Raw genomic sequence first — 115,343 nt, 5'->3', positions numbered from 1 at the left:
TGGTGTTCGAGCCGCACGCCGTCGTGCTGGCCGAAGAGCCCCGGACCGTGGACAGCCTCTGGAAGCAGCGACTGCGCTGGGCTCGAGGCAACGTCCAGCTGACCTCGATCTACCGCAAACTGTGGTTCCGGCCGAGTCGCCTGCACAATCTGGGCAGTTTCTCGTTCGGCTTGGCGTGGTTCACGATCCTGCTCCTGCCGGCGTTCATGCTCCTCGCGGCCACCGCGCTGCTCGTGCTGCTCGTGCTGCACAGCGACATCGCGGAGTTCGTGTTCCGCTTCATGTGGGTCGCCGCGGCATGCATCTACATCTTCTCCATGCTCTATGCCGCCCAACTCGACCCGCGTATCGGCAGGCAGTCGTGGCGCGAGGCGATCATGTTCCCCGGGCTCGGCGCGCTGATCCTCATGGCGATCGCCCTCTTCCCCTGGCTCTTCGAAGGCGGTCTGACCCAGCTCGGGTTCGCGCTCACCGACGAGACCCGATTCTTCTGGGCCGTGATCTTCTACCTCTGGGGGCCGATCTCGATGCTCGGCATCTGGCTCGCCCGCGCCGTGGAACCCCTACCGGGCGGACGGTTCTTCGCGGGACTATTGCTCTACGTCTGCGGCTACGGCTCTCTGCTGTGCGCGATCACCGTGGACTCGTACATCAAGGAGTGGCGTCGGGCCGACGCCTCATGGATCAAGACCGAGAAGATCGGACGGGTCGACTCATGACCGAAGCACCGTCGCAGGACGCCGAGGTGCAGGAGATCGTCGTGGATGCTCGCCGAGAGCGCCGCCTGATCCCGCAGGGCCTCCTCGCCATCGGCGTCGTCGTCGTGATCGTCGTCGTGCGAGAGCTGCTCCTCCGATGAGCGGGAGGCCGTTGGCCCTCGTCGTCGAGGATGCGGTCGATCAGGCCGCGCTCGTGCGCCGCTACCTCGACCGCGAGGGTTTCGACGCCTACGTCGCGGTCGATGCGGAATCGGCGATCGCCGCCTTCGACGAGATCGAGCCCGTGCTGGCCGTCATCGACCTTCTGCTTCCCGGCATCAGCGGTCAGGAGTGCGCGCGTCTCGTGCGCCAGCGCTTCCCGGCCTGCTTCCTCGTCATCAGCTCCGTGCTCGACGCCGCCGACTATCCACCCGCGGATGCGGCTCTGCCCAAGCCGATCACCGGCGCCGATCTGCACGGCATCGTGGCGCAGGTGAAGCGATGAGGGCGACCCCGCTCGATCGCGCCGAGAACCGGTGGTACCAGGTCTTCGACAACCCGAGTCCGCTGGTCAAGCAGGCTCCGACGTTCATCGCGGCCGTGGGGGCGGGGTTGCTGACGTGGGTGATCCCGAACCTGCCGTTCACGCACTTCGGCGCGGCGATCCTCGGAATCGGTATCGTCATGGCGGCCACCGTCTATGCCGGCGTGCTCAGCGCGCGGCGCCTGCACGACGGCTGGATCGTGCTGCTGGTTCCTCTCGTCGACATCGCGGGTCTCGGCCTGTTCCGCACCGGCACCGGCGGGCCGGCCTCCCTGTTCTCCTCCCTGGTGCTGCTCCCCGTCGTCTGGCTGGCCGCCGCCCCCGGCATCCGCTGGGTCTTCGTGGTCGGCGGTCTGACGTCGATCGCGCTGCTCATGCCGTACTTCGTGGATCCACCGGACGACGCCGTCGACTGGCTGCGCGGCGTGATCGGCCCGCTCGTGTTCGCCGCGGTCGCCGCGGTCATCAACGAGCTCTCCCGTCAGCAGCGCGTGCGGGCGGAGCAGGCGGAGGAGCTGGTGGCCGAGCGCACGGCCGCGCTGTCCGAGAACGTCAAGATGATCGTGCAGCTGCGGGAGAAGGAGCACCAGTACCGCTCGCTCGTCGAGTCGTACGAGGGACTGTGGTCGTCGATCACCGCACAGGCCGTGATCGCCACCGATCTGAAGGGCCTGATCACGGCCTGGAACCCCGGTGCGGAGCGGCTGTTCGGCCTCACGTACGCGGAGGCGATGAGCGACGTGCGCGTCGATCGCTTCTTCGCCGAATCGTCGTTGACCGCCCTGGCGAGCGACTGCACGAAGGAGCAGCACGAGGGCGCGGGCTCCGAGCTGCCGCCGGGGGTGCGTGCGCTCTTCGCCGGTGCCGACGACGATCAGAGCGTCGAGGGCGACATCGACGTCGTGACGGCGGGCGGGACCTCGGTGCCGGCGCGAGTGACCGTGAACCCCTACAAGGACGGCGCCGGCACGCAGCAGGGGTACCTGCTGGTGGTGACGGACGAGAGCAAAGCGGTCGAGGTCGCCCGAATGAAGGACGAGTTCGTGGGGATGATCTCGCACGAGCTGCGGACGCCCCTGAGCGCGATCATCGGCTTCCTCGACCTGCTCCAGAACGACCCGGGTCAGCCGCTCACGGGCGAGCAGCAGGAGTTCGTCGGCATCATCGAGCGCAACGCCGAGCGGCTGCTGAACCTCGTGGGAGACCTGCTGTTCACCGCGCAGGTCGAGTCGGGTCGGTTCCCGCTGGACCGCGAGGAGGTCGACCTCGGCGAGCTCGTGCGCTCCGCCGTGGCATCCGCCGGCCCGCACGCCCAGCGCGAGGGCATCGAGCTCTCGGCCGAGCTGGCACCGGAGCCCGTGCGCATGCTCGTCGACGCCGGTCGGATCGGGCAGGCACTCGACAACCTGCTCTCCAACGCGATCAAGTTCACGCCGCGCGGCGGGCACGTCACCACGAAGGTGCGGCCGTTCGACGGCGGAGTCGAGCTGTCCGTGCGCGATACCGGCGTGGGCATCCCTGAAGATGAGCAGGGGATGCTGTTCACCCGGTTCTTCCGAGCCTCGACGGCGACGCGCAACGCTGTTCCCGGTGTGGGACTCGGTCTCACGATCACGCGCGCCATCGTCCTCGCCCACGGCGGCACGATGGACGTCACGAGCGAAGAGGGCGTGGGCACGGAGTTCCGCTTCGTGCTGCCGTCGGCCCCGCGCACCGAGGTGCTGCAGACACTGAGCCGCGCGGACTGAGGAGTATCGCCGTCTTCGACGGCGAGTGACCGCCTGTGACGGGGCATGAACGCGCGTGACGTGGCCGGTGCCGGCGGGCGCACCTCGCGGCTACGGTCGCCGCATGACTCTTCTCCAGGACCAGATCACCGCCGTCTCCGACGTCGCACCGGCCGAGCGCGCAGAGCGCCTGAACGCCGCCGGCGCGGCATGGAACGAGCGGATCGCCGCCGACGCGAGTGCCGCGCAGCTCACCTATCGGGTCAGCGGCCGAGGCATCGGTTCCGTCGCCACCGAGATCCGTGCGGGCAAGCACCGCTTCCTCGTCGACGAGCCGCAGGCGCTCGCCGGTGACGACGTCGCAGCGAGCCCGGTCGAGTACGCGCTGGCCGCGCTCGTCTCCTGCCAGGTGGTGGTCTACCGTCTCTACGCCCAGGCGCTCGGCCTCACGATCGATGAGATCGAGGTGACGGCAGAGGGGGATCTCGACGTCCGCAAGCTCTTCGGCATCGACGAGTCGGGCCGTGCCGGCTTCCACGACATCCGCCTGAAGGTCGACATCACCGGACCCGACACCGCCGAGCAGTACGAGAATCTGCGTCGGGCCGTCGACGCGCACTGCCCGGTGCTCGATCTCTTCGCGAACACGGTTCCCGCCGCGAGCGCACTGGTCTGACCGATCTGTCCCCCGGGACTGATAGCCTGGTCGGCTCGCTGTTCGCGGGCGGAAGGACGGCCTCGAACCGTGGGCTACATCGATGTCTCCGGAGTGTCCCTGACGCTCCCCGACGGCAGACCGCTTCTCGACGAAGCGACATTCAGGGTGGGTGCGGGCTCGACGAGCGCGCTGATCGGACCGAACGGCGCCGGAAAGACGACGCTGCTGCGCATCATCCGCGGCGACCAGACCGCCGATGACGGAGTCGTGACGATCGACGGGGGCCTCGGCGTCATGGACCAGTTCGTCGGTCACGGCGAGGCGGGCGAGACGGTGCACCAGCTGCTGGTGCGCGTCGCTCCCGCGCGCATCCGCGGGGCGGCCGATGCGCTCGAGGCCGCGGAGAACGCCCTGATCGAGCGCGACGAGCACGACACCCAGATGGCGTACGCGTCGGCCATCGCGGAGTATGCGGATGCCGGCGGCTACGAGCACGAGACCGTCTGGGACCAGTGCACGGTCGCGGCCCTCGGCGTGCCCTATGAGCGCGCCCGGTATCGCGAGCTCACCACGCTGTCGGGTGGAGAGCAGAAGCGCCTTGCTCTGGAGGCGCTGCTGCGCGGGCCCGACGAGGTCCTCCTGCTCGACGAGCCGGACAACTACCTCGACGTCCCGACCAAGCGCTGGCTCGAGGAGCAGCTGCGGCAGACGCCGAAGACGGTGCTGCTCGTCTCGCACGACCGCGAACTCCTGGCGCGTGCTGCCGACCGGCTGATCACGCTCGAGCCCGGCGGCGCCGGATCCACCGCGTGGGTGCACGGCGGCGGTTTCGCGACCTATCACCAGGCGCGCACCGACCGGATGGACCGTCTCGACGAGCTGCGACGGCGCTGGGACGAGCAGCACGAGAAGCTGCGCACCCTCGTCGCGAACCTCAAGGTCAAGGCCTCCGCGAACGACGGTTTCGCGTCGCGGTACCAGGCGGCCCAGACGCGGCTCCGCAAGTTCGAGGAGGCCGGACCCCCGGAGGAGCGCCCGCCTGCGCAGGACTTCGACATGCGCCTGCGCGGTGCGCGCACGGGCAAGCGCGCTGTCGTGGCCTCCGCCCTCGAGCTCACCGGACTGATGAAGCCCTTCGATGCGGAGGTCTGGTACGGCGACCGCGTCGGGGTGCTCGGGTCGAACGGATCGGGGAAGTCGCACTTCCTGCGGAGGCTGGCGCGCGGCGGCAGCGACCCCGATGCCACCCTCGGGCACGTCACGTCGACGGGGGAGCAGCTGAGTGCGGTGCCGCATACGGGCACGGCGACCCTCGGTGCCCGCGTCGTGCCCGGGCTGTTCGCGCAGACGCACGCGCACCCCGAGTTCGTCGGCCGCACGCTGCTCGAGATCCTGCACCGCGGCGACGATCGTCGCGCCGGGATGCCGAGGGATGCCGCGAGCTCGGCGCTGGACCGCTACGGGCTCGTCCGGCAGGCGCAGCAGACCTTCGAGTCGCTGTCCGGCGGTCAGCAGGCGCGTTTCCAGGTGCTGCTGCTCGAGCTGTCGGGGGCGACCCTGCTGCTGCTCGACGAGCCGACGGACAACCTCGACCTGGAGTCGGCCGAGGCCCTCGAGAACGCGCTCGCGCGGTTCGAGGGGACGGTGCTCGCGGTCACCCACGACCGCTGGTTCGCCCGGTCGTTCGACCGGTTCCTCGTGTTCGGGGCCGACGGCGAGGTCTACGAGTCCGATGCACCCGTGTGGGACGAGAGGCGGGTGGCGCGCTCGCGTTGACTGCAGCCGCCTCCGGGCGCCGGGTAGGCTGGACGGGTGACCATGGAGATCGAGCTCGGCCGAGGAAAGCGCGCCCGCCGCGCGTATACGTTCGACGACATCGCGGTGGTGCCCTCGCGCCGCACACGCAATCCCGAGGACGTCTCGACGGCGTGGACGATCGATGCCTTCGGCTTCGACATCCCCGTGCTGGGTGCGCCGATGGACTCGGTGGTGAGCCCGCAGACCGCCATCATGCTCGGGCAGCTCGGCGGACTCGGCGTGCTCGACCTCGAGGGCCTGTGGACGCGCTACGAAGACCCCGAGCCGCTGCTGGCCGAGATCGCCGGCCTCGATGACGGCGACGCCACCGTGCGCATGCAGCAGCTGTACTCCGAGCCGATCCGGCCCGAGCTCATCACGCGCCGCCTCGCCGAGATCCGCGAGGCCGGCGTCACGGTCGCCGGCTCCCTCACCCCGCAGCGCACGCAGGAGCACTACGACACCGTCGCCGCTGCAGGCGTCGATCTGTTCGTCATCCGCGGCACCACGGTCTCGGCCGAGCACGTGTCGAGCGTCGACGAGCCCCTGAACCTCAAGAAGTTCATCTACGACCTCGACGTCCCGGTGATCGTGGGCGGCGCCGCGACGTACACCGCTGCCCTGCACCTCATGCGCACGGGCGCCGCCGGTGTGCTCGTCGGCTTCGGCGGGGGAGCGGCGTCCACGACGCGCGCGACCCTCGGCATCCACGCGCCGATGGCCACCGCGGTCTCCGACGTCGCCGCCGCGCGCCGCGACTACCTCGACGAGTCCGGCGGCCGCTACGTGCACGTCATCGCCGACGGAGGCGTCGGCACATCCGGCGACATCGTCAAGGCGCTGGCCATGGGAGCGGATGCCGTCATGCTCGGCGTCGCGCTCGCCCGTGCCACCGATGCGCCGGGTCGGGGATTCCACTGGGGTCCCGAGGCGCACCACCCGCAGCTGCCGCGCGGCCGCCGCGTCGAGGTCGGTGGCATCGGCACGCTCGAGGAGATCCTCTACGGCCCCGCGCCCGTCGCCGACGGCACCGCGAACCTCATCGGCGCGCTGCGCAAGTCCATGGCGACGACCGGATACTCCGACCTCAAGGAGTTCCAGCGGGTCGAGGTCGTCCTCGCCCCGTACGAGGCCTGAGGCCCCGCGCGTCACCGTGACCACTCCCGCACCGTTCCCGCCGACCCTCCGTGAGGTCATGCTCCGGGGACGGTGGATCGGGATGCTGCTGCTGTGCCTGGTCGTCGCCGGCGTGTTCGCGTGGCTCGGGCAATGGCAGCTCGAGCGGGCCATCGAGACGGATCCGCCCCCCGCGGGCGCGACCGAGCAGGTGCGCCCCCTCGACGACGTCGTGGCACCGGGCGAGTACCTTCCCGAACCTCTCGTCGGTCAACGCGTCGAGGCCACGGGCACCTGGGTCGAGGGCGACTTCCTCATCGTGTCGAGCCGCTTCAACGACGACGTCGAGGGCTACTGGGTCACCGGTCAGCTGCGCGTGGCCGATCGCACCGCGATCGCCGTCGCGATCGGATGGGCGCCGGACCGCGAGGCGGCCGATGCCGCGGTCGAGCAGCTCGACGCCGAGTCCGGTGATGCCGAGGTGCAGGTCAGCGGCCGGGTGATCTCGGACGAGGGCCCGTCGGTCCCGCCGCGCTCCGACCCCGCGCAGATGGACCGGATGTCGACGGCGGCACTCCTCAGCCGCTGGCACGACACCGAGCAGCTGGACGTGTACCGCCCCTACCTCGCGTCGACCAGTGCGACCGCGGGCCTCGTCGACATCTCCTCCCCGGCTCCCGAGGAGCAGTCCCCGGTCAACTGGCTGAACATCTTCTACGCGATCGAGTGGGCGATCTTTGCCGGGTTCGCGTTCTATCTCTGGTACCGCCTCGCGAAGGACGCGTGGGAGCGCGAGGTCGAGGAGTTCGACGACGCGCAGGCCGCGGAAACCGCCTGATCACACGCGCATCTGCGCGCGCTCGCCCGCGCACGTGCGCGCCGGAATGCCGGCATATGGACCTTCGTCGGGGGTCGTCGCGGACATCCGGTGAGCGGTCGATGACCAATCGGAAAACTCCATTGAGGATGTCGGAACCGCTACGTATGCTCGCAACATGTGTGCGGGCTGGGAGACCCCGGTGCGCGCCGTGACAGATTCATGAGAGATGTCGCACGACCGACCGAGGAGACCGCACCGATGATGTCCGCTCCAGAGGACGGGAACCGCATGGCTCCCGTCGCGCACCGTAGAAACAGGGGGCGCGTCGGCGCTCTCGCCGTGACCTGTGTGGCAGCGTTGGGCTTCGGCTCGCTGACCGCCGTGCCCGCGTTCGCCGATCCTGCCGGAACGGGGGTGGTGATCAACGAGGCGTATCTCTCCGGAGGCAGCGCCGGGGCCGCGTTCAAGAACAAGTTCGTCGAGCTCTACAACCCGACGTCCGCGCCGATCACCCTCGACGGCATGTCGCTGCAGTACCGGTCGGCGACCGGAACCGGCGCCTCGAACGGCGTGGCACCGCTCACCGGCGTCATCCCCGCCGGCGGCTACTACCTGGTCCAGGGCAACAGCAACGGTGCGAACGGCGCCGAGCTTCCGACCCCCGACGCGGTCAGCACGCTGACGCCGAGCGGCACCACCGGCACCCTCGCCCTCGTCGCGGGCACCGCCGCCGTCACGCTCACTCCCGGCTCGGTCTCCGGCGTCGAAGGCGTGATCGACGTGCTCGGCTACGGCACCTCCAACACGTTCGAGACATCCGCTGCGACGGCGCCCGCCGGGAACACCGACGTCAAATCGCTGAACCGCACGGGCGGCGTCGACACCGACGTCAACAGCGCCGACTTCACGCTGTCCGCGACGATCACGCCGCAGGGCACCGGCGGCACCGGTCCCGGCCCGGATCCCGATCCCGATCCCGAGCCGACTGCGGCCACGATCGCCGAGGTCCAGGGCACGACCGACGTCTCGCCGCTGAGCGGTCAGACCGTCACCGTCGAGGGCGTCGTCACCGCCGACTACCGCACCGGCGGCTACAAAGGCATCGTCATCCAGACGCAGGGCTCCGGTGGCGCGACGGATGCGACCCCCGGCGCCTCGGACGGCGTCTTCGTCTTCCTCAACGCACTGGCCCCGACGCTCGCCATCGGCGACCTCGTCTCGGTGACCGGATCGGTCAGCGAGTACTTCGGCCAGACGCAGCTGAACCCCGGCGCCGTCGCAGACGTCGAGGTTCTCGCCGCCGGCGCCGGCGTCCCCGCCGTCACGCCTCTCCCCGACACCGTGCGCGGGACGGACCGCGAACAGTACGAGAACATGTACGTCGCTCCGGAGGGCACCTACCGGCTGGCCTCCAGCCACCAGCTCTTCAACTTCGGCACTCTCTGGCTCAACGCCGGTGCAGACCTCAACGTCAAGAGCACGGAGACCACGCGTCCCGGTGCCGAGGCTGCGGCCATCACCGCGGCGAACCGGGCGAACCGGATCCTGCTCGACGACGGCTGGTCCGTGCAGGTCGGGAACAGCACGCACCCCGGCGACCAGCCCTACTTCACCGAGGACACGGTCGTCCGCAACGGCGACAGCGTCGACTTCGGCGACAACGGCTTCGTGCTGCAGTGGGGCTTCGACGACTGGCGACTGCAGCCGGTCGTGCCCATCGACAACTCGTCTCCGGCAGACCTCAAGGTCGGCTTCGAGGCGACGAACCCCCGCACCGAGTCGGCTCCCGAGGTCGGCGGAGACGCCCAGGTCGCGTCGTTCAACGTGTACAACTACTTCACGACGCTGACGTCCGAGAACCCCGACGCTCGGGGAGCGGAGACGGCCGAGGAGTTCGCGATCCAGAAGTCGAAGATCGTCTCGGCGATCAACGGACTGGATGCCGAGATCGTCTCGCTCATGGAGATCGAGAACTCGGTGAAGCTCGGCAAGCCGATCGACTCGGCCCTCCAGGATCTGGTCGCAGGTCTGAACGAGGATGCCGGCAGCGACGTGTGGGACTACGTGCCCACGCCCGACGCGCTGAACGATGCGGCCACGACCGACTACATCACGAACGCGATCATCTACAAGAAGGACGCCGTCTCCACGGTGGGCGACAGCGCGACCATCACCGATGAGTCCGTCTGGGGCAACGCCCGCGAGCCGATCGCCCAGGCGTTCGACATCGACGGACGCGTCGTCACGGTCGTCGCGAACCACTTCAAGTCCAAGTCGCCTCCCTCGGGTGCAGGTTCCGAGCCGGCCGACGGCCAGGGCTTCTTCAACGCCGACCGCGTCGCGCAGGCGAACGCCGTCCTGGCCTTCACCGCCGAGCTCGAGGAGACCTCCGGAAGCAGCGACATGCTGTTGATCGGCGACTTCAACGCCTACGGCAAGGAAGACCCGATCGACGTCTTCACCTCGAACGGCTGGAGCGATCTGGTCGCCGACAAGGCCGCCGGACAGTACACGTACACGTTCGACGGCGAGCTCGGCTCGCTCGACCACGTGATCGCGTCGCCGTCGCTGGCCGCATCCATCACGGGTGCCGGCGTGTGGGGCATCAACTCGCCGGAGTGGAGCGACCGCGGCTACGCGTTCGGCACCACCGAGTCGGGCACGCCCTACCGCTCCAGCGACCACGACCCGATCATCGTCGGCGTCTCCTCGGAGATCCCGCCGGTGAGCATCGACGTCGTGACGGTCAACGACTTCCACGGTCGGATCGAAGCCGACGGTGCGGCAGCAGGCGCTGCGGTGCTGGCGGGCGCGGTCGAGCAGTTCCGTGCGGAGAACCCGAACACGATCTTCGCCGGAGCCGGCGACCTGATCGGCGCATCGACGTTCACCTCGTTCATCAACGACGACAACCCGACGATCGACGCGCTCAACGCCGCCGGTCTCGACGTCAGCGCCGCGGGCAACCACGAGTTCGACCAGGGCTGGGAAGACCTGCGCGACCGCGTGCAGGACCGCGCGGACTGGGAGTACATCTCGTCGAACGTGTTCGTCACTGAGACCGGAGAGCCTGCGCTCGCACCGGCCTGGGTGAAGGAGCTCGACGGCGTCAAGGTCGGCTTCGTCGGCGCCGTCACCGAAGATCTCGACTCGCTCGTGTCGCCGGAAGGCATCGCGGACCTCGAGGTGCGCAGCATCGTCGACTCCGTGAACGCGGTGGCCGACGACCTGCGCGACGGCGACGAGTCCAACGGCGAGGCGGATGTCGTCATCCTCCTCGTGCACGAGGGCGCCGCGAGCACCGAGCTCTCCAGCATCACGGAGGACTCGCCCCTCGGCGAGATCGTCTACGGCGTCGATGACGACGTGGACGCGATCGTCTCGGCGCACACGCATCTCGCCTACAACCACGTCATCGACGGCCGCCCGGTCGTCTCTGCCGGGCAGTACGGCGAGAACCTGGGTCTGATGAACCTCCAGGTCGACCCCGAGTCGAAGGAGCTGCTCTCGATCACCAACGAGATCAAGCCCCTCACCGCCGCGGGAGCGCCGCTGTACCCGGCCGACCCCGACGTCGCCGCCATCGTCGCTCAGGCGAAGGCCGAGGCCGATGTGCTGGGTGCGGTCAAGGTCGGCGACATCACGGCCGACTTCAACCGGGCACGCCAGGCGAACGCGTCGGAGAACCGTGGTGGCGAGTCCACCATCGGCAACTTCGTCGCCGACGTGCAGAAGTGGTCCACCGACGCGGACATCGCGTTGATGAACCCGGGCGGAATCCGGGCGAACCTCACGTACGCCTCGACCGGAGCATCCGATCCCGCCGGCAACGTCACCTACCGCGAGGCGGCGACGGTCCAGCCGTTCGCCAACACGCTGGTGACGCTGACGCTCACGGGTGCGCAGCTCAAGGGCGTGCTCGAGGAGCAGTGGCAGCCTGCGGGTTCCGCGCGGCCGTTCCTGAAGCTCGGCGTCTCGGAAGGGCTCGTGTACACCTACGACCCCGCCGGGGCGCAGGGTTCGCGGATCACGTCGATCACCCTCGACGGCACGCCGATCGATCCCGCTGCGAGCTACAACGTCGCCGCGAACTCGTTCCTCGCCGCGGGTGGAGACAACTTCTTCACCTTCAAGGAGGGCACGGGCAAGCGTGACACCGGCAAGATCGACCTGCAGTCGATGGTCGACTGGTTCGACGCGAACAAGACCGCCAGCCCCGACTACGCCCAGCGTGCGGTCGGCGTCGCGGTCAGCCCGGCGGATGCCGACGGCTACAGCGCCGGCGACCAGGTGACGGTCTCGCTGTCCTCACTCGCGTTCAGCGCGGGCGAGCCGGCCCCGGGTGAGGTGACGCTCTCGCTGGGCGGCACGCAGCTCGCGGCCGGAGCGGTCGACCCGACCATCGTCGACACGACCGATGAGGTCGGGCGCGCGAGCCTCACGTTCACGGTGCCGTCCGGCGTCTTCGGCGAGCAGCAGCTCACCGTGGCCGTCGCGAGCACCGGAACCACCGTGCAGGTGCCGTTCACGATCGCCGACGAAGAGCCCGCCGAGTTCGCGGGGACGATCGCGCTCGGCTCCTCCAAGGTGACGGCGGGCAAGAAGCTCACCATCACCGGCGAGGGATATCTGCCGGGTGAGACGGTGACGGTGGAGCTGCGCCCGAAGAAGGGGCAGGCCATCGAGGTCGGCACCGTTCAGGTCGGCGACGACGGCTCGTTCAGCACCTCGGTGACCGTTCCGAAGAAGACGCAGCCGGGCAAGTACACGGTCGCCGTCTCGCAGGCCGACGGTGACGAGGCGACAGCCACCGTCACGGTCAACCGGGCCGGAGGAATCGGCGGCATCATCGGCGACATCCTCGACTGGCTGTGGGATCTGCTCACCGGATGGTGGTGATCCTGCACGCGGGATGACAGGACAGAGGCCGTCGGGGGATACCCCGGCGGCCTCTGCCGTTACGCGGGTCGCTCAGGAGTACACCTCCACGGGAGCCCAGGCGAACCCGTCGGGGTCGACCGCTGCGCCGAGCGCTCCGTTCACCGTGAGCCGGTGCGAGCCGGAACCGGCGGCCGGCACCCCGGCATCCTTCGCGAGTGAGGCGTGGCGATACAGCCCGAGCCCGATCGGGCTCGTCCCCGTGTCGAACTGCACGTAGCTGCGACCGAAGCTCTTCGCGACGGGGATGCCGCGCTCCTCATAGAACGTCTTCGACGCGATGATGTCGTCGGCACCGAGGAGCAGGATCACCTCGTCGACGGAACGGCTCGGGGGAGCGGTGTCCTTCTTCGCGGACGTGGCGACCTTCCAGATCGCCCCGTCGGGCGCCTGCACGGTGCCGCCGACGCCCCAGAGCGACTTCGAGACGGGCTTGATCACCGTGGCGCCTGCGGCGACGGCGGCATTCACGAGCGCGTGCACGTTGCCGGGCTGCGAGACGACGAGGGAGAGGGTGTATCCGCGGAAGCCGGATGACGCAGCATCCGACGCACGGAAACGCAGACGATCGCCCAGGTCGAAGGCGGCTGCGTAGAAGGACTGGGCGGCCTCGAGGTCGGTGACGTCGAGGGTGACGGAATCGATGATGGTGTTCATGTCCTCGACGCTACGGATGCCGCGCCGAGGGTGCTTCTCGAATCCTGACCGATCGGATTCCTCGCCCGCCTGGGGGCGCTCAGGGCGTGAGCACCTGCACGTCGGCCTGGGCGAGGGCGGCGGCCATGCGTGGCGGCGGGGGAGCGTCGGTGATCAGATAGTCCGCTCGCTCGAGCAGCGCGATCTGCGCGAAGAACCGGCGGCCGAGCTTCGTCGAGTCGGCGAGGATCGCGGTGCGCTCGGCGCGCTGCATCATCTCGGACATCATCGCCGCATCGCCGAGGTTCGACGTCGAGTATCCGGCCTCGTCGATCGCGCCCACGGCGATCAGGGCCAGGTCGCAGCGGATGTCGACCTCCGGCCCTCCGGGCGTCATCGTGAAGGTCACGGGTCCTGTGGTCGCCTGGGTGATCGAGCGCACCGCGCCGCCGAACACGTAGAGGTCGCGGAAGGCCGACGGCGAGAGCTCCCCGGGGATGCGGAGGTTGTTCGTGGCGATCGTCAGGTCGTGATGGTTCCGCAGGGCACGCGCGACCGCGAGCGTGGTCGTGCCGGCGTTGAGCATGATGACCGAGCCGTCCTCGACCAGACCCGCGGCGAGGCGCGCGATCCGCTCCTTCTCCTCGGTCTGCACCCGCATGCGCACGTCGAGCGCACGATCCTTCAGCGGGCCGCTCGCGGAGCTGACGGCCCCGCCGTGCGTGCGCACGAGCACGCCTTCGCGATCGAGCTGATCGAGGTCGCGACGGATCGTGTCGATGGAGACCCCGAAGTGCTCGGCGAGATCGCCGACGGTCACCTGGCCGGTCTGCTCGACATAGCTGGCGAGATCGGCCTTCCTGCCCGCGGGGAGGCGGCGTCGGGCCGTTCCTGAAGCATCCATGACCTCATCTTTAGCACATTCGCGGGTCGAACACGGCACAGTCATGCAGAAAACAGCAATCTCGCACACATTGCTGATCTGGCTGCCAACTCCCATCTTTCCGCACCGAAACACCGGAACAGCTGCAAACTTGCTCTTGACGATCTTGCAGATGTCGGCATAACATGGCTTAAAACCGCATGAAGAAGCATTGAAGCGCGTCATGCGGCACGATCTCGAAGAGGAGAAGTGATGAGCACAGTGGGACGAGGGCGCAGACGAACCCGGAACATCGTCGGCGCTGCGACCGCGGCGGTTACCCTGCTGGCCGTGGCGGGCTGCGCGCCCAGCACGACGGGAGACGGTGGCGGCGACGACGGCGGAGACGTCACGATCGAGTTCGCCCAGTGGTGGGAACCGGAACTGCCTGACGGCGAATTCCGTGCGCTCATCGACAAGTTCGAGGAGGCGAACCCCGACATCACGGTCAAGCTGGTCAGCGGACCGTACGCCTCGACCAAGGAGCAGCTCTTCGCCGGAGCGGCATCCGGAACCATGCCCGACGTCGTCGGTCTCGACGGCGCCTGGGTCAACGACTTCGCCTCGCAGGGCGTCATCGCCGACCTCACCGCGCTGATGGAGGAGAACGACTACGACGACAGCCAGCTCGCGAGCCAGATCCAGGTCGACGGCAGCACCTACATGATCCCGGTCGTGAACTTCGTCTACCCGATGTTCACGAACGACGATCTGCTGGCCCAGGCCGGCGTCGACGCTCCGCCGACAAACCGCACCGAGTTCGCGGATGCCGCGGCGAAGGTCTCCGCCCTCGGCGGAGACGTCTCGGGCTGGGTGCTCCCGCTGTCGCTCGAGACTCCGAACGGCGTGCAGAACGACGTCATGTCCTGGGTGTGGGCGTCGGGCGGTTCGATGCTGAAGGACGGTCAGCCCGACCTGACGAACGACGACGTCACCTCGGCCGTCGACTACATCGGCGGCCTGTGGGACGACGGCGTGATCGCCTCCGGATCCTTCACGATGAAGGAGCAGGACAAGGTCGAGGAGTTCACGAACGGCCGCGCCGGCATGATGATCGACTCGCTCGCGCACATCAACCTGATCCGCGAGACCAACCCCGACCTGAAGTTCTCGATCTCCGCGCTCCCCGCGGAGGACGGCTACGACGGCGAACGCGGCATCCCGTACGCCTCGTGGGGCATCGGCGTCGCCGAGAACTCCGAGCACAAGGACGCGGCGTTCAAGCTCGTGTCGTTCCTGATGAGCGAGGAGACGAACTCCGAGCTGTCGACCATGGCCAACGCCTTCCCGGGCAACTCGGAATCGGTGCCGGCCTTCGTCGAGGACGACGAGCTGTTCAAGAAGGCGTTCGAGATCTACCAGGCGGGATACCCGGCGAACGAGTTCACCGGTCTCCCCGTCGCGGAGGAGCTCATGCGCCAGCTCGGTGAGCAGCTGCAGTCCGCGTTCGACGGGCAGCAGTCGATCGACGACGCGCTCAAGAAGGCACAGGAGGCCTGGAAGGCGGAGTTCTGATCTCCCATCTCCCGCCTCCCGCATGAACGGGGTGCCGCACCGCCACAGCGGTGCGGCACCCGACCAACCAAGGAGCACCGGTTCCCATGAGCCTCAGAACCCACGACGACACCGAGGTGATCGTCACCGGAGTGCCGTTGTCACGCCGGCGACGTCAGCTGCGCAAGACCACGGAGTCCTACGCCTTCCTCTCGCCCACGATCATCCTGCTGCTCGTGCTGATGATCGTGCCGATCATCATGGTGATCGGGTACTCCTTCCAGGACAACGTCATCCTGAACAAGTCGCCCGAGTTCGTCGGCATCGCGAACTTCGTCGAGATCCTCGGCGATCCCGGCTTCTGGAAGGCGACCGGCAACACCCTCGTCTTCACCATCGGCAGCGTGATCGCCCACCTGATCCTGGGCCTCGGCTTCGCGATGATGCTGAACAGCACGCTGCTCCACCACGCGGCCCGCGCGATCTTCCGGGCCCTCTACGTTCTGCCGTGGCTCTTCACCGTCGCGGTGATCGCCGTCCTCTGGCGCATGCTGCTCGCCCCGAACGGCGTGATCAACTTCCTGCTGAACACCGACATCGAGTGGCTCGCGTCTCCGCAGCTCGCCCTCGGCACCATCACCTTCATCAACATCTGGGCGGGCTACCCGTTCTTCATGGTGAGCCTGCTCGCCGGGCTCCAGGGCATCCCCGGGGAGCTGAACGAAGCGGCGACCGTCGACGGAGCCAGCGCGATCCAGCGATTCTGGAACGTCACGATCCCTCAGCTGCGGCCGATCATCATCAGCCTCGTGCTGCTCGACCTGATCTGGACCTCTCAGCAGTTCGCGCTCATCTGGATGACGACCGGTGGCGGTCCCATCGATGTGACCGAGGTGCTCAGCACCTTCACCTACAAGCTCGCGTTCGCCAAATACGACTTCTCGCTCGCCGCGACCTCCGCCGTCCTCGTGCTGCTGATGTCGATGGTGCTCGCCGTGTTCTACGTCCGTCACCAGAAAGCGAGGGACTGACCATGGCTCTCACCGTCAGGAATCGCCGCCGGGTCGCCACCGCAGGTGTGTCCATCGGCCTCATCATCGGCGCGGTCTTCGCCGCAGGACCGGTGCTCTGGATGCTGTCGAGCTCGTTCAAGTCGAACACGCAGATCTTCGAGCTGCCCCCGCGGCTGCTCACCGACACGTTCTCGTTCGACGCGTACACCGCGATCTTCACGAACCCCGAGACGATGCGGTTCTTCCTGAACAGCTACATCGTCGCCGGTGCCGTGACCATTCTGACTCTCATCGTCGCGATCCAGGCGGCGTACGCGTTCAGCCGGTTCGAGTTCCGCGGCAAGCGCATCCTGAACGTGGTGATCGTGAGCGTGCAGGCCGTGCCGCCGATCACGCTGCTGATCCCGTATTTCGGGCTCATGGTCGCTCTCGGGCTCTACAACTCCTATGCGGGGCTCATCCTCACCTACATGGTGTTCACGCTGCCCTACGCGATCATCATGATGACCGGCTACTTCAACACCCTGCCGCGCGAGCTCGACGAAGCGGTACGCGTGGACGGCGCCGGATCCATGACGGCACTCTGGCGGATCCTCGTCCCGATCTCGGTGCCGGGCATCGTCTCGGTCGGCATCTACACGTTCATGATCGCCTGGAACGAGTACCTGTTCGCCCTGACGCTGACGCGCACGATCGACATGCGCACCGTCCCGATCGGCATCCAGCTGCTCATGGGCCAGCACTCTTACGAGTGGAACCAGATCATGGCGATGAGCGTGCTCGGCTCCATTCCCGTGCTGCTGCTCTTCCTCTTCTTCCAGCGCTACTTCATCAGCGGGCTCACCGCCGGCTCCGTGAAGAGCTGACCTTCGTCCGACCGGACCCACGACCACCACGAAACAGGAGAAACACGTGCTCTACACCGGCAAATCCATCCTCGATGTCGCCAACGAACACAACTTCGCGATCCCGGCGTTCAACATCAGCGACTGGGCGATGTTCAACGGCATCATCGACATCAGCGAGGAACTGAACGCCCCGGTCATCATCGCGATCCACCCCGACGAGGTCTCGCACATCACGACCGATCTGATCCCCGCGATGCATGCGCGTGCGCACCGGGCGAGCGTCCCGGTCGCGATCCATTGGGACCACGGCGGCACGTACGAGCAGATGATCACGGCGTTCCAGGCAGGCTTCACCTCGGTCATGATCGACGCGTCGCTGCTGCCGTTCGACGAGAACGTCGCCCTGACCCGCAAGGTCGTCGAAGCCGCGCATGCGGTGGGCATCCAGGTCGAGGGAGAGCTCGGCACGATCGGCGCCAACGACAGCTACGGCGAGTCGGGCGCGGCCGAGATCATCTACACGAACCCCGACGACGCGGTGCGCTTCGTGCAGGAGACGGGTGTCGACAGCCTCGCCATCGCGATCGGCACGTCTCACGGGCTCTACCCGGCCGAGAAGAACCCCGAGCTGCGTCACGACCTGCTCGAGCAGATCAAGGCGGCGGTGAAGATCCCTCTCGTCCTGCACGGCGGATCGTCGAACCCTGATGCAGAGCTGCGCCGCGCAGTCGAGCTGGGCGTCAACAAGATCAACATCTCCAGCGACATCAAGGTGGCGTACCACAACCGCATGCGCGAGGTCCTCGGCACCGACGAGCGTCTGCGGGAGCCGAACGCGATCCAGCCCGAGCCGATCGCCGCCATGAAGGCCACTGCGGCTGAGAAGATCAAGCTGTTCGGCGCAGACGGCAAGGCCGGACTGTACTGACGCACACGATTCGACGGGGAGGGCGCTCGACGCGATGATCGGCGACGTGGACGGACAGCTGGTGCTCGGGCTCGGGGGGACGGTCGACTACGAGCTGCGGTGGGACTCCGCCGTGCTCGAACGGCTCGCCCGCGAGCATGAGGTGCGACTCGACGAGCTCACGACCACGTCGCCGATCGACGACGAGCGCTCTCTCCTGTTGACGGTCCTCGCCTTCGCGGCGACCGGCACGGGGGCGGAGCGCTTCGTCGCGTCGTCCGACATCATCGAGCGCTTCGCCGCGCACTTCGACCACGACGTGACGCTCGGCGGCACGGGGGTGCGGGCGGGGCTGGTGCTCGACAGCCTCGGCATCCCGAGCGTGCAGCACCTGGTGAGCATCGACGACAACGTGCGTCGGCTGCTGCCCGCGAGCATCTCGATCGTGTCATCCGCCGAGCGCGACACGCTCGACCCGCATCTCATCGTGCAGTTCCCGGCGGATGCCCGCGTGCGGCTGGCGGACGGCGAGATCGTCTCTCCCGGCGCCAACCGGCTCATCTTCGCGAACGACCCACCGAACCGGACGATGGCCATCGCACCGGCGTTGGGCGACGCGCTCGCCGGAGCCTCGGCGTTCCTCATCTCCGGGTTCAACACGATGCAGGATCACGACCTGCTCGTGCAGCGGCTGGACGAACTCGTCGACGCGATGCGCGACCTCCCCGCCGATGCCCTCGTCTACTACGAGGATGCCGGCTTCTACACGCGCGCCTTCGCCGAGACCGTGCGGAGCCGCCTGCTGCCCGGCATCCACGTCTACGGCATGAACGAGGACGAACTGCAGGAGTACCTGGGCCGGGCCGTCGATCTGCTCGATCCCGCCCACGTGATCAGCGCGCTCGACGAGATCCATCGACTCATCCCGGTCCCGGCTCTCGTCGTGCACACGCGCTACTGGGCGCTCGCTGTCGGACCGGATGCCGCGCGTCACCGTGCGGCGCTCGAGAGCGCGGTACGGGTGGCCGCGACGCGCTATCGCCTCGGTGACGGATTCTCGGCGGCGGATGCCGCGGAGACGAGCGCCATGGATCGGCACGAGGGGGGTGCGGAGCTGGTGCGTGCGGTGGAAGACTCGATCCCGGATGCCACCGGCGTCGCCGCCTTCTCCCTCGATGTCCCCTCGCCGACGACCATCGGCCTCGGCGACACCTTCGTCGGCGGATTCCTCGCCGCTCACGCCCAGAACGGAGCACCGTCGTGAACCCGATCGTCCTGCCGAGCAATCGTCCGCCGGAGCGCTTCTACCGCGGCGGCGCCCGGATCTCCTCGTTCCGCGGCGAACCGGCATCCGCCCCGCGTGAGCCGGAGGACTGGGTCGGCTCCACGACCACCATCCGCGGCGAGGAGTCGCTCGGTCTGACCACCCTCCCCGACGGACGTGTGCTCCGCGACGCGATCGCGGCGGACCCCTCGGGGTGGCTCGGCGACGCCCACGCGAAGCGCTGGGGCGCGGACGCCCGGCTGCTGGTGAAGATCCTCGACGCCGGGCAGCGGCTGCCCGTGCACGCCCATCCGCATGACGACTTCGCCGCCTCGCACCTGGGACGCCCGCACGGCAAGGCCGAGGCCTGGTACATCCTCGAGGGCGGCACGGTGCACGTCGGATTGCAGGAGGACGTCGCGGCGGAGACCCTCGCCGACCTCGTCTCACGCCAGGACGTCGACGGCCTTCTCGGGCTGCTGCATGCCATCGAGGTGAATCCCGGCGACGTCGTGTGGGTGCCGCCGGGGGAGCTGCACGCGATCGGCGCCGGCGTGCTGCTGCTCGAGCTGCAGCAGCCGGAGGACCTGTCGATCCTGCTCGAATGGGAGGGGTTCGAGATCGACGGGCCGGGGGAGGGGCACCTGGGCCTCGGCTTCGATCTCGCGCTCGCCGCGGTGACCAGGACGGCGCGGAGTCTCGCCGAGATGGGAGCGCTCGTGCACGCGGCGCCGCCGTCGGGCTCGGTGTTCCCCCGCGATGCCGACGGATATTTCCGTCTGACGCGGATGCCGGTTCACGGCGCCGCGGTGATCGAGCCCGGTTTCGCGATCGTCGTCGTGGTCGGAGGTGCGGTGGATCTCGCCGGCGAGCTGCTCGAATCGGGATCGACGGTGCTCGTGCCCGCGGCGGCGGGTCGTCTCGAGGTCAGCGGCGACGGCGAGCTGCTGGTCGCCCGTCCGCCGGCGGCGTGAGCGCTCTTCGCAGGCGTCGATCCGCCTGTCGCGCCGTCTAGACTGGACTCATGCCCGAACCGAAAGTCGCCAGCTTTCCGGCGATCCGCGGTGCGCTGAAGTTCTACCAGATCGCGTCGATCATCACCGGAGTCATGCTGCTCCTGCTGGTCGCCGAGATGGTGCTGAAGTACACGCCGATCCACCTCGAGCTCTTCGCCGGCGGCTCCGGCGGGGCGCTCTGGTTCGCCCCGGTCGTCGAGGGCCCTGAGGGCCTGGAGTCGACCGGAGACGGCGTCAACCTGTCGCTGTCGATCCTCGTCGCGCACGGCTGGTTCTACGTCGTGTACCTGTTCGCGTGCTTCCGCATGTGGAGCCTGATGCGCTGGCCGTTCCTGCGCTTCATCCTGCTCGCGCTCGGCGGCGTCGTGCCGCTGCTCTCCTTCATCATGGAGACCATCGTCGCCCGCGACGTGAAGACCTATCTCGCCACCAGGGAGGCGGCCGAGGCCGCTCCCGCCACCGCCCCGGAAGGTGTCCGTTGACCGAGCATTCCGAGACCGAGCAGCGTCCTGCGCTCGTCGTCGACTTCGGCGCGCAGTACGCGCAGCTGATCGCCCGCCGCGTCCGTGAGGCGGGCGTCTACAGCGAGATCGTGCCGCACACCGCGACGGCCGAAGAGATCGCGGCGAAGAACCCGGTCGCGATCATCCTCTCCGGCGGGCCCTCGTCGGTCTACGAGGAAGGCGCTCCGCGTCTCGACCCCGCCGTGTTCGACCTCGGGATCCCCACCCTCGGCATCTGCTACGGCTTCCAGTACATGGCGCAGACCCTCGGCGGCGAGGTCGCTCACACCGGGCTGCGCGAGTACGGCGCGACGGATGCCGTCATCTCGGGTGACGGCGGAACACTGCTCGGCGGCCAGCCGGCGGAGCAGAACGTGTGGATGAGCCACGGCGACCAGGTCGCCAAGGCGCCCGAGGGCTTCGACGTCCTCGCCACCACCGATGCCACCAAGGTCGCGGCTTTCGCGAACGAGGAGCGCGGCTTCTACGGCGTGCAGTGGCACCCCGAGGTCAAGCACTCCGACCACGGCCAGCAGGTGCTCGAGAACTTCCTGCACAAGGGGGCGGGTCTCGCGTCCGACTGGAACAGCGGCAGCGTGATCGCGGAGCAGATCGAGCGCATCCGCGAGCAGGTCGGCGACGCCCGCGTCATCTCGGCCCTCTCCGGCGGTGTCGACTCCGCGGTCTCGACGGCTCTCGTGCACAAGGCGATCGGCGACCAGCTCACCGCGGTCTTCGTCGACCACGGTCTCCTCCGCAAGGGCGAGCGCGAGCAGGTCGAGAAGGACTACGTCGAGTCGACCGGTGTCCGACTCATCACGGTCGACGCGGCCGACACCTTCCTCGGTCATCTCAAGGGCGTCACCGACCCCGAGGAGAAGCGCAAGATCATCGGCCGCGAGTTCATCCGCGCGTTCGAGAAGGTGCAGCTCGACCTCGTCGCCGAGGCGAAGGCCGCAGGCTCCGCTCCGGTCAAGTTCCTCGTGCAGGGCACGCTCTACCCCGACGTCGTCGAGTCCGGCGGCGGTGCGGGCACCGCGAACATCAAGTCGCACCACAACGTCGGCGGACTGCCCGACGACCTCGACTTCGAGTTGATCGAGCCGCTGCGCGCCCTGTTCAAGGACGAGGTGCGTGCGATCGGACGTGAGCTCGGCATCCCCGAGGCCATCGTCGGCCGCCAGCCGTTCCCCGGCCCCGGTCTCGGCATCCGCATCATCGGCGAGGTGACCGCCGACCGTCTCGAGATCCTGCGCGAGGCCGACGCGATCGCCCGCGAAGAGCTCACCAAGGCCGGTCTCGACCAGGAGATCTGGCAGTGCCCGGTTGTGCTCCTCGCCGATGTCCGGTCCGTGGGCGTGCAGGGCGACGGCCGTACCTACGGTCACCCGATCGTGCTGCGTCCCGTCTCGAGTGAAGACGCGATGACGGCCGACTGGACCCGACTGCCGTACGACGTGCTGTCGAAGATCTCCAACCGCATCACCAACGGCGTCCGCGACGTCAACCGCGTCGTGCTCGACGTGACGTCCAAGCCGCCAGGGACGATCGAGTGGGAGTAGGGGACGCCTTGTCCCCGGACGCGGCGGCCGGACTCCCGGTCGCCGAGTACCTCGTGCTGTCCAGCCGCCTGATCCCCGGCCTCGACGGCGGGTACACGATCGCGACGCTCGCGCGCGCCCGGCAGCTCGCCGGTGCCGGTGTCGCCGACGGCGCCGGCCCGCAGCTGCTCACGTTCGATCCGGGCACGGTCGCGGCGCATGCGGAGCACCGGGCGACGTTCGCCGCACAGGGTGTGCTGACCGACCCGTCGCAGATGCGCAACCTCTTCGACGAGGCCGTCGCGCCCGGCGGGGGAGCGGCGGAGTGGCTCCTCGCGGTGGCGGATGCTGCGGCGACAGCCGACCCCGACATCGAGTACCGCGTGCTCGATGATGCGTCCGGTCGCTCCTTCGCGTCGCTGCCCGTGATCCCGGGGAACCCCGACTGGCATCTGACTGACGAACCCGTCCTGGTGCACGATGCCTCGGGTGAGGTCGTCGGCGGTGTGCGCGGTTTTCGCGGCCTGTATCGCGCCTGGCTCGAGCATGTGACGGCATCCTTCGGCGATCGCACGATCGTCGTGATCTGCGAGTCGCGGCAGATCGGCGAGCTCATCGCGGACTGGTCCGATCCGCGCGTGCGCGTCGTCCACACCATCCACACGATCCACCTCGAGGCGCCGTACGGGCCCGATGCTCCGACGAATGCGCTGTGGACCCGATGGTTCCGGCTGGCCGACCGCTTCGACGCGGTCGTCTGGCCGACCACCACGCAGCGTGACGATGTGATCGCCCGGTTCGGCTCGTCCGCGTCGCACGCCGTCGTCCCCAACCCGATCGCGCCGGTCGACTCGCGAGACGACCTGCGCGAGCCCGGCCTCGTCGTGGTGCTCGGACGGCTCGCTCCCGGCAAGCGCGTCGACCATGCGATCCGTGCGTTCCTGCGCGCAGACGTGCCGGGCTCGCGGATGGAGATCTGGGGCGGCGGCCCGGAGCAGGAGCGTCTGCAGGCTCTGATCGACGAGCTCGACGCGGAAGACCGGGTCGAGCTCGCGGGCTACACTGACGACCCTGGCCGCGTGCTCGATCGTGCGTCGCTCGTGGTGACCTCCACGGCCTTCGAGGGCCAGCCGCTCGGAGTGGTCGAGGCGATGCTGCACGGTGCGCCTGTCATCTCGTACGACGTGCGCTACGGCATCCGAGACGTGCTGCAGCAGGGCGGGGGAGTCCTGGTGCCCGCAGGCGACATCGACGCGCTGGGCGATGCCCTGCACCGGGTGCTGACGGATGAGGAGCTGCGCACGCGACTGAGCGCCGAGGCGCCTTCGATCGCCGCGGCCTGGAGCCCCGAGCGTTCGCTCGCCGCCCTCACCGCGGTGATCGCCGACGTCGTCTCGCGTCCGCCGCGCCGCTGATCCTTCCGTTCCGGCACCCGGTCGCAGTTCCTGTCGCCGGCCGCCGTTCCGGTCGCAGTTCCTGCCGCCTCGGTGCGCGAGAGGCGGCCGAAAGGGCGACCGGAACGCCCTCGAAAAAGAAATCCAGAAAAAGTTCCCGATGATGTCGATCCGGGTCATTCCCGTTCGACGTCTGTAATGAGAGGGTCGAGAGACGGCCCCTCGAACAAGGAGAACATCATGAAGTACATGCTCATCATGCGCGCGACCGACGAAGCTGTGGACGCCTACAAGGAGATGCCCTTCGAGCAGGTCATCGAGGCGATGGGAAAGTACAACGAGTCCATGATCAAGGCCGGCGTGCTGGCTGCCGGCGAGGGCCTCACCGACGCCGCTGAGGGCTTCGTGGTCGACTTCAGCGCCGAGACGCCGCTCATCACCGACGGCCCCTACGGAGAGACCAAGGAGCTGTTCAACGGCTTCTGGATCATCGAGGTCTCCAGCCGCGAGGAGGCTGCCGAGTGGGCGAGCCGTGCGCCCCTCACCGCGGGGAACTTCCTCGAGGTGCGTCGGGTGACCGGCGTCGAGGACTTCCCTGCCGACAACGAGTGGATCCAGAAGGAAGAGGGCTGGCGCGAGGAGCAGGCTCAGCGCGCACAGCAGTGATGGACGATTCCTCACGCAGCGACACGGCGCGTTCCGCTCCCGATCAGGGCTCCGCGGAACGCGCCGTCGCCGCGGTCTGGCGCATCGAGTCCGCCCGCATCGTCGGCGCGCTGACACGCATCGTCGGCGACTTCGGTCTCGCGGAGGACCTCGCGCAGGAGGCGCTCCTGGATGCGCTGCGGCAGTGGCCGACCGACGGCGTGCCCCGCAACGCGGGAGCCTGGCTCACCGCGGTCGCCAAGCGCAAGGCCATCGACGGCTGGCGCCGCCGCGACCGGCTCGACGACCGCATCGCGTCTCTCGGACACGACCTGGAGAGGGAGCAGGCGGAAGCGGATGACATGCTGTGGAACCCGGATGCCGTCGACGACGACGTGCTGCGGCTGATCTTCATCGCGTGCCACCCGGTGCTCTCGCAGGAGGCCCAGGTCGCGCTCACGCTGCGGGTCGTCGCCGGACTGTCGAGCGAGGAGATCGCGCGGGCGTTCCTCGTGCCGACGGCGACCGTGCAGCAGCGGATCGTGCGGGCGAAGAAGACGCTCGCCGCCGCGCATGCGCCCTTCGAGCTGCCGCCGCGGGAGGAGCACGCCCAGCGACTCGGAGCGATCCTCGGCGTGCTGTACCTCATCTTCAACGAGGCGCACGCCGCGAGCAGCGGACCGGAGTGGATGCGCCCGGAGCTCAGCGACGAGGCCATCCGTCTGGGCAGGGTTCTCGTGGCTCTGATGCCGCGGGAGCCCGAGGCGCACGGACTGCTCGCCCTCATGGAGCTCACGGCGGCACGATTCCCCGCCCGCGTCGACGCGGAGGGCGAACCGGTGCTGCTCGCCGATCAGGACCGGCTCCGCTGGGATCGCAGCCGCATCACGCGAGGACGTGCGGCTCTGGCCGCGGCGGATGCCATCGGTCGAGGTCGGGGCGCCTACAGCCTGCAGGCCGCCATCGCGGAGTGCCATGCGGTCGCGGCATCCATCGACGACACCGACTGGGATCGCATCGTGCTGCTCTACGAAGCGCTCGGGCGGATCGCGCCCTCACCGGTGGTCGAGCTGAACCGTGCGGCCGCCGTCGCGATGGCCACCGGGCCGGCATCGGCGTTGCGCATCATCGACCAGCTGTCGTCGTCCGGCGCGCTGCGGGGTTACCATCTGCTGCCCGCGACGCGCGGCGAGCTGCTGCTGCGGCTCGGACGCGACGGTGAGGCACGCAGTGAGTTCGCCGTCGCCGCGAACCTCGCCGGAAACGATCGCGAGCGGGCGATCCTGGAGCGCAAGGCGCACGGCCCAAAGCAGTGACCCGCCCTCTTCGGCTCGCTTTCGCTGCCGAAGAGGACGGGCCTCTCTGGGGACTGCTTTCCCTCAGAGACGGAGGTGTGTCAGTCGCGCACCTTGCTGCCACGACCCGCGATCAGGCCGTAGATCAGCAGGACGATGATCGACCCGGCGATGGCGAGAAGCCACGTGCCCAGGTCCCAGAACTCGGTGAGCGGACGGTTCAGGATCAACGATCCGAGCCAGCCGCCGAGAAGCGCTCCCACCACACCGAGCAGGAGTGTGATGAACCAGCCTCCACCCTGCTTGCCAGGGAGGATGAGCTTGGCGATGGCGCCGGCGATCAGGCCGAGAAGAAGGAATCCGAGGAAACTCATGGTCTGCTCCTTACTTGCTGTGTAGGACTCCCGGGGTGCCGGGAGTTCGTGAATCCACTATCCACGAGTTGAGAATTTCCTGCATCCCCTTGCGCAGGCTGCCCCGGATATGGCAAGAGGCCCGCCTCCGGAAGGAGACGGGCCTCTCGACGCGTGCTGAGATCAGCGGGCGCTCGTGATCAGTTGCTGCGCACGATCGCGATGATGCGCAGGATCTCGACGTAGAGCCAGACGACCGTGACCATGATGCCGAAGGCACCCATCCAGCCGAACTTGCGGGGAGCGCCGTTGCGGACGCCCTGCTGGATCTGGTCGAAGTCGAGCACCAGCGAGTACGCGGCCATGATGACGACGAGGACGCCGATGATCAGGCCGAGCGGGATGCCGAGGATCGGGCGGGCGCTGAGCAGGCCGAACGCCTGGCCCTCGGGGAGGACGTTGGTCCACATGAGGACGAGGTTCAGCAGCGAGAAGACGAGGTAGCCGACCATCGCGATCATGAAGACCTTGGTGGCCTTCTTCGAGGCGCGGATCTTGCCGCTCGCGAAGAGGGCGAGCGTCACGCCGACAACGGCAACAGTTGCGAGAGTGGCCTGCAGAACCACGCCGGGGAACAGCACCTCGAAGAACGCCGAGATGCCACCGACGAACAGACCCTCGAAGGCGGCGTAGACGAAGATCAGGGCCGGGCGCACCGTCTTGCGCGAGGTGAACATGATGACCATGGCGAGCACGAAGCCGCCGAGGGCCCCGACGATCCACGGCAGCATGTTCGGCGCGAAGTCGCTGTACGGGTCGCGCACCGGAGCGGCGACGCCGCCGAGCGTCCAGACCCAGCCGACGGCCGCGGTGACGAGAAGGATGGCGAAGAGACCGGCGGTCTTCCAGACGGTGTCCTCGACGGACATCCGGTCGGTCTCGATGGCGCCGGCGGGCGGAGCCGCGTACATCCCCTCGAGCTGTGCGTTGGCGGCGACGTCCATCGCGCCATGCTGAAGGGAGGCGTTCTGCGCACCCTGAGCGGCCTGCGGTCCGCCCGGGTAGGTCGCGACATTGCGCGGATCCTGCTGCTTGAACGCCGGGTTGTTGAAGGCGAAGTTGCTCATTGGTGGGCCTCACTCCAAAAGGGGGTCGTAGGTCGCTTTCCTCTACGATACTCGCGCGGGCCGGGCAGCGGGGTGTTCTACGCTGAGAGCGTGCCCAGGAAATCACCCCTCGTCATCGGGCATCGCGGTGCGCCCGGCTACCGTCCGGAACACAGCCGCTCGTCGTACGAGCTGGCCCTCGCGATGGGGGTCGATGCGGTGGAGCCCGACGTGGTCGCGACCAAGGACGGCGTGCTCATCGTCCGACACGAGAACGAGATCTCCGGCACGACCGATGTGGCGCAGCATCCGGAGTTCGCCGACCGCAAGACGACCAAGCGCGTCGACGGGCAGGCGCTGACCGGCTGGTTCACCGAGGACTTCACCTGGGCGGAGCTCTCGACTCTTCGCGGCCGCGAGCGGCTGCCCGAGGTGCGCGCCTCCAGTGCGAGCTTCGACGACGCCCAGGGCATCCTCCGGCTGCGCGACGTGCTCGACATCGTGCGCGACGGATCCGTCGAGCACGGCCGCGAGATCGGCGTGGTGCTCGAGGTCAAGCACGCCACGTACTTCGCGAGCATCGGCCTCGATCTCGCGCCGCTCATCGACCGGGAGCTGCGCGATGCCGGCTGGGCGGAGGGCGAGCTGCCGCTGATCATCGAGTGCTTCGAGTCGACCGTGCTCGGCCAGCTGCGCGAGCGCGGGATCTCCGCGTCCTACGTGTACCTGATCGAGGCGGCCGGTCGCCCCTACGACCTGCTGGTCGCCCAGGGCAAGCAGGCGCTCACCTACAAGGCGACGGTCACGCCGCACGGTCTCGACGAGCTGGTCGGCAAGGTCGACGGCATCAGCGTCAACAAGAAGATGCTGCTCGCCCGCGGGAACACGATCGTCCCCGATGCGCATGAGCGAGGCCTGAAGGTCTTCACATGGACGTGCCGTCCCGAGAACGCGTTCCTCGCGGCCGAGTTCCGTGGTCCGGGTGGCAAGGGCGCCTTCGGCGATTACGAGTCGGAATGGGGCGTGATCGCCCGCACCGGCGTCGACGGCGTCTTCGTCGACCACCCCGACCTCGGGGTGAGCTTCTTCCGCAGCTGACCTCGCGGCGCCGGCGTCAGAGGGTGCGGTCGAACGCGCCCTTGCGGGTCGAGACGATCTCCTTGCCGAGCGGCATCAGCGAGACCGGGACCATCTTGAAGTCGGCGATACCCATCGGGATGCCGATGATCGTGATGCACAGCGCGATGCCCGAGATGATGTGCCCGATCGCGAGCCACCAGCCGGCGAGGATCACCCAGAGCACGTTGCCGAGGAACGAGCCGACGCCCGAGGTGGGCTTGCTGACGACCTCACGGCCGAACGGCCAGATCGCATAGCGCGCGATGCGGAACGAGGCGATCGCCCAGGGGATCGTGATGATCGGGATGCACAGCAGGATGCCGGCCAGCATGTACCCGAGGAAGAGGGCCCATCCGGCCAGGATGACCCAGATGATGTTGAGGATCGTGCGCATCCGCCGATTGTGTCATGCGGAGATGAACGGCCACCCGGCGTTCACCTTCCGTGCATTCGCGAGTCGTCCGGCGTCCACGCGGACTCGCTGGTCTGGAGGCCTACCCGTCTGAACCCCTACCCAGGAGTTTCCATGCCCCGCCTGCACCACGCAGCGGCGGTCACGGCCGTGTGCGCACTCAGCGCCGCCGCTCTGCTCGCCACCCCGGTCGCCGCCGTCGGCGCCGATCCCGGCATCCGTCCCGCTGAGGAGGCTCTGGGCGCACCCGCCGCCACGGGCCTGGTCCTGAACGAGATCGTGTACGACGACGCGGTCACCGGTCTCGCCGATCAGGTCGAGCTCTACAACGCCGGTACCGAGTCGGTCGACCTGGACGGCTGGTACATCTCCGACGAGAAGCGCGACACGTTCGGGTATGCGCCGGAGGGCACTGCGCTGGCGCCCGGCGAGTTCCTCGTGCTCGTGAAGGACGTCGACTTCGCCTTCGGGCTCGGCAAGGGCGACGAGGTCGTGCTCTTCGACCCGGCCGGCACGGAGATCGACGCCTACGCCTACGCGAACACCGCGCCGCTGTCGGACTGGTCGCGCTGCCCCGACGGGACGGGAGACTGGGCTCCCGCGACGGCGGCGACGCCGAGAGCGGCGAACGACTGCAGCGTCGCACCCGTCTCCGGCGCCATCGTCATCAACGAGGTCGACTCGCAGCCCGCCGACTGGGTCGAGTTCCACAACCCCGGTGACGCCGCCCTCGACATCTCGGGCTACGAGATCCGCGACAACTCCGACGACCATCGCTGGCAGTTCCTGCCGGGCACGTCGATCGACGCGGGCGCGTTCCTCGTCGTCGAGGAGGGCACGATCGGACTCGTCGACGGAGTCGAGACGGCGTTCCGCGACCCGATCGGGATCGGCAGCGCGGACCGCATCCGGCTGTACGACACCGTCGGGACGATGATCGACGACACCCTTCCGTGGAACGGGCACGCCGCGATCGACGGCGACTTCGCGGCCGCCACCCTGGCGCGCTGCCCCGACGGCGAGGGCGCGTTCCTGCTCGCCCACCCGACCCCCGGCGCCGCGAACTCGTGCGTGATCCCCGACGTGGTCATCAACGAGATCGAGTCGAACGGCGACACCACGGACTGGGTCGAGGTCGTCAACACCGGCACCACGGCGGTCGATCTCTCCGGCTGGACCGTGATGGACAACGACCCCAACGGCCACGGTGCCGAGACCACGCCGCTTCCGACCGGCACAACCCTCGCCCCCGGCGCGTTCTTCGTGTTCGACCAGCCCGCGAACTTCATCTTCGGGCTGGGCAACGGCGACACCGTGACGATCCGCGATGCGAGCGGCAACACCGTCGACGAGCACGTGTACCCCGCCCACGCCGACGGTGTCTGGGCGCGCTGCGCCGACGGCACGGGTGAGTTCGCCGATCTCGCCGTCTCGACCAAGGGCCTGCGCAATGCCTGCGGAAACCCGGTGCGCATCAACGAGGTCGAGTCCAACGGCGGATCGCCGGACGACTGGATCGAGCTCGTGAACCCGACGACCGCCGCTCTCGACGTGTCGGGCATCGTCGTGAAGGACGACGACGACACGCACGCCTACACGATTCCGGCCGGCACGACGATCGACGCCGGCGGATACCTCGTCATCGAGCGCGAACCGCTGGGCTTCGGCCTCGGCGGCGGCGACTCCGTGCGACTGTTCGACGGCGAGCTGCTGATCGACGAGACCACGTGGGGCGAAGGACACGCCGCGACGACGTGGGGCCGCTGCCCCGACGCCACCGGCGTCTTCGCGGTCACGGCCGGATCCACGAAGGGCGCCGCGAACGTCTGCGCCGGCGAGGTGACCGTGTCGCCGTGGCCGGGCTCCGCCGACGTGCGCGTGCTCGACGGCATCCCGACGTTCCTCGAGGACAGCTCGGGCCTCGACGTGCAGGAGACCGCGGACGGCGCGTTCCTCTGGGCCGTCGACAACGGCGAGGGACGCATCTGGAAGCTCGAGGCGCACGCGGATGGTTCCGTCCAGAAGGCCGACGGCTGGGACGAGGGCAAGCGGGTGCGGTTCCAGAAGGATGCCGCGAACCCGGGTGCCGCGGGCCCCGACACCGAGGGCATCACGGTCGACGGCGCGGGCAGCGTCTACGTCGCCTCCGAGCGCGACAACAGCGCGAAGGGCGTGAACCAGAACGTCGTGCTGAAGGTGGACCCGGATTCCGCGGTCGGCGACCTCGTCGCCGAGCAGGAGTGGGACCTGACGGCCCTGCTCCCTGCTGTGGGTGCGAACCTCGGCATGGAAGCCGTCCAGTGGGTGCCGGACTCGGCGCTCGCGGGGAAGCTCTTCGACGACAACACCGGCGCGGCGTACGACCCGACGGACTACTCCGGTCACGGCGACGGGCTGTTCTTCGTCGCCGTCGAGGACAACGGACACGTCTACGCCTTCTCGCTGGCGTCCGACGGCACCGCGACGCTCGTGTCGGAGATCGCTCCGGGTCTCGCCGGCGTCATGGCGCTGGACTACGACACCGTGCGGAACACGCTCTGGGCGGTCTGCGACGACGGATGCCAGGGGCGCTCGGCCGAGATCACGCTGAACGGCACCGCGACGCCGGGCATCGTGCACTACGCGCGTCCGGCCGGCATGCCCGACATCAACAACGAGGGCTTCGCCACCGCGCCGGCCTCGCTGTCGGTCGACGGACAGCGTCCGGTGTGGTGGTTCGCCGACGGCTTCGCCTCGGAGGCGCTGCGCACCGGCACGCTGCCGGGCGTCGACGGCGAGAACCCGGGTGGGGAGAACCCCGGCGGTGAGACCCCGCCGCTGCCCGGCACCGGCCTGACCGACGACAACCGCGGTGGTGCGACGGTCGACCCCGCCGTCGCGGCTCGCGGGCAGGAGGTCACGGTCACGGTCGGGGAGGAGCACTCCGGAGCGGATGCCACGGTCTGGATGTACTCCGACCCGGTGCGCCTCGCGACGGGCACGCTCACGGCATCGGGCGCCATCACCGTCACGATCCCCACCGACGCCGCACTCGGCGCCCACCGGATCGCGGTGTACGCCGCCGACGGCACGCTGCTCGGCTGGGCGGACATCCGGGTGACGGCGAGCGCCGGCGGCCTCGCGGCCACCGGGGCCGACCTGCCCGTCGCGGCGATCGCACTGGCGCTGATGCTCCTGGCAGCAGGAGCCATCGCCGTGGGGCGCCGTCGGCGCACGGCCTGAGGGCGGCCCCACCCCTCTTCGAATCGCGCACCTGGTCGCTTTCCGGACCGAAAGTCGACCAGGTGCGCGATTCGAAGGTACCCGGCACCTTGTGTCGGAGGCGCCGCCTAGACTCATAAGGCCATGACCGAAGCCCCTCTCATCGTTCCCGGAACCGTCGGTCCTCGCTCCCCAGGGGCCGAGGAGCAAGACGATCTCCTCGCCGGACTCAACCCGCAGCAGCTCGCCGCCGTCACCTATCGCGGACCCGCGCTGCTCATCGTCGCGGGCGCCGGATCGGGCAAGACGAGCGTGCTCACCCGTCGCATCGCCTCGCTGTTGCGCGGGCGCGAGGCCTGGCCGAGCCAGATCCTCGCGATCACCTTCACCAACAAGGCCGCCGGCGAGATGCGCGAGCGCGTCGGAGCCCTCATCGGCGACGCGGCCCGCGGCATGTGGATCTCGACCTTCCACTCCGCGTGCGTGCGCATCCTGCGTCGGGAGGCCGAGCAGTTCGGCTTCACGAAGTCGTTCACGATCTACGACTCGGGTGACACCCGCGCGCTCCTCAAGCGGTTGGTGAAAGAGCACGAGGCCGACGCCTACGGACTCACCCCGGCCTCGGTGATGGGGCGCATCTCGAAGCTCAAGAACGAGCTGTCCGATGCCGAGTCCTACGCGCGCCAGGCCAACATGAGCGACCCGGTGGAGCGCAAATTCGTCGAGCTCTTCGCCGACTACCAGCGCCAGCTGCGGAAGGCGAATGCCTTCGACTTCGACGACCTCATCGGGCAGACCGTGTACCTGTTCCGGGCCTTCCCGCAGGTCGCCGACACGTACCGTCGCCGATTCCGGCACATCCTCGTCGACGAGTACCAGGACACGAACCATGCCCAGTACGCGCTGATCCACGAGCTCACCCGACCGGTGTCCGGTGCGGGCGCAGACCCGTATGCCTCGAACGGCATGATGATCTTCGAGCCCGAGCCCACCGCGGGATCGGACGAAGCGGGAGCGTCGCTCACCGTGGTCGGCGACTCCGATCAGTCGATCTACGCCTTCCGCGGTGCCGACATCCGCAACATCAGCGAGTTCGAGCGCGACTTCCCGGGTGCACGGGTGGTGTTGCTCGAGCAGAACTATCGGTCGACGCAGAACATCCTGTCCGCCGCGAACGCCGTCATCGGCAACAACTTCGACCGTAAAGACAAGAAGCTCTGGAGCGACAAGGGCGACGGCGACGCCATCATCGGCTTCACCGGCTACTCGCAGCACGACGAGGCGCAGTTCGTGGCCGACGAGATCGAGGTGCTGCGCCGGGCGGGCATGCCGTACTCCGAGATGGCCGTGTTCTACCGCACCAACTCGCAGTCCCGTGCGCTGGAGGAGATCTTCATCCGCTCGGCCGTGCCGTACAAGATCATGGGCGGCACGAAGTTCTACGAGCGCGCCGAGATCAAAGACGCGCTGGCGTATCTCGTGGCGGTCGCGAACCCGGCCGACGAGATGTCGGTGCGCCGCATCCTCAACAAGCCGCGCCGCGGCATCGGCGACGTCACCGAGACCGCGATCGCGCGCTTCGCGGAAGAGCACGACATCAGCTTCCGCGACGCCCTGGCGAACTCGGCGCAGCTCGGCTTCGGCCCGAAGATCCAAGGCGCGATCGCGCACCTCGACGCTGTGCTGGCCGAGGCGACGGCGATCATGCTCCCGGCGTCCGGCGAGCTTCCCCCGCCCACCACGGTCGCCGACGGCCTGAGCCTGCTGCTGTCCAAGAGCGGCTACCTCGACTCGCTCCGCGCGAGCCGCGACCCGCAGGACGAGGCGCGCGTCGAGAACCTCGACGAGTTCGTCGCCGTCGCCCGCGATTTCGCGCGCAACAACCCCGAAGGCACGATCGTCGACTTCCTCACCGAGGTCGCGCTCGTGTCGGATGCCGACGACCTCGACGACGAGTCCGGCACGGTCTCGCTGATGACGATGCACACGGCGAAGGGTCTGGAGTACGACGCCGTGTTCGTCACGGGTGTCGAGGAAGACCTCATCCCGCACCGCATCTCGGCGGGAGAGCCCGGTGGCCCGCAGGAGGAGCGTCGGCTGTTCTACGTCGGCATCACCCGTGCCCGCAAGCGGCTCCACCTGTCGCTCGCGATGACCAGGGCGCAGTTCGGCGAGGTCACGGTGGCCATGCCCAGCCGATTCCTGCAGGAGATCCCCGCCGCACTCATCGACTGGCGGCAGTCGCCGGGCGACGTCAACTCGCGCGGCGGCATGCAGTCGCGGGCACTGAACGCGCGTCGCGGCGGCGGGTTCGGCGGCTCGGGCTCCGGGTCCGGCGACCGCTTCGCCGTCAAGGCGCTGCCCGGCAGGGAGTCGCTCAAGCCGCTGTCGACCGCGATGGACAAGTTCCCGAACCGCGTCACGGCCAAGATGCGCGACAACGGCGATCTCGAGCTCACGGCCGGCGATCGCATCCGGCACGTCGACTTCGGCGAAGGGCGCGTCGATGCGGTGACCGGCGAGGGTGCGAAGCGCATCGCGCACGTGCGCTTCGACACCGCGGGGCAGAAGAAGCTCCTCATCAAGGTCGCGCCGATCGAGAAGATCTAGTTCTCGCGAGCGGGTTAGGCTGGCTCATATGGCCCTCTTCTCCCGCCGCAAGAAGTCCAGCGACGACGCCGTCGCCCCCGCAGCTGACGTCCCTGACGTCGACTCGAGCAGCACGGCCGCGGCCGACGCCGAGACGGCGCCCGCCGAGACCGCGCCGGCTGAGCCGGTCGTCGAGGCTCCGTCCATCGGCATCTCCGTGCAGGCCTTCCGGGGTGTCGGCGCCGCAGCCGGACCCGAGGTCGCGCTGCCCGCCACCGAACCGCAACCTGACGGCGCAGCATCCGCAGATCGTCCGGTCACGCCATCCGGTCTTCCCACGCCGCCGTCGCCTGCCCCGCAGGCCGCCATCGCGACAGACCGGAGGCTCCCGCTGGCCCCGATGCTGCCGCCCGAGCAGACCGAGACCATCGCGGGCATGAAGGACAACGTGCTGCTGCGCGAGGCGCTCAAAGAGGTCGAGGCGGGTGCCACGAACGACCAGCTGCTCGGAGTGATGCGCCAGGCCCTGCAGGGGCACCTGTACATCCGGGTGATCGGTGACGCCCGCACCCAGATCAGCGAGGGTACGCCGTTGGCGGTCGCCGTCGTCCGCGATGCCGAGCGTCAGTTCATGCTCGCGTTCAGCTCCGCCGCCGCCGTCCGCGACTCGGTGAAGCTCGAAGAGGATCCGACCGCCACCTCCGCGGTCGCGCAGCCCGTCACCTCGGTGCTGCAGCAGGTCGTCTCCGGTGACTTCGCGGGTCTCATCGTCGACAACGCGTCGGCGCCGCACCGGGTCGTCTTCCCGACCGAACTGCTGCAGAAGACGCTCGACCAGGCCGACGTCGACATGACCGTGAAGTCTCTCCTCGCGGCGCCCCGCGAGCAGGACTCGACCGTCAAGGTCGGCGAGGCTCTCGCCAAGAAGAAGATGTGGGTGGCCGTGAACGACGGCGGCGGCACCGGACAGGCCGGCATCGCCGAGGCGCAGACGGCCGATGGCCGACGCTTCCTGCAGCTCTTCTCCCATCCGCTCGAGGTCATCGCGCTCGGCCGGGGCGACAGGCCGCTCCCGTTCGAACCGGAGCAGCTCGCGAAGGTGCTCTCGAGCCATGAGGAGATGGCGGGTGTGATCGTCGACTCCGCCGGTCCATCGATCGTCGTCGAGCGAGACGCCCTCGCGCCGGTCCTCGTGCTCGCCGTCGATCTCGGCGACTGAGCGCAGGCTTCCGCGGGATCGGTCGGCGCTCTAGGGTCGGAGCATGGCCTCCGAACGTGTGACCCTGACCGTCGCCGATTCCGATGGAGAGCGCGAGGTCGTGCTCTCCAGCCCGAACCGTGTGGTGTGGCCGGACCTCGGCATCACCAAGGCGGAGCTCGCCGAGTACGTGCAGCTCGTCTCGACGCCGTTCCTCTCCGCGAACGGCAACAGGGCCGTCTCTCTCGAACGCTTCCGCGACGGCATCGAAGCGGCGGGGAAGCCGCGGAAGGAGGGGTTCTTCTCGAAGAACCCGCCGAAGGGCACTCCCGACTTCGTCGATGCCGAGATGATGACGTACAACAGCGGGCGTCAGCATCCGCAGATCGTCCTCAACAGGACCAGCGCGATCGTGTGGTCCGTGCAGATGAACACGATCGTGTTCCACCCCTGGGCGTCGCTCGCGACCGACCCCGACAACCCGGTCGAGCTGCGCATCGATCTCGACCCGCAACCGGGCACGGACTTCGCGGATGCCGTGACCGCCGCGCACACGCTCCGCGAAGTGCTGAGGGAAGCGGGCCTCGAGGCGTTCGCGAAGACCAGCGGCAACCGGGGGCTGCACATCTTCGCGCCCATCGAGCCGACCCACGAGTTCCTCGACGTGCGGCACGCGGTGATCGCGGCCGGGCGGGAGCTGGAGCGCCGGATGCCGGAGCAGGTGACCATGAACTGGTGGAAGGAGGAGCGCGGGGAGCGGATCTTCGTCGACTTCAACCAGGCCAACAGGGACCGCACCATGGCAGGCGCCTACAGTCCGCGTGCCCTTCCCGGCGCGACGGTGTCGACGCCGGTGCTGTGGGATGAGCTGGACGGGCTCGATCCGACGGTGTTCACCGTGCGCAGCATCCCCCAGCGCCTCGCGGACATCGGCGATCCGTGGGCCGAGATGCAGAAGTCGCCGGGTCGCATCGACACGCTGCTCGAGTGGTGGGAGCGCGACAAGGAGAAGGGCCTCGGCGAGCTGTCGTTCCCGCCGGAGTTCCCCAAGATGCCCGGTGAGCCGCCCCGCGTGCAGCCGAGCAAGAAGGTCGCCGGGAACTGGGATGCCGACGGGAACCCCACAGGCGACTGACCCGCCTCAGTGCAGGACGTCGGCGAGGTCGTAGCCGGCGACCGTGTCGAGCTGATCGTAGGTGCAGGAGCGGGCGTCGCGGTCGGGGCGCCAGCGGTCGAACTGCACCGTGTGACGGAACCGGGCGCCTTCGAGCTGGTCGTAGCGCACCTCGAGCACACGCTCCGGGCGCAGCCGGACGAAAGAGACGTCCTTCGAGGCGCTGAATCGCGATCGTTCGCTCTCTCCGGTGACGGCATCGCCGCTCTCGTCGCGCTCGACGAGGGGTGCGAGTTCTTCGACGAGCTCCTGTCGTCGCACGTCGCTCCACGCCGCGACCCCGCCGACCTGACGGAGCGTGCCGTCTTCGTCGTAGAGGCCCACGAGGAGCGAGCCGACACCCGAGCCGGACTTGTGGATGCGATAACCGAGGGCGACGACGTCTGCGGTGCGGGCGTGCTTGATCTTGATGAGCGTGCGCTTGCCCGGAGCATACGGCTGATCGAGCGGCTTGGCGACGACGCCGTCGAGCCCCGCTCCTTCGAACTCCGCGAGCCAGCGCACGGCGGCGTCGCGGTCGCGCGTGGTGCGGGTGATGTGGAGGGGATGCTCGACGCCCTCCATGACGGTCTCGAGCCGCGCCCGACGCGTCTCGAACGACTGGTCGAGCAGGTCGTCGTCACCGGAGGCGAGCAGGTCGAACGCGATGAACATCGCGGGTGTCTCGGCGGCGAGCTTCGCAACGCGCGAGGCCGCCGGATGGATGCGCTGACTGAGCGCCTCCCAGTCCAGGCGCTGCGCGCCCTCGGGGCCGGTGGCGACGACGATCTCCCCGTCGAGCAGGCACGGACCGGGCAGCAGCTGCGGGATCGCCTCGACGAGCTCGGGGAAGTAGCGGGTCAGCGGCTTCGCCCCGCGCGAGCCGATCTCGACCGTCTCGCCGTCCCAGGCGATGAGGCCGCGGAAGCCGTCCCATTTCGGCTCGTAGAGCAGGCCCCCGGGCGTCTTCGCCGGGTCGGGCACGGAGGCTGCGGCCTTCGCGAGCATCGGGGCGGGGATGTCGTAGCGCATGGTCCCATCCTGGCCGCGGGCGTCGTGCGGCGGAAGGGGCGGGTCAGCGTGCCGGCTCAGCCGAAGAGGTCGTCGAGGGATGCCGGGGTGCCGGCATCCCTGAGTGCGGTGCGGGCCGCATGCCAGCCGGCCATGCCGTTGACCGCGGGCCCGGGCGGTGTCGACGCGGACGCGAGGTACACACCGCGCATCGGCGTGCGCCACGGCGTCGGCGACAGGACGGGCCTGCGCAGAGCCTGACGGATGTCGAACACGCCACCCGAGATGTCTCCGCCGATCTCGGCGGGGTTGATCGCCTCGCGCGAGGATGCCGGCACGGCGTGATGCGCGAGGATCAGCTCGCGGAAGCCCGGCGCGAAGCGCTCGACCTGCGCGGTGATGAGTTCGGTCGGGTCGAGGTCCGAACCGTTCGGCACGTGGATGTACGCCCAGAGCACTGCCTTGCCCGCGGGTGCCCGGGAGTCGTCGAACACCGACGGCTGCACCGCGAGCACGTACGGCCGGTCGCTGACCCGGCCGGCCGCGACGGCGTTCTCGCTCGCCCAGATCTCGGCGCGGGTGCCGCCGAGGTGCACGGTCGACGATTGTCGCACGAGCGGATTGGTCCAGGGGATCGGGCCGTCGAGGGCGAAGTCGACCTTCGCCGCGGCGGCGCCGTAGCGATAGCTCTCGATCGCCCGCGCATACCCCGGCGGGACATCGGGGTGGGTGAGGGCCAGGCGGGGCGAGGTGTTGAGCAGCAGCAGGTCGCCGCGTGCCGGGTCTCCCCAGTCGAGGGTGCGCAGATCGGTGACGTGGACTCCGGCTTCGACCGTGCCGCGGTGGGCCTCGATGTCGCCGACCAGCGCGTCGGCGATCCGCTGCGTGCCCCCGCGGGGGTACGGCCAGCCGCCGGCGTGCGCGAGCGCGGCGAGGAGCAACCCGGCTGCGCCGCCCGCGAGCGTCGGCTGCGGGGAGTTCGCATGCGCGACGACACCCGACATCAGGGCGGCGGCCGCATCCGTGAGGAAGGCCCGCTCCGCGAGGGGAGTCCCCTGGTCCAGCATCCGGATCGCGTAGCGCATAGCGGTGACCGGGTCGCGCGGCACGCGGAGCAGCTGATTGTTGGTGAAGTCGACGAGACCCTCGATGTGCGTGCTGAGCGGCCGTACGCGGGACAGCCACGCCTGCGCGTCGACACCCAGGTCGGCCGCGGTGCGGTCGATGTCGCGCCAGGCGATGGCGGCGCGCCCTCCGTCGAGCGGATGCGCGTACGAGATCTCGGGGCGGATCCACTCGACGCGCTCGCCGAGTCCGAAGGCTTGGAAGAACGGCGAGGAGACGGCCGCGGGGTGCACGGCGGAGCACACATCGTGAAGGAAGCCGGGGAGAGTGGACTCCTGCGTCCGCACCCCGCCGCCGATGGTGTCGGACGCTTCGAGCACCCGCACGTCGTAGCCGGCGCGTGCGAGCGCGACGGCGGCAGCGAGTCCGTTCGGACCTGAGCCGATGATCGTCGCCCGTGCCATGACGCCAGTCTTGCACGCGGTCGAGACAGAAGCGGTCGAAGAGGGCCGCCAGACGTGCGATCCTGGAGAGGATGAAAGAAGTACAGGGGCCCACGCCCGCAGGCACGTCCCGTCCATACCGTTCCCTCAACGAGGCGCTGCGCGCGCACCGCATCGACATCTCGAACTACGCGTTCATCACGGCCATCGTCGACGCCATCGGAATCAGCTCGTACATCGATCGCGGTCGCTACATCGAGGCGATCCGCCGCGGCGAGGGCGCATCGCTGCACATCGGCCGCACCTACACGAACGGCTTCAGCGAGGACGAGCGTCTCGTCATCGGCGCGGCCCCGCTGCGCCTGCAGCCGAGCGAGGGGCGTCCGCCGTACTTCTTCGTCAACCACCCGACGGAGTTCATGCCGATCGCCCAGCCGAAGGTGAAGCGTGCGACGACGCCGCGCGTCTCCGCGCCCCGCGGTGAGCGTCCGCCGACGCCCGTCGCCGAGCGCGACTACGGCACCTGCGACGTGTGCTTCATGGTGCGCACGGCTGCCGGGGCCTGTGGCTGCGACTGATCAGGCGAACGCGCTCATCCCGGTGATGTCGCGTCCGAGCAGGAGGGCCTGCACGCTCTCGGTGCCCTCGTAGGTGTGGATGGCCTCGATGTCGGCCATGTGCTGCATCACGCCGTTCTCGAGCAGGATGCCGTTGCCGCCGAGCAGATCGCGGGCGATCGAGGCGACGCGGCGCGCGGCTCGCGTGTTGTGGAACTTCGCGAGTGAGGCCTGGGTCGGTCGCAGCTGACCGGCCGTCTCGAGGTCGGCCATCCGCCGGCAGTACAGCTGCATGGCGGTGAGGTCCTCGAGCATGTGGGTGAGGCGCTCCTGCACCATCTGGAACTTGGCCAGCGGCTTACCGAACTGCACGCGCTCCTTCGCATACGCCAGCGACGCCTCGTAGCAGGCGGTCGCGTGCCCCAGCGCCGACCAGGCGACACCCGACCGGGTCGCGTAGAGCACGGTCGACGCGTCGCGGAAGCTCTTCGCTCCCGGGAGCACCGCGTCGAGCGGCACGCGCACGTCGTCGAGCCGGATGTGGGCCTGATGGATCGCGCGCAGCGAGGCCTTGCCGCGGATGACGGTCCCCGTATAGCCGGGGGTGTCCTGCTCCACGAGGAAGCAGCGCACGGCGCCATGTTCGTCGGCGGACTCATCGTCGACGCGGGCCCAGACGAAGGTGATGCCTCCGGAGGCGCCGTTGCCGATCCACTTCTTCGCGCCGCGGATCACCCAGCCGTCGCCGTCGCGGCGGGCGACGGTCTCGAGCGAGACCGAGTCCGAACCGTGGTCCGGCTCGGTGAGGGCGAAGGAGCCGAGAACCGAGCCGTCGGCGAGGGCGGTGAGCCACTTCTCCTGCTGCGCGGGCGAGCCGAAGAGCGCGAGGGTGCGCAGCGCCAGTCCGCCCTGCACCGCGAGGATCGTGCCGAGCGATCCGTCGCCGCGGGAGATCTCCATGTTCACGAGTCCCGCGGCCAGCGGCGAGAGGCGGGTCAGCGAGGGATGCTCGATCCCATCCACGACGAGGTCCATCTCGCCCATCCGCCGAGCGGCGTCGAGGGGGTACTCGGCGCGGTCCCAGGCATCCGCCATCTGCGGGGCGACCTCGTCGATGTAGGCCTTCGCGCGATCCCAGGCCTCGCGGTCGGCGGCGGGGATGTCGGCGAAGACGGCGTAGTAGTCGCTGTCCTGGCGCCCGGTGATGTCATACGACGAGACGCGCTCGCCGGGGAAGGGGGAGGCTTCGGTGCTCATGGGGACTCCTTTGTGGCACCAAGTATCGTACTCCTCGATACTCGGTCCCACGACCCATGGATGTCAGTCGAGTTCGGTCTTCAACCGGCGTGTCACCTCGGCGATCGGCATCGACCGGGGGAACACGGCCACCACGACGTCGTCGGGCGCTCCGGCAGCGGCATCCTTGCCCACGCCGTAGCGACGGCGCACATCCGCCAGCGCGGTCTGCAGCGTCGAGAGCGGCACCTTCTTCTTGCCGCGGAGCAGCTGACGCAGCACGTGGTTGTGCACGGCCGTCACGAGGGCGGCGAAGCCGACGGCATCCAGCGGATCGACTCCGGGGAGTGCGCCGCGCAGGTAGTCGTCGAACAGCCGCTCGTACCGGAACACCGTGATGATCTCGCGCTCGCGCAGCACCGGCACCTGCCGCACGATCTGGTACCGCCGGCGCGCGAGATCGGGATCGTGCGCGAAGTGCGCGAAGACGGATTCGGATGCCGCGCACACGGCCACCCAGGGATCCTCATGGCCCTCGGCGAGGAACTCCCTGAGCTGCCCCAGGAGCACCTCGTGGTCGGCGAACACCACATCCTCCTTGCCGCCGAACTGCCGGAAGAAGGTCGATCGCGAGACCCCGGCGGCCTTGGCGATCTGCTCCACGGAGGTCTGTTCGAACCCCTGATCCTGGAAGAGCTCGAGGGCTGCGGCGACGACGGCGGCGCGCGGTGCTGCGGATTCGTGCATAGACAGAGCCTAGAACCTCACAGCGGGGGCCCGGGAGCGGATCGCGCGGCGTCGAGCCAGGTGCGCAGATCCTGAGGCACGTCGATATCGTCGCCTCGAGCGAGCATTCCGCATTCGATGTCGTCGACGAGGTGGGTGTTCGTGCGGATCCAGTCTCGTGCCCCGGCGTCGCCGCGCGAGAAGGCGGCGGCGCTGAGCAGGTGATCGACACCGAAGACGACCGGGTTGCCCGGCACTCCGTTCCAGGTCGCGCGCGCGATCCGACCGGCGCGGCGCGCGTCGAACAGACGTCGGATGACGGCGGCGTCGACCCCCGGCTGATCGACGAGCATCACGATCACCGCGTCGACCGGAGACAGGGTGACGGGCAGCACGGCGGCGCGCAGCGAGGCCGACAGTCCGAGATCGGCATCGTGCACGCGGACGATCCGCGCCGTCGGACAGCGTGCGCGCAACCAGTTCTGCGAGACCGCATCCTCCGGGCGCACGCCGACGGTGACAGTGCAGCCGGCCTCTGTGGCGCTGCGCGCGGCGCGGGTCGCGAGCACCTCGCCGTTCCAGGGCAGTGCGCCCTTGGGGCCGCGACCGAGTCTGATGCCGCGCCCTGCGGCGAGCACGATCGCGTGGCGCCGCTCGCCGCTCACGGCTCCATCCCCTCGCGGCGACGCGCATCGCGTTCGAGGATCGCGGCATGGATGCTGTCGCGGGTGAAGGGCGTCCGCGTCATGCGCACGCCGATCGCGTTCCGGATCGCGGATGCGAGCGCGGGTGCCACCGGGTTGAACGGGGATTCGCTCATGGACTTCGCGCCCAGCGGTCCGGTGGCGTCGGAGGTCTGCGCGAACGAGATCTCCGACCGGGGCACGTCAGCGAAGGTGGGCACGTGGTACTGCCGCAGGATGTTCGAGGTGACCCTGCCGTCGTCGTCGACCCGCACGATCTCGTGCAGCGCCGCGCCGATCGCCTGGGCGATGCCGCCTTCGATCTGACCGCGGCACTGCTCGGGGTTGACCACGACCCCGGCGTCGGCCGCGTGCAGCGATCGCAGGATCCGCAGCTCGCCCGTGCCCTCGTTGACGGCCACGCGGAATCCCTGCACGTTGAAGGCCACCGAGCGCGGGGTGCCTCCCCAGTGCCCTTTCGCCTCGAGCACGTCGCCGGCCTCGCGTGCCTGTGCGGCGATCTCGTGCAACGGCACGGACCGGCCGCCGTGCACGACCCTGTCGTCGATGAGGATGCACTCGTCTGCGGCGACGCCGAGCAGCGCTGCCGCCCGCTGACGCAGCATGTCGGCCAGCTCCACCGCGGCGGCGTGGGTCGCCCGCCCAGCGACGACCGTGCCGGTGGATCCGAACGCGCCGGTGTCGTGCGGCACCAGGTCGGAGTCGGACTGCCGCAGCCGCACGCGCCGTGTCGTGGTCTGGAACACCGTCGCGACGAGCTGCTGGTGCACGGTCGAGGTGCCGTTGCCGAACTCGGCGGTGCCCACATCGAGGGCGAGCAGCCCGTCGGGGTCGAGTCGGAGGGTGGCATCGGCATGGTGGCCGCGCGGGGGAACCGTCGCGATCATGGCGATCGCCGATCCCTCGCCGACCCGCCAGCCGTCGGCGGCGCTGATCGAGGAGGCGTCGGCTTCGCGATCGCGGGCGAGGCCGTCGCGCACGGCCGTCACGCATTGATCGAGTCCGTAGCTGCCGATCAGCAGATCCGGTTCCTCGTGCGCCGCGATGAGAGCATCCTGCGCGCCGATGATGTTGCGTCGGCGGAACTCGAGCGGGTCGATCCCGAGGCGCGTGGCCAGCTCGTCGACGGTCGACTCGATCGCGAAGATCATCTGGCTGAGGCCGTAGCCGCGGAACGCCCCGGACGGGATCGTGTTCGTGTACACGACGTCGGCGTCGATCTTCTTCGCCTCGGCGCGATACACGGCGATGGATTCCCCGACGCCGTGGAACATCACTCCGGGGCCGTGGTTCCCATAGGCACCGGTGTTCGAGCGCACGTCCACGCCGATGCCCGTGATCCGGCCGTCGGCGGTCGCGCCCATGCGCACGCGGATGCGGAACGGATGCCGCACCGTGGTGGCCGTCAGCACCTCCTGACGGCTGAACTCCACCCGCACCGGGCGGCCGGTCGCGATGGTCCCGAGCAGGGCGAGGTCTTCGGTGAGCACCTCCTGCTTGCCGCCGAACCCGCCGCCGACCCGGGGCGCGTAGACACGGACCCGGTCCCGTGCGAGTCCGAAGATCCGGGCGAGCGTGCGCCGCGCGAGGAACGGCACCTGTGTGCTGCTGCGCACCACGTACCGGCCGTCGTCATCGCGCCAGGCGATCGATCCGTGCGTCTCGAGCGCCGTGTGCGAGACGCGGTGGGTGTGGAAGGTGCGCTCCTCGACGGCATCCGACGATGCCAGGGCAGTCTCCAGGTCGCCGATCTCGGAGTGCATCTCCATGACGATGTTGCTCTCGGAGCGTGCGACCTCGGATGCCGCGCGCAGCGCCTCCGCCCTCGCCGGGTCCCGCCGGCCTGCCGTCGACGCGTGCCCGTGCAGGGCGAGCACGTCCGGGTGGTCGGCGCGCTCGGGATCGATGTTCGCCGGGAGCACCTCGTAGTCGACGTCGACCAGCCGCGCGGCGCGCTCGGCGATCCGCTGCGATTCGGCGACCACGAGCGCGACGCGCTGTCCGACGAACCGCACATACTCGTCGAACACCGCGGTATCGGCGGGGTCGTCGGCGTCGATCTCGTGCTGCGCCGTCGAGAAGAGGGTGGTCGGAGCATCCTCACGCGTGAGAACGCGCACCACGCCCGGCATCGCGAGCGCGCGGGACGGGTCGACCGAGATGACGCGCGCGTGCGCATGCGGGCTGCGCACGACGACGGCGTGGAGCAGGGGAGCGGGGAGCTCTGCCGGGTCGACGTCCATCGTGTAGCGGACGGTTCCGGTCACCACGCCCAGGGCGGCCGGCGCGCCCGTGGCACTGCCGACACCTCCCGCGCGGTCGTCGATGTTCGTGCGCCCGTGCACTGCGTCCTCGATGCTGCGGTAGCCCGTGCATCGGCAGATGTTGCCCTTGAGGGTGCGATCGAGGTCGTCGGCTGCGCCCTCCGGCATGCCGGCGACCGTGCAGACCATCCCCGCCGTGCAGAACCCGCACTGGAAGCCGGCCGCGCGACGGAACCGCTCCTGCACGGGGTGCGGCGCCTCCGGCGTGCCGAGTCCCTGCACCGTGACGATGTCGCGCCCGGCCGCACGATGCGCCGGGTACACGCAGCTGTGCACGGGCGCGCCGTCGACGATCACCGTGCACGCCCCGCAGTCGCCGCCGTCGCAGCCCTTCTTCACGCCGTACGCGCCCTGATCGCGCAGCCAGGTGCGCAGGCACTGGCCGGGCTCGGGCGAGACCGTGACGTCTCGTCCGTCCACGCGGGCGCGGATGAGGTCGGCACTCATGATGCCCTCCGTTCGATGTGCAGGTCGCCGGTCGTCCGCCCGAGCGCCGCATCGACGCCGGTCGCGACGCCGGGCAGCAGCTCGGCGAGGATCTCGTCTCCCAGTCGATGCGTCATCAGGCGACGCCAGGACGGCGCACCGTGGATGTCGTCGTACCAGCCGCGTCGGGCCGTGGCTTCGTCGATCGCCCGTCGCCACGATTCCGCGTCGGCGTGCACCGTTCCGGCATCCGCTTCCGGTTCCGCGCCGAGATCCAGCACGATCGGATGGAACGTGGATGCCGTCACGGTCAGCCGCACCGACTGATCCGACGTGCGTCGTCCGATCAGCAGGGCCGCCGAACGCCCGCGCTCGGTGAGGGAGATGCGGCGGAACGCCGGAATCTGCCGCAACGAGAGGCCCGGCACGTGGAAGCTGCGGATCAGCTCCCCGTCTTCGAGGCCGGTGCGCGTGGCGCCGGTCACGAGCGCCGAGACCCGGACACGACGTCGCCGCCCGTCGCGACGCAGGATCAATGCGATCGCGTCCCACCCGGCGAGCAGCGAGATCATCGGACCGGCCGGCAGCGCCGTGGCGACGTTGCCGCCGACCGTCGAGACGTTCCAGATCTTCCACGACGCCACGAACGCGTCGCACGCCGGCCGGATCAGATCGAGGCCGGGCAGGGCGGCACGCGGCACCGGCAGGTCGTCGGCATCGGGAAGTGCGTACAGGTCGCTGACCCGGCAGGTGGCGGCGATCTCGAGAGCGGGGGAGCCATCGGGATCGGTCGTCCAGCTCAGGGGCTCCCACCCGGCGCCGGTGATGTCGAGCAGCCGGGTCGGCGCGCCCCGGGTGACGTCGGTGCCGTAGGAGTACAGCACCGTGCCGCCGGCGAGCCACGAATCGCCCCGACGCCAGGCCGACGGGTCGGCGCACAGGAGCACCTCGTCGACGCTCGTCATGTCCATGCCGGCACCTCCCGGTCGGCGAGCAGGGAGGGCTCGGGCATGCACACGCGGCTGTCGTCGTGCACGTCGCCCGCGGTGTCGCGCAGGCGGCTCGGAACCGCGCGGGTGCGTCGATCGGGCACGGCTGGGCCGCGTGACCTGCTCTCGGTCAGGATGAGTTCGGCGAGGATCGACACGGCCACCTCCTCCGGAGTCCGGGCGCCGAGATCGAGACCGATCGGGGAGTGCAGCCGGCCGAGTTCGCCGTCGCCGAGGCCGCCGGCGCGCAGCTCCTGCGCGCGTTTCTCATGGGTCACGCGCGATCCCATCGCGCCGACGTACGACAGGTCGAGCCTCAGCGCGCGATCGAGGACGGGCAGATCGAACCGTGGGTCGTGCGTGAGCAGGATCACGGCGGTGCGGGCGTCGATGCGACCCTCCGCGAGCTCGGCCTCGAAGTGCACGACCGGATGCATGCGCACCACTTCGTGTGCGCCGGGATGCCGGGCGTGCGTGGCGAACACCGGACGGGCATCGCAGACCGTCACGTGCCGCCCGAGCGCGGCAGCGGCCTGCGCGAGCGCGGCCGAGAAGTCGTTGGCGCCGTATATGAGGACGCGGGCAGGGCGCACGCTCGACTCGACGAGCAGACGACGGACGACGCGGCATTCCGGTCCGGTGCCGTCGGTGATCTCGATCACCCGGGTGCCGCCGGAGAGGAGTGCCGCGTCGAGACGAGCGGATGCCGCGCCGACGGCTGCGGAGATGTCAGCGGTGGTCGCGCCGACCGCGAACGCTGTGACGACGGCATCCGGGGGGAGCCCGCTGTCGTCGTCGAGCGGGACGTCGCGGACCAGCCGGAGCCTGCCGTCGCCGCCGCCCTCGTCCGCGAGCTGCGCGAGCGTGTCGTCGGCGAACGTGCGGAGCGGCTGCACGAGCACCCGCACATCGCCGCCGCACATCAGTCCGATCTCGAGGCCGTCGTCGTCGGCGTAGCCGAACGAGTGCACCGCGGTCACTCCGCATTCCAGGGCCGTGAGTGCGGCATCCACCACGGCACCCTCGACGCACCCGCCGGAGACCGAGCCGATCGTGCGTCCGTCGCCGCGCACCGCCATCGACGTGCCGGCCGGTCGCGGCACCGAGCCGGAGACCTCGATGATCGTGGCGATCGCCCAGCGGTCGGGGTCGCCGAGGCATTCGCGATAGTCCTGGATGCGGTCGAGCATCGGGCACCTTCCTCACCGGGGCGCCGTGGGTCGGCGCCCGATCAGGGCGATGCGCTGGGCTCGCGACGAGGAGTGGTGACCGGGTCGCCTCCCTGGCGACACCGCCTGGGTTGCCCGGTAGATGGTTCACTGTCGTAACCCGCCTAGGCCTGACCCGAACATAGCCGGGTCGTCGGACGGGGTCAAGCGGAAAATCCGTATGACGGAGTTGCTCTTCCGTCACGTGGATGTTTACGCCGGTATACGGGCTGACCTGTCGCAGGGTCGACCCAGGCCGAGGTAGTAGGCTGGGGGACTGGTCGATGTCTCGACATCGAGAGAATTACCAGACAGCAGCCCAGTGAAGGAACCACAGTGGATCTGTACGAGTACCAGGCACGAGACGTTTTCGAGAAGTACGGAGTGCCGGTCCTCGCCGGCATCGTCGCGGACACCCCTGAAGAGGTGAGGGCGGCAGCCGAGAAGATCGGCGGAGTGGTCGTCGTCAAGGCTCAGGTGAAGACCGGCGGCCGTGGAAAGGCGGGCGGCGTCAAGGTCGCCAAGACGCCCGACGAGGCGTACGAAGCAGCGAAGGCCATCCTCGGCCTCGACATCAAGGGCCACGTCGTCAAGCGCGTCATGGTCGCGCAGGGTGCGCGCATCGCAGAGGAGTTCTACTTCTCCGTGTTGCTCGACCGCGCCAACCGCTCCTACCTGAGCCTCTGCTCGGTCGAGGGCGGCATGGAGATCGAAGAGCTCGCGGTGGAGCGTCCCGAGGCGCTCGCGCGCGTCGAGGTCAACCCGCTCACGGGCATCGACAAGGAGAAGGCCGTCGAGATCGCGCGCGCCGCGAACTTCCCCGAAGACCTCGTCGAGAAGGTCTCCGACGTCTTCGTGAAGCTCTTCGACGTCTACAAGGGCGAGGACGCGACGCTGGTCGAGGTCAACCCGCTGGTCCGCACCGAAGAGGGCGACATCATCGCGCTCGACGGCAAGGTCACGCTCGACGACAACGCCTCCGAGATCCGTCACCCCGAGCACGAAGCGCTCGAAGACAAGGACGCGGCCGACCCGCTCGAGGCCAAGGCCAAGGCATCCGGCCTCAACTACGTGAAGCTCGACGGCGAGGTCGGCATCATCGGCAACGGCGCAGGACTCGTCATGTCGACGCTCGACGTGGTCGCCTACGCCGGTGAGAACCACAACGGCGTCAAGCCGGCCAACTTCCTCGACATCGGCGGTGGCGCCTCGGCTGAGGTCATGGCCGCAGGTCTCGACGTCATCCTCGGCGACCCGCAGGTCAAGAGCGTGTTCGTCAACGTCTTCGGTGGCATCACGGCATGCGACGCCGTGGCCAACGGCATCAAGGGCGCGCTCGAGACGCTGGGCGCCACGGCATCCAAGCCGCTCGTCGTGCGTCTCGACGGAAACCGCGTCGACGAGGGTCGCGCGATCCTCGCCGAGTACGCGCACCCGCTCGTCACCCTGGCCGCCACCATGGACGAGGGCGCCGACAAGGCCGCCGAGCTCGCCAACGCCTGAGACTGAAGGACTAGAAGAATGTCGATCTACCTCAACAAGGACTCCAAGGTCATCGTCCAGGGCATCACCGGCGGCGAGGGCACCAAGCACACGGCACTCATGCTGAAGGCCGGCACCCAGGTCGTCGGCGGCGTGAACGCCCGCAAGGCCGGCACCACGGTCGCGCACACCGACAAGGACGGCAACGCCGTCGAGCTCCCCGTCTTCGCCTCCGTGGCCGAGGCCATGAAGGAGACGGGCGCCGACGTGTCGATCGCCTTCGTCCCCGGCGCCTTCACGAAGGACGCGATGATCGAGGCCATCGACGCCGAGATCCCGCTGCTCGTCGTCATCACCGAGGGCGTGCCCGTCGGCGACTCGGCCGAGGCGTGGGCGTACACGCAGAGCAAGGGCAACAAGACCCGCATCATCGGGCCGAACTGCCCCGGCATCATCACCCCGGGCGAGGCGCTCGTCGGCATCACTCCGGCGAACATCACCGGCAAGGGACCGATCGGCCTCGTGTCGAAGTCGGGCACCCTGACCTACCAGATGATGTTCGAGCTGCGCGACCTCGGCTTCTCGACCGCGATCGGCATCGGCGGCGACCCGGTCATCGGCACCACGCACATCGACGCGCTCGCCGCGTTCGAGGCCGATCCCGAGACCAAGGCCATCGTGATGATCGGCGAGATCGGCGGCGACGCCGAAGAGCGTGCGGCCGACTACATCAAGGCCAACGTCACCAAGCCGGTCGTCGGCTACGTCGCGGGCTTCACCGCTCCCGAGGGCAAGACCATGGGCCACGCCGGCGCCATCGTCTCCGGCTCGGCCGGTACCGCTCAGGCCAAGAAGGAGGCCCTCGAGGCCGCCGGCGTCAAGGTCGGCAAGACGCCGTCCGAGACCGCTGACCTGATGCGTGCGATTGTCGAGTCGCTCTGATCTGAGCTACGCTTGATCTGAAGGCCCCGGACTCCACTCTGGGGCCTTCTTTCATACCTGAGTGGCGGAACCTCTGCGGCCAATCGCACCTTCTGCGGCCATTTCGCAGCGGTGAGGCCGCAAAAGGTAGACGTGGCCGCAGAAGTGGGGCCCGGCGTCGCGGTCAGGACCTCCGCGGAACCACAGCATCCAGCAGCTGGTCGAGCGCGTCGTGCGCCTGGGCGCGAGCGTCGGCATCCGTCGGACGCTCCGAGAGCCAGAGCGCGAGCTCGTTCATGGCTCCCGAGAGTGCCGCCGCCAGCGCATCCCGCAGCGCCGGAGCGACGCCGGCTTCGGCGAGACCCTCGTGCAGCGTCACCGCCGCGCCTTCGGCGTCGAACCGCCGCCAGTCCTCCCAGCTGAGCACGGCCGGTCCGTCGACGAGCAGGACGCGCGCCGCCGCGCCGTGCGTGATCGCGTCGAGGAACGCATGGCTGCCGTCACGGAGCGCCGCATCCGGGGTGCTGTCGGCCGTCGCGCTCATGATGGCATCGGCGACGAGCTCCTGCTGCGCGGCGGCCACCGCGGCGAAGAGGAGCGGCTTCGACGAGTAGTGGTGGTACACGGCTCCACGCGTCACACCGGCCGCACCCGCGATGTCGTCGACGGATGCCGCGGCGTACCCGTGCTCGGCGAAATGGGCACCGGCGACGCCGAGGATCCGGCGGGCGGTCGCGGCGGCATCGGAGGCGGATGCTCGGGGCATGGGGTTCCTTTACGTGCGGTGTGTATGTATTCTAGAGCAAAGATACAAACACAAAGTATGTAAAGGGGAATCGCATGGACATCACGAGCTTCTACCCGGTGCTGATGGTCGACGACGTCGCGGAAGCCGCGGCGTTCTATCGCCAGGAGCTCGGCTTCGAGACGACCTTCGAGGCGGACTGGTACGTGAGCCTGCGATTCGACGGCGGCGAGCTCGCCATCCTCGATCGACACCACGAGACCATCCCTGCCGGTTTCCGCGAGCCGGTGCGGGGCCTGCTGCTCAACGTCGAGGTCGCCGATGCCGCAGCCGAGCATGCCCGGCTGGTGGGGGCGCGCGACCTGCCCGAACGACTCACCCTGCGGGACGAGGCGTTCGGCCAGCGGCACTTCATCGTCGAGGCGCCGGGCGGCGTGCTCATCGACGTGATCGAGCCGATCGAACCCTCCGCCGAGTTCGCCGCCGCCTTCGCCTGAGATCTGGCGTCGGCGCCGGAAGAACGTCGGCTCAGCGCGATTCCTGTGCGCTGAGCTGACGCCACATCTCCGCGATATGGCGGACGTCGGTGCCGCAGCATCCGCCGATCACGCGCACGGCCGGCATCCGCTGCAGCAGGTCGACCGTGCGGGCGGCGAGCTCGTCGGGATCGCCGTCGTCGAGCTGCGCGGACTCGTCGAGTTCGGCGTGCGAGAGACGAGATGCGTTCGGGCGGATGCCGATGATCCTCGCGGTGACCGTCGGATCGATCGCGCGGTCGAGGTGCTTCGGATGCGCGCAGTTCAGCAGATAGCCGTCCGGCGGGGCGGCTGCGTCGACGAGGTCGATCGTCTCCGCCAGCGTGCGTCCCGAGGCGAGAGCGCCGTCGGTCTCCACGGTGAAGGAGATCTCGACCGGCATCCCGGCTTCGCGTGCGGCGCGGACGATGCCGATGGCCTCGGCGGGATCGGTGAGCGTGTACGCCGCGATGACGTGCACGCCGGCGTCGCTGAGCGCCTGCACCTGCGCGCGATGGTAGACGAGTGCGTCATCGGCTCCGGTGCGGGGGTCCCACGAACCCGGCAGGTAGCCGTCGCCGCGGGGGCCGATCACCCCCACGAGCCGGACCTCGGGCAGATCGCGGAAGTCCGCTGCGACGTCGTGGAGCAGGTCCACCGCCGCGGCGTTGGCGCGGTGGAGCGCTTCCGCGTCATATCCCAGGCGCTCACCCCAGTCCGCGCTCGCCCGCCAGGTGGCCGATTCGAGCCTCAGGCTGGCGCCGTGCGCGCGGGCGACCTCGCCGAAGCCGCGGTAGTACTCGCGGAGGAGAGCACGGCCGTGGTCGTCGTCGAGCAGGACGAACGCGGCGAAATCGGGCAGATCGACGCCGTGGTGGAAGACCAGGTCGGTCTCGAGTCCGCCATCGGTGACATAGCGGGCGCCGGCGGCCGCGTCGGGTTCGGGCATCGATTCACCTTCTGCTGTGGAGGTGCCTCCGGTCTACCAGAGCCCCGCCGCGCGCGCTACGGGGCTCTGGGAGACCCCCTGGTGTCAGATGCCGACGCCGAAGAGCGCCTCGATCGGTCCACGGGCGAAGAAGATCAGGAACCCGACGCCGACCACCCACAACAGCGGGCTGATGCTCTTGGCCTTGCCGGAGAACGCGTGGATGACGACCCAGCTCACGAAGCCTGCGCCGATGCCGTTCGCGATCGAGTACGTCAGCGGCATCACCGAGACCGTGAGGAACACCGGCAGCAGCACCCGGAAGTCCGCGAAGTCGATGAACCGGATCTGCGCCATCATCATCGCACCGACGATGATCAGGGCGGCCGCCGCGATCTCGGTCGGGACGATCGACGTCAGCGGCGTCAGGAACATGGCGAGCAGGAACAGGACACCGGTGACGACGTTCGCGAAACCGGTGCGCGCGCCTTCGCCGATGCCGGAACCGGATTCGATGAACACCGTGCTCGAGGAGGACGAGGTCGCGCCGCCGGCGATCGCACCGACGCCCTCGACGATCAGGGCCGACTTGATGCGGGGGAAGTCGCCGTTGTCGTCGGCGAGGTTCGCTTCCTTCGCGAGGCCCGTCATGGTGCCCATTGCGTCGAAGAAGTTCGTGAACAGCAGGGTGAAGACGATCATGACCACGGCCACGATGCCGACCTTGCCGAAGTCGAACGTGAAGTCGACCGCTCCGACCAGGCTGAGATCGGGCACGCTGACCGGTGAGCCGTTGAGGGCGGGGACCGTCAGACCCCAGCCGCCAGGGTTCACGACATTGCCCTCGTCATCGAAGCCGCGAGCGCCGATGTGCCAGATCGCCTCGACGATCACGGCGAGCACGGTGCCGCCGACGAGGCCGATCAGCATGCCGCCCTTGATGCGCAGTGCCACGAGGATGCCGGTGAGCAGCAGGGTGACCACGAACAGCAGGCTCGGAACGGTCGCGACCGAGCCGTTCACGCCGAGGCCCACGGGCGGCGAGGACGTGCCCGTCGCAGTGACGAAGCCGGAGTTGACGAAGCCGATGAAGGCGATGAACAGGCCGATGCCGACCGTGATCGCGATCTTGAGCTGGAACGGCACCGCGTCGAAGATCGCCTTCCGCAATCCGGTCGCGGCGAGCAGCACGATGATGACGCCGTTGATCATCACGAGCGCCATCGCCTCGGGCCAGGTGACCTGGCCGACGACCGAGAACGCGACGAACGCGTTGATGCCCAGGCCGGCAGCGAAGGCGAACGGCAGGCGGGTGACGACGCCGAACAGGATCGTCATGACGCCGGCGGTCAGGGCGGTCGCTGCTCCGACGGCGTTGAAGGCGAGCACGTCGCCGGCCACGTCGGGCTTGCCCGACAGGATGATCGGGTTGAGGATCACGATGTACGCCATCGTGACGAAAGTGACCAGGCCACCGCGGATCTCGGTGCCGACCGTGGATCCTCGCTTGCTGATTTCGAAGAAGCGGTCGAGAGCGCTCGTGGGCTCGGCGGGCGCCTGTGCGGGGGATGGGGCAGTTGTCATCGGGGGAACCTCCGGAGAAGACGCTATCGTGTCGTCCGCCCAGCGCGCGCCCCCAGACGGTGAGCGGGAAGTCGTCGTAGTCTCGATTCGATATGCAACGCCTCCTCGTCGCGGTCCTCGCCGCCTTCGACGCCGCCATCGCCGCGGCCGTCGGCCTCGCCGTGCTCCTCGCGCCGCTGACGCTGCTGTGGACCCTGGCGTTCGGCGTCACTGCGGACTGGGGCGCGCTCTGGCCGCTCACCGGAACACTTTGGGAGTTCGGACACGGGGTGCCGCTCGAGGTGGCGATCCCCGACGCGCTCATCGTCTCGCTCGGCATCCCCGCGGAGGCCGCGAGCTTCGCCGTCTCGATCACGCCGCTGGCGTTCCTGCTCTTCACGCTGCTCTTCGCCGCGCGCTCGGGCACGCGCGCAGCGAACGCCGGCGCCTGGCTCCTCGGCTCGCTCTCGGGTACGGCCGTGTTCGCTCTCATCGCGACCGGGGTGGCGCTGAGCGCCCGGCTCGCTGCGGCGCAGACCCCACTGATCCTCGCGATCGTCCTCCCGTCCGCGGTGTACCTCGTCGGTGCGATCTGCGGGGGAGTCCGCGTCGCGTGGGAGGAGGGGGACGGCGGTCTGCTCGATCGCATCCACGACGCGGTCGACGCCCGGGACGACTGGGCTCCGGTCCCCGCGGCGATCACACGGGGGACGGCCTTCGTGCTCGTGGCCGTGACCGGAGCCGCTGCCCTGGCCCTCGCCGTGATGATCGCCCTGCGCGGCGGCGAGGTCGTCGCCCTGTTCCAGGCCGCCCGCGTCGACGTGCTCGGACTCACGGTCATGACGCTCGGACAGCTCGTCTACCTGCCCACGCTGATCGTGTGGGTGATCTCGTGGCTCGCCGGCCCCGGCTTCGCGGTCGGAGTCGGCACGGCCGTGTCGCCGGCGGGCACGCAGCTCGGCGTCGTCCCCGGCATCCCCGTCTTCGGCCTGCTGCCGGAGAACAGCTCGATCTGGATGCTGATCGTCGTGCTGATCCCGATCGCGGCCGGTGCGTTCGCCGGCTGGGCGGTCCGCTCGCGCCTCGTGTGGGAGGGCACTCCGCTCGGCATGGCGCAGCGGTCCGTGATCGCGCTCGGCATCGGAGTGGTGACGGCGGGGATCGCGGCGCTCGCCGCCGTGCTCGCCTCCGGGTCGATGGGGCCGGGACGGCTGGCGGAGGTCGGGCCGGCGCCGCTTCCCTTCGCACTCGCCCTCGGCGGCGAAGTGCTCCTCGGCGCGGCGATCCTCCTGCTCTCGCCGCGTCATCGCGACGAACTGGCCGAGGAGAGGACCGATCGGTGGCTGGCCGAGATGTCGGCCGACACGATCGTGGACGAAGCGGATGCCGTGCCCGGCGCGGCATCCGATGTCCCGACGTCCGACAGCGCTCGGCCGTTCGACGACACCGCTCCGCTCGACGACCTGCGCGGGTTCGTGATCCCGAAGCGCGACCCTTCGGATCGTCCGGACTGACCGCCGCTCGACGGGCGGATGCCCGGGCCGGAGCACGCCCGACGCCCCGGTAGACTGGGCGCGTGCTCACGGTCGCCGTTCTCATCTCGGGCACCGGCTCGAATCTTCGCGCCCTCCTCGAGGCCGCTCGTCACCCCGATTTCCCTGCGAGGGTCGTCGTGGTCGGCGCCGACCGCGAAGCCGACGGCCTCGCTCACGCCGAGGAGTTCGGCATCCCCAGCTTCACCGTCCCGTGGCACGAGCACGACAGCCGCGAGGCCTGGGGAGAAGAGCTCGGCCGCCAGCTCGCCTTCTGGAATCCCGACCTGGTCGTGCTCAGCGGTCTCATGCGCCTGCTGCCGCCCGCACTGGTCGCCGAGTACTCGCCGCGACTGCTCAACACCCACCCCGCATTCCTGCCGGAGTTCCCGGGCGCGCACGGCGTGCGCGATGCCCTCGCCGCGGGCGTCTCGGAGACCGGCGCGAGCGTCATCGTGGTCGACGACGGCGTCGACACCGGGCCGATCCTGGCGCAGGAGCGCGTGCCGATCCTCGCCGGAGACACCGAGCACAGCCTGCACGAGCGCATCAAACCCGTCGAACGCCGACTCCTCATCGACGTCGTGCGCGCCATCGCCACCGGCGAGCTCGCGCTGACGCCCACCCCCTGACCGCTTCCACCCGACGCACCTCACGCACGAAGGAGCCCACCATGGCCGGCCCCCGCCACGACCCCTCGCTCTACCGCGACCGCGACACCGTGCCGATCCGGCGTGCGCTCGTCTCGGTGAGCGACAAGACCGACCTGCTCGTGCTCGCCGAGGCGCTCGCCGCCGCGGGCGTCGAGATCGTCTCGACCGGTTCCACGGCCGCGACCATCCGCGAAGCCGGCCACGAGGTCACCGACGTCGCCGCGGTGACCGGAGTCGACGAGATGCTCGACGGTCGCGTCAAGACCCTGCACCCGAAGGTGCACGGGGGTCTGCTCGCCGATCTGCGCCTCGCCGACCACGAGCGTCAGCTGCAGGAGCTCGACATCGCGCCCTTCGAACTGGTCGTGGTCAACCTCTACCCGTTCGTCGAGACCGTGGCCTCGGGCGCCGTCGGCGACGACGTCGTCGAGCAGATCGACATCGGCGGACCGGCGATGGTGCGGGCCGCCGCGAAGAACCACGCGAACGTCGCGATCGTCGTGTCGCCGCAGTCCTACCCGGCCATCATCTCGGCCATCGCCGAGGGCGGCACGTCGGTCGCGCAGCGCCGTGAGCTCGCCGCCCGGGCGTTCGCCCACACCGCGGCCTACGACACGGCCGTCGCCCAGTGGTTCGCCGAGGGCACGCTCTCCGAGCCGGGCGAGCTGCCCGTGCACCTGACCATCCAGGCCGAGCGCCTGGCGACGCTGCGCTACGGCGAGAACTCGCATCAGCGCGCCGCGATCTACACGCGCGCCGGCGGACACGGCATCGCCCAGGCCACGCAGCTGCAGGGCAAGGAGATGTCGTACAACAACTACGTCGATGCGGATGCCGCGCTGCGCGCCGCCTACGACATGGTGAAGCCGGCTGTGGCGATCATCAAGCACGCCAACCCGTGCGGGATCGCCACCACCGCCCCCAACGCCCTCGACCCGATCGCGAGCGCCCATCTGCGCGCCCACGAGTGCGACCCGGTCTCGGCCTACGGCGGCGTCATCGCCGCGAACGGCACCGTGACCCTGAAGATGGCCGAGAACCTCAAGGACATCTTCACCGAGGTCATCGTCGCCCCGTCGTTCGAGCCGGCCGCGCTCGAGGTCTTCAAGGCCAAGAAGAACCTGCGTCTGCTGCAGCTGCCCGAGGACTGGCAGCAGGAGCGCGCGGATGTGCGCCTGGTCTCGGGCGGGCTGCTGCTGCAGGATGCCGACCGCTTCCCGGACGACATCGGCTCGGTCGCGAAGAACTGGGAGCTCGTCTCGGGTGAGCGCCCGAGCGACGAGGAGATGGTGAACTTCATCTTCGCCTGGAAGGCCTGCCGCGCGGTGAAGTCGAACGCGATCGTGCTCGCCAAGGACAACGCCACGGTCGGCGTCGGCATGGGCCAGGTCAACCGCGTCGACTCGTGCCGCCTCGCGGTCGAGCGCGCCGGAGACCGCGCCGCCGGTTCGGTGGCGGCATCCGATGCGTTCTTCCCGTTCGCCGACGGTGCCCAGGTGCTCATCGACGCGGGAGTCACGGCGATCGTGCAGCCCGGTGGCTCGGTGCGCGACGAGGAGGTCGTGGATGCCGCCCGCAAGGCCGGCGTCACGATGTTCTTCACCGGAGAGCGCCACTTCTTCCACTGAGTCACGTGGTCTCGCCGAGACCCCCGCTTTTCCCCGAGACCCCGGCCCGCAGACGTCTGCGGGCCGGGGTCTCAGCGCGAATTCGGGGTCTCGGCACCGGTCCTACCGCGATGTCCGATTTCCGCCAGTCGATGTCCGCGGGGCGTGACAGAGTGGAGGCATGAGCCTCCCCGTGACCGACTTCGACGAACGCTACCGCGCCATCAACGCGCGCGACACGCGCTTCGACGGGCAGTTCGTGACGGCGGTGCGCTCGACCGGCATCTACTGCCGTCCGAGCTGCCCCGCGCGCACACCGAAGCCGCAGAACGTCACCTTCTATCCGACGAGCGCCGCCGCGCACGAGGCCGGGTACCGCGCCTGCAAGCGCTGCCTCCCCGAGGCCGCTCCCGGCTCGCCGGCCTGGAACGTGCGCGGCGACACGGCGGCCAGGGCGATGCGCCTGATCGCCGACGGCGTCGTCGAGCGCGAGGGCGTGCCCGGCCTCGCGGCGCGACTCGGCTACTCCTCGCGGCACCTCACTCGACTGCTCAGCACCGAGCTCGGTGCCGGGCCGCTGGCCCTCGCTCGGGCGCATCGTGCGCACACCGCGCGCATGCTGCTCGTCGGCACCGACCTGCCGATATCCGACGTGGCGTTCTCGGCCGGCTTCGCCAGCATCCGTCAGTGCAACGACACGATCCGCGAGGTGTTCGGTCTCACCCCCGGTGAGCTGCGCGCCCGCCGCCGGAGCTCGTCCGGGATCGAATCGGCTCCGGGCGCCATCGATCTCGTCCTGCCGTACCGCGGTCCACTCGACGTGAGCGGGATCTTCGCGTGGATGGCCGCCCGCGCCGTCCCGGGGATCGAGGAGGTGACGCCGACCTCGTTCTCGCGTCACCTGCGGATGGCCGGCGGGCCCGCGTGGTTCGAGGTGAGCCAGGACGCGACGCAACGCCTGCATCTGCGTGCCCGTGTCGCCCAGCTCGGCGACCTGGCTCCGCTCGTCGCCACGGTGCGCCGTATCTTCGACCTCGACGCCGATCCGATCGCGGTCGACGAGGCGCTCGCATCGCACCCTGAACTCGCTCCACTGGTGGCCGGGATCCCGGGCATCCGAGTGCCGGGTTCCGCCGATCCGCACGAGATGCTGATCCGCGCGATGATCGGCCAGCAGATCACGGTGGTCGCCGCCCGCACCGCTCTCACCGGTCTCGCGGAGGCGTTGGGGGAGCGCACCGAGAACGGCCTGCTGTTCCCGACCATGCCGGCGATCGCCGAGCACGGAGCAGACGTGCTGCGCGGCCCGGCAGCGCGGATCCGGGCCATCACCGGTGCGGCGGCGGCGCTCGCCGACGGTTCCCTCCAGCTCACGGTCGGCGACGACGGCGCCGAGCAGCGTGCTGCTCTGCTCGCGATGCCCGGCATCGGCCCGTGGACCGCCGACTACGTGCGCATGCGCGTGCTCGGCGACCCCGACATCCTGCTTCCGGGCGATGTCGCTCTGCGGGCGGGGGCCGCGGCATCCGGACTTCCCGCTGAACCTGCACCCCTCGTCGCGTGGGCGGAGCGCACAGCCCCATGGCGCAGCTACCTGAGCGCTCACCTCTGGCGTGCCGCTCCGGCGCGGCCGGTGCGCGCCATCCGAAACCGCACTCTGAAGGAGACATCATGACCGCCCTCATCCAGACCATCGACACCCCCGACGGAGCCTTCACGATCCTCGTCGACGACCGGCAGCGCGTGCTCTCGTCCGGCTGGACCGCCGACGTCGACGCGATCGTCGGCCGGCTGTCGGCCTCGGCCCGCCCCGCCGCGATCCGCGACGGAGAGACGGATGCCGCTGCGGCGGCCCGCGCCTACTACGCCGGCGATCTCTCCGCGATCGACGCCGTCGCCGTGAAGCAGACCGGAACGGCGCTGCAGCTGGCCGGATGGGCCGAGCTGCGCGCGATCGACGCGGGGGAGCCCCTCACCTACACCTCGTTCGCCGCGCGACTGGGCAACCCGCGCGCGGTGCGCGCCGCGGCATCCATCTGCGCGCGCAACGCACCGGCTCTGTTCGTGCCCTGCCACCGCGTGCTGCGCACCGACGGCACCCTCGGTGGCTTCGCATGGGGCCTCCCCGTCAAGGAGAGCCTGCTCGCTCGGGAGTCCCTCGCTCGCTGACCGCCGCGTGACGATCACGTTACTTCTCGCGCCGTTCGAGCGATATGCCCGGATAGGGCGTGCGAGGGGAGCAGGATGGTCGCATGACCGATAACCGAGCAGCCGCGCTCCACCGCAGCGCCCTCGTCGCCGATGCGCACAACGATCTGCTCTGTGCGGTGGCCACTCGCCCGGTCGACGAGTGGGCGTCGTTCTTCCGGGCGCAGTGGCTGCCCCAGTTGCAGGCGGGTGGAGTCGACCTCCAGATCCTGCCGGTCTTCATCGACGAGTCCTATCGTCCGGAAGGCGCGCTGCGACGCACGCTCCGCATGATCGAGGCTGCACACCGCCTGGCCGAGGGGAACGCGGATGCCGTGGCGCTCTGCGTGTCCGGCGACGAGATCGAGCGTGTGATCGCCGAGGGGCGCATCGCGCTCGTGCTCGCGCTCGAGGGCATGCCCGGCATCGCCGAAGACATCGAACTGCTCGAGACCGTGCACCGGCTCGGCGTGCGCGTGGGCTCGGTCGCCCACTTCGGACGCAGCGCCTTCGCTGACGGCAGCGGAGAGGACGCCGCGGGAAGCAGGCTCACTCGTCCCGGCATCCGCGCCTTCGCCGAGATGGAGCGGATGGGGATGATGTTCGACGTCAGCCACCTCGGCGCTGCCGGCGTCGACCACGTGCTGGAGCTCGCCACCCGTCCGCTCATCGCCTCGCATTCCTCGGCGCGGGCACTGTTCGATCACCATCGCAACCTCACCGACGAGCAGATCACCGGGATCGCCGCGGGCGGCGGCGTGGTGTGCGTGAACTTCTTCGCCTCGTACCTGCATGCCGACACCCACACGCTCGACACGGTCGTCGATCATCTCGAGCACGTGGTCTCGATCGCGGGCATCGATCACGTCGGCATGGGACCGGACTTCGTGCGCGAGGTGCTCGAAGACACGACCGCGCCGTGCTGCGTGGAGGAGCTGGTCGAAGGCGTGCTCGTCGACTGCTACATCCCGGGGCTCGAGGGGCCCACGGGCCTGCCGCTCGTCACCGAGGCGCTGCTGCGACGCGGATGGGCCGAGGAGGACATCCTCGCGGTGCTCGGACTCAACCTGAACCGACTCCTCCGGGCCGAGCTGGGTCGCACCGGACGCGACTGAACGCGCATCCGGGCAGAGTCGCGCCCGGAATCGGGAATGACTCTTGCGTTCAGCTGGTTCACAGCCATAGGCTGGTGGGCTGTCGCGCCGACCGGTCGACGCCACCGAGCCCCTGAGGAGGACATCATGATCACGATCGCCGCTGTGCAGATCGACGCTCTCGGCTCGACCCCGGCGCGCCCGCTCGTCTAGAGCCGCACGCCCCGCATCGGATGCCGGACTCGCGAGTCCGTGCTGTCATCCGTCCCTTCCGCAACTGCTTTCCCATACGAAACTCATCTGAGAGACATGTCTTCCTCGCCTTCCTCGCAGAACACCTCGCCCTCGTCCTCCCTCTCTACTCCGGCCGCACTGTGGCGCCTGAAGCCCTTCGTGAAGCCGGTCATCTGGCGACTCGCCGGCGGTGCCGCCAGCGCGCTCATCGCCGCGATCATCGCTCTGACCATTCCGATCGTGCTCGAGCAGATCATCAGCGGACCCGTGAAGTCCGGCGAGATCAGCGTCATCATCGTCGGCGCGCTCATCGTCTTCGCCCTCGCCCTCGGCGAGGCCGTGATGGTGTGGCTGCGCCGTCAGTTCGTGCTGAACCCGGCCACCGAGGTCGAGTACCAGATGCGCACGACGCTCTACTCGCGCCTGCAGACTCTGCCGGTGTCGTTCCACGACCGCTGGCAGTCGGGCCAGCTGCTCAGCCGCATGATGCAGGACATCGGCCTCATCCGTCGCTGGCTCGCGTTCGGCCTCGTGCTGCTCGTGGTGAACATCCTCACGATCGTGATCGGATCGGTGCTGCTCTTCCGCTGGCACTGGCTGCTCGGCACGATCTTCCTCGTGACCGCCATCCCGCTGTGGGTGCGCGGATACCTTTTCGAGAAGCGCTACGGCGCGCTCACGCGTCGCAGCCAGGACCAGGCGGGTGACCTCGCGACCAGCGTCGAGGAGAGCGTGCACGGCATCCGTGTGCTGAAGGCGTTCGGACGCGGCAAGCACGCCCTGAGCCGCTTCAGCCGTCAGGCCGAGACGCTGCGCGAGACCGAGATGAGCAAGGCCCGCGCGATCTCGTCGATCTGGTTCTGGCTCGACCTGATGCCGCAGATCGCGTTCGGTATCAGCTTGATGTCCGGCATCTGGCTGATCTCTCAGGGCGCCATCGATGAGGCGCAGTTGTTCGCGTTCTTCGCGATGGCCGTCGTGCTGCGCTGGCCGATCGAGTCGATCGGGTTCCTGTTCTCGTTCATGCTCGACGCCCGCACGGCGACCGACCGCGTGTTCGACATCTTCTCCGAGACCAACACGATCACCGACCCCGAGAGCCCGGTGCACATCGAGAATCCTCGCGGTGAGCTCGCCTTCGAGGCGGCGCACTTCCGTTACCAGGACGCGGGCGCGCACGAGCGCGACCTGCTCGACGGCATCGACCTGGTGCTGCGTCCGGGCGAGACGATGGCGCTCGTCGGTCTCACCGGCAGCGGCAAGACGACGCTGACCACCCTGCCCACGCGTCTGTACGACGTGACCGGCGGCAAGGTCACGCTCGACGGCGTCGACGTGCGCGATCTCCCTCTCGCCGAGCTGCGGCAGCACATCGCCATGGCTTTCGAGGACGCGACGCTGTTCTCGGCGACCGTCCGCGAGAACGTGCTCCTCGGTCGCGCCGACCTCGACGTGCACAGCGACGAGGGCGAGCGCGCACTGCGCGAAGCCCTCGATGTCGCTCAGGCGTCGTTCGTCGACTCGCTGCCCGACGGCGTCGACACGGTGATCGGCGAGGAGGGGCTCAGCCTCTCCGGTGGCCAGCGTCAGCGGCTCGCCCTCGCCCGTGCGGTGGCGGCGAAGCCGAAGGTGCTCGTGCTCGACGACCCGCTGTCCGCGCTCGACGTCGACACCGAGGCGCTCGTCGAGGAGGCCCTCCGGCACGTCCTCGCCGACACCACGGCGATGATCGTGGCGCACCGCCCCTCGACGGTCGCGCTCGCCGATCGCGTCGCTCTGCTCGAGGCCGGGAGAGTGACGGCAGTCGGCACCCACTCCGAGCTGCTGAAGACCAGCCGCCACTACCGTCACGTCATCTCCAGCCTGGAGGCGGAGGAAGCGGCGCGGACCGGGGCGATCCCGATCATCCGCGACGAAGAGCGCGAAATCGACGAAGAGGTCCGCGAGGGCCTCGCGATGTCGACCGCCGATGATGCGTCGTCGGGCTCAGCAACCGAAATGAAGAAGGAGGTGCAGCGATGAGCTCCGCCGTCACCGGAACGCAGAACGAGGATCGTTCCCAGTACACGCGTGAGGAGAGCAGGGAGATCCGTCGTCGGTCCCTGCGTCTGCTCGGATCGCTGGTGCGCCCGCTGAAGCCGCAGATCGTGCTGGCCGCCGCGGTGCTGGTGGTCTCGACCGCTCTGCAGGTCGCCGGACCGATCCTGATCAGCATCGGGCTCGACCGCGCCCTCCCGGCGGTGCTGAACGACGCGGATTGGATGCCGACCTTCATGATCGGCGGCATCTACCTGCTTGCGGGCTTCTTCGCGTCGATCCTGATCGCCTGGTACGTGATCATCGCCGCCAAGCTCACGCAGGCCGTGCTGCTCGATCTGCGCAAGCGCATCTTCCTGCACACCCAGCGCCTGAGTCTGGAGTTCCACGAGTCGTACACGTCCGGTCGCATCATCTCGCGCCAGACCAGCGATCTCGATTCGATCAAGGAGCTGCTCGACGGCGGTCTGAACGAGCTCGTCTCCGGTGTGCTTTTCGGCCTCTTCACGTTCATCGCCCTGTGCTTCTGGGACTGGCAGTCGGGGCTGATCCTCGCGATCGGCGGCATCCCGCTGTTCTTCCTGATGCGCTGGTTCTACTCGCGCTCGCAGCTGGTCTACCGCGAGTCGCGCGTCATCAGCGCGAAGGTGATCGTGCAGTTCGTCGAGACGATGACCGGTATCCGCGCTGTGAAGGCGTTCCGCAAGGAGCCGCGCAACGACTCCTCGTTCCAGGAGGTCGCGGGCGACTACCGCGACATCAACCGCCGGTCGATGCTGCTGTTCGGCACGTTCGAGCCCGGGCTCATGGGCGTCGCCGCTCTGGTGCTCGGCATCGTCGTGCTCTGGGGCGGCATCCGCGTCTCCGACGGAGCACTCACCGTGGGTGTGCTGCTGTCGGCCGTGCTGTACGTGCGCAACTTCTTCGCTCCGATGCAGGAGATCGCGATGTTCCTGAACTCCTATCAGTCGGCCACGGCCGCGCTGGAGAAGGTGTCAGGCGTGCTCGAAGAGGTGCCGACGGTTCCGGACCCCGAGAAGCCGATCGACCTCTGGGAGTCGCGCGGACACGTGAACTTCGACGAGGTGACCTTCGGCTACAACGGCGAGAAGACGATCCTCCCGAACTTCTCGCTCGACATCCCTGCCGGGCAGACGATCGCGCTCGTGGGCACGACCGGTGCGGGCAAGTCCACGCTCGCGAAGCTCATCTCGCGGTTCTACGACCCGTCGATCGGTCATGTGACCCTCGACGGTGTGGATCTGCGCTCGCTGCACCCGAAGGACCTGCGCCGCGCGATCGTCATGGTCACGCAGGAGGCCTACCTGTTCAGCGGCACGGTCGCCGACAACATCGCGCTCGGCAAGCCCGACGCGACGCTCGACGAGATCCGTGCGGCGGCACGCGCCGTCGGTGCCGACGAGTTCATCTCGTCGCTGCCCGACGGATACGGCACCGACGTCAACAAGCGCGGAGGCCGCGTATCGGCAGGGCAGCGTCAGTTGATCTCGTTCGCCCGTGCGTTCCTCGCCGACCCGGCGGTGCTGATCCTCGACGAGGCCACGGCCTCGCTGGACATCCCGTCGGAGCGCCTGATCCAGGACGCGCTGCAGACGCTGCTGAAGGATCGCACGGCGATCATCATCGCGCACCGCCTCTCGACGGTCGCGATCGCCGATCGGGTGCTGGTGATGGAGCATGGCCAGATCATCGAGGACGACACCCCGGCGGCGCTCATCGGCGGCACCGGCAAGTTCGCACAGCTGCACGCGGCATGGCAGGAGACCCTGGTCTAGCGCCACCTGCGGGCTCGGCTTCCGCTCCCGCGTCACCTTCCGCGGCCATCGCGAACTACTGCGGCCACATCCGACCGATGTGGCCGCAGAACGTCGCGATGGCCGCAGAACTTCGACTCCGTTCCCCCCGCGAGGTGGGACTGCCCGCAGAAGCAGAAGACAGTTCCGCCGGCCAGGTGGGAATCGACCGCAGAAGTCGCGCGGGCGCGCGTGCCACATCCTGCCCCTGGGTAGCATCGGATCATGGACCCCTTGCTGCTCGTCGCCGAGTGGTGGTGGATCGCGCCTTCCGCGGTCGCCGTGGGGACAGTGGGGGTGATCGGCGTGAACCGACGCAACAGCACAGTCAGTGGCAGGCGCCTCGCCGTCGACGCGGCCAGGCACGACCTGCGGTCGGCGCAGCAGGTCGCGGCAGAGCGACGGACGGCACTGAAGATCGCACGGGCCGACCTGACGCGGATCTCGGCCGAGCGTGCGGCTCAGCGCGCGTCGGCGGAGCAGGTCGCCGCGGCACGACGCATGCTGCGAGAGAGGGAGCGAGACGCGAAGGCCGCCGCGGCCGACGTGCGGGCCCGCCAGGTGCGCCTGAACGCGGCGCGGGCCGCGGTCCCTGCGGCATCCGCTCCTCGCCCGCTCGAGCGTCTGCAGGCCGAGCACGATTCCGTGATCGCGCGGTGGATGCGCTACGAGACCGACCCGGGGCTGCAGATCGGGTATCCGGCGATGACCGACGTCAAGCGACCGGAGACGGCCGCTTATCTGCGTGCGGCGGATCATGCGAACGAGATGCGCCGCGCGGCGACAGGCAGGGTCACGCCCGCCGCGTTCGGCGCCTATCGGGATGCCGTGGCCGAACTCGAGCGCGCCTTCGAGGCGGCCGAGCACGCGGCGAGGGTGCAGGCGGGGGAGGCGACCACGATCCCCGCATGGCAGGATGCGGCTCAAGACGTGCTGAGCCGTTCCGCCGAGGCGATCGATCGGGCCGCGGGAGCAGCGGCATCCGCGCTGTCGGCATGGACTTCCCGCCGGCGCCCCGGAAAGCCCGACGACCGCAGCTGACCGTCGGTCCGCCCGTCGACCATCGATTCCTGAAAGCACTGGCGATTTCTGTACCGGTATAGTACCGTCGTCTGTACCGATACAGAAAGGCGCGACGATGGAACACCAGATGATCGCGGCACTCGTCCAGGCCGAACACGAGATCACTGCACGAGACCCGCACACCCAGCGACGCCTCGATGCGATGCGGGCGCGGGATCGCGCTCTTGCCGCACGCGCGAGAGAGGAATGGCGAGCGCGCGTCCGCGTGGCCGTTGCCCGCGGCATCCGGCGCATCGCCGAGGCGGTCGAGCCGCCGCCGCGTCCCGTCATCGCGTCGAGCGCCCCCGATCCGTGCTGATCCCCGCCGGACCCCTTCTGCCGTCGGGCAGAATGGGGGCGGAGGTGGTCGAGGTGGGACGGGTGACGCTGAAGACGATTGCGGAGCACGTGGGCGTCAGCCGCATGACGGTCTCGAACGCCTTCTCCCGACCCGACCAGCTCTCCGAAGATCTTCGCGCCAGGATCCTGAGCGCCGCGGACGATCTCGGCTACGCAGGCCCGGATCCCGCAGCGCGCGCTCTCGCACGCGGACGCACCGGGGTCATCGGCATGGTGCTGACGAACTCACCGCGAGACGCCTTCACCGATGACGTGGCGGTCGGGTTCGTCCGGGCGGTCGCGGGGTCGCTTGCCGACGCGGGGTACTCGCTCGTCCTGCTGCATTCCTCCGGCGAATCCGGCGTCGTTCCTGCACGGGACATCGCGATGGACGGCGCCATCGTGTACTCGTGCGCGCCGGCGATGTCGGCGTACACGGCGTTGCGCGAGCGTCGGCTGCCGATCGTGAACGTCGAAGGCTCGCCGCTTCCCGGAGTCCCCGACATCAGCATCGACAATGCCACCGGCGCGTATCAGGCCGCCCGACACCTCGTCGATCTGGGCCACTCCCGCATCGCGGTCGTCGTCGCTGCGCTCGATGCCGACGACCAGCCGTCATCGGAGATCTCCGTCGAGACCACGTCGATCACCATCGCGGGACGGATGAGCGGATGGATGCGAGCGCTCGATGAGGCCGGGATCGTCCCGACCGTGGTCGGGACCCCGGGGCTCGATATCGACGCCGTCCTGCGAGAGCGGATCGATCGGATGCTCGACGATCCGCCGACCGCCGTCCTGGCCTTCTCCGATCTCGCGGCGCTCGAGGTCATGGAGCGGGCTCGGGATCGGGGCATCCTCGTGCCGGACCAGCTGTCGGTCGTCGGTTTCGACGACAATCCGCTCGCGGCGCGCGTCTCTCCCGCGCTGACCACTGTGCGCCAGGACATCGATGCCAAGGGAGAAGCAGCGGTGAAGGCCCTGCTCGCCCTGCTGAGGGAGGAAGACGCGGAGTCTCCGCATCCGCTTCCCACCTCACTCGTGGTCAGGTCGTCCACGGCTCGGCCGCGCTGACCTGCGTGTGATGGCCGGGGCGGTTCCTAGGCGCCCACGGTGCGCGTGCGCACGAGCTCGCGGTACCAGTGTCCCGAGTCCTTGACCGTGCGATCGAGCGAATCGAAGTCGACGCGCACGATGCCGAACCGCTTGGCGTAGCCGTAGCCCCACTCGAAGTTGTCCAGCAGCGACCACACGAAGTAGCCGCGCAGGTCGACCCCCCGCTCGAGGGCGCGGTGCGCGGCGGTGAAGTGCCGGCGCAGATAGTCGGTGCGCTCCGGGTCGGGGACGGAGCCGTCATCCGCGACCTCGTCTTCGAAGGCGGCGCCGTTCTCGGTGACCATGAGCGCCTGCTCCGGGAACTGCTCCGACAACGACACGAGGAGTTCTTCGAGGCCCTCGGGTGCGATGTTCCAGCCCATCGCCGTGTACGGTCCCGGCTGCTCCACGAACTCGACGACGCCATCGCTGCCCGGCCACGCGGTGCCGCCTTCGGCGCCCTTGTGGCCGTCGTTCTGCTGCTTCTCGGACACGCCGTCCCAGAGTCGCACGGTCGCGGTCGAGTAGTAGTTCACGCCCAGCACGTCGATCGGCTGGTTGATCGTGGCGAGGTCGCCCTGCAGCACGAAGTCCCAGTCGGTGACGGATGCCGTGTCGGCCAGCAGGTCGGCGGGATACTCGCCGCGCAGCATCGGCCCGGTGAACGCCCGATTCGCGAGCGCGTCGATGCGGCGCACCGCGTCACCTGCGCCGTCGCCCTGCCCGCGCAGCACATGGAAGTTGAGCGTCACCGAATAGTCCGGGTCGCCGCTCGACGTCGCGCGCAGCGCCTGGATCGCACGCCCATGGGCGAGGTTCAGGTGGTGCACGGCCGACAGAGCGGATGCCGGTTCATGCCGTCCCGGCGCGTGCCCGCCCTGCCCGTAGCCGAGATAGGCCGAGCACCACGGCTCATTGAGGGTGGTCCAGGTGTGCACGCGGTCACCCAGTGCGCGCCCCATCACCGACGCGTAGTCCTCGAACGCATCGGTCGTCGCGCGGGAGGTCCAGCCGCCGGCGTCTTCCAGATACTGGGGCAGATCCCAGTGATAGAGGGTCGCCACCGGGCGGATGCCGCGCTCGAGCAGCCCGTCGACGAGCCGGGAGTAGAAGTCGATCCCGGCCCGGTTCACCTCGCCGGAGGCCGTGGGCACGATGCGCGGCCAGGCGATCGAGAACCGGTAGGCCTGCAGACCCAGGTCGCGCATCAGGTCGAGGTCCTCATCGACACGGTGGTAGTGGTCGCACGCCACATCTCCCGTGTCGCCGTTCCAGACCTTCCCTGGCGTGCGGCTGAAGGTGTCCCAGATCGACGGGGTGCGCCCGTCCTCGGCCGCCGCGCCCTCGATCTGGTACGAGGCGGTCGCGGATCCGAACGTGAAGCCCTCGGGGAAGACGAGGCCCGAGCCCCGGTAGTCGTCGCGGGGGGCGAGGGGGGTGGTCATCCGGTGATCTCCTCGAGGTCGACGTCGTAGGTGACGGCGCGTCCGTCGGGGCTGGTCACGGTCACCGAAGCGGCTCCCGTGCCGCCGGCGAACACACGCAGCCGCAGTCCGTCATGGTAGTCGTACTCGGGGCCGTCGACCCGGGCACCCCAGGGGAGCGCCGTGCCGGGACGCAAATACAGCGGCAGTGAATCGAAGCCGTGCACCTCGCGTCGCCAGGCGCCGCCGGTGACGGTCTCACCGGTCAGCAACGACGTCCACTCGCCCGCGGGCAGGTAGAAGTCCACGACACCGTCCACCGAGAACACCGGCGCCACGAGCAGATCCGAGCCGAGCATGTACTGCCGGTCGAGGTAGCTCGCTGCGGGGTCGTCGGGGAACTCGAGCACCATCGGCCGCATGAGCGGCACGCCGGTCGTCGCGGCATCCAGCCCCTGCTGGTACAGGTACGGCATGAGCCGCATCTTCAGGTGCGTGAAGCGCCGCGTCACCTCGACGGCCTCCTCGTCGAACGCCCACGGCACCCGATACGAACTCGAGCCGTGGAACCGCGAGTGCGAACCGAGCAGGCCGAACGCGGTCCAGCGCTTGAACACGGCAGCATCCGGCGTGCCCTCGAAGCCGCCGATGTCGTGGCTCCAGAACGCGAAGCCGCTCAGCGCGAGCGAGAGGCCTCCGCGGAGCGTCTCGGCCATCGACGCGAACGTCGAGGTCGAGTCTCCGCCCCAGTGCACCGGCATGCTCTGGCCGCCGGCGGTCGCCGACCGGGCGAACAGCACGGCATCGCCCTCGCCGCGGACATCGGTGAGCACATCGAACACCGCACGGTTGTAGAGCTCCGTGTACCGGTTGTGCATGCGCTCGGGGTCGGCGCGGTCCGCCCAGACGACGTCGGTGGGGATGCGCTCGCCGAAGTCGGTCTTGAAGCAGTCGACGCCCTGGGCGATCAGCCGGCGCAGATGACCCTGGTACCACGCCGTGGCGTCGGGGTTCGTGAAGTCCACGAGACCCATGCCCGCCTGCCAGAGGTCCCACTGCCACACCGAGCCGTCGGCGCGCGTGACCAGGAATCCCTGGTCGGCGGCCTCCCGGAACAGGGGGGAGCGCTGCGCGATGTACGGGTTGATCCAGACGCACACGCGGATGTCCTTCTCGTGCAGGCGCCCGAGCATGCCCTCGGGGTCGGGGAAGACCCGCGGATCCCATTCGAAGTCGCACCAGTTGAACTCGCGCATCCAGAAGCAGTCGAAGTGGAAGACCGACACCGGCAGCTCGCGCGCGGCCATCTCGTCGATGAACGAGTTCACGGTCTGCTCGTCGTAGTCGGTGGTGAAGCTCGTCGAGAGCCAGAGTCCGTACGACCAGGCGGGCACGACCGGAGGGCGTCCGGTCAGCGCCGTATATCGGCCGAGCACCTGCTTGGGGGTGGGGCCCGCGATCACGAAGTACTCGAGCACCTCTCCCGACACGGAGAACTGCACGCGCTCGACGGCCTCGGATCCGATCTCGTACGAGACGTGTCCCGGGTCGTTCACCAGCACTCCGTAGCCGCGGTCGGAGAGATGGAACGGCACGTTCTTGTAGGACTGCTCGCTCGACGTGCCGCCGTCGGCGTTCCAGATCTCGACGGTCTGGCCGTTCTTGACCAGCGGTCCGAAGCGCTCGCCGAGCCCGTAGATGTGCTCGCCGACCCCGAGGTCGAGCTGCTCGTGGACGAAGGCGGATGCCGTCGGCGCTCCGCCGCCCTGGCGGGCGTTGCCGACGATGCCGGGGTCGACCTGCGCGTCGTCGGCGAGCTGGATGTACCCCTGGGCCTTGTGTCCGCTGCCGGTCACGCGGCGCCCGTCGACCTCGAAGGCGAGGTTCCAGGGTGCGCCCGGGGTGATGCGGGCGACGAGCGCGCCGGCATCCACGACCCCGCCGCTCTCGGAGACGGCGACGGATGCCGCGCCGCCGCCGGCGCCCGGGAGAGTGAAACCGCCGTGCCATCGCCCGCCCGTGTGGTGCGCGATGCGGACGCGGATCACGCCCTCGGCGGGGGAGGAGAGGGTCGTGGTCAGCACGGGGCGGTTGAGCACATCGCCGCGTTTGGCGATCACCATCGTCGGGGCGGTGATGACGATGCCGGGGCCGTCGGGGGTCTCGTCGGTCTCCGCGATGTCGTACGCCTCCTGCGCGTGGAGCGCGGTGACGCCGGGACGCAGCTGCCAGAACCCGTCGGTGAACTTCATTACTTGACTGCTCCTGCCGTGATGCCGCGTGTGAGCGTGCGCTGGAAGATGAGGAAGAAGATGAGCGTGGGGATGATGCCCAACAGGGCAGACGCGCTCGTGGTGGTCACGTCCATCAGCCGGTCGCCCTGCAGCACGCTGATCGCGACGGGGACGGTCTGGTTGGCGTTCGAGGCGAGGAACGTGAGCGGGATGAGGAACTCGTTCCACGTCCAGATGAAGAAGAAGATGAGCAGCACCGACAGGGTCGGACGGCTGATCGGGAAGATCACCCGCCAGAGGATCTGCCAGCGACTGGCGCCGTCCAGCGATGCGGCCTCGAGCACCTCCTTCGGGAACGTGCCGTAGACCGACGACAGCAGGTATGTGCCGAAGGCGGCCTGGATCACCGTGAAGACGATGATCACCGCCCACACGTTGTCGTACAGCCCGACCGATTTGAACATGTAGTACAGCGGGTAGAGCAGGGCCTCCTGCGGCAGCAGGTTGGCCATCAGGAACAGCAGCACGATCCAGCTGCGTCCCCGGATGCGCCCGATGCCGATCGCGAAGGCGTTGAGCATCGAGATCACCACGGCCAGCACGGCCACGATCCCCGAGATGAACAGCGAGTTCCAGACCTTCTCCGGGAAGTTCACCCGCTCCCAGAATTTGATGATCCCGCCGAAGTCGAGGGTCTCCGGGAAGGCGAGCGGCCCGGAGGTCGCGTAGTCGACCGGCGACTTGAACGAGTTCACGAGCACCAGGTAGAACGGCGCGATGACCAGCAGGGCGCCGACGACCACCAGAGCCAGCAGGAGCCAGTCGACGGGCCGTCTCTTCGTCATGCCGCCTCGCGGCCGGCTCTTCGTGGGCCTGCCGGTGACGATCGCAGTCGTGGCGTGCATCACAGTCCCGCCCTCTCTTTCCGCTCGAGCGAGTTCTGCACGCGGATGAACACGATCGACACGATGACCACGACGATGGTGAGCACGGTGGCGATCGTCGCGCCGTAGCCGACGTTCCGCTTGGTGAAGAACTCCTGGTACGCGTAGTAGGCGGGGACGAGCGTCGCGCCCGCGGGTCCGCCGCGCGTGATGATGTAGACGGGCCCGAAGACCTTCAGCGCCGCGATGGTGCAGGTCAGCGTCACGACGAAGATCTCCGGGCGGATGATGCTCATGGTGATGGCGGTGAAGCGCTGCAGCCAGTTGGCGCCGTCGAGTTCCGCCGCTTCGTAGAGCTCGGGATCGACGCGCTGGAGGGCCGCCATGAAGACGACGACCGGATACCCGAGCTGCACCCACACCATCACGAGCATGAGCACGATCAGGGCCGAGGGCATCTGCCCGAGCCAGTCGTAGGAGGGCAACCCGAAGGCGCCGAGGATCTGGTTCAGCGCGCCGTCGCCGCCGGGGCGCACGATCCAGCCGATCACGATGCCGGCGACGGCGATCGGCAGGATCTGCGGCAGGTAGTAGGTGGCCCGCAGGAAGCTGCCGACCTTGCCGCCGAACTTGCGTCCGACGACGTCGAACAGGAGGGCGGCGACGATGAGTCCGACGATCGTCGGAACCACGACCATCGCGATGATCATCCAGACCGAGTTCGTGAACGACGTCCAGAAGTCGCTGTCGGTGAGGATCTTCTGCCAGTTCTCCAGCCCGATGAACTCCGGTGCGCGCACGCCCTTCCACTTCGTGAAGGTCAGGTACACGTTCCAGACGAGCGGGACGATGACGACGACGAGCAGGAGCACGAAGCCGGGGAGCAGGTACTTCCAGTAGGCCCCGGTCCCGCCGCTGCGCTGCGGGATGGAGGGCTGTTCGGGCGGCAGCTTCCTGCGGCCCTCGCGTGTGGCGAGTGACATGTTCATCTCCTGGGGAGTGCGGGGGTGGCTCCGTGCTGCCACCCCCGCGAGCGAGGATCAGCGGAAGTCCGCGGTGCCTTCGTCGTACTGTTCGCCGAGGTTGGCGTCGGTGGTCTCGGCGTCCTGTGAGCCGGTGATCAGGCCCTGGAGCTCCTGGACGATCACGTCGTAGAAGCCGGGGGCGGGCCAGTCCGGGTAGAAGGCGAGGCCGTCCGCGTCGAGCACGCCGTTGAACGTCTCGATGAGTGCGGCACTCTTCTCGTCGGTGATGTCGGCCGTGTCCGCAGCGACGGGCAGGCCGCCGTTGTTGCCGATGATCGCCTGGATCTCGGGACGCATCGTGATGTCGATGAACTCGTACGCGAGCTCCTTGTTGGCGGCGTTCTCCGGGACGACCCAGAGGTTGCCCGAGGAGCCGAGGGAGAGGTCGGCGCCGGGGAACGCGGTCATGCTCCAGTTGAAGCCGGTTGCCTCCGAGACGAAGCGTCCGAACCACCAGGACCCGGAGACGAAGATCGGCGACGTGCCGTTGATGAACGAGACGCCGGCGTCCTCCGCCTTGACCGACGAGACGTCCGAGGCGATGTAGCCCTTGTCGACGTACTCCTTCAGCGTCTCCGTCGCCGAGGTGACCTCAGGTCCCTGCCAGTCGACCGGGTTCTTGTAGAGCTGGTAGTCATCGACGAAACCGCGGTCGCCCTCCATGAGCGCGAGCTGGTACCAGAGCTGACCGAGCGGGTACTCGGCGCCGGCCTCGGCCAGCGGCGTGATGCCCTTGGCGACGAATGCGTCGAGCACGTCGACGAATTCTTCGTAGGTCGTCGGGATCGCGAGCCCTGCTTCGGCGAAGGCATCCTCGTTGTAGTAGACGCCGACGAACTCGCCGTAGTTCGGCACGCCGAACCAGGTGTCGCCGCCCATGACGCCGTCGTCGGAGTACTTGGCCGTCGTCTGCAGCGAGGGTGCGAGCTTCTCGTCCCAGCCGTACTCCTCGACGGCATCCGAGATGTCGGTGATCAGCCCGGTCGACGCGAGGAAGCCCGCGGTCGCGTTGCCCTTGTTGAACTCCATCAGGTCGGGGGCGGCGTCGGTGTCGAGCACCTGGCTGGCCGTCTTCTGGATCTGCTCGAAGGACTTCTCCTCGAACTCGACCTTCGCGCCGGTCTCCTCTTCGAAGATCTTGATGGATTCTGCCCAGGCCTTGCCCATGGCGCTGTCGGCGCCCTCGTAGTGCCAGAGCTTGAGGGTCTCGCCGTCGCCGCCGTCATCGCCGGAGCCGGCGGTGCAGCCGCTCAATGCGATCCCGGTGGCGGTGAGCGCCGCCATCACGGCCAGCGCCTTCGTCCTGCGGATGTTGCGTGCCATCGTCGGCACTCCTTTCTCGGTGGCCCATCGGGCCGGACACTTCTCTGGGTCGGGTGTTCAGTTGTGGTCGAGCGAATCGTCGAAGCGTTTCGACAACGCGCATGCGGAAGCGGAGCTTCGGCGGAGGTCAGTCCCGGGAGGACGCGACGGATCCGACGGAGCGGTATTCGGGTGGGATGAGATGGATGCCGGGCTGCACGTTCGCCTCTTCCACGCGGCGCACCGCGAGGTCGACGGCGAGCTCGCAGGACTGCTGCGGCACGAGCGGGATGGTGTCGACCGGGACCGGCAGGGTCGTCGTGTCGAAGGACGCGGCGGCGGAGATGACGGACACGTCGTCGCCGACGCGCAGTCCCCTCTCGTCGAGCACCCCCAGCAGCGCCGCGTGCACGTCATCCACGGCGTGCACGATGAACGCCCGGTCGCCACGTTCGATCGCCGCCTCGGCCGCCGCGCGCACGGCGGCGATGTCGGTGGTCGACGCCCCGGTCGTGACCCAGTCGAGCCCGACGCCGCGCTCGAGTGCGCGATCCTGGACGCCGTGGAGGAGTCGCCGCGGGAAGTTCGACTTCCGGTACGAGACCTCCGTCTGCCCGAGGAGGGTGATGCGGGTGTGCCCGGCATCGGCGAGGCGATCGACGGCCAGGTGCCCGGCCGCCTCGAAGTCGAGATCGACGCAGGTCAGCCCTTCCTGGTCGTCGGGGATGCCGATGAAGACCGTGGGGGTGCGTACGGACCGCGCGATCGCCGCCCGCTCGTCGTCCGGTGCGACGTCGAGCACGAGGATCGCGTCGACGAGGTTGCTGGCCGCAACGCGGTTCATGCCCTCCGAGGCCTGCTCGTCGGTCAGCAGCAGGATGTCGTATCCGCGTCGGCGCGCAGCGACAGCGGTGGCCAGCACGAACGCCATGTGCGTCGGGGCGTGGGTGTCGGCCCGCAGCGGCTCCGTCAGAGCGAAGATGTGCGTGCGCCGCCCGGCCAGCATCCGCGCCCCGGCATCCGGCTCGTAGCCGAGGACGCGTGCAGCGTCCTCGATGCGGAGGCGCGTCTTCTCGGAGACCGGCCGCTTGCCGCTGAGTGCGTAGGAGACGGTGCTGATCGACACGCCGGCGGCCTCGGCCACCTCATGGATCGTCGTCATCCTTGACTCCATCGTCGTCGTGCGGATCAGCTGTCGAAGCGTTTCGCCAATGCCTCTGCAGCGATGATAGGCACGACGGGGCGGGGAGCGCAAGCTTTTTGTGGTCGCTCGCAACATATTCGTGACCATCACGGTGGGAGCGGTCCCGCCGATGATCGGTCAGGGGCGACGGAGTCTCGATGGGGGAGGGGATTCGAGACCCCGCCGCCGGTCTAAGGTGCGACGCGGATCTCGGCGATGACCTCGCCGTACGCCGTCTCGCCGACGGGCGTGAAGCCGACGCGGTGGAAGAACGTCTCCGGTCCTCCGTCGCCTGCTTCGTAGATCACGTTCACATGGTCGACCTCGCGGTTGCGCGCCTCTTCGAGGAGGGCCTCCACCGCGAAGCGACCGACGCCGCGGCCCTGATCGTCGGCGTCGACATTGATGCGCCAGAGCACGGAGCGGAAGTGCTCTTCGGGCGCCTCGCCGTCGAAGTTCGCGCTGACGAATCCCACGACCTCGTTGCGATCGAGGATCACCCGCTGCCAGGACGTCTGCGGGTTGATGACGGTGGCCGCGATCCCGTACGAGACGGGCGCGAGGAACTGCTCCTGTCCGGGCTTGAGCGACAGGTTGTTCACGGCGACGATCGTCGCGGCGGAGAGTTCGACCATGCGCAGTTCGGACATGGTCCCAGGCTAACCCCTCCCACGCGGAGGCACACGTTTCGGCGGAACATTTCGCTCAGGGCCGCATCATGATCGCATCCGGATGCCGTGCGCGAGCCGCGCGGCCCACGCGGCCAGAGCCGCTCAGGTATCTTGGTATCGAGACAAAAAGACCCCGCGAACGGAGAACCTCCTGGTGACCGACGACGCCATCATCTACACCTACACAGACGAGGCGCCGGCACTTGCCACCGCCTCCTTCCTGCCGATCATCCAGGCCTACACCGGCCAGGCAGGCATCGAGGTCGAGACCCGCGACATCTCGCTCGCCGGCCGCATCCTCGCCGCCTTCCCGCAGAAGCTGACCCCGGAGCAGCAGGTCGGCGACTCGCTGGCCGAGCTCGGCGGCCTGGCCACCCTGCCCGAGGCGAACATCATCAAGCTGCCGAACATCTCGGCATCCATCCCGCAGCTGAAGGGCGCGATCGCCGAGCTGCAGAAGCAGGGCTACGACATCCCCGACTTCCCGGACGAGCCGTCTTCGCTCGAGGAGAAGGACGTGCGCGCCCGTTACGACCGCATCAAGGGATCCGCGGTGAACCCGGTGCTCCGCGAGGGGAACAGCGACCGTCGCGCGCCGCTGGCGGTGAAGAACTACGCCAAGAAGCACCCGCACCGGAACAAGCCGTTCGCAGAGGGCTCGAAGACGCGTGTCGCGACCCTCGGCCACGACGACTTCAAGCACAACGAGCGCTCGTGGGTGGCTGCTCACGACGACGTGCTGAGCTTCCGCCACACGGCGGCAGACGGCACCGTCACCGTGCTCAAGGAGGGACTCAAGGTCCTGCCGCGCGAGATCATCGACGCGACCTTCCTCTCCGCCAAGGAGCTGGACGCGTTCCTCGTCGAGACGCTGGCGACGGCCAAGGCCGACGACATCCTCTACTCCGTGCACCTCAAGGCGACGATGATGAAGGTCAGCGACCCGATCATCTTCGGCCACGTCGTGAAGGCGTTCTTCAAGGACGTGTTCGCCCAGTACGGCGACCAGCTCGCCGACGCCGGGCTGAGCGCGAACGACGGCCTCGGCTCGATCCTCACGGGGCTCGCGAACGTGGCGGGAGGCGACGAGATCGCCGCGGCGTTCGACAAGGCCATCGCCGAGGGGCCGCGCCTGTCGTACGTGAACTCCGACAAGGGCACGACGAACCTGCACGTGCCGAGCGATGTCATCGTCGATGCGTCGATGCCCGCACTCGTGCGCAACGGCGGCAAGCTCTGGGGCAAGGACGGCGGCGAGGCCGACACTCTCGCGGTCATCCCCGACTCCTCCTACGCCAGCGTGTACCAGGCCGTGATCGACGACGTGATCGCGAACGGTCCGCTCGACCCCGCGACCATCGGCACCGTGCCGAACGTGGGTCTCATGGCGCAGGCCGCCGAGGAGTACGGCAGCCACGACAAGACGTTCGAGATCGCTGCGGACGGCATCGTCCAGGTGCTCGACGGTGAGGGCACGGTGCTGATCGAGCACCAGGTCGGCGCCGGCGACATCTGGCGCGCCACGCAGACCAAGCACATCCCGGTGATGGACTGGGTGAAGCTCGCGGTCAACCGCGCACGGGCGAGCGGCGTGCCTGCCGTGTTCTGGCTCGATGCGAACCGCTCGCACGACGCGCAGATCATCGCCAAGGTGCACCAGGGTCTCGCGACCCTCGACATCAAGGGCCTCACGATCACGATCCTCGCGCCCGAGGAGGCCACGCGCTACACGCTCGCGCGCATGCGTCACGGCCTCGACACGATCTCGGTCACCGGCAACGTGCTCCGCGACTACCTCACTGACCTGTTCCCGATCCTCGAGGTGGGCACGAGCGCCAAGATGCTCTCGATCGTCCCGCTCCTCGCGGGTGGCGGCCTGTTCGAGACCGGCGCCGGCGGTTCTGCGCCCAAGCACGTGCAGCAGCTCGTCGAGGAGAACTACCTCCGTTGGGACTCGCTGGGCGAGTTCTTCGCGCTGGCCGCCTCGCTCGAGCACTTCGCCGACCGCACGGGCAACGAGAAGGCCCGCGTCCTCGCCGAGACGCTGGATGCGGCGACCGGCACCTTCCTCGAAGAGGACCGTTCACCGGGCCGTGCACTCGGCACGATCGACAACCGCGGCAGCCACTTCTACCTGAGCCTGTACTGGGCTCAGGAGCTGGCCGCGCAGACGAAGGATGCCGAGCTCGCCGCGTCCTTCGCGCCGATCGCCGCCACGCTCGCCGAGAATGAGGAGACCATCGTCTCCGAGCTCAACGCGGTGCAGGGCCAGCCGGTCGAGATCGGCGGCTACTACCGTCCGGACGTCGCGCTCGTCGAGAAGATCATGCGTCCGTCCACCACGCTGAACGGCATCGTCGACGCGCTGCGCTGACGGGAACACGAAGGGGCCGGATGCGAATCGCATCCGGCCCCTTCGTGCATCTCCCGGAGGAGACGTCAGTTGTGGACGGAGACCTCGAGGCCGACGGGCGACCAGTCGTAGACGTACTTGGCCAGGTCGATCGGCAGGTTGACGCAGCCGTGGCTCATCCGGTTGCCGAAGTTGTTGTGCCAGTAGGTGCCGTGGAAGCCGATGTTCGTGGTGAACCAGGTGATCCACGGCACGTTCTCGGTGCAGTACGGGGCTCCGGGGTAGCAACCCATGTCCTGCATGCGCGTGTGCGCGAAGACCTTGAAGTTGCCTGTCGGGGTCGCCGTGCCCGGAAGCCCGGTGGACACCGCCCAGGAGTTCACGACGTTGCCGTTCTCGTAGAGCGTCGCGCGCTGCGAGCCGAGGTCGACGTCGATCTTGCGGAACAGCGTGACCGTCTCGAAGGGGACCTCGGTGACGTCGAGCGGGAAGACGCCGTCGCCGGCAGCGAGCTGCTGAGCGAAGTCCTCGGCGACGCCGGACGTGTCGCCCACCGTGCGGCCGGTGACACCGGCCTGCTCGTCGCGCAGCACGTTGCCCGCGGAGTCGACGATGCTCGTGGCGTTGACCGGCGCGCGGTCTACGACCATGCCGAGGTAGTCGGAGGTGGCCTTGATCACCTGAGGGTCGGCCTCGATACGCAGCTGGCCGTCATCGTCGACGACCGTGAGCCAGGTCGCGGCGGTGGCCGGATCGATGGGCACCGTGCGCTCCTCGCCGACGTAGAAGCCGATCGTGGTGAGCATGGTGTTGAGCTTCGCGGCGGTCGCGGAGGCGTCGTCGTCGGAGACGGCGGCGAGCGCTTCGGTCGGGCCGCCCGGGAACTCGACGGTCTTGCTGCCGCCTGCGACGGCGTCGACGAATGCGGCGTTGAGCGCGGAGACGTCGATTCCGGTTCCGGTCTCGGACGGGGTCGTGACGTAGGCCGCGGTGGCCGCGTCGAACGTGACGCCCGCGTCGACCGGATCTTCGAAGCTGCTCGGCACGGCGGCGCGCAGCGCGCTCGTGGCCATCTCGGTGTCGAATGCGATGTCGGCGGGTACGGGGTCGCCCATCCAGGCGCCGAGGTTCCACATCGGGGCGGTGGCGAACGCCTCATCGGCGAGGGCCGTCGCGTCGACGGTGGCGCCCAGATCGGCTCCGGTCAGCACGGTGCCTTCGCCGTCGCCGGTGAGGACGACCTCGGTCTCGGTGAGGTGCGCGTTGATCGCGTCTGCGGCGGCGCCCGGCGTCATCCAGCCGACCGGGATGCCGGCGACCGTGGTGCCGGGGGCGATGAGGATCGTCGAGGCCGCGCCGGCGCCGAGCGCGATGACTCCGATGCCGAGTCCGATCCACAGACCGAGACGGCGCTTCTTCGGCGCGGGTTCGATGGGTGCCCAGGCCAGCGGCTGGTCGCCGTCGGCCGGCGGCATGGCGTCGGTGGGAGTGCCGGTGGGCGAGATCACGGAGGTGGGCGCGTCGTCGTCGCCTCTTGCCCCTGCTGCTGCGCCCGGCACTGAGATCACATCGGTCACGAACTTCACCCCCCGGTTCTCACGTGTCCTGTTGCTCAATAGTACGGGATGGGAGATAACGGGGAGGCAACGGTCCTCGGCGCAGATGACGCCGGAAAAACGAGGGTCAGCTGATGACGGCGAGTCCGTCGATCTCGACCAGCATCTCCTCGCGGGGCAGACCGGTGAAGACGGTGGTGCGCGAGGGGAGCACGCCGCTCGTCGTGTGGGCGGTCACGAAGGCGCCGTACGCCTCGTTCATGATCGGGAAGTCCTCGCGCTTGGTGAGGTACACGCGCAGCATCACGACGTCGTCGAAGGTCGCGCCCGAGGCTTCGACGATCGCCTTGACGTTCTCGAGAGTGCGGGTGGTCTGCGCGGCGACGTCGCCCGGGAAAAGGTACTCGTTCGTCTCGGGGTGGACGGGGCCCTGACCGGACACCTGGACGATCGGTCCCTTTCGAACGCCCTGCGAGAACGTGTGAGCGGGAGCGGGGGCGGCGTCGGTGGAAACTCGGGTCTTCGCGGTCATGGTTCCACCCTAGTAGCCTTGTTAGGTGCCTCTACAAATTCCGGACCCCCTTCTCGGCGCCTGGGTGAAGGGCTTCCCGGCCCGCGCATCCGGGCTGCGTCTCTCGGAGGTCGCCGACGCGGATCTGCATCTCTCCGACCTCGTCACCCCGGTGCTGACGGTGCACGAGGCTGCGCTCGCCCACAACGAGGCGACCGTGTTCTCCTGGGCTCGCGCCGAGGGCGTGCTCCTCGCGCCGCACGGCAAGACGACGATGGCGCCGGCGCTGTGGCAGCGCCTGCTGGATGCCGGAGCGTGGGGTATCTCCGTCGCGACCGCCTGGCAGGCCGAGGTGGCCGTCGACGCCGGTGTGCCGACGGTCCTGATCGCGAACGCCGTCACGGATGCGGCAGCCGCGTCGCGCCTCGGTGAGCTTCTCGCCGCTGACGACGGGCTGCGCATCTTGTGCTGGGCGGACTCTCTCGCGGGAGTGGAGATCCTGGCGGGCGCGCTGGCCGACGCGGAGCGGCCGCTCGACGTCCTGGTGGAACTCGGCGGCGCGGCCGGACGCACCGGCGCCCGCACGCTCGAGGAGGGGGAGCGCATCGCCCGAGCGATCTCCGCAGCTCCGGGCCTGCGGCTCGCCGGGGTCGCCGGCTACGAAGGACCGTTCGGGCCCGACCGCAGCGACGCCTCGGTCGCGGCCGTCGACCGGTATCTGCAGTCGCTCGTCGAGCTGCACCGGCGTCTCGCATATCCCGACGGCGTCCGCCCCGTGCTCAGCGCGGGAGGAAGCTCGTTCCCCGACCGCGCCGCGGCCGTGCTGGCGCGGAGCGAGGGCGCCGACGTCGTGCTGCGGTCCGGGGCGTTCCAGATCCACGACGACGGTTTCTACAGCCGGATGTCGCCGTTCGGGCCGCTCACCGGCACCGCTCCGCTGCGATCGGCGATGCATGCCTGGGCCCGTGTGCTCTCCCACCCGGAAGAGGGCCTCGCCCTGCTCGACGCCGGACGACGGGATGTGCCGTTCGACATCGACCTCCCCGTGCCGCAGTCGGTGGGCGGCGAGATCACCGCCCTCAACGACCAGCATGCGTTCCTCCGACTCGCCGACGGGGCAGAGGTGTCGGTCGGCGAGGTCGTCCGGCTCGGCCTCTCGCACCCGTGCACGGCCTTCGACAAGTGGAAGGTCGTCGCCGTCATCGACGATCCGGATGCGGCGGACCCACGCGTGATCGGGGCGGTCGCGACATGCTTCTGAGTGCGGAGAAGGCGGCGGCCGGTCTCGTGCGGATCTATCGTGCCGCGACCGTCGTCGACGGCACCGGCGCTCCGCGCTACGTCGCCGACGTCGCGGTGGAGGGCGCCAGGATCGTCGCGATCGTGAAGAGCGCGGATGCCGATTCCCTCGAGCTCGAGCTGCCGGAGGGGACGGTCGAGATCGATGCCGCGGAGCTCGTGCTCGCGCCGGGCTTCATCGACATGCACGCGCACAGCGATCTCGCGGTGCTCACCGGCGCCGCGCACGACGCGAAGATCCGGCAGGGGGTCACGACCGAGGTGCTCGGACAGGACGGCCTCGGCTACGCCCCGCTCGACGAGGCGACGGCATCCGTCATCCCCGCGCAGATCGCGGGCTGGAACGGCATGGCGGCATCCGCACCCTGGCGCACGATGGACGACCTGCTCGCAGCGATCGACACGGCGGCCGTCGGGAACGCCGCCGTGCTCGTGCCGCAGGGGAACCTGCGGATGATGGTCGTCGGGCACGAGAACCGGCGCGCGACGCCGGACGAGGTCGCGGCGATGTCGGAGCTGCTCGGTCAGGCGCTCGACGCGGGGGCCTTCGGGATGTCCAGCGGCCTCACCTACACGCCCGGCATGTACGCCGACACCGCGGAACTCGAAGCGCTCTGCCGTGTCGTCGCCGAGCGCGGCGGCTACTGGGCGCCGCACACCCGCAGCTACGGCGCGGGGGCGCTCGACGCCTACCGCGAGGCCCTCGACATCGGTCGGCGCACCGGCTGCGCGATCCACCTGACCCACGCGACGATGAACTTCGCCCCGAACCGCGGCCGCGCGGAAGAGCTGCTCGCGCTGGTCGACGAGGCCCTCGCCGACGGCGTCGACGTGACGCTCGACACCTACCCGTACCTGCCGGGGGCGACCACGTTGTCGGCCCTGCTGCCCAGCAGGCTCGCCGCGACCGGCGACCTGCTGCGCACCCTCTCCGCGCTCGATGCGGCCGACCGGGAGGGCGTGCGCGTGGAGCTCGAGGAGATCGGCTGCGACGGCTTCCACGGCGAGAAGGCCGACTGGTCGCAGATCCAGATCTCCGGGGTCGCGAACCCTGCCATCACCGACCTCGTCGGGCGCACGATCGCCGAGATCGCCTCGACGGCAGGTCTCCGCGCCGTCGACGTCGTGCTCGACACGATCATCGCGGACGCCGGTGCCACCGGCATCCTGATGCACATCGGCGATGAGGAGAACGTCCGGGCGATCATGCGGCATCCGCGGCACACGGGCGGCAGCGACGGCATCCTGATCGGCGCCCGCCCGCACCCGCGAGGTCGCGGCACGTTCCCGCGCTACCTCGGGCACTACGTGCGCGAACTCGGCATCCTCACCCTCGAGGAGGGGATCCGGCACCTGTCCGGCACTCCCGCCGCACGACTGGGCCTGGACCGCGGGGACGCGCCGCGTGGCATCATCCGCGCAGGCGCCACGGCAGATCTCGTGCTGTTCGATGCGCAGACCATCGCCGCCGGTGCGACCTTCGAGCAGCCGCGGGAGGCGCCGACCGGCATCGTCGAGGTGCTCGTCGGAGGCGTGCCCGTGATCCTTGCCGGAGAGATCACCGGCGCGACGCCGGGGCGAGCACTCCGGATGCCGCCGCCCGCGCACCGCGCGACGGTGCCGCGCATCGACGCGCGCATCGACCCGTCCGTTCCCGGATTCTCCTGGTCGCCGCGGACGCCGATCATCGCGGGACCGGGGCTCGAGGGCTCGGTCGCCCGACTGGGTGGGGGAGGAGCGTCCGGGGGTGCGCCGGCGATCCGCCTCGTGGTCGACGCCGGAGTCGCGGACGAGGTCGGCGAGGATGCGCGCGCCAGGGAGGAAGCCTTCCGGGTGACCGTCGCTGCCGACGGCATCGAGATCCGGGGTGCGAGCCCGGCGGGAGTGTTCCGCGGCAGTACGACGCTGCGGCAGCTCCGGGATCCGGACACCGAGTCCGGGGTCGTTCCCGCCGGCGTCTGGCAGGGAGCGCCCGCATACGGCTGGCGCGGGATGATGCTCGATGTCGCCCGGCACTTCCGCCCCGTGGATGAAGTCCGCCGACTCATCGACCTCCTCGCCGACCACCATCTCGACGTGCTGCACCTGCACCTGACGGATGACCAGGGCTGGCGCTTCGAGGTGCCGGGCTACCCGCGCCTGACCGAGGTCGGCTCCCGCCGTGCGGCGACGCAGCGCGGGCACGGACCCCTCGCGACCGTCGAACCGGGAGTGCACGAGGGGTTCTACACCGCCGACCAGCTGCGCGACCTCGTCGCCTACGCCGCCGAACGGTTCGTCACGCTGGTGCCGGAGGTCGAGCTCCCCGGCCACATCCAGGCCGGTCTCGCCGCATACCCCGAGCTGGGCAACACCGACGTCGGCGAGCAGGTCACGGCGCCGTGGGAGCGCTTCGGAGTGAACCCGCGGACGCTCGCGCCCACCGAGGAGTCGCTGGCGTTCGGCCGCGCCGCGATCGACGCACTGTGCGAGGTGTTCGACGCGGAGTGGATCGGCATCGGCGGCGACGAGGTGCCCGTCACCGAGTGGGCGCAGAGCCCTGCGGCCGCCGAGCGGATGAAGGAGCTCGGGCTCGCCACCCCGCACGACGTGCAGCCGTGGTTCACCGCGCATTTCGTGGCGCATGTCCGCAGCCGCGGACGGACCGCGCTGGCGTGGGACGAGGTGCTCGAGGGGGAGGTGCCGGACGGCGTCCGGGTGCTCGCCTGGCGGGGTCCGGTCGCGATGCGCGAGGCGCTGCGGCGCGGCATCCCGGTCGTCGCGTGCCCCGATCTCGAGGTGTATCTGGACTACCCGCAGTCGGAGTCGGCGGAGGAGCCGATCCGCGTCGGTCCGCCTCTGAGCATCGAGCGGGCGTACACGCTCCGTGTCGAGGACGGCGCCGTCGGCGGACAAGCGAACGTCTGGAGCGAGCATCTGCCGACCAGGGATCGGGTCGACTTCGCGATGTTCCCTCGGCTGTCCGCGATCGCCGAGAGGCTGTGGGAGGGAGGGGAGCCCAGGCCCTACGCCGACTTCGGGCGCCGCCTCCCGACGCACCTCCGCCGCCTCGGAGCCGCGGGCGTGCGGTATCGTCCCCAAGACGGCCCTGCGCCCGATCAGAGACGCCCCGGCGTCCCCGGGAAACCGCTCACGATCGAGGCGCGGGAGGAGATCGTCACGCGTCTCGTCTCACGGCTCGTCGAGCTCTCGGAATCACCCCCGACGCCGTATCGAAAGTAATGTAACGTTTCGGTAACCCTCGCCGCGCGTCCCGCGGCAGAGGTTGCACAAATTTTGTTCGTAAGGTCTACTAACAAACATGTCCGTTTCGGATGACCAGCGTGCCGCACCACCGTCGGAGTACGGCGGTGCGAACACGCATGCCTTCGGCCCCGGCCGCCACCTGCGCTCCCGCTCCAAGGTGCTGCCCGAGCACGCACGCGGCCACAACCGCGCGCTCGTGCTGCAGACGCTGTACCACGCCGGAGCGATGAGCCGCGCGGACCTCTCCCGGGAGACCGGGCTCACCCGCGTCACCATCTCCGACCTCGTCGCCGAGTTCATCGCCGACGGCATCGTGATCGAGATGGGCGTGCGCGAGGCCGTCGGTCCGGGCAAGCCCCCGATCCTGATCGACATCGACCGCGTCGGCCACCAGATCATCGGGCTCGACCTCTCCGGCCCGAACGCGTTCGAAGGCGCGGTCCTCAGTCTCGACGGCGACGTCCTCGAGCGACGCGAAGTGGCCCGCCCGGAGTCCCCGGACGGCGATGCCGCCTACGCCGCCGCACTCGAACTCGCCCGCACGCTCGTCGCGGCGTCCACGCAGCCCCTCCTGGGCGTCGGCATCGGCACTCCCGGTGTCGTCCGCCCCGACGGCGTCGTGCTCAGCTCGCCGAACCTCGGCTGGTCCGACTTCCCGCTCGAGGCGAAGCTGAGCGTCGACCTCGACCTTCCGGTCCTCGCCCGCAACGACGCCAACGCGGCGGTGCTCGCCGAGTACACGTTCGGCGACGCGAAGGCCGACTTCATGCTCATCAAGCTCGGCCGCGGTGTCGGCGCCGGACTCATCACGGGCAGCCAGCCGCTGCTCGGCAGCCGTTTCGCGGCGGGGGAGATCGGACACGTCGTCGTCGGCACGGACGGTGGACCCCGCTGCGCCTGCGGCAAGGACGGATGCCTGGAGGCCTGGCTCAGCGTCAGCCGCATGCGCGAGGCGCTCGCCGCCGACCCCGAGGCGCGGGACGAGATCCTCCGCGACTCGGGCACCCGGATGGCGATCGCGATCGCTCCGATCGTCGCCGCCCTCGATCTCTCCGAGGTCGTGCTCTCGGGACCGGCCGACCTGCTCGACGGCATCCTCATCGACGCCGCGATCGAGACCCTGCACGCGCGAACCCTCGAGGGCGTCTTCGAAGACGTCGTCGTGCGCCGCACCCACCAGGACGACATCGTGCTGCGCGGAGCCGCGGTGATGGTGCTGTCGGGACAGCTGGGAGTGTCGTGACCCGCGCCGCCGCGACCGAAGCACGCGACCTCCGATGACCGGGGCAGACGCCGCCGACCGCACCGGTCGGCCGATTCGCGTGGGCCTGGACGTCGGCGGGACGAAGATCGACGCGGTCGCCGTCTCGCCCTCCGGCGACATCCTCGGGCGCATCCGTCGCTCCACAGGCTGGGGTGCGGACGCCGTCGTCGAGAGCATCGTCATGACCGTCACCGCGCTCGCCGACGAGACGGGGCTCGCGGTCTCGTCCATCGGCTCCGTCGGAATCGGCATCCCCGGTCTGGTCGACGTCGAGGAGGGCCGGGTGGAGCATGCGGTCAACCTCGGCGTGCAGTCGCTGGATCTCGCCGCACGCGCCGAGCGGATGCTGGGCGTCCCGTTCCGGGTGGAGAACGACGTGAAGGCCGCAGCGCTCGGCGCCGCCGTCCTGAGCGGAGTCGCCGGATCCATGGCCTACCTCAACCTCGGCACCGGGGTCGCTGCCGGCATCGTCATCGACGGCCGCATCTGGCGCGGTGCGCGCGGGACCGCCGGCGAGGTCGGACACCTCTCGGTCGATCCGCACGGACGCCTGTGCGGGTGCGGGCAGCTCGGCTGCATCGAGACGTTCTGCGGCGGCGGCGCTCTGGCGAAGGCCTGGGGTCGCCCCGGCGCCCTCCCGATCAGAGACATCTTCGACGCCGCGGATGCCGGCGACCCCCTGGCCCTGGCGCTGCGCGGCGACCTCTACCACGGAGCCGCCGCGGCCGTGCGGGTGCTCGTGCTGTCGGCTGATGTCGAGACCGTCGTGATCGGCGGGGGACTCACCGCCCTCGGCGCCCGCCTCGAGGACGGCATCCGCGCCGCGCTGCACGCCGGGGCCGAGGCGTCACCGTTCATGCGGTCGCTGCGCCTCGATGAGAGAATCGAACTGCTTCCCGCGGGTTCTCCCGCCGCCGCTTTCGGCGCCGCACTGGTGGGCGCATCCGTACCCGAGAAGGAGATCGTCCCCCATGGCTGAGGTCGTCATCGTCGAGAACGCGGCAGCTGCCGGCGCGCTGGTCGCCACGGAGATCGTGGAGCTCATCGATCGCCGCCCCGACGCGGTGCTGGGGCTCGCCACCGGGTCCACGCCGCTGCCGGTCTACCTGGCGCTGCGCACGCAGCTGGCCGGGCATGACGTGTCGCAGGTACGCGGATTCGCGCTCGACGAGTACGTCGGCATCGATCCTGCGCATCCGGAGAGCTACCGCTCGGTGATCACGCGCGAGGTGGTCGAGCCCCTCGGACTCGACCCGCGGCGCATCCACGTGCCGAACGGGGCCGAGGCGACGATCCAGCACGCCGGCGACGACTACGAGGCTGCGATCGCCGCGGCGGGAGGCGTCGACCTGCAGATCCTCGGCATCGGCACCGACGGCCACATCGGATTCAACGAACCGGGCTCGTCGTTCGCCTCGCAGACCCGTGTCAAGACGCTGACAGAGCAGACCCGCGAAGACAACGCGCGCTTCTTCGACTCGATCGACGACGTGCCCCGGCACTGCATCACGCAGGGCCTCGGCACGATCCTCAAGGCCCGTCACCTCGTGCTGCTGGCGTTCGGCGAGGGCAAGGCGCAGGCGGTCGCCGACGCGGTGGAGGGGCCGCTCACGGCCTTCCTCCCCGGCTCCGCGATCCAGCTGCACCCGCATGCCACGGTCGTCGTCGACGAGGCTGCGGCATCCCGCCTCCGGCTCGCCGACTACTACCGCTACACGTTCGCCAACAAGCCTTCCTGGCAGGGCATCTGACATCTCGCGGGTCGCGGCCGGATGAGGTCACGCCCGGAATCGGCCTGATCTCGTGTGTCCGCCTGCTGTCAGGGCGTGTGCGCGGGCCAGGCGATGGGCAGCAGGTGCTCGAGGCTCAACGGCGCGAGCGGCAGCGTCGCGGTGTCGGCCGGTGTGATCCAGCGCAGCTCGGCGAGCTCGGCCTGCACCGATGCCGACGCGGGGTCGATCGTGGTCGCGAAGGCCTCGGCGACGACGCGATGACCCGGCTCGTTGGCCGCCTCGGAGATGAAGGTGCCGAGCGGCTGCAGATCGGCTTCGTCGAGCTGCAGCCCGAGCTCTTCGTGCAGTTCGCGGATCAGCGTCTGCGCGGGCGATTCGCCGGGCTCCGGTTTGCCGCCGGGCTGCATGAACCTCGTCGTGCCCTGCTTGCGGACGACGAGCACGCGTCCGTCGTCGTCGACGATCACGGCGGCGCTCACATGGATGTCAGGCATCGGGCTCGAAGACCTTTCCGGGATTGAGGATGCCGAGCGGATCGAACACCGCGGCGATCTGACGCTGCAGCTGCCACTGGTCCTCGCCGAGTTCGTCGGCGAGCCAGCGGCGCTTCAGTACGCCGATGCCGTGCTCGCCGGTCAGGGTGCCGCCGAGGCGGATCGCCGCGCGGAACAGCTCATCCGCGGCCGCCCAGACGTGCGCCGGAGTCTCGGACCCCTCGAAGATGAAGTTCGGATGCAGGTTGCCGTCGCCGGCGTGGGCGACCGTGGGGATCGTGAGGCCGAAGTCGCGTTCGATGCGCGCGATCTCGTCGAACATCGCCGGCATCGCGCTGCGCGGCACCGACACGTCTTCGATCAGGGTGGTGCCGAGGGAGGCCATCGCCGCGTGCATCGATCGACGGATGGCGAGCAGCCGCTCGCCCTCCTCCCGGTCGTGCGAGACGGTCGTGGCTCCTTCGTGAGCGCGCAGGACCTGCGCGATCGTGTCGGCCTCGGTCGCGGCGGCCGGGCCGTCGGTGCGGATGGTCAGCTGCGCGGCACCCGGGGCGGGGGCAGGCAGGCCGAGCAGGGCGTGCACGGCCGCGAGGCTCGCGGCATCCATGAGCTCCATGATCGCCGGCTGCACGCCTGCGGCGGTGACGGCGGCGGATGCTGCCGCTGCCGCGCGGACGCCGGGGAAGGTCGCGGTGACGGTGCAGACGTCTCCGGGAACGAGGCGGCGCAGCTTCAGGGTGGCGCCGACGACGACGCCCAGCGTGCCCTCCGAGCCGATCACCAGCGAGGTGAGGTCGAGGCCGGTCACGCCCTTGACGCTGCGGTGTCCGAGGCGCATCAGCCGCCCGTCGGCGAGCACGAGGTCGACACCGAGCACCGCGTCGCGCACGACGCCGTACTTGGCGCAGAGCAGACCGCCGGCGCCGGTCGCGATGTTGCCGCCGACCGTCGAGATGTCGCGACTGGCAGGGTCGGGAGCCCACCACACGCCATGCGCGGCGAGCTGGTCGTTCAGGTCGGCGTTGAGGATGCCGGGTTCGACGACGGCGAGCAGGTCGTCCGGTCGCACCTCGAGGATCGCGCTCATCCGTCGCATGGAGAGCACGATCTCGCCCTCACCCGCATTGGCCGCACCCGCGAGGCCCGTACCGGCACCCCGCACGACCACGGGCGTGCGGGTGGCGGAGGCGATCCGCATGGTCTGCTGCACGTGCTCCACGGTCTCGGCGTGCACGACGACGAGCGGGCGCCCCATGGCGGCATGACCGGAGCGGTCGGCGCGTGCTTCCTCGAGTGCGTCGGGGCGCACGTCCACGAGGGCTCCGAGCGTCTCCTGCAGCAGGGCCAGCGCGGTCACGGCCGCGTCCTCACGACAGGGCGCGTCGACCGGTGAGGACGCCCGTGACGATCGCGACGAGCGCGAAGGCGGTGCCGATGAGCGCCTGACCCATCGACCACCACGCGATCGTGACGCCCACGTAGATGAAGAGCTCGACGGCCGCGCGGAGGAACGGGTGAACCCGCAGCACCGGACGCGGCGACAGGAACAGCGCCCAGATCAGCAGCACGACGATCGGGGCGCCCAGGCCCGCGATGACGTTCCACGGGAGGGACCAGCTGGCGAATCCCCACAGGGCCAGAGATGCCACGACGACGACCAGCACGATCGCGCGGACCACGTCGAGAACGGTGATGACCGGACGGACGACGCCGGGGACGGGTGCAGAATCCTGAGGCATGGATCCAGTCTATTCGGCGGGCGCGGGCTCCTCGGCCGGTGGCAGAGCGGCATCGACGGGTGCGACCTGCTCCACGGGTGCAGTCGGCGACTCCACGGGCGCCGCAGGGGCGGGCTCCACCTCGACAGGCGCGGCGGGAGCGGGCTCCACGGGCACGACCGTAGCGGCATCGACGGGGGCGACCGGGGCAGGTTCGGTGGGAGCGGCCTCTTCGACCGGGGCGGATGCCGCGCTCTCATCGAGCGCAGTCTGCTCCTGAACCAGGGCGGAGTCCGCGCTCACCTCGATGATCACGATCGGCGCGCCGAGCGCGTTCAGCGTCGTGTCGGCGGACGGACCGGAGCCGTCGGCGAGCACGTAGCGGAACGTCACCGTCGTGCTGGACGCCAGCAGGTATTGCAGAAGGTCGGGTCGCAGATCGATCGTTCCCTGGCCGAGGGAGTCCAGGACGACCTCGCCGCCGCCGCCTCGGCTGCCGTCGAGCAGCGCCTCCACGGTCGTTCCGGGAACACCCGTGACGGGCACGCTGTAATGCACGCGCAGACCCTGGAAGGAGATCGTGGCCGCGGACCACGACGGCGCCGTGGTCGGAACGGCCGGGTCTGTGGGATCTGTCGGATCGGTCGGGTCTGTGGGATCAGTGGGATCCGTCGGGTCTGTGGGATCGGTCGGGTCCGTGGGATCGGTCGGATCGGTGGGATCCGTCGGGTCTGTGGGATCCGTGGGGTCGGTCGGATCGGTGGGGTCCGTCGGATCGGTACCGTCGCCCGGGCCTTCCGGATCGGTGGGATCCGTCTCGTCCTCGGGGTCCGTCACGATGGGCGGCGTCGGCGGTGCGACGACCGGGCCCGTGTGCTCGGAGGGCGCCGGCGAGGTGGTCTCGTCGGCCGGCGGTGCGGGTGCTTCTTCGGGCTCGTCGATCTGCTGCTCGATCACGATCGGCTCGTCGAGGTTCATCGAGGCGTCGGGTCCGACGTCGGAGGTGATCGAGGAGGAGTCCGCGTCGGCGGCGCTCGGGAGCGAGGTCGCCGGGTCGGCGCCGGCGAGGCCGGGGATGATCGTCGCCGCAGCGACGACGCCCGCGACGACCAGTGCAGCGGAGCCTGCGCCGACGAGCGCGCCCATCCCGGTCAGCATGCCGCCGGAGGCCCCTGCGCCGGTGGCGACGCCTGCTCCGCCGCCTGCGCTTCCGGTGGAGCCGGCGGCGCCGCTCCCGGATCCTGCCCCGAGTGCGACGGCACCGGACGAACCTGCGTCACCGGCGAAGACGCCGCCGGGGACGCTGGAGGGCATCGCGGCGAGGGCCACGATCGGCGCGCCGCCGCCCTGCAGCGTGGCGAGATACCCTGCGGCGCCGGTGACGCCGAGCACGAGGGGGAGCAGCACGAGTGCGAGGCGCGTCGACACGTCTTTCGCCTCGGCGGCGACGATCATGCAGCGGGCGCATTCGTCGAGGTGCAGCTCGAGGCGCTTGTGGTCGCGGGTGCCGAGGTTGCCACGCGAGTAGGCGCCGAGGTGCTCGATCGTCCACTGGCAGTCCGAGCCGGGTGCGGCGCTGCGCAGATGCGCCTGGATCCACGCTTCACGCAGACCCTCGCGTGCGCGGAACGCGAGCTGCGACACCGCTCCGGACTTCATGCCGAGGAGCGGAGCCACTTCCTGGGGCTTCATCTGCTCGATCTCGGTGTACCAGAGCACCTCCTGCCAGCGGGAGGGAAGGCTGCGGAAGGCCTGCGCGGTGAGGCTGCGGTCGAGGGCCTCGTTGGCGGCCTGATCGGTGCTCTCCGGGTCGGCGACCGTGTCGAGTTCGTCGATCGCGGTCTCGCGACGGGAGCGTCCCCAGGCGGCAGCGGTGTTGCGGATGCTCGTGAACAGGTAGGCGCGGAACGAGCCGTTCGGGCCACCGCCCTTGATGATCGCCTGGTAGATGCGGGTGTACGACTCCTGGACCAGATCATCGGGGTCGATCGAGGACGTGATCGAGCGCGCGACGGAGAGGCCCGACGGGTAGTGGCGTCGCCAGAGTTCGCCGAAGGCCTCCGTGTCGCCCGAGCGGGCGCGGAGGATCAGGTCGGCATCGCCGATCGGCTCGTCGTGGTGTGTGTTCTCTTCGTGCACTGTCATCCATCGCTCCTGGGGCGCAGGAACGCCTCCACAGGAAGAGACGCGCGAGAGTGGATCTCATCACGCGTCTCTTCATTCTCTCCCGGATCTCCCAGCTTGGCCACCCCTCGACCGGATCTTCGGAAGGTTTTCGCCCTCGGGATAAATCCCAGGTCTTGACTTATTTCGTCGGTGCCCGCCGAAACAACTCGAAGAAAATCTGAGAACTCGCGTAATGAATCGGCATCCGCTTCGTCTCATCCCATAGAGACAGCCATACGAATTCCACCGGGGGGCGGATTTCAGGCGCTGGTGCGAGGGGCAACTGCACCGGCTGGGCGGGTCGGGAGCCTCGGGGGAGGAGTTCTCGGCCCCCCTCTCTATGAGGGGGATGAGGCCGCCGATCTGGGGAGAGGCGGCCTCCCACCCCGCTTCACGAACGACCGGAGAGCGCAGAGCTGCGCGTCGTCGCGCGATGCGCGGCTCTCAACCTTCGAGCAGCCGCGATCCCACCCATACGCGCGCGACGTGCAGTTCTGCGTCCAGCAGGACGGCATCCGCGGTGAAGCCCGAGCGGAGACTTCCGAGCACGGCCCCGCGTCCGACGGCTCTCGCCGGCGTCTCCGTCAGGGCGCGCACCGCCTCGGCCGGCGTCGCACCCGCCTGCACCGCTCGCTGCAGCGCGACGTCCTGCGTGAGCGTCGACCCGGCGATCGAACCCGTGTCGTCCGCCCGCGCCACGCCGTTCTCGACCGTGACGCTCACCGCGCCCAGGTCGTAGTGACCGTCGGCGCTGCCTGCCGCCGCCATCGCATCCGTGATCAGCGCCACTCTGCCGGGCGCCGAGTCGAAGACGAGCTTGATCACGTGCGGGTCGAGATGCACGTTGTCGGCGATCGCCTCGAGGATGACGCGGTGGTCCGCCGCCGCGGCGAGCACGGGCCCGGGGGCGCGGTGGTGGATGCCCGGCATCGCGTTGAAGGCGTGCGTGAGGATCGATGCCCCTGCTTCGAACGCGGCGACCGCCATCGCGGCATCCGCACTCGTGTGTCCGACGGCCGCCGCGGCGCCGGTGGCGACGATCTGGCGGATGGCGTCGAGGCCGCCGGGCAGCTCCGGAGCGATCGTGACCTGGCGCACGGTGCCGCGACCGGCCTCGAGCAGGAGTGCGACGTCGGCGGGGGCCGGAGCCCGCAGCAGCGACGGCTCGTGCGCGCCGTGGTGCGCGGGGTCGAGGAACGGGCCCTCGAGGTGCGAGCCGAGGATGTCGGCATCCGTCTCCATGAGATCGGCGACCATCGCGGCGCTGCGGGCGAGCTCGTCGAGCGGTGCCGTGACCAGTGAGACGACGGCGCGGGTCGTGCCGTGCGCGCGATGCAGGGCGCGGCCGGTGCGGATCGCCTCGATGCCGTCATCGAACGCCGCTCCGGCGCCGCCGTGGCCGTGGATGTCGACGAATCCGGGCGTGAGGACGGCTCCCGGCCCTGCGACCTCGCGGGCATCGAGTACTTCGTCGGCCGGCTCCCAGGTCTTACCCGTCCCGCGTCCGACGACCGAGCCGTCGACGAAGCGCACCCAGCCGTCGTCGACGATCTCGCCCCCGTCGACGATGCGCGCGGAATGGATGACCAGCGAACCGGTCGCGGAGGAATGGATGCTCAACGCGCGCTCCAGGGGATCTCGTCAGCGGGGTGGAAGTCGACCCCCTCAGCCTTCCACAGCGGCGCGAGCGAGCCGAGGCGCACGCGGAACGACTCCCACACGCGCTCCGGTGCCTCCTGGGGTGACCAGGCGACCTCGGCCTGTGCGGCCGCGCGGGGGAAGACGAGCTGCTCGACGTCGCTGAGCGTGCGGGTGGTCTCGGCCCACAGGGGTGCCTCGATGCCGAGGATGGCGGCATCCGGCACGTCGAGGATCGCGGTCGGCTCCCACTCGTAGGCCGAGCGGACGTCGATGATCGCGGCCCAGGTCAGTCCGAGGGGGAAGTCCTCCGAGTACTTCATGTCGAGGTAGGCGACGTCGGCGGCGGACATGATCAGCGCCCCGCCGCGCTCCACGAAGTGCGCGGCCTCTTCGGCATGCGTCCCCTCCGGCGTGGTCTTGCCCCAGTACTGGCCGACCGTGCCCTCGGCGATGTCGGCCGCGGATCCCATCTCGTGCCAGGCGATCGGGGTCTTGCCGGCCTCGAAGACGATCGCCGTGACGCGCTCGGCGAAGAGATCGAAGTCGGCCTGAGGCGTGCCCAGCGACTCGTCGCCGCCGACGTGGATGTAGGGGCCGGGCGTGATCTCGGCGAGCTCGCGCACGACGTCGCGCACGAAGTCGTAGGTGCGCTCCTCGTGGATCCGCACGCTGGAGTGGCCGACGCCCGTGCCCAGGTACGACTCGCCGTGCACGGGAAGGGCCTGGCCCTGCTGTGCGGACTCGGCCAGGAACGCCTCGCTCAGCACCGGAGCCTCGACGAGCTCGGGGTAGGCGACGCCGATCGCATGGGTGTGACCCGGGAGGTCGATCTCGGGGATCACGATCATGTGCCGGTCGGCCGCATACGCGACGATCGCGCGGTAGTCGTCCTTCGAATAGAAGCCTCCGCGTGCGCCGTCCACCGCGGTCGAGGAAGAAAGCTCGGTCAGCAGGGGCCACGAGTCGATCTGGATCCGCCAGCCCTGGTCGTCGCTCAGGTGCAGGTGCAGGTGGTTGAACTTCAACGCGCTGATGCTGTCGATGAACTTCTCGACCTCGTCGACGTCGAAGAAGTGCCGCGTGACGTCGAGCATGACGCCCCGTCGGGCGAAGCGCGGAGCATCCTGGATCTCGGCGCGGAGGAAGCCCCATGATCCGTCTTCGTCCTCGCGGAGCAGCTGCTGCAGGGTCTGCACGCCGTAGAAGAGTCCGGCCTCGTCGGCGCCGACGAGTTCGATCCGATCGCCGACCGTGAGCGTGTATCCCTCGGGCGCCGCCACGGCGGGATCGACGCGGAGTTCGATGTCGGCGGCAGCGGCGTCGGCTGCGGAATCGGCAGGGGAGAGACGGATGCCGCTGCGTCGCTCGACCGCGTCGATCAGCTGCGTCGCGGCGGGGGACGAGCCGAGCACGCGCGTCGTCGCGGCGATCGGCATCCGTCCTTCCCCTGCGATGGCGGACGCGGGCGCGGGCACGAGCGGAAGGGAATGGGTAAAGACCATGAACAAAACCTACCGTGGACCCGGCCTGGGTCACAGAGGGAATCCGGTATGCTCGTAATCGTCGCAACTGGCGTCTGGGTGGACTACCACCGGGGAGCGACTGACCACGGAATTCGACCGCGCGCCTGGGCCGATCGGTACACCCTTTCGAATCCGTTGTCAGAGGAGCATGTCATCATGACCGACCGTTACTTCAACGCCCCGCTTTCCGAGGTCGACCCCGAGATCGCACAGGTCCTCGACCGTGAACTGAAGCGTCAGCAGACCTTCCTCGAGATGATCGCGTCCGAGAACTTCGTGCCCGTCTCGGTGCTGCAGTCGCAGGGGTCCGTGCTCACCAACAAGTACGCCGAGGGTTACCCGGGTCGCCGCTACTACGGCGGCTGCGAAGAGGTCGACGTCGCCGAGTCGCTGGCGATCGAGCGGGCGAAGAGCCTGTTCGGCGCGGAGTTCGCGAACGTCCAGCCGCACTCCGGCGCTTCGGCCAACGCGGCCGTGCTGCACGCGATCGCCCGCCCCGGTGACACGCTGCTCGGCCTCTCGCTCGACCAGGGCGGCCACCTCACGCACGGCATGAAGATCAACTTCTCCGGCCGCCTCTACGACATCGTCGCGTACGGCGTCGACCCCGAGACCTCGATCATCGACATGGATGAGGTGCGCCAGCTCGCCATCCAGCACAAGCCGAAGGTCATCATCGCCGGCTGGTCGGCGTACCCCCGCACCCTCGACTTCGAAGCCTTCCGCGCGATCGCCGACGAGGTCGGGGCCCTCCTCTGGGTCGACATGGCGCACTTCGCCGGCCTCGTGGCCGCGGGCCTGCACCCCAACCCGGTGCCGCACGCGCACGTCGTGTCGTCGACCGTGCACAAGACCATCGGCGGTCCGCGTTCGGGCTTCATCCTCACGAACGACGCCGACATCGCCAAGAAGATCAACACTGCCGTCTTCCCGGGCCAGCAGGGCGGACCGCTCATGCACGTGATCGCCGCCAAGGCGACCGCGTTCAAGCTTGCGGCCACTCCCGAGTTCGCCGAGCGCCAGGAGCGCACCCTCCGCGGTGCCGCCCTCATCGCGGAGCGCCTCTCGCAGCAGGACGTGAAGGATGCCGGCATCGGCGTGCGCTCGGGCGGCACCGACGTGCACCTGGTGCTGGTCGACCTGCGCGACGCCGAGATCGACGGCAAGCAGGCCGAAGACCTGCTGCACGACATCCGCATCACGGTGAATCGCAACGCAGTGCCGAACGACCCGCGTCCGCCGATGGTGACCTCGGGTCTGCGTATCGGCACGCCCGCGCTCGCCACCCGCGGTTTCGGCGACGCCGAGTTCACCGAGGTCGCCGACATCATCGCGCTGGCGCTCATCCCGGGCGCCGATGTCGAGGCCCTGCGTGCACGGGTCGACGCGCTCGCCGCCGGCTTCCCGCTCTACCCGGACCTGCAGCAGTGACCGCTGTCGTCCTCGACGGCAAGGCGGCGGCCGCCGAGATCCGAGCCGAGCTGACCGAGCGGGTCGCGGCGCTGAAGGCGAAGGGGATCACTCCCGGCATCGCCACCGTGCTCGTCGGCGCCGACCCCGCATCGCAGCTCTACGTGGGCATGAAGCACCGGCAGTCCGAGGCGATCGGGATGAACTCGATCCAGCGCGAGCTGCCCGCCGATGCCACGCAGGCCGACGTCGAGGCGCTGATCGATGAGCTCAACGCCGACCCGGCGTGCCACGGCTACATCGTGCAGCTGCCGCTTCCGAAGCACATCGACACCGATGCCATCCTCGAGCGGATCGACCCGGCGAAGGATGCCGACGGCCTGCACCCGACCAACCTCGGGCGGCTCGTGCTGAACGTGAACGCGCCGATCCACACCCCGCTGCCGTGCACGCCGCGCGGTGTGATCGAGCTGCTGCTGCGCAACGACTACGACCTCCAGGGCAAGCACGTGGTCGTCGTCGGTCGTGGCGTCACGATCGGCCGCTCCATCGGACTGCTGCTCACGCGGCGCGACCTGAACGCCACGGTCACGCTCACGCACACCGGCACGGTCGACATGCCGCGCTATCTGCGCGAGGCCGACGTCATCGTCGCCGCCGCGGGCGTCAAGCACCTGATCCGCGCCGAAGACGTCAAGCCCGGCGCGGCCGTGCTCGACGTGGGCGTCACCCGGGAGACCGACCCCGAGACCGGCAAGAGCCTGGTCTTCGGAGACGTGCACCCCGACGTGGTCGAGATCGCCGGCTACCTGTCGCCGAACCCCGGCGGTGTCGGCCCGATGACCGTCGCGCTGCTCATGACCAACGTGGTCGAGGCGGCGGAGCGGCTCGCCTGACGGCATCCGCGTCGTTCTGCGAGGTTTCTGCCGCGCCTCAGCCGAGCTCGTCGAGCATCCGCCGCTGTTCGGGCGTGAGGCCGTCCTTCAGCTCGTCGCGAGCGGCTGCGGTCTCGGGCGTCTCGGGGGAGGGGGCGGATGCCGTCGGCTTCGCGCTGCCGCCCGTGACGCGGGCCTGGACGACGTCGTACAGCTCGCCCGCCCTGGCGTGGAGCTTGTCGTCGATCTGGTCATAGATGACCCAGCCGAGCAGCAGGATCAGGGGCGGGATGACGTAGCCCCAGAAGCTCGACGAGCGCACGCCGCTCAGCCACACCGTCAGCACCCACACGATCAGCTCGACCACGTAGACGAGGACGTACTGGACGACCTTCTCACCGGTCTTGGTGCGAGCGGAGGCCGACTTCGCGGCGGACTTGCGGAAGACGGAGCGCAGCAACGGCTTCACGAACAGGGCGGCGAGCGTCAGGATGATCGCGGCCCAGAGGGCGTTCCATCCGACGGAGACGCCGCGCAGCAGCAGGCCGATGAGCAGCAGGACAGCGACGTTGAACACGTACAGCGACACGAACCGGACGATTCCGTTCTTCATGGGACCAGAATCCCACAGGCTGCGCGCGCTGCACAGCATCCGTCCGTCTCCGGCGCTGCCGCGTCGCCCGCCGCGATGCGCCCCGCCGTACACTGAACCCGGGCGCGCGGCGGGACCGCCGCCGCGCAGAACCCGCAGTCCGCACTCCGTCTCCCGGGAGCCCACGATGTCGATCGATCTCGATCCGCTCCTGGATTCCGTCGACATCCTCACCACGTCCGAGGGTGCGCACTGGCCCGCTCACGTGCACGACGATCACGAGCTGCTGTCGGCGATCACGCGCACGGTGACCGTGATCACGCCCGAGGCGGTCTTCATCGCGCCGCGCGGAACGAGCATCTGGATCCCGGCCGGCGTCGTGCACGAGGTGACGGCCGCCCCGGGCAACAGCATGCGCTGCACCTGGTTCGAGCCCGATGCCGACGCAGGGCTGAGCGGCCGTGTCATGGTGACGACCGTGCCGCCGCTGCTCGACGACGTCCTCGCGCAGCTGTCGCGCTACACCGAACCCGCGCGACGGGCGCGCGCGGAGGCGTTCGCGCTCGATCTCCTCGGCGATGCGCGGGATGCCGATGCCGGGCTCCCGACACCCGCCTCGTCGTGGCTGCGCGCGGTCACCGACGCCCTGGTCGCGGAGCCGGCCGACCGTCGCACGGTCGATGCCTGGGCGGTGCTCTCCTCGGTGAGCGTGCGCACCTTCACCCGGCAGTTCCTCGTGGAGACCGGGATGCCCTTCTCGCGCTGGCGCTCCGAGCTGCGCCTCCGGCTGGCGATGTCGATGCTCGCGAACGGGACGGACGTGGGCCGCACGGCACGGACGGTCGGGTTCGAGTCGCTCGCGGCCTTCTCGGCAGCGTTCCGTCGGAGGGTCGGGGTCTCACCCCGCGCGTTCGCGCGCACGTACGGCTCCGTGACCGATTCGCGCGCATAGTCGACCGATCAGCGCAACTTTCTCTTCGAAACAGGCATATGCGGGCGACATAATTAGGTAACCCTTGCCTAATTGGAGACTTCCTTGCGCCGTTCCCTGCGACTGCGAGCCGTGCTCGCGACAGCCGCCATCGTCCCCCTCGCCCTCACCGTCACCGCCTGTGCCGGAGGTGACCTCTCGGCCGATGCCGCCGGCGCCGACGGCGACACGGTCGTCGTCGATTCCGCCTACGGGGAGGTGACGATCCCGGTCGAGCCCGAGCGGGTCGCGGCGATCTCGTACGACACCCCGTGGCAGGTCATGTCGCTCGACGTCCCCGTGGTCGCCTCCATCGACTACACGCCGTGGATCGACAGCTACACCGCCGACCAGCAGGAGTTCATCGGCGAGGCCGAGTCCGTCGGCAGCTACGGCGAGTTGAACTACGAGGCGCTCGCGGCCACCGAGCCCGACATCATCCTCGGCGATGCCTACGAGGTCGACGAGGCGACGTACACGCGGCTCAGCGAGATCGCGCCGACCGTGATCGTCGGCGGGGGAGAGCGCGGCGACTGGCAGTCGATCACCGAGGAGATCGCGACCGCCCTCGGCCGGCACGACAACTGGCAGGAGGCGAAGGACTCCTACGAGGCCCGTCGTGACGAGGTCAAGGAGCAGTACGCCGACGTCATCTCCGGCAACACCTGGGCGAACTTCTCGCTCGGCGACGAGGCCGGCCAGTTCTCGATCCAGCTGCCGACCGGTTCGACCGGCAACCTCATCGTGAACGAGATGGGACTCACCTACGGCAGCGGCATCCCGCTCGACGACGAAGAGGGCTTCGGCTATGCGTCGTTCGCGCTCGAGCAGGTCGGCACCATCCTCGACGGCGTGACCGTCGGCCTGACGTTCTCCAACCCGGACGGCACGATGATGCCGGCCATCCAGGAGGTCATCGACAGCAGCCTGTTCCAGGAGCTGGAGATCGCGAAGAACGACCGCGTCTACGGGCTCGCGACGAGCGTCACGGACTACCCCAGTGCCGAGGCCTGGATCGACGAGCTCACGATCGAGGTCCTCGAGCCCCTGTCGAAGTGACGGCTCTCGCCACGGACGGGCGGCGGAGGCTCCGTCGCCCGTCCGACGCGATCGTCCTTCCGCTCGTCCTGCTGCTGCTCGTCACAGCGATCACGGTGAGCATCGCCGTCGGTCCGCGCACGCTCAGCGTCGACGAGCTCATCACCGCGCTGACGGCGCCGACGGGCACGGAGGCCGACCTGATCGTGCGCGATGTGCGGCTGCCGCGCACGTTCATCGGCATCGCGGCCGGCGCAGCGCTGGCCGTGGCCGGCGTGATCATGCAGACGCTGACCCGCAACCCGCTCGCCGAACCCGGACTCCTCGGGGTCAACGCGGGTGCGTCGTTCGCCGTCGCCATCGCGATCGTCGTGCTCGGCATCGGCGACTTCGCGTCCACGATGTGGTTCGCGTTCCTGGGAGCCGCACTGGCCAGCGCTCTCGTCGCGGTGATCGGCGGCGTCGGACGCCGCGCGTCGATCGGACGCCTCGCCCTGACCGGTGTCGCGATCGGCGCCGTGCTCTCGGCGGGAACCTCGGCGCTCAGCCTGATCGACCCGCACGCGTATCAGGCCATGCGCCTCTGGGGAGCCGGAGCCCTCGGCGGCCGCTCGCTCGAGGCGGCGACTCTGACTCTCGTGATCGTGGCGGTCGGCCTGATCGTCGTCGTGCTGATCGCGCCGGGGCTCGGTCTGCTCGCCCTCGGCGAGGACACGGCCCGCGCGCTGGGGGGCCGTGTGGGAATCGCCCGGCTCGGCGGATTCCTCGCCATCGTGATCCTGTGCGGAGCGGCGACCGCCGCCGCCGGCCCGATCGCGTTCGTCGGCCTGCTCGTCCCGCACGCGCTGCGCGCCGTCTTCGGCCCCGACACCCGCAGGCTCCTGGTCTACAGCGCTCTGGCCGGCCCCATCCTGCTGCTCTTCGCCGACGTGCTCGGCGCGGTCGTCATCGCGCCGCGCTCGATACCGGTCGGTGTGATGACGGCCTTCCTCGGTGCGCCGGTGCTGGTCGCCCTCGTGCTCTCCCGTCGTGTGCAGGCGGACGGAGCACCGTCATGAGCATCGGCTCCGTGATCGCGGCACCGGCCGCCACGCGGCGGCGGCGTCGCATCGTCTGGATCGTGTCGGCGCTGCTGCTGGCGGCGCTGGCGGTCGCCGGCCTCAGCCTGGGCGAAGCGCCGATCGCCGTGCCCGACGTGATCTCCGCGCTGTTCGGCGGCGGCGACCGGGGAACCCGGCTCATCGTGCTCGGCTGGAGGCTTCCGCGCGTCGCGCTCGGCGCGGCCATCGGCGCGATGCTCGCGCTGTCGGGTGCGCTGTTCCAGGTGCTCACCCGGAATCCGCTCGGAAGCCCCGACATCCTCGGATTCTCGACCGGCGCGTACACGGGGGCGCTGCTCGTCATCATCGGAGGATCGGTCAGCACCGCCGCACTGACGGCAGGAGCGATCGGCGGCGGTGTGGCCTCCGCCGCAGTCGTCTTCGCGCTCGTCGCCTGGCGGGGCGCGAGCGGCACCCGGCTCATCATCGTCGGCATCGCGCTGACGGCGATGCTCGGAGCGGTGAACACGATGATCGAGCTCGCCGCCGACGACATCGTGGCGCACACCGCGGCGATCTGGGGCGCCGGATCCCTGAACGGCATCGACGGACGATGGATGCCGGTCATCCTCGCGACGCTCCTCCTCGGCGGCATCGCGACCGCCGGGCTCCGCCCCGGGCTCACCCTGTACGAGCTGGGCGAGGACCGTGCGATGTCGCTCGGGGTCCGCCCGATGCGGCTGCGGATCTCCGCGATGCTGGTCGGCGTCGTCCTGCTGGCCGTCACGATCGCCGCCGCAGGTCCCATCGCGTTCGTCGCCCTGGCCGCGCCCCAGATCGCCCGACGCCTCTGGCGCAGCGGTCCCATGCCCTTCGCGGCATCCGCGATGACGGGAGCGGTGCTGCTCGTCTTCAGCGACCTGGTCGCCGCCCGCCTGTTCGCGCCCACCATGCTCCCCACCGGCCTCGTCACCATCGGGATCGGCGGACTCTACCTCGCCTGGATGCTGTCCGGCGCGAACCGAAGGAGGCGCTGATGCGCACCGACATCCCCGTGTTCACCGCAGAGGTGACGGCGCGGACCGTGATCACCCCGAGAATGCTCCGCCTCACCGTGAGCGGCGCACGGACCGCCGACGGCGCACGCTTCGTCTCCTGCGGCCGACCGGACGAGTTCTTCGGGCTCTGGCTGACGACGCCCGAGGGCGAAGAGGTCAAGCGCTACTACTCCGTGCGAGCGTGGCGACCGGAGACCGACGAACTGGACATCGATTTCGTCGTCCACGCGCACGGACCCGCGACCCGGTGGGCGCGGGATGCGCGCATCGGCGACGAGGTCGCGTTCGACCTCCCGCGTGGGCACTACACCGAGCCGGCGGGGACCGAACGCGTCCTCCTGATCGGCGACGCCACCGCGCTTCCGGCCATCGGCCGCATCCTCGACGAGCGCACCGCCGCAGCCCCGCGCGTGCACGCGATCCTCTCCGTCGACGACGCTCAGGATCGTCAGGACCTGCGGTTCCGCGCCGACGACACGGTGCAGTGGGTCACGGCCGACGCGATCGTCCCCGCGACGGTCACGGCGACCGAGGACCGACCGGATTCCACGTACCTCTGGTTCTCGGGCGAGGCGACGACGATGCGCGAGATCCGTCGTCATGTGCGCCACACGCTGCAGTGGCCCACCGCTCGGTACATGACGATGGGCTACTGGCGTCGCGATGCGGAGCACTGGGAGCGGCGTTTCGACCAGGAGACGCAGCTGCCCGAGCAGCTCGCCGCGATCTGGGAGAACGGCGAGGACGACGAGATCCAGCGCGATCTGGCCGATGAGCTGCTGTCGAGGTACGGACTGTGAGCGACGCGACCTTCGACATCCGCGGTCTGTCCGCCGGCTACACCCACGGCCGACCGGTCTCGGTCGACCTCGATCTGACGATCGCCCGCGGCTCGTTCGTCGCGATCATCGGTCCGAACGCCTGCGGGAAGTCGACGCTGCTGCGGACGATCGCCCGCCTGCTGCCGGCACTCGCCGGCTCGGTGCTGCTCGACGGTCGCGACATCCGCGACCGCGGCGCGAAGGAGCTCGCCCGGGACATCGGCCTGCTCAGCCAGTCCGCGGAAGCGCCCGACGGCATGCGGGTGGCCGATCTGATCGCCCGCGGGCGCTACCCGCATCGCCGTGCCTTCTCGGCGTGGAGCGACGCGGACGAGCACGCGGTGCGTCGCGCTATGGAACGCACGACCGTGCTCGAACTGGCCGACCGCCCGGTGGACGAGCTCTCGGGCGGGCAGCGTCAGCGGGTATGGCTGGCCATGGCTCTCGCGCAGGAGACCGATGTGCTGCTGCTGGACGAGCCGACGACCTTCCTCGACATCACCCATCAGCTCGACATGCTCGATCTGTTCCGCGCGATCAACACCGAGCACGGCACGACGATCGTCGCGGTGCTGCACGACCTCAACCAGGCAGCGCGCTACGCCGACCGGATCGTCGCGATGCGCGACGGCGCGATCGTCCGCACCGGCACGCCGGACGAGGTGCTCACACCGGACGTGATGTCCCGCGTGTTCGATCTCGACTGCACGGTCATCGCCGATCCGGAGACGGCGACGCCGATGGTCGTGCCTCGACGGCGGTAGGGCGCCCGGTCAGGCCGGGGCGCCGACCGTGCCTTCGATCCCGCTGATGCGTGCCTGCTCGTCGAAGCGGAACGTCGCCGAACCCGAGGCATCGACGACCGTGGCGCCGGAGAAGGCCTCATCGGTCCAGGTCAGCGTCCAGCCGGCGAGGCGGGCGAGATCCCAGACGGCCGTGCGCGCGTCGGTGAGCGCGAGACCCGAGAGGATGCGGGGGAGCGCGATGACCGCGTCGGAGACGGTGAGCGGCGCGAGGGGTGCGTCGAGCAGGAACACCGCGCGGGTGCCGCCGCCGACCGGCGCGGAGTAGTACGGCGAGCGTCCGGTGAGTTCGACCGCGACACCGCCGACGACGTGCGCCGCCTGGGCGATCCACGACTCGTCCGCGGCGGCGTCGGCCGGGAACGGGACCTCGGGCGTGGTCAGGTCGACCAGGCCGTGCTCTGCCCCGTAGGCACGCAGCTGCGCGGCGACACCCTGCGGGTCGCCCTGCGGGTGCGCCCACGCCCACAGCATCGAACGGGGTCCCGGCGCGATCGTGGCGATCAGGTGCGCCCGGGTGACAAGCTGCCGTGTCGGGTCGGCGTTCGCTGTGAAGGTGATGGTGCCGGCCGCCATGTCCGCGTCCCAGCGGTGCTCACCCAGCGCGTCGGCGGCGGCGGAGAGAGCGTCCTGGCGGAGCGCGGTGAACAGGGCGGCACGGTCGGCGAGGGGCTGGAGCGCGGCGAAGGTCATCCCCACAGTCTCGCCCGGATTGCTATGAATACGCCAGAGTCAGGTGACCTTCGACTCTCCGACCGCCCAGACGAACTCGGGGGTGCGACCGTGCACCGCGTGGTCGCCGAGCTGGCGGGCCTTGAAGATCCACGGGTTGTGGGACGCGACCGTGCGGGCGTTGCGCCAGTGGCGATCCAGCGCCGTCCCCGATCTGACGGCGGACGCGCCGAGCGTGTCGAACAGCCGGGAGGCGGCGCGCGGGACCAGATCCGTGAGCACGATCTGCGCCCTCGACGAACCGAGCTCCGCGGCGATCACGGCATCCTCGGTCTCAGGCGTGCCCAGCACGTCCGCCGCATGCTGCACGGCGCGGGCGACATCGAGCACGAGCGCACGTGCCGTCGCACTCGTCGCGGTCAGCTCCCCGACGATCTGCAGCACCTGCGGGTCGTCGGCCACGCGGTTCGCGCTCCCGTGGCTGTACGTGCGGGTGCGGGCACGCACCTGGGCGACCGTGTCGCGCTCGATCGCGGCGGCGATCCCGGCGAGCACCGCCAGCAGCGTGAGCTGGTAGACGGCCGTCTGATACGGGAAACGCGCCGTGAACGGCTCGACATCCTCATCGTCGACGGAGGCATCGGTGAACACGGCCGTGCCGGTGCCCGTCAGCGGCTGCCCGAAGCCGTCCCAGTCGTCGGAGATCTCCACCCCGCCCTGGTGTCGGCGGATCAGGGCGGTGACGGTCTCGCCGTCGAGGTCGACGGTGGCGTCGATCCACTCGGCGAAGATGCTGCCCGTCGTGTAGAACTTGCGGCCGTCCACCCGCCAGGTGCCGTCGGGGCGCCGTGTCACCCTGGTCGCGTTCGTGCCGACGGAGGCCGCCCCGTTCTCCGACCACGCGTTGCCGACCAGCTCGCCGTCGGCGATCCGGTCGAGCCAGCGGGACCGGTGCTCGCTCGGCGCCGCCGCGAGGACGTGCTCGACGTACGCGATGTGGCCGCGGAAGATCTGGGGAAGGTTCGAGTCCGCCGCCGCGAGCTCGATCAGCACCTCGGCGAAGGCCGGCCAGTCGAGGCCGAAGCCGCCGTGCTCGGTCGGCAGCCGGAGTCGACCGAATCCCGCCTGCCGAAGCGCCTCGACCTCGGCGAACGGCAGCTCGTGGTTCTGCTCGCGTGCGACGGTGCCCGCCGCGATCTCCACGAACACCGGCTCCAGGCGCTCCCGCGCGGCGGCGAGCGGCTGCGTCTGCGTCTGCGCGCCCATCAGGTGTACAGGGAGATCGGCTGGAGCTCCCCGTTCAGCGTCCAGGCGCCGACCTCGAGCTTCTTGTAGTCGATCGGATCGTGCAGCGAGTGGGTGCGGACGTTCCTCCAGAAGAGGTCGAGTCCCACGTCGGCACGGGCAGAGCTCGACCCGGTGATCTCGAAGATCCTGTTCGCGACCTCGATGCCGACCTCGGTCGACACCACTTTGACCTTGGCGATCTCGATCGCCAGTTCACCGCGGCGCTCGGCCGTGACGGCACTCCCTTCATCCACGACCTCGTCGAAGAGGCGCCCGGCGCGGTCCGTCAGGGCCTCCACCGCCGCGATGCGCGATGCGAACTCGCCGACCACGCGCTGCACGAACGGGTCATCCCGGTACGAGTCGGCCTGGCTGAGGAACCAGGCGCGGGGGCGCGCGCGCACGAGGTCGATTCCGCGTGCGAGGGCGCCCTCGGCGATCCCGAGGTACAGGTTGCCGAAGGCGAGCTGGATGCCCGGCGTGAGCAGCGTCGAGAACGGCTCGTCGCCGAGCTCGCCGAGCACGTCGTCGGCCGAGACGAGGACGTCTTCGAAGCGGACGGACCCGCTCGCCGACAACCGCTGACCGAGCGCATCCCAGTCGCCGAGGTAACGGATGCCCTCACGGTCATGATCGAGCACGACGAACAGCACCTGGCCGTCGCGGTCGCCGCCCCGGACGAGCGCTGCCGCCAGCACCACGTCTCCCGCCGACGCGCCGGTCGAGAAGCGCTTGAGGCCGTTGAGCCGGAAGCCGTCGCCGTCCGCGGTCAGCTCGAGATCCGGATCCGTCGGGTTCACCGAGTCTCCCCAGATCCACCGGCCCTCGGTGGCCTTCCGGTGCCAGTGCTCCTGGACGGACGGGTCGGCCGCGAAGCCGATGTTGCCCGAGTTGATGTAGTGGTAGGCGAGAACCTGGGCCACCGATGCGTCGGCGCGGGACAGGATGCGGATGACCAGGAACGCCGTCTCCCAGTGCGCCCCTCCGCCTCCGAACTCGGCGGGCTGCAGCAGCGTGACCAGGCCCGCATCGCGCAACAGGTCGAGCTCGACGGTCGGGTCCTCGTTCGCGCGGTCGCGCTGCAGCGCGTCGGTGGCGAGCTCAGCGGCGACGCGCTCGGCGACGCCGCGCCAGTGCGCGCGCTCGGCCGCATCCGCGGTGCCCGTCCAACGGCTGCGGTGCGTGGTCTCTGTGATGACGCTCATCGGGCGTCCTCCTTCTCGGTGAGTGCGGTCAGTTCGTCGAGTTCGGTGCCGGGGTCGGTCGCTCCGGCGGCATCCACGAGCGGCCCGCCGAGCGTGCCGTCGAGGGCGGACGCGCTCCCGACGTACGCACCGCGGTACGCATGCGCGGGGTGCCACTCCGGCACGACGGGGGAGCCGTCGCCGCTGAGGCGTCCGCGCAACGTGCCGTCGGGGTAGTCGTCCCACGTGCGGCCGCGGCGGCGGAGCTCGGGAACGAGGTGCTCGACGATGTCCTCGAACGAGCCGGGCGTCACCACGTAGGCGATGTTGAAGCCGTCGACGCCGCCGACCTCGACCCACCGCTCGAGCTCATCCGCGACGGTCTGCGGGCTGCCGACGATGACCGGACCTATGCCGCCGATACCGACATAGTGGGCGATGTCGCGCGGCGTCCACTTGCGCTCCGGATCGGCCTTGGTGAAGAGCGACAGTGCGGATCGTCCGGCATCCGTGTCGACGTACTCCAGAGGGACGTCCGGGTCGTACTGCGACAGATCGAGTCCCGTCCACCCGGCATAGAGCGCGAGGGCCCCCTCGACGGAGACGTAGCGTCGGTAGTCGTCGAGTCTCGCCTGCGCCGCCTCGTCGGTCTCTGCCACCACGATCGTGATCAGTGTGAGGATCTTGACCGAATCGCGCGGCCGCCCGAGAGCCTCGGCCCGATCGCGGATGTCGTCGGTCACCGGACGCGTCACCTCCGGACGCAGCCCGTTGATGAAGATCGCCTCGCCGTGCTTCGCCGCGAACTGGCGCCCGCGCGGCGAGGCGCCCGCCTGGAACATCACCGGCGTGCGCTGCGGGCTGGGCTCGGCGAGGTGGATGCCGGGAACCCGGTAGTGCTGCCCGTCGTGGCCGATCGGGTGCACGCGCGCCGCGTCCGTGAAGACGCCGGATTCCCGGTCGCGGAGCACCGCGGCATCCTCCCATGACCCCTCCCACAGCTTGTACGTCACGTCGAGGAACTCCTCGGCGATCTCGTACCGGTCGTCGTGGGCGATCTGCGTGTCGAGCCCGAGGTTCCGTGCCGCGGAATCGAGGTAGCTCGTCACGACGTTCCACCCGACCCGCCCCCGGGTGAAGTGGTCGAGGGTCGAGAACCTGCGGGCGAGGGCGTAGGGCTGCTCATAGGTCGTGGCGACGGTCACGCCGAACCCGAGGTGCTCGGTCGCATGCGCCATGGCGGAGATCTGCACGACGGGGTCGCCGAGGGGAACCTGCGCGGCATCGCCGAGCGCGGTCGCCGCCGAACCGCGGTAGACGTCGTACGTCCCGAGCACATCGGCGATGAAGATCGCGTCGAACCTGCCGCGTTCGAGGGTCTTCGCCAGATCCACCCAGTAGTCGAGGTCGTGGTACCGATCGGCCTGATTGTCGGGATGCCGCCACAGTCCAGGGGCCTGGTGCGTCACGCATGTCATGTCGAAGGCGTTCAGGATGATGCGGCGGGACACAGTGCTCCTCCGGAGGTTCGGGACCTCGCGACCATAGCCACTCGCGACGGCTGACGACGCACGGGATGACCCTTCGCGTCGCCCCACGACGAACTGTTACACCTGCGGTGCGCCGGTCCTCCATCGACCCCTAGCCTGAGCGCCGATCTGCTTCCCCGACCCGACGCCTGAGGAGCCCCACCCATGTCCTTCCTTCCGAGCCGCCCTGGACGCCGCGTGCTCCTGGGCGCCGCCGCGCTGACGGCCGCGACCATCGCCATCGCCGGTTGCGCGACGCAGACGACGCCCGAGGCCGGCAGCGGCGACGACGGGGACTTCTCCGGTCAGACCCTGAGCGCGTTGCTCATCACCTCGCACGAGGGCGCCGCCAACTGGCTCAAGGAGCACTTCGAGGAGGAGACCGGCGCCGAGGTGGATCTCACGATCGTGCCCTACGACGAGATCGGCTCCACCCTCGCCCTCGACCAGCAGTCGGGCGCGAACACGTTCGACGTCGCGGCTCCCTGGTACGTCTCGATCGGCGACCTGGCCGAGGGCGGGTCGATCCAGGACCTCACCGACTGGATCGCCGAGACCCCCTCGCTCGAAGAGGACGACTTCATCCCGTCGATCAACGACCCGTACACGCTGGTCGGCGACCGCCGCTACGGTCTGCCCTTCGACGGCGACACCCACGTGCTCTTCTACAACAAGGAGATCCTCGAGCGGAACGGCATCACCGAGCCGCCCGCCACCTGGGACGAGTACCAGGCCGACATCGAGACCATCACCGAGAACGAAGGCGCGGACGGCGTGTACGGCTCGGCGATCTTCGGCCAGAAGTCGCCGCTGATCCTCGGTGCCGCCTACGCGAACCGGCTGGCCGGCTTCGGCGGCGAGTTCGTCGACGAGGACGGCAAGCCCACCATCAACTCTCCCGAAGCGGTGGCCGCGGCCCAGGCACTGGTGGATGCGGTTCCCTACGCCTTCCCGACGGCGGCCGAGACCGACTTCGGCGTCGGCAACGGCGCCTGGTACGACGGCAAGGTCGGATTCATCGAGAACTGGACCGACCTCGGCGTGGGCTCGGAGACGAACCCCGACTCGAAGGTCGCGGGCAAGTGGGGCGTGACGACCCTGCCCGTCGGCGGCGACAACACCGAGGCGCGGGCGTCGCTCGTGGCCGGCTTCACCTGGGTCATCGCCGCGAACACCGAGAAGACCGACCTGGCGAAGGCCTTCATCGAGTACGCCGCGTCCAGCGAGGTCAACTCCGAGCTGATCGTCGCCGACCCTCAGACCGGCATCGACCCGAACCGCGAGTCCTCGCTCGAGAGCGCGGCCTACGGCGAGACCTACCCGGATCTGCAGCGCGTCAACCGCACGACGCTCAGCGGATCGCTCGCCTGGCCGACGGGAGAGAACGCCTCGCAGGCGGCGCAGATCCTCACCGATGAGCTGGCGAAGCTCATCGCGGGTGACGGCGGCACCGCCCAGGAGACCCTCGACCGCGTCCAGGCCGAGTGGGAAGAGATCCTTGGCTGACGCTGCTGCGATCCGTGTGCGTGCCGCCCGCGCGTCCGGCCCCGTGCCGAGACGTGCGGGCGGCGCCGCGCGATCGGGCACCGCGCGGCTGCTCACGGCCCCGACGATCCTGTCGATCGTCGTGCTCGGCGGGTATCCGCTGCTGTTCATCCTCGCGGCAGCCTTCACGGACTCGACGCTCGGTCGGCCCTTCCAGGAGTGGGTCGGGACGGCGAATCTCGAGACCGTCCTGACGGATGCCGACGTCGTCGCGTCGTTCGCGCGTACGGTCGCCTATGCCGTCGCCGTGGCGGTCGTCAGCGTCGTGCTGGGCGTCGCGATCGCCGTCTCTCTGGAGCGTGCGACCAGGGCCGGCGCGGTCGTGCGGACGCTGCTCCTGCTGCCGCTGATCACACCGCCGGTGGTGGTCGGCACTCTGTGGAAGCTCGTGTTCAATCCCGGCGGAGGGCTGCTGGCGACGGTGCTGCCGGGTCTCTCTCTCGCACCGCTGTCGACCACGGCGTGGGCGTTGCCCGCGATCGGTCTCGCCGACGTGTGGCAATGGACCCCGCTGATCGTGATCCTCGTCTACGCCGCACTTCTCACGCAGGACCCCTCGGTGCGAGAGGCCGCGTCGCTCGACGGCGCACACGGAGCGGGGCTGTTCCGGCACATCACCTGGCCGGCGATCGCGGGCACGGTGATCGCCGCGCTCTTCATCCGTCTCGTGATCGCGCTGAAGGTCTTCGATCTCGTCTTCGTCATGACGTCGGGCGGCCCCGGTCAGGCCTCGACCGTGACCACGTACCTCATCCAGCAGGTCGCCCTCAAGGAGTTCGACATAGGTCGGGCATCCGCGATCACCCTCGTCTTCGCGGTGATCGTCACGGTGGTGACCCTCGTGGTGGCGGTCTTCGCACGAAAGGCCCGACATGACTGACCGGCGCACCCGCCCACGGCCTGTCGCGAGCACGGTGCTCTTCGTGGCTCTCGCGGTCACCCTCGTCCCGCTCGCCTATCTGTTCTCGGTGTCGCTGATGGGGCGGGATGAGACCGTCTCGGGCGTTCTGTGGAGTGCTGCGCCGCATTGGGAGAACTGGGGCGACGTGCTGGCGACCGACATCCCGCGGTCGATCCTGAACTCTCTGGCGGCCGCGCTCGGCGGCGCCGCGGTCTCGCTGGTCATCGCCGTCCCGGGTGCCTGGGCCATCGTCAGATACAACGCCGGCGGGCGCACGCTCGCCGCGACCCTGATGAGCCCGTGGCTCCTCCCGCCGATCGTCGCCGTCGTTCCGCTGCTCACGCTGCTGCGCTCGATCGGGCTCAACAACACCCTCGTCGGCCTCACGCTCGTGTACGCGCTCGTCAACGTCCCGGTGGCGGTCTGGCTGCTCGAGGGATTCATCCGTCGTCTGCCGGTCGAGATCGAGGAGGCGGCGCGCATCGACGGTGCGGGGACGCTGCGGATGCTCTGGTCGGTCGTGGTTCCGCTGCTGCTGCCGAGTCTCGTCGCGATCGGGATCATCGTCGCGATCCTCAACTACAACGAGTTCCTCCTCGCCACCTTCCTCACGCAGAGCGTGGACGCGCAGACGTTCCCTGTCGCGCTGTCGCTGTTCTACGGCGACCGCACGCCGCACTTCGGCAAGATCGCCGCCGCCTCCTTCATCGGCGTGATCCCGGTCTTCGCGGCCGCGGTGTTCTTCCAGCGCTGGCTCGTGGGCGGGCTGACGGCCGGCGCGGTGCGCTGACACGCCGGAGAGTCAGCCGTGTGTCGACAGGCTGCCGGCGGGTCTTCCCATGCGCCACACGCTCGGCACGAACAGGGTCACCAGGGCGACCACCGCGTACACGACGCCCGAGGCGACGAGGACGGTCGCGGCATCCGCCTGGGTGATGAGCCAGCCGAAGAGCAGCGTGCCGATCGGCATCACCACCCAGCTGCCGAGCATGTCGTAGCTGTACACGCGGGACAGCTTGTCGCCCGGGACGTTCTCCATCATCGCGAGATTCCAGCCCGTGCTGAACACCTCGGCTCCGGCTCCGGCGATGAACGCCGCGATCGCGAGCAGCACGACGGCCGGATGCAGGCCGAGAACCGTGATCGGAATCGCGAAGGCCGCCATGCCGACCATCCCGTAGCGCAGCGGACGCGTGAGCGGGAACCACAGCAGCATCAGGGTCATCAGCAGGACGCCCACGCCCTCGGCGCTCACCACCCAGCCCCAACCGGCGATGCCGAGCAGGTCGTTGTTCTTCGCGATGTACGGACCGACGACGCCCCAGGCGCCGACATGGATCGCGTTCATCACCATGAAGGCGAGCACGACGGTCCACAGCCACGATCGGCCCCAGAACTCATGCCAGCCCACGCGCAGATCATGGAACATCGTGGTTCCCCCGGCGTGCCCGGGAGGAGGGAGCTTCACGAGAGCGAGCACCGGGATGGCGACCAGCCAGCCGAGCGCCTGCACGACCATCGCCCACGCGGGGCCCGCGGTGGCCACCAGGATGCCGGCGATCACCGGTCCGCCGATCGTCACCGCCGACCGCACGAAGGAGAGCATGGCGTTCGCCTGTTGCAGGTTCTCCGGCGTCGTGAGCTGCGGGATGATGCCCTGCATCGCCGGCAGCACGAACGCGCTCGACGCGCCGTTGACGACCGACAGCACCACCAGCAGGGGGATCGTCGCCGTTCCCGTGAACAGGAGCGCCGCCATCGCGCCGATCGTGAGGATGTCGATCACGTAGCAGGTCTGGATGATCAGCGCCCTCGGCAGGCGATCGGCCACCACACCGCCGAACAGCAGGAAGACGATGTTGCTGACCGTGAACGCCGCGAGCACGAACGACAGCGATCGGGCGTCGTTGTCGATCTCGAGCACCGCGAAGGCGAGAGCGATCGACGACATCGACCCCGTGATCATCGTGATCGCCCTGGCGAGGAAGAACCAGCGGAAGTTGCGATCCTTCATGGCGGCGAGACCGCGGTTCATCGGGCGGCCTCGCATCGGTGCATCCCGCCATCCTTCCACGGGGCACGGACGATCAGGCTCAGTAGCTGGCGCGCTCCGACGCCTCGGGGGCGATGAATCGGGCGGCGAGTGCCTCGGACGCTCGGGCGAGCAGCGCCACGTCGGCGCCGACGGCCACGAAGTCCGCCCCACCGGCGATGTACGCCTCGGCGGCGACCGGGTCGAAGGCGTTGACGCCCACGGGCTTGCCGGCGGCCTTCAGCGCGGCGAAGACCTTCTCGACGGCGGCGACGACGTCGGGATGCGTCTGCTGGCCGAGGAGGCCCATGGATGCCGAGAGGTCCGAGGGCCCGACGAACACGGCATCGATGCCGTCGACGGCGGCGATCTCGGCAGCCGCGTCCACGCCGGCCGCCGTCTCGATCTGCACGGTCAGGGACGTGTGGCGCGCGGACTCCTGCAGGTAGTCGTCGACCCGGTTCCAGCGGGCGCTGCGGGCCAGCGCACTGCCCACTCCGCGCACGCCCTCCGGCGGGTAGCGGGTGGCCGACACGGCGGCGCGGGCCTCCTCCACGGACGAGACCATCGGGACGATGAGGTTCTGCGCACCGAGGTCGAGGATCTGCTTTATCGCGACGGTGTCGTTGGAGGGAGCTCGCACCACCGGGGTGATCGGGTAGGCGGCGACGACCTGCAGCTGCAGGAGCACCGATTCGAGCGTGTTCGCCGAGTGCTCCATGTCGATCAGCACCCAGTCGAGTCCGGAACCGGCGGCGACCTCCGTGACGAGCGCGCTGCCCGAGCATGCCCACATCCCGATCAGCGCGCGGTCCGACGAGGCGAGATGCTCGCGGAAGGACGGGTCTAGACGAAGCGGCATGTGATGGTTCCCATCGGTCCGTAGTCGCACAGCACGTCATCGCCGCGCGACACCCACATCGGGCGTGTGAATGATCCTGCCAGGATGATCTCTCCGGCCTCCAGACGCGCGCCGTGCTGGTGGAACTTGTTCGCCAGCCACGCGACGCCGGTGGCGGGATGCCCGAGGACGCCGGCCGCGACACCCGTCTCCTCGATCTCGCCGTTGCGCGACAGCACGCCCGGCACCCAGCGCAGATCGATCTCATCCGGACGGCGGTGCTCGGTGCCCAGCACCATCGCGCCGTATGCCGCGTTGTCGCTGATGGTGTCGACGATCGTGCGGCCCTCGAGCTCGATGTGCGAGTTGAGCACCTCGAGTGCGGGGACGGCGTAGTCGATCGCCGCGAGGGCGTCGTCGAGCGTGCAGTCGGGGCCCTCGAGCGGATGCTTCAGCACGAAGGCGAGCTCCACCTCGATGCGCACGTTCGAGAAGTGGTCGACGGGGATCTCGGCGCCCGACTCGTAGACGGTGTCGTCGAACATCACGCCGTAGTCGGGCTCGGTGATGCCGGTGGCCTGCTGCATCGCCTTGGAGGTGAGTCCGATCTTGCGCCCGACGAGCCGCCGGCCGGCGGCGATCTGCGAGTCCCGCCACACGCCCTGGATCGCGTAGGAGTCCTCGACCGTCGCCTCGGGATGGCGCGCCGTGATGCGCGGGATGACCGCGTGCGTGCGGTCGGCCTCGGCGAGCTCCGCCGCGATCTCTGCGATGACTTCGTGCGACAGCATCCGTCTTCCTCCTTAGAGCTGGTTGCCCAGCTTCTTCTCGCCCTCGTCGGCGCGCGTGTACGAGAAGCCGTCGGCGCCGATCGTGACCGCCATCTCGCTGGAGTCCGTGCGGGCGACGACCGGCTGCGGGTTGCCGTCGAGGTCGAGCACGAGGCTCGCGTCGGTGTACCAGCTCGGTACGACAGGGTTGCCCCACCAGTCGCGGCGCTGGTTGTCGTGCACGTCCCACGTGATGACGGGGTTGTCGGGGTCGCCGGTGTAGTAGTCCTGCGTGTAGACCTCGACACGGTGCCCGTCGGGGTCGCGCAGGTACAGGTAGAACGCGT

98 protein-coding genes and 1 riboswitch (2 of these 99 running past the window's edge) are annotated in these 115,343 nt (G+C 69.5%); of the genes, 58 read left to right on the top strand and 40 right to left on the bottom strand.

Features of this window, described 5'->3' with window-relative positions; all coding sequences use genetic code 11:
• From LC452_RS14555 to LC452_RS14515, 9 genes are all read left to right on the top strand, one after another.
• A protein-coding gene (locus tag LC452_RS14555; RefSeq protein ID WP_223626529.1) for a glycosyltransferase crosses the window boundary here: on the top strand, positions 1–719 show its 3' portion. It extends 769 nt beyond the left edge of the window; the window shows 719 of its 1,488 coding nt (coding positions 770–1,488); its start codon lies beyond the left edge, outside the window; its stop codon occupies positions 717–719.
• The gene (locus tag LC452_RS14550) at positions 716–859 is read left to right on the top strand and encodes a hypothetical protein (protein ID WP_223626527.1); all 144 of its coding nucleotides are present in this window, start codon (positions 716–718) and stop codon (positions 857–859) included. Before LC452_RS14555 ends, LC452_RS14550 begins: the two co-directional genes overlap by 4 nt.
• Positions 856–1,203: a response regulator gene (locus LC452_RS14545; RefSeq protein ID WP_223626526.1), complete on the top strand. Its 348-nt coding sequence runs from the start codon at positions 856–858 to the stop codon at positions 1,201–1,203. Before LC452_RS14550 ends, LC452_RS14545 begins: the two co-directional genes overlap by 4 nt.
• Positions 1,200–2,990 carry a cell wall metabolism sensor histidine kinase WalK gene (locus LC452_RS14540; protein WP_223626524.1) on the top strand — a complete coding sequence of 597 codons (1,791 nt, stop codon included), beginning with the start codon at positions 1,200–1,202 and terminating at the stop codon, positions 2,988–2,990. The genes LC452_RS14545 and LC452_RS14540 overlap by 4 nt, the downstream gene beginning before the upstream one ends.
• 103 nt (positions 2,991–3,093) lie before the next feature.
• Positions 3,094–3,645 (top strand): OsmC family protein, encoded by a 552-nt coding sequence (locus LC452_RS14535; RefSeq protein WP_223626522.1) that lies wholly within the window; start codon positions 3,094–3,096, stop codon positions 3,643–3,645.
• Between the two features lie 69 nt (positions 3,646–3,714).
• On the top strand, positions 3,715–5,403 hold the full coding sequence (locus LC452_RS14530) for an ABC-F family ATP-binding cassette domain-containing protein (protein ID WP_223626521.1): 1,689 nt from the start codon (positions 3,715–3,717) through the stop codon (positions 5,401–5,403).
• A 42-nt stretch (positions 5,404–5,445) separates the two neighbouring features.
• Positions 5,446–6,561: a GuaB3 family IMP dehydrogenase-related protein gene (locus tag LC452_RS14525; RefSeq protein ID WP_223627686.1), complete on the top strand. Its 1,116-nt coding sequence runs from the start codon at positions 5,446–5,448 to the stop codon at positions 6,559–6,561.
• A gap of 58 nt (positions 6,562–6,619) precedes the next feature.
• Complete coding sequence (locus LC452_RS14520; RefSeq protein WP_223627685.1) at positions 6,620–7,378, top strand: SURF1 family protein; 759 nt, start codon at positions 6,620–6,622, stop codon at positions 7,376–7,378.
• Between the two features lie 321 nt (positions 7,379–7,699).
• On the top strand, positions 7,700–12,259 hold the full coding sequence (locus LC452_RS14515; protein ID WP_223626519.1) for an ExeM/NucH family extracellular endonuclease: 4,560 nt from the start codon (positions 7,700–7,702) through the stop codon (positions 12,257–12,259).
• A 72-nt stretch (positions 12,260–12,331) separates the two neighbouring features.
• On the opposite strand, the gene LC452_RS14510 is transcribed toward LC452_RS14515, so the two are convergent.
• Together LC452_RS14510 and LC452_RS14505 are read right to left on the bottom strand one after the other, a co-directional pair.
• On the bottom strand, positions 12,332–12,955 hold the full coding sequence (locus LC452_RS14510; protein WP_223626517.1) for a glyoxalase: 624 nt from the start codon (positions 12,953–12,955) through the stop codon (positions 12,332–12,334).
• Between the two features lie 79 nt (positions 12,956–13,034).
• Positions 13,035–13,838, bottom strand: a complete 804-nt coding sequence (locus LC452_RS14505; protein ID WP_136055455.1) for a DeoR/GlpR family DNA-binding transcription regulator — start codon at positions 13,836–13,838, stop codon at positions 13,035–13,037.
• A gap of 231 nt (positions 13,839–14,069) precedes the next feature.
• On the opposite strand from LC452_RS14505, the gene LC452_RS14500 reads away from it, so the two are divergent.
• The 11 genes from LC452_RS14500 (at position 14,070) to LC452_RS14450 (ending at position 25,797) form a co-directional block, all read left to right on the top strand.
• Positions 14,070–15,371 carry a sugar ABC transporter substrate-binding protein gene (locus tag LC452_RS14500; RefSeq protein WP_136055454.1) on the top strand — a complete coding sequence of 434 codons (1,302 nt, stop codon included), beginning with the start codon at positions 14,070–14,072 and terminating at the stop codon, positions 15,369–15,371.
• Positions 15,372–15,457: 86 nt separating this feature from the next.
• The gene (locus LC452_RS14495) at positions 15,458–16,381 is read left to right on the top strand and encodes a carbohydrate ABC transporter permease (protein WP_223626515.1); all 924 of its coding nucleotides are present in this window, start codon (positions 15,458–15,460) and stop codon (positions 16,379–16,381) included.
• A gap of 2 nt (positions 16,382–16,383) precedes the next feature.
• Entirely contained in the window at positions 16,384–17,229 is an 846-nt protein-coding gene (locus tag LC452_RS14490) for a carbohydrate ABC transporter permease (RefSeq protein WP_223626513.1), read from the top strand.
• A gap of 46 nt (positions 17,230–17,275) precedes the next feature.
• On the top strand, positions 17,276–18,139 hold the full coding sequence (locus LC452_RS14485) for a ketose-bisphosphate aldolase (RefSeq protein WP_223626511.1): 864 nt from the start codon (positions 17,276–17,278) through the stop codon (positions 18,137–18,139).
• 46 nt (positions 18,140–18,185) lie between these two features.
• Positions 18,186–19,382, top strand: a complete 1,197-nt coding sequence (locus tag LC452_RS14480; RefSeq protein WP_223626510.1) for an ADP-dependent glucokinase/phosphofructokinase — start codon at positions 18,186–18,188, stop codon at positions 19,380–19,382.
• Complete coding sequence (locus LC452_RS14475) at positions 19,379–20,356, top strand: class I mannose-6-phosphate isomerase (RefSeq protein ID WP_223626508.1); 978 nt, start codon at positions 19,379–19,381, stop codon at positions 20,354–20,356. The genes LC452_RS14480 and LC452_RS14475 overlap by 4 nt, the downstream gene beginning before the upstream one ends.
• 50 nt (positions 20,357–20,406) lie before the next feature.
• Complete coding sequence (locus tag LC452_RS14470; protein WP_223626506.1) at positions 20,407–20,880, top strand: DUF3817 domain-containing protein; 474 nt, start codon at positions 20,407–20,409, stop codon at positions 20,878–20,880.
• The gene (gene guaA, locus LC452_RS14465) at positions 20,877–22,463 is read left to right on the top strand and encodes a glutamine-hydrolyzing GMP synthase (protein ID WP_223626503.1); all 1,587 of its coding nucleotides are present in this window, start codon (positions 20,877–20,879) and stop codon (positions 22,461–22,463) included. Before LC452_RS14470 ends, guaA begins: the two co-directional genes overlap by 4 nt.
• 8 nt (positions 22,464–22,471) lie before the next feature.
• Positions 22,472–23,857, top strand: a complete 1,386-nt coding sequence (locus LC452_RS14460; RefSeq protein ID WP_223626501.1) for a glycosyltransferase — start codon at positions 22,472–22,474, stop codon at positions 23,855–23,857.
• Between the two features lie 219 nt (positions 23,858–24,076).
• The gene (locus LC452_RS14455) at positions 24,077–24,502 is read left to right on the top strand and encodes a YciI family protein (RefSeq protein ID WP_136055445.1); all 426 of its coding nucleotides are present in this window, start codon (positions 24,077–24,079) and stop codon (positions 24,500–24,502) included.
• Complete coding sequence (locus LC452_RS14450; protein ID WP_223626500.1) at positions 24,502–25,797, top strand: RNA polymerase sigma factor; 1,296 nt, start codon at positions 24,502–24,504, stop codon at positions 25,795–25,797. Before LC452_RS14455 ends, LC452_RS14450 begins: the two co-directional genes overlap by 1 nt.
• 80 nt (positions 25,798–25,877) lie before the next feature.
• On the opposite strand, the gene LC452_RS14445 is transcribed toward LC452_RS14450, so the two are convergent.
• A complete protein-coding gene (locus LC452_RS14445) occupies positions 25,878–26,150 on the bottom strand; it encodes a GlsB/YeaQ/YmgE family stress response membrane protein (protein ID WP_223626498.1) in 273 nt (90 codons plus the stop codon).
• 179 nt (positions 26,151–26,329) lie between these two features.
• The gene (locus LC452_RS14440) at positions 26,330–27,256 is read right to left on the bottom strand and encodes a Bax inhibitor-1/YccA family protein (protein WP_223626496.1); all 927 of its coding nucleotides are present in this window, start codon (positions 27,254–27,256) and stop codon (positions 26,330–26,332) included.
• A gap of 90 nt (positions 27,257–27,346) precedes the next feature.
• Between LC452_RS14440 and LC452_RS14435 the strand changes: the two genes are divergently transcribed.
• Positions 27,347–28,333: a glycerophosphodiester phosphodiesterase family protein gene (locus tag LC452_RS14435; RefSeq protein ID WP_223626494.1), complete on the top strand. Its 987-nt coding sequence runs from the start codon at positions 27,347–27,349 to the stop codon at positions 28,331–28,333.
• A gap of 16 nt (positions 28,334–28,349) precedes the next feature.
• Here LC452_RS14435 and LC452_RS14430 read toward each other — a convergent pair whose 3' ends face one another.
• Entirely contained in the window at positions 28,350–28,748 is a 399-nt protein-coding gene (locus tag LC452_RS14430) for a YccF domain-containing protein (RefSeq protein ID WP_223626492.1), read from the bottom strand.
• Between the two features lie 132 nt (positions 28,749–28,880).
• Here LC452_RS14430 and LC452_RS14425 point away from each other — a divergent pair, with 132 nt between their 5' ends.
• The 4 genes from LC452_RS14425 to ligD all read left to right on the top strand — a co-directional run bounded on the left by LC452_RS14425 (position 28,881) and on the right by ligD (position 36,889).
• On the top strand, positions 28,881–31,988 hold the full coding sequence (locus tag LC452_RS14425) for a lamin tail domain-containing protein (RefSeq protein WP_223626491.1): 3,108 nt from the start codon (positions 28,881–28,883) through the stop codon (positions 31,986–31,988).
• A gap of 123 nt (positions 31,989–32,111) precedes the next feature.
• Complete coding sequence (locus LC452_RS14420) at positions 32,112–34,577, top strand: ATP-dependent helicase (RefSeq protein WP_223626489.1); 2,466 nt, start codon at positions 32,112–32,114, stop codon at positions 34,575–34,577.
• Positions 34,578–34,605: 28 nt separating this feature from the next.
• Positions 34,606–35,775: an SseB family protein gene (locus tag LC452_RS14415; protein ID WP_223626487.1), complete on the top strand. Its 1,170-nt coding sequence runs from the start codon at positions 34,606–34,608 to the stop codon at positions 35,773–35,775.
• A 43-nt stretch (positions 35,776–35,818) separates the two neighbouring features.
• A complete protein-coding gene (gene ligD, locus LC452_RS14410) occupies positions 35,819–36,889 on the top strand; it encodes a non-homologous end-joining DNA ligase (RefSeq protein ID WP_223626486.1) in 1,071 nt (356 codons plus the stop codon).
• A gap of 6 nt (positions 36,890–36,895) precedes the next feature.
• Here the strand turns inward: ligD and LC452_RS14405 are convergent, their stop codons facing one another.
• Together LC452_RS14405 and LC452_RS14400 are read right to left on the bottom strand one after the other, a co-directional pair.
• Positions 36,896–37,939 (bottom strand): ATP-dependent DNA ligase, encoded by a 1,044-nt coding sequence (locus tag LC452_RS14405; RefSeq protein WP_223626484.1) that lies wholly within the window; start codon positions 37,937–37,939, stop codon positions 36,896–36,898.
• Positions 37,940–37,995: 56 nt separating this feature from the next.
• The gene (locus LC452_RS14400; protein ID WP_223626482.1) at positions 37,996–39,447 is read right to left on the bottom strand and encodes an NAD(P)/FAD-dependent oxidoreductase; all 1,452 of its coding nucleotides are present in this window, start codon (positions 39,445–39,447) and stop codon (positions 37,996–37,998) included.
• A gap of 71 nt (positions 39,448–39,518) precedes the next feature.
• Here LC452_RS14400 and LC452_RS14395 point away from each other — a divergent pair, with 71 nt between their 5' ends.
• A complete protein-coding gene (locus LC452_RS14395) occupies positions 39,519–40,004 on the top strand; it encodes a hypothetical protein (protein WP_223626480.1) in 486 nt (161 codons plus the stop codon).
• Here the strand turns inward: LC452_RS14395 and LC452_RS14390 are convergent, their stop codons facing one another.
• From LC452_RS14390 to LC452_RS14365, 6 genes are all read right to left on the bottom strand, one after another.
• The gene (locus LC452_RS14390; protein WP_223626478.1) at positions 40,005–41,240 is read right to left on the bottom strand and encodes an acyl-CoA dehydrogenase family protein; all 1,236 of its coding nucleotides are present in this window, start codon (positions 41,238–41,240) and stop codon (positions 40,005–40,007) included. It lies immediately after the preceding gene.
• Between the two features lie 63 nt (positions 41,241–41,303).
• The gene (locus tag LC452_RS14385; protein WP_223626476.1) at positions 41,304–41,966 is read right to left on the bottom strand and encodes a TetR/AcrR family transcriptional regulator; all 663 of its coding nucleotides are present in this window, start codon (positions 41,964–41,966) and stop codon (positions 41,304–41,306) included.
• Positions 41,967–41,983: 17 nt separating this feature from the next.
• Positions 41,984–42,610, bottom strand: coding sequence for an NTP transferase domain-containing protein (locus LC452_RS14380; RefSeq protein WP_223626475.1), 627 nt, complete (start codon positions 42,608–42,610; stop codon positions 41,984–41,986).
• Positions 42,607–45,420, bottom strand: coding sequence for a molybdopterin-dependent oxidoreductase (locus LC452_RS14375; protein WP_223626473.1), 2,814 nt, complete (start codon positions 45,418–45,420; stop codon positions 42,607–42,609). The genes LC452_RS14380 and LC452_RS14375 overlap by 4 nt, the downstream gene beginning before the upstream one ends.
• A complete protein-coding gene (locus LC452_RS14370) occupies positions 45,417–46,370 on the bottom strand; it encodes an FAD binding domain-containing protein (protein WP_223626471.1) in 954 nt (317 codons plus the stop codon). The genes LC452_RS14375 and LC452_RS14370 overlap by 4 nt, the downstream gene beginning before the upstream one ends.
• A complete protein-coding gene (locus LC452_RS14365) occupies positions 46,361–47,578 on the bottom strand; it encodes an XdhC family protein (protein ID WP_223626469.1) in 1,218 nt (405 codons plus the stop codon). Before LC452_RS14365 ends, LC452_RS14370 begins: the two co-directional genes overlap by 10 nt.
• Before the next feature lie 354 nt (positions 47,579–47,932).
• Between LC452_RS14365 and sucC the strand changes: the two genes are divergently transcribed.
• Together sucC and sucD are read left to right on the top strand one after the other, a co-directional pair.
• Positions 47,933–49,099, top strand: a complete 1,167-nt coding sequence (sucC, locus tag LC452_RS14360) for an ADP-forming succinate--CoA ligase subunit beta (protein WP_045252498.1) — start codon at positions 47,933–47,935, stop codon at positions 49,097–49,099.
• Between the two features lie 18 nt (positions 49,100–49,117).
• A complete protein-coding gene (gene sucD, locus LC452_RS14355) occupies positions 49,118–50,020 on the top strand; it encodes a succinate--CoA ligase subunit alpha (protein WP_223626467.1) in 903 nt (300 codons plus the stop codon).
• A gap of 163 nt (positions 50,021–50,183) precedes the next feature.
• Here the strand turns inward: sucD and LC452_RS14350 are convergent, their stop codons facing one another.
• The gene (locus tag LC452_RS14350; protein ID WP_223626465.1) at positions 50,184–50,765 is read right to left on the bottom strand and encodes a TetR/AcrR family transcriptional regulator; all 582 of its coding nucleotides are present in this window, start codon (positions 50,763–50,765) and stop codon (positions 50,184–50,186) included.
• Positions 50,766–50,839: 74 nt separating this feature from the next.
• On the opposite strand from LC452_RS14350, the gene LC452_RS14345 reads away from it, so the two are divergent.
• Positions 50,840–51,241, top strand: a complete 402-nt coding sequence (locus LC452_RS14345) for a VOC family protein (RefSeq protein WP_223626463.1) — start codon at positions 50,840–50,842, stop codon at positions 51,239–51,241.
• A gap of 31 nt (positions 51,242–51,272) precedes the next feature.
• Here LC452_RS14345 and LC452_RS14340 read toward each other — a convergent pair whose 3' ends face one another.
• Positions 51,273–52,208, bottom strand: a complete 936-nt coding sequence (locus LC452_RS14340; protein ID WP_223626461.1) for a homocysteine S-methyltransferase family protein — start codon at positions 52,206–52,208, stop codon at positions 51,273–51,275.
• Positions 52,209–52,292: 84 nt separating this feature from the next.
• On the bottom strand, positions 52,293–53,771 hold the full coding sequence (locus tag LC452_RS14335) for an NCS2 family permease (protein ID WP_223626460.1): 1,479 nt from the start codon (positions 53,769–53,771) through the stop codon (positions 52,293–52,295).
• A gap of 92 nt (positions 53,772–53,863) precedes the next feature.
• Between LC452_RS14335 and LC452_RS14330 the strand changes: the two genes are divergently transcribed.
• The 12 genes from LC452_RS14330 to LC452_RS14275 all read left to right on the top strand — a co-directional run bounded on the left by LC452_RS14330 (position 53,864) and on the right by LC452_RS14275 (position 67,380).
• Entirely contained in the window at positions 53,864–55,264 is a 1,401-nt protein-coding gene (locus LC452_RS14330; protein WP_223626458.1) for a DUF6350 family protein, read from the top strand.
• A 62-nt stretch (positions 55,265–55,326) separates the two neighbouring features.
• Complete coding sequence (gene purN, locus LC452_RS14325) at positions 55,327–55,914, top strand: phosphoribosylglycinamide formyltransferase (protein ID WP_223626456.1); 588 nt, start codon at positions 55,327–55,329, stop codon at positions 55,912–55,914.
• A gap of 41 nt (positions 55,915–55,955) precedes the next feature.
• Positions 55,956–57,563: a bifunctional phosphoribosylaminoimidazolecarboxamide formyltransferase/IMP cyclohydrolase gene (gene purH / locus LC452_RS14320; RefSeq protein WP_223626454.1), complete on the top strand. Its 1,608-nt coding sequence runs from the start codon at positions 55,956–55,958 to the stop codon at positions 57,561–57,563.
• 160 nt (positions 57,564–57,723) lie between these two features.
• On the top strand, positions 57,724–59,217 hold the full coding sequence (locus LC452_RS14315; RefSeq protein WP_223626452.1) for a DNA-3-methyladenine glycosylase 2 family protein: 1,494 nt from the start codon (positions 57,724–57,726) through the stop codon (positions 59,215–59,217).
• Entirely contained in the window at positions 59,214–59,711 is a 498-nt protein-coding gene (locus tag LC452_RS14310) for a methylated-DNA--[protein]-cysteine S-methyltransferase (RefSeq protein ID WP_223626451.1), read from the top strand. Before LC452_RS14315 ends, LC452_RS14310 begins: the two co-directional genes overlap by 4 nt.
• Positions 59,712–59,794: 83 nt before the next feature.
• Positions 59,795–60,844 carry a dipeptidase gene (locus LC452_RS14305; protein ID WP_223626449.1) on the top strand — a complete coding sequence of 350 codons (1,050 nt, stop codon included), beginning with the start codon at positions 59,795–59,797 and terminating at the stop codon, positions 60,842–60,844.
• Positions 60,845–60,880: 36 nt separating this feature from the next.
• Positions 60,881–61,036 (top strand): hypothetical protein, encoded by a 156-nt coding sequence (locus tag LC452_RS14300; RefSeq protein ID WP_223626448.1) that lies wholly within the window; start codon positions 60,881–60,883, stop codon positions 61,034–61,036.
• Positions 61,037–61,132: 96 nt separating this feature from the next.
• Complete coding sequence (locus LC452_RS14295) at positions 61,133–63,079, top strand: ABC transporter ATP-binding protein (protein WP_223626446.1); 1,947 nt, start codon at positions 61,133–61,135, stop codon at positions 63,077–63,079.
• Positions 63,076–64,890, top strand: coding sequence for an ABC transporter ATP-binding protein (locus LC452_RS14290; RefSeq protein ID WP_223626445.1), 1,815 nt, complete (start codon positions 63,076–63,078; stop codon positions 64,888–64,890). Before LC452_RS14295 ends, LC452_RS14290 begins: the two co-directional genes overlap by 4 nt.
• Before the next feature lie 243 nt (positions 64,891–65,133).
• The gene (locus LC452_RS14285; protein WP_223626443.1) at positions 65,134–65,949 is read left to right on the top strand and encodes a hypothetical protein; all 816 of its coding nucleotides are present in this window, start codon (positions 65,134–65,136) and stop codon (positions 65,947–65,949) included.
• A gap of 97 nt (positions 65,950–66,046) precedes the next feature.
• Positions 66,047–66,289 carry a hypothetical protein gene (locus LC452_RS14280; protein ID WP_223626441.1) on the top strand — a complete coding sequence of 81 codons (243 nt, stop codon included), beginning with the start codon at positions 66,047–66,049 and terminating at the stop codon, positions 66,287–66,289.
• A 62-nt stretch (positions 66,290–66,351) separates the two neighbouring features.
• Complete coding sequence (locus LC452_RS14275) at positions 66,352–67,380, top strand: LacI family DNA-binding transcriptional regulator (protein ID WP_223626440.1); 1,029 nt, start codon at positions 66,352–66,354, stop codon at positions 67,378–67,380.
• A gap of 26 nt (positions 67,381–67,406) precedes the next feature.
• Here the strand turns inward: LC452_RS14275 and LC452_RS14270 are convergent, their stop codons facing one another.
• The 7 genes from LC452_RS14270 to LC452_RS14240 form a co-directional block, all read right to left on the bottom strand.
• Positions 67,407–68,846 carry a GH1 family beta-glucosidase gene (locus LC452_RS14270; RefSeq protein WP_223626438.1) on the bottom strand — a complete coding sequence of 480 codons (1,440 nt, stop codon included), beginning with the start codon at positions 68,844–68,846 and terminating at the stop codon, positions 67,407–67,409.
• Entirely contained in the window at positions 68,843–71,077 is a 2,235-nt protein-coding gene (gene yicI / locus LC452_RS14265) for an alpha-xylosidase (protein ID WP_223626437.1), read from the bottom strand. Before yicI ends, LC452_RS14270 begins: the two co-directional genes overlap by 4 nt.
• Positions 71,077–71,964: a carbohydrate ABC transporter permease gene (locus LC452_RS14260; protein ID WP_374197774.1), complete on the bottom strand. Its 888-nt coding sequence runs from the start codon at positions 71,962–71,964 to the stop codon at positions 71,077–71,079. The genes yicI and LC452_RS14260 overlap by 1 nt, the downstream gene beginning before the upstream one ends.
• Complete coding sequence (locus tag LC452_RS14255; RefSeq protein ID WP_223626433.1) at positions 71,964–72,926, bottom strand: carbohydrate ABC transporter permease; 963 nt, start codon at positions 72,924–72,926, stop codon at positions 71,964–71,966. Before LC452_RS14255 ends, LC452_RS14260 begins: the two co-directional genes overlap by 1 nt.
• Positions 72,927–72,983: 57 nt before the next feature.
• On the bottom strand, positions 72,984–74,291 hold the full coding sequence (locus LC452_RS14250; RefSeq protein WP_223626432.1) for an ABC transporter substrate-binding protein: 1,308 nt from the start codon (positions 74,289–74,291) through the stop codon (positions 72,984–72,986).
• Between the two features lie 127 nt (positions 74,292–74,418).
• Complete coding sequence (locus LC452_RS14245; RefSeq protein WP_223626430.1) at positions 74,419–75,432, bottom strand: LacI family DNA-binding transcriptional regulator; 1,014 nt, start codon at positions 75,430–75,432, stop codon at positions 74,419–74,421.
• Between the two features lie 212 nt (positions 75,433–75,644).
• Positions 75,645–76,103, bottom strand: a complete 459-nt coding sequence (locus tag LC452_RS14240) for a GNAT family N-acetyltransferase (protein ID WP_223626428.1) — start codon at positions 76,101–76,103, stop codon at positions 75,645–75,647.
• 175 nt (positions 76,104–76,278) lie between these two features.
• Here LC452_RS14240 and LC452_RS14235 point away from each other — a divergent pair, with 175 nt between their 5' ends.
• Positions 76,279–78,498, top strand: a complete 2,220-nt coding sequence (locus tag LC452_RS14235; RefSeq protein WP_223626426.1) for an NADP-dependent isocitrate dehydrogenase — start codon at positions 76,279–76,281, stop codon at positions 78,496–78,498.
• A 65-nt stretch (positions 78,499–78,563) separates the two neighbouring features.
• On the opposite strand, the gene LC452_RS14230 is transcribed toward LC452_RS14235, so the two are convergent.
• Together LC452_RS14230 and LC452_RS14225 are read right to left on the bottom strand one after the other, a co-directional pair.
• Positions 78,564–80,063, bottom strand: a complete 1,500-nt coding sequence (locus LC452_RS14230; RefSeq protein ID WP_223626424.1) for a L,D-transpeptidase family protein — start codon at positions 80,061–80,063, stop codon at positions 78,564–78,566.
• Between the two features lie 97 nt (positions 80,064–80,160).
• A complete protein-coding gene (locus LC452_RS14225) occupies positions 80,161–80,565 on the bottom strand; it encodes a RidA family protein (RefSeq protein ID WP_223626422.1) in 405 nt (134 codons plus the stop codon).
• 25 nt (positions 80,566–80,590) lie between these two features.
• On the opposite strand from LC452_RS14225, the gene LC452_RS14220 reads away from it, so the two are divergent.
• From LC452_RS14220 to LC452_RS14200, 5 genes are all read left to right on the top strand, one after another.
• Positions 80,591–81,805: an alanine racemase gene (locus LC452_RS14220; protein ID WP_223626420.1), complete on the top strand. Its 1,215-nt coding sequence runs from the start codon at positions 80,591–80,593 to the stop codon at positions 81,803–81,805.
• Complete coding sequence (locus LC452_RS14215; protein WP_223626418.1) at positions 81,796–85,065, top strand: family 20 glycosylhydrolase; 3,270 nt, start codon at positions 81,796–81,798, stop codon at positions 85,063–85,065. The genes LC452_RS14220 and LC452_RS14215 overlap by 10 nt, the downstream gene beginning before the upstream one ends.
• A gap of 79 nt (positions 85,066–85,144) precedes the next feature.
• Entirely contained in the window at positions 85,145–86,332 is a 1,188-nt protein-coding gene (locus tag LC452_RS14210; RefSeq protein WP_223626416.1) for an ROK family transcriptional regulator, read from the top strand.
• A gap of 34 nt (positions 86,333–86,366) precedes the next feature.
• A complete protein-coding gene (locus tag LC452_RS14205; protein WP_223626415.1) occupies positions 86,367–87,332 on the top strand; it encodes an ROK family protein in 966 nt (321 codons plus the stop codon).
• The gene (locus LC452_RS14200) at positions 87,325–88,104 is read left to right on the top strand and encodes a glucosamine-6-phosphate deaminase (protein ID WP_223626413.1); all 780 of its coding nucleotides are present in this window, start codon (positions 87,325–87,327) and stop codon (positions 88,102–88,104) included. Before LC452_RS14205 ends, LC452_RS14200 begins: the two co-directional genes overlap by 8 nt.
• 68 nt (positions 88,105–88,172) lie before the next feature.
• Here LC452_RS14200 and LC452_RS14195 read toward each other — a convergent pair whose 3' ends face one another.
• The 6 genes from LC452_RS14195 to LC452_RS14170 form a co-directional block, all read right to left on the bottom strand.
• Positions 88,173–88,580, bottom strand: coding sequence for an NUDIX domain-containing protein (locus LC452_RS14195; RefSeq protein ID WP_223626412.1), 408 nt, complete (start codon positions 88,578–88,580; stop codon positions 88,173–88,175).
• Positions 88,573–89,937 carry an FAD-binding oxidoreductase gene (locus tag LC452_RS14190; RefSeq protein ID WP_223626410.1) on the bottom strand — a complete coding sequence of 455 codons (1,365 nt, stop codon included), beginning with the start codon at positions 89,935–89,937 and terminating at the stop codon, positions 88,573–88,575. Before LC452_RS14190 ends, LC452_RS14195 begins: the two co-directional genes overlap by 8 nt.
• Before the next feature lie 10 nt (positions 89,938–89,947).
• On the bottom strand, positions 89,948–90,319 hold the full coding sequence (locus LC452_RS14185; protein WP_223626408.1) for a YrdB family protein: 372 nt from the start codon (positions 90,317–90,319) through the stop codon (positions 89,948–89,950).
• 9 nt (positions 90,320–90,328) lie between these two features.
• A complete protein-coding gene (locus tag LC452_RS22105; RefSeq protein ID WP_308116477.1) occupies positions 90,329–92,443 on the bottom strand; it encodes a sigma-70 family RNA polymerase sigma factor in 2,115 nt (704 codons plus the stop codon).
• A gap of 465 nt (positions 92,444–92,908) precedes the next feature.
• On the bottom strand, positions 92,909–94,084 hold the full coding sequence (locus tag LC452_RS14175; protein ID WP_223626406.1) for an N-acetylglucosamine-6-phosphate deacetylase: 1,176 nt from the start codon (positions 94,082–94,084) through the stop codon (positions 92,909–92,911).
• A complete protein-coding gene (locus LC452_RS14170) occupies positions 94,081–95,607 on the bottom strand; it encodes a family 20 glycosylhydrolase (RefSeq protein ID WP_223626404.1) in 1,527 nt (508 codons plus the stop codon). Before LC452_RS14170 ends, LC452_RS14175 begins: the two co-directional genes overlap by 4 nt.
• Positions 95,608–95,660: 53 nt before the next feature.
• A riboswitch (ZMP/ZTP riboswitch) is annotated at positions 95,661–95,745 on the top strand.
• A 39-nt stretch (positions 95,746–95,784) separates the two neighbouring features.
• Between LC452_RS14170 and glyA the strand changes: the two genes are divergently transcribed.
• Positions 95,785–97,059, top strand: coding sequence for a serine hydroxymethyltransferase (gene glyA, locus LC452_RS14165; protein ID WP_223626402.1), 1,275 nt, complete (start codon positions 95,785–95,787; stop codon positions 97,057–97,059).
• Positions 97,056–97,934: a bifunctional methylenetetrahydrofolate dehydrogenase/methenyltetrahydrofolate cyclohydrolase gene (locus tag LC452_RS14160; protein WP_223626400.1), complete on the top strand. Its 879-nt coding sequence runs from the start codon at positions 97,056–97,058 to the stop codon at positions 97,932–97,934. The genes glyA and LC452_RS14160 overlap by 4 nt, the downstream gene beginning before the upstream one ends.
• Positions 97,935–97,971: 37 nt before the next feature.
• On the opposite strand, the gene LC452_RS14155 is transcribed toward LC452_RS14160, so the two are convergent.
• Positions 97,972–98,526 carry a hypothetical protein gene (locus LC452_RS14155; RefSeq protein ID WP_223626399.1) on the bottom strand — a complete coding sequence of 185 codons (555 nt, stop codon included), beginning with the start codon at positions 98,524–98,526 and terminating at the stop codon, positions 97,972–97,974.
• A 166-nt stretch (positions 98,527–98,692) separates the two neighbouring features.
• Here LC452_RS14155 and LC452_RS14150 point away from each other — a divergent pair, with 166 nt between their 5' ends.
• From LC452_RS14150 to LC452_RS14125, 6 genes are all read left to right on the top strand, one after another.
• Entirely contained in the window at positions 98,693–99,457 is a 765-nt protein-coding gene (locus tag LC452_RS14150) for an AraC family transcriptional regulator (protein ID WP_223626397.1), read from the top strand.
• An 84-nt stretch (positions 99,458–99,541) separates the two neighbouring features.
• Positions 99,542–100,534 (top strand): ABC transporter substrate-binding protein, encoded by a 993-nt coding sequence (locus LC452_RS14145; protein ID WP_223626395.1) that lies wholly within the window; start codon positions 99,542–99,544, stop codon positions 100,532–100,534.
• Complete coding sequence (locus LC452_RS14140; protein WP_223626393.1) at positions 100,531–101,571, top strand: iron ABC transporter permease; 1,041 nt, start codon at positions 100,531–100,533, stop codon at positions 101,569–101,571. The genes LC452_RS14145 and LC452_RS14140 overlap by 4 nt, the downstream gene beginning before the upstream one ends.
• Positions 101,568–102,590, top strand: coding sequence for an iron chelate uptake ABC transporter family permease subunit (locus LC452_RS14135; protein WP_223626391.1), 1,023 nt, complete (start codon positions 101,568–101,570; stop codon positions 102,588–102,590). Before LC452_RS14140 ends, LC452_RS14135 begins: the two co-directional genes overlap by 4 nt.
• Positions 102,590–103,411 carry a siderophore-interacting protein gene (locus LC452_RS14130; RefSeq protein WP_223626389.1) on the top strand — a complete coding sequence of 274 codons (822 nt, stop codon included), beginning with the start codon at positions 102,590–102,592 and terminating at the stop codon, positions 103,409–103,411. Before LC452_RS14135 ends, LC452_RS14130 begins: the two co-directional genes overlap by 1 nt.
• The gene (locus tag LC452_RS14125) at positions 103,408–104,196 is read left to right on the top strand and encodes an ABC transporter ATP-binding protein (protein ID WP_223626388.1); all 789 of its coding nucleotides are present in this window, start codon (positions 103,408–103,410) and stop codon (positions 104,194–104,196) included. The genes LC452_RS14130 and LC452_RS14125 overlap by 4 nt, the downstream gene beginning before the upstream one ends.
• A gap of 9 nt (positions 104,197–104,205) precedes the next feature.
• Here LC452_RS14125 and LC452_RS14120 read toward each other — a convergent pair whose 3' ends face one another.
• From LC452_RS14120 to LC452_RS14105, 4 genes are read right to left on the bottom strand one after another with little or no spacing between them, the layout of a single operon-like run.
• On the bottom strand, positions 104,206–104,928 hold the full coding sequence (locus LC452_RS14120; RefSeq protein WP_223626386.1) for a DUF6882 domain-containing protein: 723 nt from the start codon (positions 104,926–104,928) through the stop codon (positions 104,206–104,208).
• A gap of 39 nt (positions 104,929–104,967) precedes the next feature.
• Positions 104,968–106,173: an acyl-CoA dehydrogenase family protein gene (locus tag LC452_RS14115; protein ID WP_223626384.1), complete on the bottom strand. Its 1,206-nt coding sequence runs from the start codon at positions 106,171–106,173 to the stop codon at positions 104,968–104,970.
• A complete protein-coding gene (locus LC452_RS14110; protein ID WP_223626382.1) occupies positions 106,173–107,399 on the bottom strand; it encodes an acyl-CoA dehydrogenase family protein in 1,227 nt (408 codons plus the stop codon). Before LC452_RS14110 ends, LC452_RS14115 begins: the two co-directional genes overlap by 1 nt.
• On the bottom strand, positions 107,396–108,889 hold the full coding sequence (locus LC452_RS14105) for an LLM class flavin-dependent oxidoreductase (RefSeq protein WP_223626380.1): 1,494 nt from the start codon (positions 108,887–108,889) through the stop codon (positions 107,396–107,398). Before LC452_RS14105 ends, LC452_RS14110 begins: the two co-directional genes overlap by 4 nt.
• A gap of 183 nt (positions 108,890–109,072) precedes the next feature.
• Between LC452_RS14105 and LC452_RS14100 the strand changes: the two genes are divergently transcribed.
• The 3 genes from LC452_RS14100 to LC452_RS14090 are packed head-to-tail and all read left to right on the top strand — an operon-like array spanning position 109,073 to position 112,143.
• Positions 109,073–110,413: a sugar ABC transporter substrate-binding protein gene (locus tag LC452_RS14100; protein ID WP_223626378.1), complete on the top strand. Its 1,341-nt coding sequence runs from the start codon at positions 109,073–109,075 to the stop codon at positions 110,411–110,413.
• A complete protein-coding gene (locus LC452_RS14095) occupies positions 110,406–111,332 on the top strand; it encodes a carbohydrate ABC transporter permease (protein WP_223626377.1) in 927 nt (308 codons plus the stop codon). Before LC452_RS14100 ends, LC452_RS14095 begins: the two co-directional genes overlap by 8 nt.
• The gene (locus LC452_RS14090; protein ID WP_223626375.1) at positions 111,325–112,143 is read left to right on the top strand and encodes a carbohydrate ABC transporter permease; all 819 of its coding nucleotides are present in this window, start codon (positions 111,325–111,327) and stop codon (positions 112,141–112,143) included. Before LC452_RS14095 ends, LC452_RS14090 begins: the two co-directional genes overlap by 8 nt.
• A gap of 12 nt (positions 112,144–112,155) precedes the next feature.
• Here LC452_RS14090 and LC452_RS14085 read toward each other — a convergent pair whose 3' ends face one another.
• The 4 genes in view from LC452_RS14085 to hpaD are tightly spaced (at most 58 nt apart) and all read right to left on the bottom strand, a layout consistent with a single transcriptional unit that may run on beyond the window.
• On the bottom strand, positions 112,156–113,388 hold the full coding sequence (locus tag LC452_RS14085; RefSeq protein WP_223626373.1) for an MFS transporter: 1,233 nt from the start codon (positions 113,386–113,388) through the stop codon (positions 112,156–112,158).
• A gap of 58 nt (positions 113,389–113,446) precedes the next feature.
• The gene (locus tag LC452_RS14080) at positions 113,447–114,247 is read right to left on the bottom strand and encodes an HpcH/HpaI aldolase/citrate lyase family protein (RefSeq protein WP_223626371.1); all 801 of its coding nucleotides are present in this window, start codon (positions 114,245–114,247) and stop codon (positions 113,447–113,449) included.
• Complete coding sequence (locus tag LC452_RS14075) at positions 114,232–115,017, bottom strand: 2-keto-4-pentenoate hydratase (RefSeq protein ID WP_223626369.1); 786 nt, start codon at positions 115,015–115,017, stop codon at positions 114,232–114,234. Before LC452_RS14075 ends, LC452_RS14080 begins: the two co-directional genes overlap by 16 nt.
• A gap of 12 nt (positions 115,018–115,029) precedes the next feature.
• Positions 115,030–115,343, bottom strand: the final stretch of a protein-coding gene (hpaD, locus tag LC452_RS14070; protein WP_223626367.1) for a 3,4-dihydroxyphenylacetate 2,3-dioxygenase. 823 nt of this gene lie beyond the right edge of the window; the window shows 314 of its 1,137 coding nt (coding positions 824–1,137); the start codon falls outside the window, past its right edge; it ends in the stop codon at positions 115,030–115,032.

This window comes from Microbacterium sp. EST19A (genome assembly GCF_019969685.1).
Lineage (GTDB): Bacteria > Actinomycetota > Actinomycetes > Actinomycetales > Microbacteriaceae > Microbacterium.
This window is presented reverse-complemented; position numbering and strand designations above follow the sequence as displayed.

Coding starts and splice junctions, on each gene's coding strand:
- purH (WP_223626454.1), top strand. CDS start 55,956: ATGGCCGGCCCCCGCCACGACCCCTCGCTCTACCGCGACCGCGACACC.
- LC452_RS14430 (WP_223626492.1), bottom strand. CDS start 28,748: ATGCGCACGATCCTCAACATCATCTGGGTCATCCTGGCCGGATGGGCC.
- ligD (WP_223626486.1), top strand. CDS start 35,819: ATGGCCTCCGAACGTGTGACCCTGACCGTCGCCGATTCCGATGGAGAG.
- LC452_RS14345 (WP_223626463.1), top strand. CDS start 50,840: ATGGACATCACGAGCTTCTACCCGGTGCTGATGGTCGACGACGTCGCG.
- LC452_RS14415 (WP_223626487.1), top strand. CDS start 34,606: ATGGCCCTCTTCTCCCGCCGCAAGAAGTCCAGCGACGACGCCGTCGCC.
- LC452_RS14385 (WP_223626476.1), bottom strand. CDS start 41,966: ATGCACGAATCCGCAGCACCGCGCGCCGCCGTCGTCGCCGCAGCCCTC.
- LC452_RS14285 (WP_223626443.1), top strand. CDS start 65,134: ATGGACCCCTTGCTGCTCGTCGCCGAGTGGTGGTGGATCGCGCCTTCC.
- LC452_RS14315 (WP_223626452.1), top strand. CDS start 57,724: ATGAGCCTCCCCGTGACCGACTTCGACGAACGCTACCGCGCCATCAAC.
- LC452_RS14490 (WP_223626513.1), top strand. CDS start 16,384: ATGGCTCTCACCGTCAGGAATCGCCGCCGGGTCGCCACCGCAGGTGTG.
- LC452_RS14225 (WP_223626422.1), bottom strand. CDS start 80,565: ATGACCGCGAAGACCCGAGTTTCCACCGACGCCGCCCCCGCTCCCGCT.
- LC452_RS14210 (WP_223626416.1), top strand. CDS start 85,145: ATGTCCGTTTCGGATGACCAGCGTGCCGCACCACCGTCGGAGTACGGC.
- LC452_RS14215 (WP_223626418.1), top strand. CDS start 81,796: ATGCTTCTGAGTGCGGAGAAGGCGGCGGCCGGTCTCGTGCGGATCTAT.
- LC452_RS14340 (WP_223626461.1), bottom strand. CDS start 52,208: ATGCCCGAACCCGACGCGGCCGCCGGCGCCCGCTATGTCACCGATGGC.
- LC452_RS14335 (WP_223626460.1), bottom strand. CDS start 53,771: ATGACAACTGCCCCATCCCCCGCACAGGCGCCCGCCGAGCCCACGAGC.
- LC452_RS14200 (WP_223626413.1), top strand. CDS start 87,325: ATGGCTGAGGTCGTCATCGTCGAGAACGCGGCAGCTGCCGGCGCGCTG.
- LC452_RS14280 (WP_223626441.1), top strand. CDS start 66,047: ATGGAACACCAGATGATCGCGGCACTCGTCCAGGCCGAACACGAGATC.
- LC452_RS14185 (WP_223626408.1), bottom strand. CDS start 90,319: ATGCCTCAGGATTCTGCACCCGTCCCCGGCGTCGTCCGTCCGGTCATC.
- LC452_RS14075 (WP_223626369.1), bottom strand. CDS start 115,017: ATGCTGTCGCACGAAGTCATCGCAGAGATCGCGGCGGAGCTCGCCGAG.
- LC452_RS14350 (WP_223626465.1), bottom strand. CDS start 50,765: ATGCCCCGAGCATCCGCCTCCGATGCCGCCGCGACCGCCCGCCGGATC.
- LC452_RS14445 (WP_223626498.1), bottom strand. CDS start 26,150: ATGAGTTTCCTCGGATTCCTTCTTCTCGGCCTGATCGCCGGCGCCATC.
- LC452_RS14305 (WP_223626449.1), top strand. CDS start 59,795: ATGACCGATAACCGAGCAGCCGCGCTCCACCGCAGCGCCCTCGTCGCC.
- LC452_RS14505 (WP_136055455.1), bottom strand. CDS start 13,838: ATGGATGCTTCAGGAACGGCCCGACGCCGCCTCCCCGCGGGCAGGAAG.
- LC452_RS14110 (WP_223626382.1), bottom strand. CDS start 107,399: ATGAGCGTCATCACAGAGACCACGCACCGCAGCCGTTGGACGGGCACC.
- LC452_RS14205 (WP_223626415.1), top strand. CDS start 86,367: ATGACCGGGGCAGACGCCGCCGACCGCACCGGTCGGCCGATTCGCGTG.
- LC452_RS22105 (WP_308116477.1), bottom strand. CDS start 92,443: ATGACAGTGCACGAAGAGAACACACACCACGACGAGCCGATCGGCGAT.
- LC452_RS14400 (WP_223626482.1), bottom strand. CDS start 39,447: ATGGCACGGGCGACGATCATCGGCTCAGGTCCGAACGGACTCGCTGCC.
- LC452_RS14250 (WP_223626432.1), bottom strand. CDS start 74,291: ATGGCACGCAACATCCGCAGGACGAAGGCGCTGGCCGTGATGGCGGCG.
- LC452_RS14525 (WP_223627686.1), top strand. CDS start 5,446: ATGGAGATCGAGCTCGGCCGAGGAAAGCGCGCCCGCCGCGCGTATACG.
- LC452_RS14405 (WP_223626484.1), bottom strand. CDS start 37,939: ATGCGCTACGACATCCCCGCCCCGATGCTCGCGAAGGCCGCAGCCTCC.
- yicI (WP_223626437.1), bottom strand. CDS start 71,077: ATGAAGTTCACCGACGGGTTCTGGCAGCTGCGTCCCGGCGTCACCGCG.
- LC452_RS14115 (WP_223626384.1), bottom strand. CDS start 106,173: ATGGGCGCGCAGACGCAGACGCAGCCGCTCGCCGCCGCGCGGGAGCGC.
- LC452_RS14510 (WP_223626517.1), bottom strand. CDS start 12,955: ATGAACACCATCATCGATTCCGTCACCCTCGACGTCACCGACCTCGAG.
- LC452_RS14375 (WP_223626473.1), bottom strand. CDS start 45,420: ATGAGTGCCGACCTCATCCGCGCCCGCGTGGACGGACGAGACGTCACG.
- LC452_RS14240 (WP_223626428.1), bottom strand. CDS start 76,103: ATGTCCGAACTGCGCATGGTCGAACTCTCCGCCGCGACGATCGTCGCC.
- sucD (WP_223626467.1), top strand. CDS start 49,118: ATGTCGATCTACCTCAACAAGGACTCCAAGGTCATCGTCCAGGGCATC.
- LC452_RS14150 (WP_223626397.1), top strand. CDS start 98,693: ATGTCGATCGATCTCGATCCGCTCCTGGATTCCGTCGACATCCTCACC.
- LC452_RS14395 (WP_223626480.1), top strand. CDS start 39,519: ATGAAAGAAGTACAGGGGCCCACGCCCGCAGGCACGTCCCGTCCATAC.
- LC452_RS14120 (WP_223626386.1), bottom strand. CDS start 104,928: ATGACCTTCGCCGCGCTCCAGCCCCTCGCCGACCGTGCCGCCCTGTTC.
- LC452_RS14470 (WP_223626506.1), top strand. CDS start 20,407: ATGCCCGAACCGAAAGTCGCCAGCTTTCCGGCGATCCGCGGTGCGCTG.
- LC452_RS14500 (WP_136055454.1), top strand. CDS start 14,070: ATGAGCACAGTGGGACGAGGGCGCAGACGAACCCGGAACATCGTCGGC.
- LC452_RS14540 (WP_223626524.1), top strand. CDS start 1,200: ATGAGGGCGACCCCGCTCGATCGCGCCGAGAACCGGTGGTACCAGGTC.
- LC452_RS14195 (WP_223626412.1), bottom strand. CDS start 88,580: ATGCCTGACATCCATGTGAGCGCCGCCGTGATCGTCGACGACGACGGA.
- LC452_RS14365 (WP_223626469.1), bottom strand. CDS start 47,578: ATGCTCGACCGCATCCAGGACTATCGCGAATGCCTCGGCGACCCCGAC.
- LC452_RS14170 (WP_223626404.1), bottom strand. CDS start 95,607: ATGGTCTTTACCCATTCCCTTCCGCTCGTGCCCGCGCCCGCGTCCGCC.
- LC452_RS14455 (WP_136055445.1), top strand. CDS start 24,077: ATGAAGTACATGCTCATCATGCGCGCGACCGACGAAGCTGTGGACGCC.
- LC452_RS14100 (WP_223626378.1), top strand. CDS start 109,073: ATGTCCTTCCTTCCGAGCCGCCCTGGACGCCGCGTGCTCCTGGGCGCC.
- LC452_RS14545 (WP_223626526.1), top strand. CDS start 856: ATGAGCGGGAGGCCGTTGGCCCTCGTCGTCGAGGATGCGGTCGATCAG.
- LC452_RS14440 (WP_223626496.1), bottom strand. CDS start 27,256: ATGAGCAACTTCGCCTTCAACAACCCGGCGTTCAAGCAGCAGGATCCG.
- LC452_RS14130 (WP_223626389.1), top strand. CDS start 102,590: ATGCGCACCGACATCCCCGTGTTCACCGCAGAGGTGACGGCGCGGACC.
- LC452_RS14085 (WP_223626373.1), bottom strand. CDS start 113,388: ATGAACCGCGGTCTCGCCGCCATGAAGGATCGCAACTTCCGCTGGTTC.
- LC452_RS14370 (WP_223626471.1), bottom strand. CDS start 46,370: ATGGACATGACGAGCGTCGACGAGGTGCTCCTGTGCGCCGACCCGTCG.
- LC452_RS14425 (WP_223626491.1), top strand. CDS start 28,881: ATGCCCCGCCTGCACCACGCAGCGGCGGTCACGGCCGTGTGCGCACTC.
- LC452_RS14245 (WP_223626430.1), bottom strand. CDS start 75,432: ATGACGACGATCCATGAGGTGGCCGAGGCCGCCGGCGTGTCGATCAGC.
- LC452_RS14080 (WP_223626371.1), bottom strand. CDS start 114,247: ATGCCGCTTCGTCTAGACCCGTCCTTCCGCGAGCATCTCGCCTCGTCG.
- LC452_RS14255 (WP_223626433.1), bottom strand. CDS start 72,926: ATGTCACTCGCCACACGCGAGGGCCGCAGGAAGCTGCCGCCCGAACAG.
- LC452_RS14295 (WP_223626446.1), top strand. CDS start 61,133: ATGTCTTCCTCGCCTTCCTCGCAGAACACCTCGCCCTCGTCCTCCCTC.
- LC452_RS14310 (WP_223626451.1), top strand. CDS start 59,214: ATGACCGCCCTCATCCAGACCATCGACACCCCCGACGGAGCCTTCACG.
- LC452_RS14135 (WP_223626391.1), top strand. CDS start 101,568: ATGAGCATCGGCTCCGTGATCGCGGCACCGGCCGCCACGCGGCGGCGG.
- LC452_RS14450 (WP_223626500.1), top strand. CDS start 24,502: ATGGACGATTCCTCACGCAGCGACACGGCGCGTTCCGCTCCCGATCAG.
- LC452_RS14535 (WP_223626522.1), top strand. CDS start 3,094: ATGACTCTTCTCCAGGACCAGATCACCGCCGTCTCCGACGTCGCACCG.
- LC452_RS14495 (WP_223626515.1), top strand. CDS start 15,458: ATGAGCCTCAGAACCCACGACGACACCGAGGTGATCGTCACCGGAGTG.
- LC452_RS14270 (WP_223626438.1), bottom strand. CDS start 68,846: ATGACCACCCCCCTCGCCCCCCGCGACGACTACCGGGGCTCGGGCCTC.
- LC452_RS14390 (WP_223626478.1), bottom strand. CDS start 41,240: ATGAGCACCGAAGCCTCCCCCTTCCCCGGCGAGCGCGTCTCGTCGTAT.
- LC452_RS14550 (WP_223626527.1), top strand. CDS start 716: ATGACCGAAGCACCGTCGCAGGACGCCGAGGTGCAGGAGATCGTCGTG.
- LC452_RS14520 (WP_223627685.1), top strand. CDS start 6,620: ATGCTCCGGGGACGGTGGATCGGGATGCTGCTGCTGTGCCTGGTCGTC.
- LC452_RS14090 (WP_223626375.1), top strand. CDS start 111,325: ATGACTGACCGGCGCACCCGCCCACGGCCTGTCGCGAGCACGGTGCTC.
- LC452_RS14420 (WP_223626489.1), top strand. CDS start 32,112: ATGACCGAAGCCCCTCTCATCGTTCCCGGAACCGTCGGTCCTCGCTCC.
- LC452_RS14300 (WP_223626448.1), top strand. CDS start 60,881: ATGACTCTTGCGTTCAGCTGGTTCACAGCCATAGGCTGGTGGGCTGTC.
- LC452_RS14290 (WP_223626445.1), top strand. CDS start 63,076: ATGAGCTCCGCCGTCACCGGAACGCAGAACGAGGATCGTTCCCAGTAC.
- LC452_RS14260 (WP_374197774.1), bottom strand. CDS start 71,964: ATGCACGCCACGACTGCGATCGTCACCGGCAGGCCCACGAAGAGCCGG.
- LC452_RS14155 (WP_223626399.1), bottom strand. CDS start 98,526: ATGAAGAACGGAATCGTCCGGTTCGTGTCGCTGTACGTGTTCAACGTC.
- glyA (WP_223626402.1), top strand. CDS start 95,785: ATGACCGACCGTTACTTCAACGCCCCGCTTTCCGAGGTCGACCCCGAG.
- LC452_RS14330 (WP_223626458.1), top strand. CDS start 53,864: ATGCAACGCCTCCTCGTCGCGGTCCTCGCCGCCTTCGACGCCGCCATC.